This is a genomic window from Paraburkholderia sp. GV068, assembly GCF_003058125.1.
Lineage (GTDB): Bacteria > Pseudomonadota > Gammaproteobacteria > Burkholderiales > Burkholderiaceae > Paraburkholderia > Paraburkholderia graminis.
In genome coordinates, this window is the sequence record NZ_QBUB01000004.1 from 344,503 (window position 1) to 453,821 (window position 109,319).

The following is a 109,319-nucleotide window of genomic DNA, read 5'->3' on the forward strand; positions in this document are numbered from 1 at the left end:
GGCAAGGTAATGGCGCTCGTCGTAGAGATAAAGCTGATCGCCGAAGTAACCGCGCTTGCGGCCCTGGCAAACGATCACAATGCCGGGATCGTAGAGCACCGGCGTACGCGACAGCGCCCGGTTCGAGCGCAGGATGCGCACGCCCGGCAACGCGGTCAGGTTGTAGCCCTCGTCGGGCGCGAGCTTGCGCAGCAGCGCAACGATGCGCTTCTGGTTGGCGCGCAACAGTTCACGCTGCTCGGCGAAGACGCGTTTTGCGTTCATAGTTTGCGTTCATAGCTTTAGGCAAGAAAATTAGCGGAACCGGGCTTTCGGTGCTCCGCTCGCAAGATTAGCATGCACTTTTCACTCAACACGACGGAGCGTGCTTCAATGTCATCCAGCAAAACTCTGCTTATCACGGGCGTCAGCAGCGGCTTTGGCCGGGCGCTCGCGCAAGAAGCGCTCGCGATGGGCCACCAGGTCGTCGGTACGGTAAGAAGCGCGGAAGCCAGGCGCGACTTCGAGTCGCTCAGCGCGAGCGGCGCTATTGGACGCATTCTGGATGTGACCGATTTCGATGCCATCGACAACGTCGTGGCCGAAATCGAAACCAGCGTGGGGCCGATCGATGTGCTCGTGAACAATGCCGGCTACGGTCATGAAGGCATTCTCGAGGAATCGCCTTTATCGGAGATGCGTCGACAGTTCGATGTGAATGTGTTCGGCGCTGTCGCCATGATCAAAGCCGTGTTGCCCTTCATGCGAACGCGCCGGCGCGGCCACATTCTGAACATCACGTCGATGGGCGGCTACATCACGATGCCTGGCATCGCTTACTATTGCGGCAGCAAGTTCGCGCTTGAAGGCATGTCCGAAGCGCTTGCGAAAGAGGTCAAGCCATTCGGTATCGCGGTCACAGCCGTGGCGCCCGGCTCGTTCCGCACCGACTGGGCCGGACGCTCGATGAAACGGACACCCCGCTCGATCGCGGACTACGACCAGACGTTCGATCCCGTGCGCCAGGCTCGCGAGGAAAAAAGCGGCAAGCAACTGGGCGATCCACGCAAAGCCGCGCGCGCGATGCTTGCCGCAATCGACGCAGTCAATCCGCCCGTTCATCTCTTGCTCGGCAGCGATGCACTCGCGCTGGTGCGAGGCAAGTTGTCGTCGCTCGAAGATGAAATCCGCGCGTGGGAAAGCGTCACTGTCTCGACGGATGGCTGAGCATGCCAGGCAAAGTGCAAGCACGCTGCATTGCCTATTCCTCTCGAAGCGCGGCGCCCGCAGCTTCGCGGGCATACTGCGTCGGCGGCATGCCGACATGACGTGTGAACGCGACGCTGAATGCGCTCGCCGAGCTATAACCTACGCGCGTCGCGATGGTTGCGACGCCGACTTCGGCCCGGCGCAGCAGGTTTCTCGCGATCGCCATGCGCCACGACAACAGGTATTCCATCGGCGCCACGCCGACTGCGCGGCTAAATCGGTCGAAAAACGACGAGCGTGAGAGCGCGGCGGCCTTCGCGAGTTCTGCGACCGTCCAAAGCTTTTCCGGGCTTTCGTGCATCTGGCGAATCGCAGGCGCGAGACGGGCGTCGGCGAGACCGCGGATGAGTCCAGGCGATGCGCCGGTTTGCGTCGATCGCAATGCTTCGATGAAGAGCACTTCGAGCAGGCGCGCGAGCACGACTTCGCGCGCGGGCCGCTGCGCGCGCGATTCGTCCCGCACGAGTTTGACGAGCGTCGCGAGCCGGCGATCGCCGCGCACCAGCACGAGCCTGGGCAGAAGCGAGACCAGCAACGCGGCATCCGGCGAACCGAACGCGCAGAGGCCGGCAAGCCACTGCGCTTCCGGCGCGGCGGAGGGATCGCCGAAACGAAAGGTGCCGTCGGGCAGCGCGGTAGGCGCGCTCTGAGGCAACGCATCGTCGTCGGGCGGCTCCATGCTCGTTACCGAAAAGCCAAAAACCTCGGGTACGAGCACGAAGTCGTCGGCCTGAAGAACGAGCGGCTCGCAGCCGTTGACGGACAGACGCAGCGACCCGTCGAGCACCACGCAATAAAACGGCTGTCCGATTTCCGTGCGGCTCGCGCGCCAGCGCCCGGCGCCGCTCAGCACCTTCGGAACGTGGGAGTCGGCTGAAGCAAGGTGACGACTTCAGCGAGCGGATCAGTCATGGATGGACGATTTCGAATGAAACATGGACGTTCGATTGTAGCAAGTCCGACCGTTCACGACGTATCGTCTGGGGACTGTCACCGACCCCAGGAGTCGACATGAAGACCGTATTGATTACCGGCTGCTCGTCCGGTTTTGGCGTGGAAATCGCGCGCTATTTTCTGGGTCGCGACTGGCGCGTGATCGCCACCATGCGCACGCCACGCGACGATGTGTTCGCAGCTTCCGACCGTCTTTTGATTCTTCCGCTCGACGTAACGGACGCGCAAAGCATTCGCGCCGCCGTCGATGCGGCCGGTCCGATCGACGTGCTCGTCAACAACGCCGGCATCGGCTTTCTGAACGCCGTCGAAGGCACGCCGATGGACACCGCGCGCGAGATCTTCGAGACCAACACGCTCGGCACCATCGCAATGACCCAGGCCGTGTTGCCGCAGTTTCGCGAGCGCCGCGAAGGCGTGGTCGTCAATGTCACGTCGACGGTGACGTGCAGGCCGTTGCATCTGCTCTCGGTCTATACCGCGAGCAAGTCGGCGGTCAATGCGTTCAGCGAATCGCTGGCGCTCGAACTCGAGCAGTTCAATGTGCGCGTACGGGTGGTGCTGCCGGGACGCGCGCCTTCCACGCGCTTCGGCGAGAACGCACGGTCGCGGATGCAAAGCGGCTTTCCCGAGCCGTACGGCGCGCTCGTCGAGCAGATATTCGCAAACTGGGAGAAAGAGACGACCGTCACGCACGCAGCGGATGTCGCGGAAGCCGTCTGGCTCGCGGCCACCGATTCTTCGGGCCCGTTCAATATTCCCGCCGGAGAAGACGCTGTCGAGTGGTACAACTCGCGCGGCCTACGCTAATGGAATTGTCCGGCGTATCGGCAACGTTCTTCGACGTTCGCCATCCTAACTAATTAGTCGCGCATTGCCCGCCATGTCCCGACATGGCCGGCATGCACTTGCGGCGAGCGACGCAAGATAAACTTAAACGTCGCCCTGCCGCAATACACCTGCTATCCAACGTTCCTCCGACGCTTTGAGGTGCGTCCGCATGGCCGTCTGCGCGGCAATCGGATCGCCGCTCTGCAGCGCCTTGAGAATTTCCTCGTGCTCCCGTACCGCGGCCGACCAGGTTTCGGTGCTTTCGGAGTGATCGCGAATCGCCGCCGCAATCGGGTCATGGCGGCTATCGAACATCTCGGCAACGAAGCGGCTCAGCACCGAGTTGCCGGCAATCTCCGCGATCAGCATATGAAATTGCCGGTCGGCATCGACCGGCGATTTGCCCGCAGCCGCGAGGCGCTTCATTCGCAGCACCGTGCGGCGCAATCTGTCGAGCGTGGCCGCCGACAGCTTGCCTGCTGCCAGGACGATCACAGTCCCCTCTATTGCCGCCCTCGCCTGCATCAGTTCGGAAGGACTCTCGCCGAGGGCCGGCACCGCATTGTCGCCGCCGGTCTTCGAATCGCGGACATAGACGCCCGAGCCCATCCGTATCTCGATCTGCCCGCCTATTTCCAGCGCGATCAACGCTTCACGCAACGAAGGACGCGATACGGCGAGCGTATTGGCAAGCTCGCGCTCGGCGGGCAGACGCGCGCCCGGCTGCAGCCCGGCCTGTTGGATTAGCGCGAGAATCTGCGTCGCCACAGATTGGTAAAGCCGCTTTGGCTCAGTTTGCTTCATTGTCCGCAGGGTCCGTCGGAGGGCCGCAAAGCGCGGCCGCGGCAAAGTCTAGCACGCGGTCACGAGGCCCGGCCACGCGTGCAGTTGCGAACTCAGGGTTTCCCTTATTGGAATGACCAGTTGTGCAACGCTAAATTGGCTTGACCAGATAAGCGGTTATGCGCTCTAATTTGCTCAAATTGGACTGACCAGTCGGCGGGATTCCGTTCCTGTGTGCCGACTCGCAGATTCCTGAACAAATGGAGACGGGATTGACACAAACGACCGCGCAGCCGCGGCCAGGCCAAGCGCCTGAGCCGCCAGTTCCCCGGGAGGTCTTGCAACTCAAGGGAGTGGGCAAGCGTTTCCCCGGCGTCGTGGCGCTGGACGGCGTCGATCTCGATCTGCGCTCCGGCGAAGTGCACGCGATCTGCGGCGAGAACGGCGCGGGCAAGTCGACGCTGATGAAAATCATCAGCGGTCAATATCACGCGGACGATGGCGTGATGTGCTACGACGGCGCGCCCGTGCAGTTCTCTTCCACCTCGGAGGCGCAGGCGGCCGGCATCGCGATCATTCACCAGGAACTGAACCTGGTGCCTCATCTGTCCGTCGCGGAAAACATCTTCCTTGCGCGCGAACCGAAGCGCGGCCCGTTCGTCGACTACCGGACGATGAACGCCAACGCGCAGCGCCTGCTGCAACGCATCGCGCTGAACGTGTCGCCCACTACGCTGGTCGGCGCGCTGTCGATTGCGCAGCAGCAGATGGTGGAAATCGCGAAGGCGCTGTCGCTGAATGCGCGCGTGCTCATCATGGACGAGCCGACGTCGTCGCTGACTGAATCCGAAACGGTCCAGTTGTTCCGCATCATCAAGGAACTGCGCGCCGACGGTGTCGCGATTCTTTATATCTCGCATCGGCTCGACGAAATGGCCGAGATCGTCGATCGCGTCACGGTGTTGCGCGATGGCCGTCATATCGCAACGACCGATCTCGCGGCGACCAACGTGAATGAAATCGTCGCGCGGATGGTGGGCCGCGCGCTCGACGACGCCTATCCCGCGCGTCAGTCCACTCCGACGAACGACATTCTGCTCAGGGTGCGCGATCTGCAGCGAGCGGGCACGTTCGGCCCGGTCTCGTTCGAGTTGCGCAAGGGCGAGATTCTCGGCTTCGCGGGCTTGATGGGCGCGGGACGCACCGAAGTCGCCCGCGCGATCTTCGGCGCCGAGCGGCCCGACTCGGGCTCGATTCTGCTCGGCGACACGCCGGTCGAAATCCGCTCACCGCGCGAAGCGATTCGTCACGGCATCGCGTATCTGTCCGAGGACCGCAAGAAAGACGGCCTCGCCTTGTCGATGCCGGTGTCGGCAAACATCACGCTTACCAACGTTCGCGCCATCTCGTCGCGCGGCTTTTTGCGTTTCGCCGAAGAGACGGCAATCGCGGAGCGCTACGTTCGCGAACTCGCGATCCGCACGCCGACGGTCAGGCAGATTACGCGGAACCTGTCCGGCGGCAATCAGCAAAAGATCGTGATCGGCAAATGGTTGTACCGCGGCTCGCGCATCCTGTTTTTCGACGAGCCGACGCGGGGCATCGACGTCGGTGCGAAGTACGCGATCTATACGCTGATGGACCAACTCGCCGCCAAAGGCGTCGGCGTCGTGCTGATCAGTTCGGAGTTGCCGGAACTGCTCGGCATGACCGATCGCATTGCCGTATTTCACGAAGGGCGCATTACCGCGGTCCTCGAGACAAGACAAACGAATCAGGAGGAGATCTTGCACCATGCATCAGGGAGAAGTCATGCTTGAGATCACATCGGGCCGCGAGCAGGCCATCGAGAAGCAGGCGCGGCAGCGACGCCGCGACCTGATCCAGAAATTCGCGGCGCTCGGGAGCCTGGCAGTTCTGGTCGTCGCGTTTTCGCTGACCAGTGCCGCGTTTTTCTCGGTGGGCAATCTGCTGACCGTTGCGCTTCAAGTCACGTCGATCGCGTATCTCGGCGTGGCCGCGACGTGCGTGATCATCACGGGCGGCATCGACCTGTCGGTGGGATCGGTGCTGGCGCTGGCCGGTGTCGCGGCCGCGCTGCTCGTCAAGGCGGGCGTACCGGTTCCTGTCGCGATGCTGGGCGGCATGCTGGTTGGCGCAGCGTGCGGATGGGTCAACGGCATTTGCGTCACGCGCATGGGCTTGCCGCCGTTCATCGCAACGCTCGGCATGATGCTCGTCGCCCGCGGCGTCGCGTTGCAGATCACGGGCGCAAGACCTGTCTCCGGTCTCGGCGACGCCTTCGGCGAACTCGGCAATGGCGCGCTTTTCAAAGTCTCTCACATCGGCGCCGACGGCTTTCCCGACACGGTTTTTCCGGGCATTCCGTACCCGGTCGTGATCATGGTCGTGCTGTTCGTCGCGGTGTCGATACTGCTTTCGCGCACCTCGCTTGGCCGTCATATCTACGCGGTCGGATCGAACGCGGAAGCAGCGCGGCTTTCCGGCGTCAACGTGCAAGGCGTCAAGCTCTTCACCTATGTGCTGTCCGGCGTGCTGGCCGGCGCGACCGGCTGCGTGCTGATGTCGCGCCTCGTCACCGCGCAGCCGAACGAAGGTGTGATGTATGAACTCGATGCGATTGCGAGCGCGGTGATCGGCGGCACGTCGCTGATGGGCGGCGTCGGCACGATTTCCGGCACGGCCATCGGCGCATTCGTGATCGGCGTGCTGCGCAACGGGCTGAACATGAACGGCGTATCGAGCTTTATCCAGCAGATCATCATCGGTGTGGTGATTCTCGGCACCGTATGGATCGATCAACTCCGAAACCGGAAGTCATAAAGTCGTAATCAGAAGACGCAGTTGAAACCACAAATCAAGGAGCGAGACATGAAAAAGGTATCCGTACTGGCTGCGGCCGCGGCGATGTGTGCAATGTTCAGCGCGTATGCGCAAGCGGCAGGCGGCGAGATTGCCGTGATCGTGAAGACGGCCAACTCCAACTACTGGCAGAACGTCCAGAAAGGCGCGACCGCTGCAATGGCCGATGCGAAGGGCTACACGATGACCTTCCAGGGTCCCGCGACGGAGTCGGCTATCGCGGACGAAGTCAACATGGTCGAGAACGCTGTGAACCGGCATGTGGCGGGCATCGTCCTCGCGCCGTCGGACCCGGATGCGCTCGTGCCCGCGATGAAGAAAGCGTGGGAAGCCCATATTCCCGTGGTGCTGATCGACTCGTCCGTGTCCGATGCCGGCAAGCAGTACTACCAGTCGTTCCTGTCGACCGATAACGCAAAGGCCGGTGAACTCTGTGCAAAGGCGATGATCGACCGCGTCGGACAGACCGGCAAGGTGGCGGTCATGTCATATGTGCCGGGCGCCGGATCGGAAGTTGGCCGCGTCGGCGGATTCCGCAAGTACATTGCCGCGCATTCGAAGCTGCAACTGGTCGGCCCGTTCTACTCGCAGTCGCAGATGGCGAACGCGCTCAATCAGACCACCGATGTACTGTCGGCCAATCCCGACCTCAAGGGTGTGTTCGGCGCGAACGAGCCGACCGCGGTGGGCATGGGGCGCGCGCTTCAACAGTCGGGGAAAAGCGGCAAGGTGATTGCCATCGGCTTCGACGGCAATCAGGATTTGCAGGGCTTTGTTCGCGACGGCACGATCCAGGCCATTGCGGTTCAAAGCTCGTATCAGATGGGCTACAAGGGAATCGAGACGATCGTGAAGGTGATCGAGCGCAAGCCTGTGTCGAAGCAGGTCGACACTGGAGTGATGATGGTCGAGAAACAGAACCTCGATTCGTCCGAGGCAAAGAACGTTCTCTATTGATGAGCGTTCGCCGGCGCGACGCTTTTCAAGCCGCGCGCCGGCATGTGCCCATTCGGACGACCTTCGTGACCACGCCAACGTTTTATCGGCAACGTATGCCGTTTTTTTACAGAATCGATCCGCCGTCCGGTGATCGACAAGACCAATCAAGAGGATGCCGAAATGCTTAGCGTCATTTGCGAATCGCCTGGCGTGCTGCGCCGTGAAGACCGCGAACCACCTCACCGTGCCGAAGGCGAAGTGCTTTTACGCGTCAGCCGCGTGGGTATTTGCGGGACCGATATGCACATCTATTCCGGCAACCAGCCTTACTTGCAATATCCGCGAGTGATGGGCCACGAACTGTCGGCTATCGTCGCCGAGGCCGATGCCAATGCGCACGTCGTGCCCGGCGACGCCGTTTATGTGATGCCGTATCTGTCGTGCGGAAGCTGCATCGCGTGCAGGCAGGGCAAGACCAACTGCTGCGTCAATATCAAGGTGCTCGGCGTGCATCGCGACGGCGCGCTCACGGAGTTTCTCTCGGTGCCCGCGCAGTTCGTGCATAAGGCCGAAGGCGTCACGCTCGATCAGGCGGCCATGCTCGAATTTCTCGCGATCGGCGCGCACGCGGTTCGCCGTGCCGATGTGTCGGCCGGCCAGCGCGTTCTTGTCGTGGGCGCGGGCCCGATCGGCATGGCGGCCATGCTGTTCGCAAATCTGCGTGGCGGACAGGTCACCTGTCTCGACACGCGCGAGGATCGTCTCGCATTCTGCCGCGAACATATCGGAGTCTCGGCGGTTCAGATCGGACCGAACGACGTCGACGAACTCGCGGCGATGACAGGCGGCGAGTTCTTCGACGTCGTATTCGATGCAACTGGAAACATCAACGCGATGAATCGCGGCTTCCAGTTCATTGCTCACGGTGGCAAATACGTGCTGATTTCGATCGTGCCCGGCGAGGTCACCTTCTCCGATCCGGAGTTTCACAAGCGTGAAGCGACGCTGCTCGGCAGCCGCAATGCGACCGCCGAAGACTTCGAGACAGTTCTCGAAGCGATGCGCGCGGGCCGCATTCCCGACAAGGCACTCAATACGCACCGAATGAGCTTGTCGGATGTACCCACCGAGTTCCCGAAGCTGATGGAGCCAGGACAGACCGTCGTCAAGGCGCTGGTGGAGTGCTGATTTAAGTCCGTTGGGTTAAACGGAACGCAGTGCTGTCACAAAGCAAAAAAATCCGCGTACTGCGAACTATCGCAAACAACGAAGTCGCAAGATTTAAGCGCAGAAGGCCACTGCGCTTAATCACATGGCGCGTTTTACTTATACGCGATACGCGCCCGCACTAAACGACAACCGCCGAAAAAGCCGTATTCACTAATCGAAATGCGCCAACAGTTCGCGATATGGAGACTCACAAGCCATCGCGCGCATCGATTGAACCTATACTCCCCCGCTGCGTGACGGCACTCAAGAGTGCCACGCTAGTCCGCTATCTACATGCCGCTTGCCGAGTCCGCCTCGGCATCGAAAGTTTTCAGAAAGCACTAAATCCTGTCCGATGTCTCCCGACCTCGGATGCGTTTGTCTTCTTCGGGGAGGAAGTGGCCAATGAATATCAAGAGTTTTACTTCACTCCGTGGTTTGGCCTGTCTGGCTGTCGTAGGAACTCATGTCTGGACCCTGTTCGATCTTCAGCGCCTGATCACCGCGCGATACGGCGTGGATTCGTTTCAGAACAAGATAGCCATATTCGTTGACAGAACGTTCAACGGACAAGCCGCAGTCGAAGTCTTCTTTGTTCTCAGCGGATGTGTACTCGCTTTGTCGTTGATGAGCGGCTCAGCCGCGAATAAGCCGTCGTGGGTCAAGACGTTTTATGTAAAAAGATTTTTCCGCATTTATCCCGCGTTGTGGTTGTCGATCGCGCTTGCGCTCGCGCTGTGGCCGCTCATCAAGACGGGACTGTCCTCTCCGGCCTATAGCGCCTGGGCGACGAGCGCCTTCCCGGCAAAGATCTCGGCTCCGCTGGTCGGCCTCTCGCTCGCATCTATATACGTCCATTTGAATTGGCCGATGTGGACACTTCGCGTGGAGCTGTTTTATTCGGTTCTGTTCCCGGCAATCTATCTGCTCGTGCAAAACCCGCGCACGCGCAAGCCGTTTCTCGTTTTCCTGGCACTGGTCGCGCTCGCTCCGATTCCGCGCACGCTGTCGCTGCACTATGCATTGGCCTTTGGTCTCGGCGCGCTGATTCCGCTCACGCGCGGAATCAGTCATTTCCGTTACCGCCTGATCGGCCTCGGCCTCATTCCGGTCTTAATGTATTCGCGCATCCTGCTGGAAGGTATCTTTGATGTGAAGAATATAGAAACGATGGAGATTCTGATTGCCTTCGGCATCGTCTATTGCCTGTTTCACAATAAGAGAAGGATGCCGCTTCTGGATCGGCCGATATTCGAGTACATGGGCACAATCTCATACAGCGTGTACGTGCTGCATTTTCCGATCGTGTTCGGTCTCGGTGCCTGCTTGGTAAAAGCTCTCGGAACGTCCGCCGTTCAACAGCAGCCGTTGCTCATGGCTTCATTACTGTGCGTGTCGACTTTGATTATCACTCTGCCGCTCTCGATGCTCAGCAACAAGTTCGTCGAAGATGCAGGCAATACGCTCGGGAAACGTCTCGCGGCTTCGTGGTACGGCCGCCGCCAGGAGGCACCTGTCCTGGCAGCGACCGTGGAAGAACAATGATGCGCGTGCCCATCACCGCATTTTGACAACCACCTTGCCTTTGGCGCGTCCGCTATCGACATAGGCCATCGCCTCCCCGATCGAATCGAATGCAAAGATGCGATCGACAACCGGGCGTATCACGCCGCCTTCGATAAGCGATGTGATCTGCGCGAGCTGGTCGCCGCTTGCGCGCATGAACAGGAAGGAATAGCTGATTTTCAGGCGTTTGGCCGCCTTCCTGATCCGGTAACTGAGTAGACGCGTCGCCAGCGTCAGGAAGCCCGGCAAGCCAAGCTCTTTTGCGAAGTCGGGGTCCGGCGGCCCGGAGATCGAGATGAGCCGACCGCCGGGTCGCAGCACGCGAAGCGATTTGTGCAACGTCGCCGCGTCCAGACTGTTTATCACCACGTCATAGCCGGCGAGCGTTTTCTCGAAGTCGTCCTTCTTGTAATCGATGACGACATCGGCCCCGAGGCCCTTCACCCATTCCACGTTCGCCGTACTCGTTGTCGTCGCGACGAATGCACCCAGGTGCTTCGCCAGTTGGATCGCGAACGTTCCGACGCCGCCGGAACCTGCATGAATCAGGACCTTTTGTCCTTTCCGCAACTGCGCGTTTTCGATCAACGCTTGCCACGCAGTGAGACCCACGAGCGGAATCGAGGCGGCCTCTTCCATGCTGAGTGCTTTGGGCTTGATGGACACGTCTGCTTCTTTCACTGCAATCAGTTCGGCGAACGTGCCGATCCGGTCTTTATCCGGCCGCGCGTAAACTTCGTCGCCGACCTTGAATCGCTGCACGCGCGGTCCGACGCGCACGATCACGCCGGCTACATCGTTGCCGAGAATCAGCGGCAAACGATACGGCAAAATCAGCTTGAATTCGCCGTCGCGTATTTTCGAATCGAGAACATTAAGGCTGGCGGCGTGGACCTGGATCAGGACGTCGTCGTCGCGTAGTTGCGGCTCCGGCACGTCGGCGATATGCGCGCCATGCTTGCGTCCGTATCGCTCGAGAATGAATGCTCTCATGATGCTTTCGGGTCCCCTGGTGTGATCTGGCGCTGCATGTTTTTCATTCTTGCAAGAGAGGGCTTACCGACTGCGACGCCGGTATCGTGTCGAGTCGAAGGTCTTTACGAAGCCCGGCATCCACGAGCGCGGCCGGCGCGAATCTGCGCAGCATTTGCAGACGGCTCGCAAGCGCGCCGGCCGGGTAGCGCAGCTTCGGCTTCGCGGCTATTGCCGCCTTCAACACGACTTCAGCCACGACCGAAGGCTCAGTCGCGGTCGCCATCACTTCATTGACCCGCTTGCTGACAACCGCACGCGCTTCGCGATACGCATCGAGCGTGGAATCGGGTGCGAGGAAGTTCGCGTCGAACGGCGTCTTCGTATAAGCGGGTTCGATGACCGACACGCGGATGCCCCAGCCGCGCAATTCATGATCGAGCGATTCGGAATAGCCCTCGATTGCATGCTTCGTTGCCGCGTAGAGCGCGCCGTACGGCATCGGCACGAAACCGAGCACTGAGCCGATGTTGACGATGCGGCCGCTGCCCTGCCGCCGCATATAAGGCACCACCGCTCGGGTCATGCGGACGACGCCGAAGAAGTTCGTATCGAAGATCGACTGCGCCTGCGCAATCGAGCTTTCCTCGGCGCCGGCGGGCGCGACGCCGAAGCCCGCGTTGTTCACGAGCAGATCGATGCGGCCGGCTCGCCGCATAACCTGGGCGACCGCGGCGTCGACGGATTCGTCGCTGGTGACGTCGAGCGTCAGCATGTCGAACGGATGCTGGCCCGCGGGCACTGGCCGCCGGCTCGTGCCGAAGACCTTGTAGCCCGCTTCGCTCAATCGCTGCGCGGCGGCCTGTCCGATACCCGAAGACGCGCCTGTGACAAGGGCGACACCCACCGGCTTTTTGTCAGTCATTTCAAGCTCCAAGTGCGGAACGTCCGCGTCACTATCAAATTGAAATCGACTATACTGGGAAATCAAATCCATGTCACTATCAAAATAGTATGGACGACATCAATTCGTGCGATGACCCGTGTCCGATTGCGCGCAGCCTGGCTGTCGCGGGCGACGCGTGGAGCATCCTTATCTTGCGCGACGCCCACGCGGGTCTGACGCGCTTCGACCAGTTCCGCAAAAGTCTGGGCATTGCGCCGACCATGCTGACGCGGCGTCTGGCCGCGCTGGCGGAACAAGGTCTATTGGAGAAACGCCGCTATTCGGAGCGCCCGCCGCGCGACGAATACGTGCTGACGGCTGCGGGCATGGACTTCCTGCCGGTGCTGTTCATCATCGGCGCATGGGGGCGGCAGCACCGCGGGGATAGCAAGCTGGTTCGCTTCCTGGACGCGGAAACGGGAACGGAGATCAAGGCGATTGCGATCGACGAAGTCACCGGCGCGAAGATCGGGACGCGCCCGATACGCATCGTGAATGTCGATGAAAATTGACGAAGCGTTCGCGCCTTGGCGCCGACGAGTGCTACGGCTTCTTCTTCGGCGCGGACAGGCGTGAAAGCGCGCCCGACTCGCAGGCTTGGAGGATTTCGTCCGCGAGAGGCGAGTCATCGGGACAGGCGCGCGAGAGCACGACCGCGCCCACCAGTTGCGCGATGGCGTCGATCGAGCGGGCTCGCGCTTCACGCTTGGCCGCGGCGCTTGTCGCGTTAGTCGCGTTAGTCGCATTAGCCGCGCCATGCTTGCTCACCATGCTCATCAGTAGCCGTTCAATGCCGTCGGCAAAGGCTTGCTTGACCTGTTCCGGCTGACGCCCGGCATCCACGGACAACGCCGCCATCGTGCAGCCCGTGCCGGGCGTATCGCGGTGCTCGCGGGACAAGTACTGCTTGATGAACGCGGCAATGTCGATCCCTTCACTGCCGGCCGCCGACTCCGAAAAGCCACAGGCCGCCGCCTCCGCCATCAGATCGGCCTTCGAGCCAAAGTGCTTATAAAAGCCGCCGTGCGTGAAACCGGCGGCCGCCATCAGGTCCGCGACGCCCACACCGTCGTAGCCTCGCTCGCGAAACAGCGTCGCTGCCGTCTCGACGATGCGCGCCCGGTTCGCCTGCGCTTGCGCTTTAGTGACCTTCATGTTCGGTGCCTCTCTTCGACTAACGCCACGCTAAAGTGTTAACTATACATTGATGTCGATCATCATCAAAGTCGTTGACTTTTTTGATGACGACCATCATTATTAACGCCAGCCTGCACCGCCGCCCTCGCTGATGGGCGGCAGCGGTCCCCACTCAAGCCAAGGAACACCAAGATGAAAGCCCTGCCCACTGTCCTCATTACCGGCGCCTCTTCGGGCATCGGCGCCGTCTATGCGGAGCGTTTTGCGCGCCGCGGCCATCCTCTCGTTCTGGTCGCGCGCGACAAGGCGCGGCTCGAAGCGCTGGCGAGCCGCTTGCGCGACGAAACGAAGGTCGACGTGGACGTGTTGCAGGCCGATCTGACGGAGCCCGCCGATCTCGCCGCAGTCGAAGCGCGCCTGCGCGAAGACGCGAACATTCGCGTGCTGATCAACAATGCCGGCCTTGCGCAGTCAGGCGGGTTTGTCGAGCAGAGCGCCGACGCCATCAACCGTCTGGTGACGCTCAACATCACCGCGCTGACGCGGCTCGCGGCCGCCATCGCGCCGCGCCTCGCGCAAGCCGGCGAAGGGTCGATCGTCAACATCGGTTCGGTCGTCGGTCTCGCGCCCGAGTTCGGCATGACCGTGTACGGTGCAACGAAGGCGTACGTGCTGTTCCTGTCGCAGGGCTTGAGCCTGGAGCTGACGCCCAAAGGCGTGTATGTGCAAGCCGTGCTGCCGGCGGCCACGCGCACCGAGATTTGGGAGCGCGCCGGTATCGACATCGATACGCTGCCCGAAGTGATGGAAGTGGGTGAACTGGTGGATGCCGCGTTGATCGGCTACGACCGCCGCGAGTTGGTGACCATACCGCCGCTTCACGTCGCGGAGCGCTGGGATGCACTCGACGCCGCGCGCCAGGGTTTGCTCTCCGATATCCGGCAAGCGCAAGCTGCGGAGCGTTATCGGGCAACGGCCTGATCCGCTTCGTTGAGCGGAGCGCAGGCGTTAGCCCGCGTCGCTCGAACCGATGACCGCTTCGGGAAGCACGACGATTTTCCCGCGTCTTTCGCGGTCGAAGGTTGCGAGCACAGCGTCGCTTGCGTTGGCGAGAGGGAAAGCGATGGTCGCAGGCGGTCGAAGATGACCGCGCGCGACCATCGAAAACAGCGCGGCGCGTACGCGCCGCGCCTGTTCCGGCCGGGTTGCGAGGAAATAGCGCACGTCGACGCCATGCAGCGTGGCGTTCTTGAGAAGCGCGAGATTGACCGGCAGCGATGGAATCGCGCCGCCCGCAAATCCGATCACCAGATAGCGGCCGCCTTTCGCAAGGGAGCGGAATGCAGGCTCCAGCATGTTTGCGCCAACGGGGTCGAGCACGACGTCGATGCCTTCGGACGCCACACGTTTGAGCGCCTCGCGCCAGTCGGGAAGGCTGTAGTCGATCGCGGCCACGGCGCCGAGTTCGCATGCGGCTTTGCGCTTGGACTCGCTCGATGCCGCCGCAATCACACGAGCGCCCGCATGCACCGCAAGCTGAATGGCGGCGGACGACACCGCGCCGCCCGCTCCGAGCACCAGCAGCGTATCGGCGGCTGTCAAACGTCCCTGATCGAACAACGCGTAGTGTGCCGTCTGGTAGTCCACCAGCATGGCCGCGGCGATCGGCATGGGTAGCCCGCTCGGGGCGATGTCAACGTCAGCGGCATCGACCACCACGTATTCCGCGAGGCCGCCGCCAAGCTGCCAGGTGACGACACGTTCATCGACAAGCGGCCGCGTCACGCCCGGACCCACAGCGTCGACGACGCCGGCAATCTCTCCGCCGGGCACGTAAGGCAAGCGCGGTTTGATCTGATAGCGGCCTTGCATCATCAGCCCGTCGACGAAACCCAGAGCCGTTGCTTCGATGCGAATGCGCAGTTGTCCGTGACTGGGCTCCGGCATCGGTTCATCAACTAACGCGTACGAGCCGATGTCGAAGCTTGTTCCAACGAAGCTTTTCACGCTCTATCTCCGTCTCTCTTGCACAATCATCAGCATACCTACTAATGCGTGTGATTGCAGCCGCGCTTGACTGCGCAGCAAATGACGGCTTCGCAAGACAACGTGCGTCATCCCGCCAGTCGCGTAATCGCGATTCGACTGCCCGCCTGCTCGCGCAAACGAAACTTCTGGATCTTCCCTGTAGCGGTTTTCGGCAATTCGCCGAAAACGACGCGGCGCGGGCATTTGAAATGAGCCAGTCTTTCACGGCAGAACGAGATGACGTCCTGCTCGGTTATATAGGCTGCATCCGGCTTTAGTTCGATAAAAGCGCAAGGCGTCTCGCCCCATGTGTCGTCCGGCTGCGCGACCACGGCTGCATTGAGTACGCCCGACATGCGGTAGATCACCTCTTCCACTTCCACAGACGAAATGTTTTCGCCGCCAGAAATGATCACGTCCTTCGAGCGGTCCGTGATCTGGATATAGCCGTCCGGATGAACGACCGCAAGATCTCCGGTATGAAACCAGCCGCCGGCGAAAGCTTTTTCGGTTGCGTCGGCATTCTTCAGATATCCCATCATCACCGTATTGCCGCGGACGAGAACTTCGCCGCACGACTGGCTATCGGCCGGCACCGGTTCGAGCGTCGCGAGATCGGCGACCGACATTTTCTCGAACGCTGCCGCACGTACGCCTTGCCGCGCTTTCAATTTCCCTTGCTGCTCCGGCGGCAACGTATCCCACTCGTCGTGCCATGCACAGCTAATCGGCGTGCCGGAGATCTCGGTAATTCCAAATACGTGATCGACGTCGAAGCCCATTGCGCCGACGGCTTCCAGCACCGCCGCAGGCGCCGGCGAGCCGGCGGTGAGAACACGCACGCGACGCGGCAACGGCTGACGTTCCGACTGCGGCATGCTCGCGATGCCTGCGAGAACAATCGGCGCTGCACAGAAATGATCGACGCCATGTTTCTGGATCGCGGAAAGGATATTCGCCGCGTTGACTTTGCGCAGGCATACATGCGTTCCCGCCGCGGCAGTAATCGCCCATGTGAAGCACCAGCCGTTCGCATGGAACATGGGGAGCGTCCACAGATAAATTGGCGCACGCGGAAGCGGCCAATTCGTCATCTGCAGCAGGCTCATCAGATACGTGCCGCGATGGCTCGGAACGACGCCCTTCGGATCGCCTGTTGTGCCCGACGTGTAGTTCAACGCGATCGGCGTCCATTCGTCGACGGGGCCGCGGCCAGTAAATGCCGGGTCACCGCTCGCGAGCAGCGATTCATAATCGGTTTCGCCGATGGCGGCGCCGTCGGGCGCTTCGTGATCGTTGATGTCGATGAGACGCGGCGGATTCGGGACTGACTGCAACGCTTTTTCGACCAGCGCGGCAAACTCGCGATCCACCAGCAGAAGCTTGCATTCGCCGTGGCGCAGAATGAACGCGATGCCGTCAGCATCGAGACGGCAATTGATGGCATTAAGCACGGCCCCCGAGAGCGGCACGCCGAAGTGCGCTTCGAGCATCGCCGGTGTATTCGGTGCGATGATCGACACGGTATCGCCCGGCTCAATGCCCAATTGAACGAGTGCCGACGCGAGGCGATAGCAACGCTCGCGCGTCGTCGCCCACGTCTGCCGGAATTCGCCATGAATGATCGCGGTGCGTTGCGGATAGACGTCGGCGGTTCGATCGAGGAAGGTTAATGGCGTCAACGGAACGTGGTTCGCCGGATTCTTCTCGAGCCCTCGCGAGTAGGCCTTTGCACTCATGACTTTGTCTCCGTTCATTCATTATAGAAAGTAGTGAAATCGCTCACTGGGACACGGTCCGTCACTAGCGAATTCTCGATACAGTTGTGATCGGCATAACCGAGGCTCATTCCGCAGACCAGCATCTGGTTGTCGGGAATCGACAGTTCGTCGGCGATCACGCGGTGGAACTTGTTGAAAGCCGCTTGCGGGCAAGTGTCGAGGCCGCGCGCGCGAGCGGCGAGCATCACGCTTTGCAGGAACATGCCCGTATCCAGCAGACTGCCTTCGCGCATGACGCGGTCCACTGTAAAAAACAGGCCGACGGGTGCATCGAAGAAACGATAGTTGCGGCCGTGCTGGACGTGCATTCGTTCCTTGTCGCCCTTCTCGATGCCGAGCAATCCATACAGGTTCCAACCCACCTTGCGGCGGCGATCCACATACGGCGCGATCCATTCGCGTGGGTAGTAGTCGTAGGGCTCGTCGAGGTCCGAGCTGCGGGCGGGATCGTCATTGATCTCGTTGATGGCGGCAGACAGCCGCGACTTCTTCGCGCCTGTCACGACGTGCACATGCCACGGCTGAATGTTGACGCCGGTAGCACTGAAGCGCGCGACCTCCAGGATGGACTCGATGTCCTCACGCGCAACCGGTGTCGGCAAGAAGGCACGAACGCTGCGCCGGGTGACGAGCGCCCAGTCGACGGCTCGACTGACGTCGATAAACGAGGTGAAAGGAGGCGGAGATAGACGATCCATTTCTTTCTGCATGTTAAAAATGTACTGCCGCGTAGACGTGGCTTTTCTCGAGTGAATAACCTGCAATAGGCGCTCTTAGCGCCCTGCACTGCGCTGAACTGCGGGAATAGCCGCACTGCGTCCGCGATAGGAATCGGCGCGCGCGTGATCGATCAGCGTCACGGCCATTGCACCGATAAGACCTGCCACGCCGATTGCCATGAAGTTCTGTTCCAGCGGCAGCTTCAGCGACACCAGCCAGCCGATTAGCACCGGCGCCACGATCGCGCCGATGCGGCCCACGCCAGAAGCAAAGCCGACACCCGTAGAGCGGATTGCATGGGGATAGAAACCGCCCGCATAAGCATAGGCGAGCAATTGAGTACCGAGCGTCGATGCGCCCACAACGAATACAACGACAAACAATGACGCTGTCGATTTCGTGTAACCCATCAGCGAGAGTGCGACGGCTCCCACGACGTAGAACGCGATTAGAACCCGCTTGATATTGACCCTGTCGCCCAGCCAGCCGCCGAGAATCGCACCCGCAATGGCGCCGACGTTAAACACGATCACGAAGTTCAAAGCCGAACCGAGGCTGTATCCCGCCATTGCCATGAGCTTGGTCAACCACGAACTCAGTGCGTACACCATGAAGAGGCCCGTCATGAATGCGACCCACATCATCGTAGTACTGAAAGCGCGGCCGTCCTGAAAGAGTCGTCGCACCGAGACGTCCCTGTTTTTGTCCGACGACGGTCCTGCAAACTGCTCGTCGTCACTCAACGAATAGTCGGGCACGAGGCGCTTCACGAGCGCGCGCAGTTCTTTATGTCGGCCGTTCTTGACCAGAAAGGTCATCGAATGAGGCATCGTTTTAATGATGAACGGAATTAGCAGAACAGGTAGGCCCGCGGCAAAGAAGACGGATTGCCAGCCATAACTGCCGATAAGCTCCTTTGCAGTGAGCGCGACGAGAATGCCGCCAACCGAATATCCCGCGAATACGAGTGTGACCAATCGCGTGCGCAACGCATTGGGCGAGAACTCCGCCATTTGCGCGGTGACAATCGGCAAGACGCCTCCAATGCCGAGGCCCGCAATGAACCGGGTCACGCTGAAACTGACGGGATCGTTCGTCAGTCCGGCGGCGGCGGTAAAGAGACTGAACAGCGCCACACACACGCAGATCATCATGGGCCGGCCGAAACGGTCAGCCAGCGTGCCGAGGAAAATAGCCCCGAGCATGACGCCAAACAGTGCCGATGCGGCCATGATGCCGGCACTGGTCGCGTCGATGTGCATGCCCTTCATGATCGACGGCAACGCTGCACCGACGATGGCGAGATCGTAGCCGTCGACTATCAGCATCAACACGCACCAGAACAGGACCAGCCTGTGCAAGCCATTGAACCTGGCCTGGCCCGCGAGTGAATGAACATCGATCTGGTTCATGCTTGTCTCCTTTGGTTTAATGTCGTGGCCGAAGTCCGCGCAGGCCGCTGTGTTACAAGCAGTGTCGGGCGAAGGCTGCGGACAGTCGATGTCCATTAACTTCAAGATGAGTGAGGTCGCCGAACACCTGCGTTTGCGGTGTTGTGACACTGGCGGTCCCGGTGTAACGCTAACGCCCGGAACCGCACATGGCGCGCGCTGCCAACGCGATTAGTTAGAGCACACGAAGCTGGCCGCAAGGTTCTGATCGCCGCCGACGTATTTGGGCCACCGCGGGTATTCGCAGATTGGCCGCGTGCGTCCGACTGCCGGCGGAGCGAGGTCGGTGATAATCAGATTTTTGGGTTCGACGCCTTTCGTCGCCCAGTTGTCCAATGCCGTCAGACCGTCATATGAACCATTGAATTGGCCGCCGGCACTGTGCGCCGCGCCCGGCACCACGTAGAACTTTAGAAATTGACTCAATGGCCCCTGCCCGAACCGGGATACCAGCCGGTCGTAGTAATCAATCGACAATTGCGCCGGAATGAACTGATCCGATTGTCCGTGCTGCAGAATGATCTTGCCGCCGCGCGCCTGGAATTGACTCAGGTCGGTGCTCGTGCTGTCCATGAGCGCGCTCACCGCTTGCACGCGCGAGGTTAATGATCCGGGGTTGGCCGGATTAAAGTTCAGCGTGCTCAAGCCAGGATCGCGAGCAACCGCGAAGCGAAGCATGTCATTTGAAAACGTATAGAAGAACGCGCTTTTGCCGATCACGCCAGGCTCGACTACCGCATCGGTGGCTGACGCGCCCCATGCAAAGGCGACGGACCAGAAGTCTGCTCCCGTGAACGCGTTAAATGCGGGGAAAGTCTGGACTCCGTTTGCCAGGTTGAAGCTAAGGTTAAGCGGCGTGCCGGCGGTGGTCATCGTATTGATTTGCGTGTCCGACAAGCAGCTATCGCCAGTGTCGACGCCGCTCGGGCAACGAATCGTTGCTGGATCGAATACGCATGCCGCGGGGTTACTGATAATGCCGTCAGCCACGCCATCCAGAGCATCGCATTGCTTGATGACTGCTTCGAGAAGAACCTTGCCTTTGGCAGGCGTGACGTATCCTCCGGGCGCCAGCAGCGATCGCGAGATCCTGCCCATCTGAAGCCACAGTCCTGTTATTCCTGAAGCGGGATATGTGGAAATGATGCCGTCGTAGTCATGCGGGAATCGTTGTGCCGCAATCAGACCTTGCCGGCCTCCGCCTGAACCGCCAATAAAATAACTGTGCGTGAAGTCCGAGCCGTATCTTGCCTTTGCGATGTACGCTGCGAAGTCACGCGTCTTCTTGATGTGGTCGCCTGAGTAGTTGGCGAGTGCCTCATCGTTTGCCGCGAACGAACCGTCCATAAAGTTTCCCTCATGCCCAGCGTCGCTGCCGACAGTCACATAACCTCTGCGCAATGGTGTACTGACGCCTGCGGGCTCTGCTCCGGATAAGAACCCGTCCGCGGGAAAGCCTTCAGTATCGGGGATGGTGCCGTCGAATCCCCCGCCGCCAAAGTGAACGACTTTGCCGTTGAAGTTAGTCGGTAGATCCGCCTCCACTCGAATATCCGGCGCATTGAAATCCACCGGATGAATAGCTCCGAGAACCTTGCAGTATTCGCCGTTGCTGTTGCCGGAATCGGTAGCTGCAACGAGCGTCGCGGATACGATAGTGGCACCCGTTGTCGGCAATCCGATCGAGCCGGCGGGAACGGTCGTACCCGCCAACGCACTACATTTCGCGGCGGGCGTCGCGACCGCGACGTTGGCCGGCGCGGAATCACTGCCGCCGCAGCCGGATACGGCAATCGCCGATGCGGCGAATAAAGCACTCACCATTGCCGAGCTTCGGCGGCTTCTCAACCGGGTTCTCATTCTCGTCTCCGTCTATTTTTTATACCGCAATGAGTGGCTCGGTTGCTTTGCGCAACCGGGCGCGACGCGTCCTTTGATCTGCCGAACGCGAGTGCAGTGTCAGCCTGCTCGGCGCACCGATCCATGTCCGCCGACCTCAGTTTTCATGAGGCGTGCGGACACGCTCCGCTTAATCGAATGAGCGTTCGCGCGAGGCGTGATTGGGAGAAGAGGATTGAATCTTTCGACCATTCAGACGTGCAAGCACATCTGAACGCGTGAATGGTGTGATGACGATGCTATGTGTTCTAACGGTTAAGAACTCGCCTTGCCCTGACGGTACATTCCCGGACTCGCCCCCGTCCACTTTCTGAAGGCCCGGTGAAAAGCACTCGTTTCCTGAAATCCAGTGCGTGCAGCGACTTCTGCGACCGTGAGAGTACTGTTCGAAAACAACTCGATTGCGATGTCACGCCGCAATTCGTCTTTCAGTTGCCGATAGTTCGTGCCTTCAGCCAACAGGCGGCGTTGCAGCGTGGCCGCGGATAGATTCATTAGTCGCGATAGCTCGTCGAGGTCAGGCCAGTCGTCGGGGATCTGGTTTCTTAGCCGGCGTCTGACGAGGGCCGTAGTACTCGATTCGTTGCGATACTTGACCAGGATATTGGCGGGTGCATTTTGCAGAAAAGCACGCAGGCTCGCTTCCGTCTCGGACAGTTTGAGGTCGAGAAAACTGCGATCGAATCGGATCAGCGTTTCTTCCGCGGAGAACGTCACATCTTCGCAAAAGCGCATGCGGTAGTCGCTGTCATCCGTTGGCGCCGAAGCGCGGAACCTCATCTCGATCAGCGGAATGCGTCTGCGTGCGAGCCAGCACGCAAGGCCGTGCACGAGGATGAACCAGGTCCCGTAGGCAAAGAGGCGGCGCGTTCGGCCATCGTCATGCAGGACGATCAGTGCATGCTCGCCGTCGCAGCGCAACTCGCCATGAATGTCGTCGAGAACCGCGCGCAGGAACTTCAGCATGCGACGCAGCGCGTGCTCGAGATTGTCGGCATGCAGCACGGCGTGACACATCAAAGCGTAGCTGCCTCGCCGCAATGCGTGGCTATCGAGACCAAAGAACTCGTCGTCCATCAAGTCAGCGAGAGCCGCCCACAGACGCGAAAAGGCTAATGCGGGCACTCGGGCTCTCGGCGCATTCAGCAATTCCGCCGCGATTCCCGCGTGCTGGAGAACCGCCGAGACGTCGAGATTACGCTGCGTGGCAACGAGAATTGCTTCGCGCACGAGGCCGATAGAAGTTGTGCCCTTGTCTTGAGCGTCATTCATGGTCAGGGTCTACCTACAGAAAGTGCACTGATGTTAATCGCTGCCGGGCGTAAGCGAAACCTGGTATCACTGAGCATGAGCCGCAGGGTATGTCCGAAGGGCGCACGCAGGAAGAGGTCGATGGACATGGGCGTGGTTTCGCGTGCCGCTTACGATGATCAGTCAGTTGGTCGTCGCGAATATGGCTTTGCCGGCCGGTCACTTTGAGGAGACAGCATTGCAGATTCAAGGGAAAGGTTTCGTCGTCACAGGCGGCGGCTCAGGGCTCGGCGCAGCCACGGCGCGCCGTCTGGTAGCGGGCGGCGCCCGCGTGCTGCTGATCGACCTCGACGAGGACGCCGGTGCCTCACTCGCGGCGGAACTCGGCGCTAATGCCCACTTCGCGAGGGCCGACGTATCCGACTCCGCGAGCGCCGAGCGCGCGTTGGCCGCGTATTGCGAGACCTTCGGCGCGCTGCATGGCCTGATCAATTGCGCAGGCGTTGCGCCCGCCGAGAAAGTGCTCGGACGCGAAGGCCCGCATCGGCTGGAAAGTTTTGCGCGCACCGTTCAGATCAACCTGATCGGCGCCTTCAACATGGTGCGGCTGGCCGCGGCGTGCATGGCCGGGAACACGCCCGAGGCCGATGGCGAGCGCGGGGTCATCGTCAATACCGCTTCGGTTGCGGCCTTTGACGGCCAGATCGGACAAGCGGGCTACGCTGCATCGAAAGGCGGTGTCGTGGCGATGACGCTGCCTGTCGCGCGCGAATTGGCCCGCCACGGCATTCGCGTGCTCGCCGTCGCGCCCGGAATCATGGAGACGCCGATGCTTAAAGGCATGCCCACAGAAGTACAGGACGCGCTTGGGAAGATGGTGCCCTTTCCCCCGCGCCTCGGACGGCCGGAAGAATTCGCGGCACTTGTGCTGCATATCATCGAAAACACTTACCTCAACGGCGAGGTGATTCGTCTTGATGGCGCCATTCGTATGGCGGCCAAGTGAACTTAGTTTGTGCTGCCGCTGAACTCGAGTGGGAATGATCCATCGACGACGACACCTTCCTCACCCTTTGCAACGCCGCCATGAAGCGGCGAATGGAGACTCGCATGAATGCCTCTTCGATTTCCGATGATCCCGTTGTGATCGTCGCTGCTGCCCGCACGCCGCTGGGTGGTTTCCAGGGCAACTTCGCTTCATTGACGGCGCCTGCCCTCGGCGCGCACGCGATCCGGGCCGCGGTGCAACGTTCCGGGCTGCAACCCGACGCCGTCGATGAAGTGCTGATGGGCTGCGTGCTGCCCGCGGGCCTCGGCCAGGCGCCCGCGCGCCAGGCGTCGCTTGGCGCGGGTTTGCCGCTATCGGCGGGCTGCACCACGATCAACAAGGTCTGCGGCTCGGGGATGAAGGCGGCGATGCTCGCGCACGATCTGCTGCTCAGCGGCAGTCAACGAGTGATCGTTGCGGGCGGCATGGAATCCATGAGCAACGCGCCGTACCTGTTGCCCAAGGCGCGCTCGGGTCAGCGTCTGGGACACGGCGAGGTGCTCGACCATATGTTCTTCGACGGCCTGGAGGATCACTACGGCCTCGCCTCCGATGGCCGCCTCATGGGCACCTTCGCCGAGGACTGCGCGCGCCATTTCGATTTCACGCGCGAGGCGCAAGACGCGTTCGCTTCGACCTCCACGCTGCGGGCGCAGCAGGCGCAGCGCGACGGCCTGTTCCGCTGGGAGCTTGCGCCGATGACCGTGCCGGGTCGTAACGGCGAGATACTCATCGACGAGGATGAAGCGCCGGCGAAGGCGCAACTGGACAAGATCCCGAAGCTCAAACCCGCGTTTGCGAAGGACGGCACGGTCACGGCCGCGAACTCGAGTTCCATCGCCGACGGTGCGGCGGCCCTCGTTCTGATGCGCCAGTCGACCGCACGCGAGCATGGCTTGGCGCCGCTCGCCGTGATCCGCGGACACGCCACGCATTCGCAGGAACCGGCCTGGTTCACGACTGCGCCCGTCGGTGCGATTCAGAAGTTGCTCGCCAAGGTGGGATGGCGGGCGAGCGATGTCGACGTTTGGGAAATCAACGAGGCATTCGCCGTGGTGGTCATGGCCGCGATGCGCGAGCTCGCGCTTTCGCATGAGCGCGTGAACGTGCATGGCGGCGCTTGCGCGCTCGGTCATCCGATCGGCGCGACGGGGGCGCGGGTTATCGTGACGCTGCTGGGTGCGCTTCGGCAACGCGGGGGGAAGCGTGGGGTGGCGAGTCTTTGTATCGGTGGGGGGGAGGCTACGGCGGTGGGGGTGGAGGTGGGGTGAGGGGGGATCAGGGTCAGTTGCAAGGCGCTGTTTGGGCGGCAGAACTGGAAGCCTTGGCGACGATTGCATGAAGAATCGCGCCCACGACAGGCAAAGACAGCGGCGACCTAGCTGGCACCGGGAGCTCATTTCAAGCGCGTCCCGTTTCACGCCCCCCCTCACCCATGCAACCCCAACCCCTTCACCGCCTTATCCACCGCCTTCCTCGCCCCATGCACCGCGAGCCCCACCAGATCCAGATTACCCGCATCCTGTGCACGAAACACCTCACGATTCGCCGCGTCATGTCCAGTCGAAAACATCGCATGGACATACGGCACAATCTCGAGCTCGCGGCTGACTGCCTGCCGATGCGCGGCCTGCAAGCCCGGCAGATCAGCGGCGAACACGAGCATTGGTTGCCCGAGCATGCGGCCATACCGACGTCCCGCAGCGTCCTCATAAGGCTCGCCTAGCGCATCGGGTATCGCAGCCGCCACGCCCGTCGCGAGAAATGCGACGACGTTGAGTTTTTGCCACACAGCCAGATCGTCGCGCACGATCAGCGCCACTTTCGTTTCGAACATGAACGTCCCTCCTTGGAACGCTCATGGTCCACGATCCGCGGCGATCAGTCTGGAACGTTTGTGCACATGCGCCGATAGGCCGCCGGCGTCATCCGGTACGCGCGATGAAACCAGCGGCCAAGATGACTCTGATCCGAGAACCCGACAGCCGCCGCAACCTGCGCAGGCTGATGACCGCTCGCCAGCATTTGACGCGCGGCGCGCAGACGCAAACGCACCAGATACGCATGCGGCGACGTGCCGAACGCGCGCTTGAAGAGGCGCGTCAACCGGAAGCGGTCGATGCCCGCAGCCGTCGCCAGTTCATCAAGTCCGATATTGCCGGCCATCTGCTCGTGCAAAAGATCGCGCACGCGAAGCGCGGCGAGCGGTATCGCGGAGCCGTTCGTCCACGGCGCATCGAGCACATGGCCGCTGAGTTGCGTGAGCACGCGATCGAGCGCCTGGTCGCGCGCCAACCTGCCCTCGTCGTGATAAATGGCGAAAAAAGCCGCCCGAATCGCATCGACGAGATATTGGTCGTCCACCAGCGTATGGCTAAAGGCCGCCTCAACGCCGCGTAACCCCGGAAGATTCAGTTGACGCGCCGCGTGCTCGACCCAGTCTTGCGGCAGGTACAACGCGGCATACGTGAAGCCGCTCGCCTCCGGCGCGTGACCGTCATGCAGCGCGCCGGGCTCGATCAGGATCGCCCGACCCGGTGTGCTCGTGTGCAAAGACCGGTGGCACTGAAAACGTTGGACGCCTTGCTCTGTGTAGCCGATCAACATGTCGTCGTGATCGTGCGGATCGTAGGCGTGGCCTCTGAAATGCGCACGCAGCCCTTCAATGCCCGTCTCGGGATCACGCCGCGCGACGAGCCAGTGATCGGTCCGCTCGTTAAACACGGTTGCGCCTGTCATCGCTTACTCCAATGGTGTCGGCATATTGCGTTAGCGCAATGGTATTACACCGGACCGCAAGCAATCGTGAGCTTGCAGTCGACGGCTTCGCTTCTATCGACGACAATCGTCGTCTCCCGAACGGAGTGTCGGTAGCCTATGAATCGAGAAAAATGCAAAACGATGTGTCCCGTGCCGAGTATTGGATGGCGTTCATCCTTAACCGATGCCAGTTTCCCAATCCAATAGCGCTCGCAGCGCAATTTGCAAACGCCGAAATCGTGGAACTCTGCGAATGCGGATGCAATAGCTTTGGCTTGTCGATGACCGCGCCCGAATCAGTTCCAAAACTATCGGCCGAGGGGCCCGGGAACCGATTAGTGTTTGAAGCGGACTTCCGCGCCCGGGACGAGTTGGGCGAATCAAGGTCGCTGCAAATTCTTCTTTTCGCCGATGAGTCGGGGCACTTGAGCTACGTGGAAATCGACTACTGCGTAAATGCGTTCCCTATGCCCGATCATCTGAACCTCGATGAGTCGCCGTATCGCGTCTTCGCAAGCGACTCGTTGATCAGCCAAAGCGGACAAAGCGGACCCTAAGCGAGCTCCCGCAATTCCCGCTCACGCTCGCAGCGCCTTCGCAAGATCGGCCAACCGATACGGCTTTTGCACGAATATCAGATCCCGCAGTTCACTCTTCTCGTCATGCAGCGGAGCCGGCGAATAGCCCGACGTGAGCACCACCCTGATCGCCGGATAGTGCGCGCGCACGAGTTGCGCCAGTTCGAGTCCGCTCATGCCGTGGGCCATCGAGATGTCGGTGAAGACAACGTCGATGTCAGCCCGCTCCTCGAGAATCAGCGCCGCCTCCGACGCACTGCTCGCCGGCACCACTTCGTAGCCGATGTTCATCAACAGTTCGGACGCAACGCCGAGCACGTCGGGCTCGTCCTCGACCAGCAAAACCGTCTCATGCCTTGCCGTCGACGGCAGACCGACGGCTGCCGGCGGCTCCGCGACGGGCAGATAAAGATCGACCGTCGTGCCCTTGCCCACTTCGCTCGATAGATGCACGTCGCCGCCCGACTGGGCGATAAACCCGTACACCTGACTCAAGCCCAGTCCCGTGCCCTTGCCTGGCTGCTTGGTCGTGAAAAACGGTTCGAACGCCTGCGCGAGCACGTCCTCCGACATGCCGCTACCGGTATCCGCAACCGAAATGCGGACGTAGTGCCCGGCAGGCAGCGCCGGGGTCACTTCCGTCTCCGACTGGACCGTGTCGGTGGTAATCGTGACCGCGCCGCCGGTCGGCATGGCGTCGACCGCGTTGACAACCAGATTGAGCAGAGCGGCCTCGAAACGCGCGGCATCGACGGATGCGAAAGCGTGCGTGGCATGCAGGCCAAGCTCGACATGCGTGTTGCGGTTGCCGGCCCGCGAGAGCATGGGCGTGAACTCGCGAATCAATCCGTTGAGGTCGTGTACCTGCGCCTGCAACGGCTGTTGCCGCGCGAACGACAGCAACTGCTGCGTCAGCGACGCGCCGCGGTCGATCGCCCGCCGCATCCCGTCGATCATTTTCTTGTCGAGCGGCGTGCGCGCCTGCAGCGCGAGCACCTCGAGACCGTTCGAAAGCACGGCCAGCAGATTGTTGAAGTCGTGCGCGACGCCGCCCGTCAGCCGCCCGATCGCTTCCATCTTCTGCGCCTGGAACAGCGCGGCGTTGGCCTTCTCGAGCGCGGCCGCGGCTTCCTTGCGCTCGGTGATGTCGCGCGTCACCTTTGCAAATCCGACGAGAGCACCCGCTTCGTCGCGGATCGCGTCGACCACGACGTGCGCCCAGAAGCGGCTGCCGCCTTTGCGAACCCGCCATCCTTCGCGTTCGGCACGGCCTTCTCTCGCCGCGATCGCGAGTATCTGCGCGGGCGCGCCGGCCGCTTTGTCCTCGTCCGTGTAGAAACGCGAGAAATGCTCGCCGATAATCTCCGACTGCCGATACCCCTTGATCCGCTCAGCGCCGACGTTCCAACTCGTGACGACTCCGGCAGGCGAGAGCATGAATATCGCGTAGTCAGTGACGCCCTGAACGAGAATCCGGAACTGCTCCTCTGTTTCGCGCGTCACATCCTGCCTGTCGTCACTCTGACTCATAAGGGTTGTTCCAAATCGGTAAAAAAATGTACTTACCGGACTCATTTTACCCTCGGCATGCGCAGGCCGTTCAGGCGGCAACCGGAAGCCTGTTTGCTTGCTGATGGCGCCGCTATCGAATTGAAGATGAAGGTTGTGCGCATTCGGCAACACGTCGTTGAATGCGACCGCACGCCGCACACCGCGCATCCCTGATAATCTGAGCGTCCTGGCCCCGCGGCGCGGCAGTTGGACGCGCGCCGCATTGCCGTCGATCGAACTCCGATGCCGCCACTGTTTCGCCGCTTACTACTGCTTTGCCACGCGCTGCGATATGGCGCGCGCCTGCTCTGGCTCGCCGCGCCGTCCGATCGCAAGCTCCACTGGATGATCGAACTCGTCGGCCGCGTGCATGCGTCGGCGGACAGCGCGCGCAGCGTGCACGGCCTGCTGCCGGCGCTCGGCCCGCTTGCCGGCCGTTTCGCGAAGACGCTAGTCGAGCGTCCCGAACTGGCGAACGCGACATTGCACGACGCCATCGACGCCGTCGATCATCTGGAAACGCCGCTGCCGCCGCGCGAATCCGAGGAGGCGCTGGCGCGCGCGTTCGGCCGCCCGCTCGCCACGCTTTTCAGCGCGGTGGACCTCGTTCCGGTGCGCAGCGGTTTTGCCGAACAGACGCATTTCGCTCGGCTCATCATGCCCGTCAACGGTCATCGCGAGGTGGCGATCAAGCTGCTGCGCGCCGGCCAGTTGCAGCAGATCGGCGACGAGCTCGCGCTGTTGCGCTGGGTCGCGCGCTGGCTGGAAAAAGTGTCCGGCACGGCGCGCCGCCTGCGGCTGCGGGCGCTCGCGCAAACCTTCACCGACGACATCCTGCGCCGCTTCGATCTGCGCGCCGAAGCCGCCAATCTGAGTCAGACCGGCCATCATTTCGACGGCGACACGCGCATCGTCGTGCCCAACGTGATCTGGGACCTGTGCACGCCCCTCACGCTCACCATGCAACGCATCGACACGCTGCCGGCGAGCGACCTGAGCGGCCTGCACGCGCATCACGTGAAACTCGCGCCGCTCGCCGCGCATATCGTCGAAGTCGTGACCGAGCAGGCTTTCGAACACGGCTTCTTTCACGCGACGCTCGACGCGCGGCGGGTTCGCGTGAGCATCGAACCGGATTCGCTGGGCCGCCTCGTGCTGGCCGAGTTTTCGATCATGTCGAGCCTGTCGACCGGCGAGCGCGAGTTCTTCGTGCACGGCGCGACTGCCCTGTTCGAGCAGGACTATGGACGGCTCGCGGAACTGCATCGCGACGCGGGACACGTGCCGCACGACACGCGCGCCGAGCTGCTCGAAGCGGAGTTGCGCACGCGTGCCGAAGCGCATTTCGCGGCCGCGCCAGAGGACCGTTCGGCGGGCTCGCTGTTTCATCATCTGCTGCACGCGGTGCATCCGTTCGACGGCACCGTATCCAGCCGCCTCGCCACAGCACAGCGCTCGTTCCAGCAGGCCGAAATGCTGGCGCGTGCGCTGCATCCGGGCGTCGATACATGGAATATCGCGCGCGGTGTGCTCGCGGATATTGCGCGGCGCGACATCGATCACCGCGGCTGGTTCAAGCGCATTTCACGCGAACTGCCGCATCTCGCGCACATGCTGCCGCGCGTGCCGCAACTGGCCGTGCGCTATCTGCAGCAGGAGCACGATCGCGCGCGCTCGCCGGGGCAGAATGCTCGACTGCTTGCCGAGATCGGCCGCGAATATCGGCGCACGCGCGCGCTGTTGTGGGCGTGTGTGTTGTGCGGCGGCGTCCTCGGCGCGGGCACGGTGTTGTTGATGTGGTGATGTCGGCGTGATGCGCTGATGTGTTGATGTGCGCTTGCGCGGCCCGTCGCGTTCTGCCGATCAAAACTTCGCGGGTCCGCTACATGCTCGTACGATCGCGGAAGCCGTTCTTCATCAGAAGCCATTGCGCCACCAGCAAGGAGCAAGACAACCATGAAGCAGACCGATCCAGCCACTGTTCAGACCAACATCGCGGCGGAAATGCACGTTAGCGCCGGCTTCGACGCCAACGAGGAAATCGAGCGCCGCATCTCTTTTCTCGCGAACTATCTGCGCAGCAACGGCCTCAAGACGTACGTGCTCGGCATCAGCGGCGGCGTGGATTCGACGACGGCCGGGCGCCTCGCGCAACTGGCCGTCGAGCGCTTGCGCGCCGAAAATTACGACGCGCGTTTCGTCGCGATACGCCTGCCGCACGGCGAGCAGAAAGACGAGGCCGACGCGCAGCAGGCGCTCGCCTTCATTCGCGCGGACGAAACGCTGACCATCGACATCAAGCCCGCCGCCGACGCGATGCTCGCGTCGCTGCATCAAAGCGGCCTGCCGTTCGCGGACGAAGCGCAGGAAGACTTCGTGCACGGCAACATCAAGGCGCGGCAAAGAATGATTGCGCAGTACGCGGTGGCGAGCACGCGCACGGGCGTCGTGATCGGCACGGATCACGCGGCGGAATCGCTGATGGGATTTTTTACGAAGTTCGGCGACGGCGGCGCCGATGTGCTGCCGCTCGCGGGCCTCAACAAGCGCCGCGTGCGTGCGGTCGCGAAGGCGCTCGGTGCCTCGGACGCGCTCGCGCACAAGGTGCCGACCGCGGACCTAGAAGCGTTGCGCCCGCAACGGCCCGACGAAGATGCCTACGGCGTACCGTACGAGACGATCGACGACTTCCTGGAAGGCAAACCGGTCAGCGACGAGGCACGCAACATCATCTTGCGTTTCTACGATGTGACGCGGCACAAGCGCGCGCTGCCGTACACGCCGTTCGACTGGCCCGCGCCCACGAGCGAAGCGTGAGCCGCAACATGAGCCGCAACGCGAACCGCCGCTCAGCGCTTAGTGCGCGGGCGGCTGGGCGGGCGGCGAGTCGTCGGTGAAAAGATCGGCGCTCGCCTCGAGCGCCATTCCGCCCAGGTGCTTGCCATGAATCTGCCGCGCGATGACTTCGCCGACATACGGCACTTGCGCATCGAGTTCGACCGTGGCGTAGGCGCCAGGCGTGCCCGCGTCGACGACCTCGACGTTGCGCGCGTAATGCCCCAACTCGTGCTTGAGGAATTCGCGCACTTCCTGCTCGGTGCACGACGGCGCGATGTTGCGCACGATCAGGTTCATGCTGCCTACTCCTGGCGGCTGCCGCCGGACCTGTCGACGCGTACGCGCGCCGGGCGCAATGCCGCGCGTTGTCTCGCCTGTGCGGCGGCCAGTTCGCGGATGAGTGCGGCGCCCGCCGCGCCGAGCGCGGCCAATGACAGGTAGAAAGCGATCATTCGAATCTCCGATATTCCGCGCGGTATTCCGATGAGCCCGCCGGGGTCCTGTTTAAGGATAGCCACTTACGATCGGACACGCGATGCGACGCGGCGTCACCATGACAAGCTCGCACCGGGTAGCACGATCAATGTGCACTGTACCTGAACCGCGCCCTTTCCGTTCGGCAGCAACACTGTTTTGACTGACTGCGCCGCGGCGCCTGGAAATTGTGCTGAACATTGCGCGTGCAGACGCGGGTTGCAAGAAGCGAACCGCGGCATGCATGCCGGAGTTCGTTGCGCCGATCGGCGAACGGAAGCTGCTGCTCGCCGCGCGAGCGTCAGTCCGCGTCCTGCACGTTGGCCGCGCTCACCCACCACGCGTTCTTGCCTTGCGGCAATGCGACCAGCACCGCGGACGGATCGTCCACGCCGTCGTCCGCCACTTCGCACACGGCGAGTCCGTCGGGCAGATGCTTCACTTCCCCGGCCGACTGAAAGAGCGCGATGCGCTGCGCGTTTAGCGGACGCAGTTGACGATAGACATCGAAGCTGATGGCCGCGGGCACATCGCCGCGAATTTGCAGCGCGTCGGCTTTGCCGCAATGCGCCGGCTCGGCGGCGAACACGGGCGCGGCGCCGACGGCGCATGCAACGCTCAGCACGGCAAGCGTCGCTGCGGCAAGACGTGAATAAGTCATGGTAATTCTCCAGGAATGAGTTGATTCGGCGAGTTCGATGCGAAAGCCGCGTGCTGAAAGACGGCGAGCGGCGACGACAAGTAAGTAATGCGGGCTGGCGGCACGCGCTGACAAAAAGCGTTTGTGGGTCACGCCCGCAAAGCTGGAGACAGGATCGAGCGTTCCGGCGCATTCAACCTTTTTCGCAAGCGCGGCGCGATCCGCGCCGACACCAACCGTTACGGCTGCGTGCCGCGCCCCGCTGCGCGCCCGCTGTCGGCGCTCGTCGCGACATCCAGCCGGCTGATGTCGCAAGACTCCTGGCTAAAGCCAGAATAGACCACCGACCAATCACCGACGATCGCCGCCTGCGCTTCCGCAAGACTCAGCTTGCCTTCGCAGACGCAGCGCTTGAGCATGACCGCCGCGCGCGCCTTGCGCCGCTCGCCCTGCCGTCCCGCCCAGGGCAGAAGGCCGAGATTGGACGGCGCGTCCGGCGAGCCGCCGAGCACCACGGGCACGCGCCGATCGAGCGCGAACTCGGCGCCGTCGTCCGCGTCGATGCCGCGCTCCGCGAGCATCCGGTCCTTGTGCGCCATCAGTTCATCGAACGGCGGCGAGACCGCGCTCGCATAGCCAGGGCGGCAAATCGTCTCGCGGATGGATTGCTGCGTCACGCGTTCGTCGAGCATGGCCGCGTCCTGCGCATACACTGCGCCGACGCGCACTGCGAGCAGCGCGGCAAGACCCAGCGTCAGCGTGAAACGCGCGCGCCACGCGCGCCGCCGCGCGAACGCAACTGCGCGCGGTCGAAAGGTACTGCCTATGTGGTCGCCGGAAGCCTCGCCGCGACGCCTGTCTGCAATGCCTGCCTTCATTCGTCGGCGCGCCTGTCGAGGCACGCGGTAGTTCAATTCGCAAGGCAATTAAAACACATTCGATACGCATACGGAAAAAACCGCCGACTCTGAGCGGTGCGCCGGAGCGCTACCAACTTTCCACGGCGACCGCGGCAGCCGCCGTGGAACCCCGCGCTTTGGCTATTGCGCCGTGCGCGCCTGCAGTGCCCGGATGCGGCTAAGTGCCTCAGTGTTGGCCACCGTCGAGTCATACATGTGCGCGAGGTCCGCCTTCAGCGCGGTGCGCGAGCCGCCGTCGAGATAAATCATGTGGCCCGACGGATAAAAGCGCGCCGACAGGTTCTGCCGCACCTGCTGACTGAGCAGCGGCATTTGCTGCAAATCGAGCACCGTCTGATAGAACGGTGTGACGAAATCATAAAAGCCGTTTGCCGACAGCACCTTCAGATCGGGATTGAGCGCCATGACCGCCGCGAGGTCGCCGGCCGTGTAGAGAATCACGTTGCCCTTGTCGTCCACGCCCTTCTGCGCGCCGGTCGGGTCGATGTGGCTGAAGTCCCAGAACTGGAACGCCTGATCGTTGAGATCCGTGAAGGCCGAGTTCGACGTGTACTTCAACTGCTCGTTCAGATAGACGTTCCACATCGTCGTATAGACGCCGGACACGGCCGTCATGGTCGGATCGTTGCCGCCCGAGTTCGGATCGATCTTGCCCGCAATGCCGGTGCCGATGGCGGTGACGCGGCCGTCGTAGGCGCCCAGCACGAGACCCTTGGACTTGAGCAGCGTGGTCAGGAACAGCGAATTGCCGCGGCTGTCGTACGACGCTATGTCGAGGCTCCACGCAAGCAAGGTCGTCTTGTCGATGCCGGTGTATTCGGCGAGCTTCTCGACCGTCGCTGCGTCGGTGGTCGGGAATTTGCGCAACGCCGCGAGGTAATCGGTGCGGGCGAACTGCGCGACTTCCTCGGCGAACGCGCCGAGATCCGTCGGCCGCGGCGCGATGCCGAGCTTCTTGTGATACCACGCGTCGGCGGCGGCCGTGGGCAGCGCGCCGACCGGATTGCCGGCCTGCGTGTAATCGAGTATCGACGATTGCAGCGTGATGCCGTTCAGATCGACGCCGCCTTCGTGCAACCGGTAAGCGACCACGCAGCTTCGCGCGGTGCCGTACGACTCGCCGAACAGATACTTCGGCGAATTCCAGCGATTGTTCTTCGTCAGAAAGCGCTTGATGAACTGCGCGATCGAATCGGCGTCCTGGTCGACGCCCCAGAAGTCGCGGTTCTTCTTCGGCGCGACGGCCGCGGAATAGCCGGTGCCGACCGGATTGACGAAAATCAGGTCGCTCTTGTCGAGCAGGCTGTCGGGGTTGTCTTCGATCGTGTACGGCGCGGGCGGCGTGAAGTTCGGCATCGACGTCCTGATGCGGCGCGGCCCGAACGAGCCGAGCAGCACGAACACCGCGGAAGAACCGGGCCCGCCGTTATAGAAGAACGTGAGCGGCCGGGTTTCCTCTTTCTGGTTGTCCTGCGTGAACGCCACGTAGAACATCCGCGCGGCGGGCTGCGAACTGCTCGGGTCGACGATCACCAGATGGCCGACCGTCGCCGTGTAGTCGATCTTTTTGCCGTCTATCGTGACCGAGTGATGCGTGATCGCAGCGTTCTCGTCGGTCGCGGTGACGGAATCGTCGGGGCCGTTGCCGTAGGCGACCGGATCGAAGAAGGGCTGGTCGCCCGCCTTGTGCTTGCCCGCCGCTGCCGGCCTGGCTGACGCTTCGGAATTGTGCGGCGACTGCGGACTAACGGACGCTGGCTCTGTGCTTGTCATGATCGCTCCATGGGTACGTTCACGTCTTGTGCCGGTGCTGCGGGACTCGTGCCGATCGACTCGCTAGACAACTCGCCGATCAACCTGCTGACTATAGTGCGGCAGCCACTTTCTGACCATCGGGACTGCCGAGTCCCGTGCAGGCGTCCCAGCCCTTGGACGCCGCGAAGCTGCCGTTATTGCCCTGCGTGATGTCGTTGCACACGCCCGCCGCCTTGTACAGTTTCGGATTCACGAAGCCCGCCGGCGCGCCCTTCGCCGCGTTGATGCGCGCAATCAGCGCGGCCCACAGCGGCGCGACCGCGCTCGTTCCGCCTACCACCGTTTGCGTGCCGCCGACCAGCACCGTGTAGCCGGTCAGCGGCGAGGCATCGCCGGCGACATCGGGCACGCCGCGCTTCGCAAGCGGCTTCTTGCCGCCCGCCGACAACGCCACCGAAAGCCCCTCCTGCCACGCCGGCAACGCAAACGCGCCGCTCACGCCACCGCCGCCCGCGCCGCCTTGCGGCCCGTCGTTCCACACCACCTCGTGCGTAATCGACGTGCCGGACGCGGTGAGGCTCGTGCCGCCGCACGCGAGCACATACGGGCTCGCCGCCGGAAAGTCGACGTTATCGCCGCCATTGGCGCCGTCGCTCGAGCCGCTGTCGCCCGACGCCGCGCAGACCGTCACGCCGAGCGCCGCCGCGGTTTGCAGCACGCTGTTGAACGCCTTCAGCGACTGGCTCGTCCAGATCGACTCCGGCCCGCCCCAACTGATCGAAATCACCGACGGCTTGTTGACCGTGTCGTGCACCGCGCGGCTCACTGCGTCGATAAAGCCGGCGTCGCTGTTCGGCGCGAAGTAGACCGCGATCGTCGCGCCCGGCACGATGGCGCCGACAATCTCGATGTCGAGCGTGACCTCGCCGTCCGGCCCGTTCGGGTCACCGGTCGGTTCGTTGCGCGCCTGGTCGACGCTGACCGATTTCACCGTGGGCGAAGGCACGCCGAGGCTCGCGAAGTACGACTTCAGATCCGCCGGATCGTAACCGCCGCCCAGCTCGATGATGCCGACGCACTGGCCGCTGCCGTCGCCCTGCGGAAACTTGTAGAGCGACGCCAACTGCAGCGGCGTGAACGAAGCCTGATGTGTTTTCGCCGGCCTGAACGGCGGACGAATGCGAAAGTGCGGCCGCGCCTGCGGGCGGTTGTCGAGCCCGAGCACCGCCTCGACGACGTCGTGCAGATCGTCGGGCACGTTGACCGCGCCGGTCCGTCCGCGGAATTCGCCGGACGTATGGTGCTGATACTTTTCGAGCTTGACTTCGAACGCGCTCTGGAACTGCGCGACAGTGCCCGACAGCAGCACCGAGCGCGCGGCCAGATCTTCGCGCACCACCGTCAGCCCATGCGCGGCGGCAAATGCCTTGACTTTGGCGACGTCGTCGGGGGCTGCGCCGTAGTCTTTGGCCATCGCCTCGCGCGACAGCGGCTTCACGTTGGGGTCGCCGGCTTCGATCCGGCTCATCAGCGCGTCGAACTGCGCCTGCTGCTGACGGCGCAGCATCACGAAGACCTCGATCTTCTCCGATGGATCGCAGTCGCCGATGAGTTTGGAACCTCGTTCTACGTTGCGCTCGCTTCCGGGCAGCGGATGCTTGGTGGCCATGTGCGACTCTCCTCTTGGCATGACGGCGCCGGATGCGAGACGGACCGGCGCACGCGCCCATCCACTCAACGCCCGACGACAGCTATTGGAAGGTGCTGCATGCGAAGCGCGGCATGCGAGACTTCGCAAACCTTCGGACCAATGCATTCGAACACAGTTCCAGTCCGAGCGGCAGTCGGCCGAATGGCCAGGCGCCGCGGCGTCCGATGCATGGCCCGCGGCGCTCGGCTATGATGCTGCAGCGGCCGTTTAGCCGTTACATTGCATTGCCTCGCGCGTCCGCGCGCAAGATCGAAGAATCAGAGGAACTCCATGTCAATCTCGATGTATCAAGCATCACTGCCCGTGCTGATTCGCGGCCTCACCAATCTGCAAGGCATCCTCGGCAAAGCTCAGGCGCACGCCGCGCAAAAGCAGATCGAACCCGCGGTGTTCACGAACGCGCGCCTCGCGCCGGACATGTTGCCGCTCACGCGTCAGGTGTATATCGCAAGCGATACCGCGAAGGGCTGCGCCGCGCGGCTTGCGGATGTCGAAGCGCCCAAGTACGAAGACGTCGAACAGACTTTCGACGAACTGCACGCTCGCCTTCAAAAGACGATCGACTATCTGAAGGAATTCACCCCTCAGCAGATCGACGGATCGGAAGAGCGCGCGATCACATTGAAAATGCGCAGCGGACCGATCGAGTTCACCGGTCAGTCTTATCTGCTGGGATTTGTGCTGCCGAACTTTTTCTTCCACGTGACGACCGCTTACGACATCTTGCGTCATAACGGTGTGGAGCTCGGCAAGCTCGACTATGTGGGCGGGCTGAAGTAAGAGCCGGCCTTGTGCGCGCGGCTGAAGTTCAGTGATCGGCCGCGCCGGCCGGCGTCATCGAGACGCCGGCTGTGGGTCGTAGCGTCGGCAGCGTTAACTCGCAGGCGTCTGCACAAGCCGCGTCAATCGAGCGACAGCCGCACCGCGAAGCCGATCAGCGCCGCCGAAAAAGTCCAGCGCTGCAGCGTTTGAGCAAGCGGATGCGCGCGCATCCATTGGGCGATCCGCGCGGCGCCGACTGCGTACGCCAGGTCGAAGCAGAAGCCGACGGCGAGCAGCACCGAACCCAGCTCGATCATCTGCAACGCGACCGGTCCCGCTTCGGGACGCACGAACTGCGGCAGCAGCACCGAACAGAACAGCAGCGCCTTCGGATTCAGCAGGTTGGTCAGCAAGCCCTTGACGAACGAAGCCCGCAACTGCGGCATGCCCGCCTGCGAGGCCTGCTGCTGCACGCCGCCGGTCCCGTCGCGCGACGCGCCGCCCTCGGGCAACGCGAACACCGGCGAGCGAAAAATCTGGATGCCGACCCAGGCGAGATAAACCGCGCCGCCATAGCGCACGACGTCGTATAGCCACGGCGCGTTGCGAAGCAGCGCGGCCGCGCCGCAAGCGGACAGCGTGACATGCGTCGCGCGTGCGACGCCGAGCCCGCAAGCCGCCGCAAAACCGCTGCGCACGCCGCGTCCAATACTGGTTTGCAGGATCAGCGCCATGTCCGGGCCAGGCACCGCGTAGACGACCAGCAGTGCGGCGATATAGACGGCGAGAAGGTGTGGGGAAATCATGAGAGCCTCGTGGATTCGATGGCTCTATCTTGCTATCGTCGATGGAGGGTTTGTTGGCGAATTTCCGGCGCGGCGGCGTGAGGTTTGGTGGAATACGCTAACATCGCGTCATCTACATCAGCTTTCCTCTAGCACAAAACATCGGCCGCCCGACCATGACAACCGACCTCGACAAGACCGACCGCGCGATTCTCGTGGCGCTGCAAAAAGACGGCCGCATGTCGAATGCGAAGCTCGCCGAACTCGTCGGGCTGAGCGAGACGCCTTGCGCGCGGCGGCTCAAGCGCCTGGAAAACGAAGGCTATATTGGCCACTATCGCGCCGTGCTCGCGCGTCCGGCGCTCGGCTTCGGCGTGGTCGCTTTCGTTCTCGTGCGCTTTGCCGTGCACGACAAGAATCTCGCCAACCGCTTCGAGCGCGAGGTGCAGGCGATACCGCGCATCATCGCGTGCCACAACGTGTCGGGCAGCGCGGACTATATCCTGCAAGTGGTCGCGCGCGATCTCGACGACTACGGCACTTTCATGCGCGACCAGATGCGCAGCCTGCCTGGCGTGACGTCGGTGGAATCGGCGCTATCGTTGCGCGAGGTGAAGGCGGACAGCGGCTTGCCGCTATCGTGAGTGCGAACGTGGCATAGTCACGCCTTTTCACGGGGTGCGCGCTGCATCAACGTTGCATCGCAGGTGGCATCAATCTGACGCCGGCAACGCGTCGGCGAACACGGAGTTTTCATGGACAACATCGATCACGAGAAAGCGCGAGCGGAAGAAGCCGCCGCAATGGAGCGCGTATTGACGGCGACGCAGCGGGTCAAGACCGCGTTCGCTTCGTTGCAATCGCAGTTTCCGCCGGCCGGCAGCGGCAATCCCTCGCAATTCGCGCTGCAAACTTTCGACGCCGCGCTGCAGGAACTCGAAGACGCGCAGGCCGCCTTCGACGAACTGCTGGGCGACCTGCTCGACGGTAATCGGTAAAGCGCGTTGAACGTCCGGTAAAGGCGCGCGTTAGCGCTCAGCCCGCACGCGTTTCGACCGCCGGTTCGCACAGAATCGGAAAATTGACCGAGTTCGCGATATAGCACTTGTCATGCGCCGTGTGGTGCAACTGCTGCGCCAGTTCGGCGTTGCCGCCCGCCTGAATGATCACGCGCGGACGCAGCACGATCTGCGAAAAGCGGCCCTGCTGCGGACTGTCGAGCATGGTCCCTTCGGCGTCGTCGCGATAGTCGACGACGACAATGCCCGCGTCCGAGCAAAGGTGCAGATACCACAGCTTGTGACACGCCGAGGCCGCCGCAACCAGCAAATCCTCGGGGTTCCATCGCTTTGCGTCGCCGAGAAACGCGGCGTCGGACGAGCCCGGAATGTCCGGCTTGCTTCCCGAAGCGATCACGTGATCGCGGCTGTAGTCACGATAGCCGGATGTGCCGCTGCCGCGATTGCCCGTCCATTGAACGGAGACGTGGTAGTTGTGCTCGCCGTATGCCATGCGCGCTTCCTGTGATGGGGTGAACCGGTGGATGAAGCGTTCATTTTAAAGCCGCTTATGCGCTGCAAACCACCGCTCGCGCGCGTCGATCTAGCGCGGCGCCGCCGGCCTGCCGCTGAGACTCGGCACTCGCGGATCGGGGTTCTGATTCAGGCTCGTGCCGTTCGCTCGCATCGTGTTAGGGACGTGGCCTGAGTTCAGAACCGTGCCGACGCCGCCTGCGCTCAGGCCTGTGCCAATAGAGCCGCCAGGCGTCGCAAGTCCGGGCGAAGGCGTGAGCGTCGAGCCGACCGTTCCGCCGCCAGCCACGTTTCCGGTAGACGGCACCGCGCGCGTGCCGCCCGACTGCGCGCACGCCGTTCCGACCGCGCCGCACAGGGACGCCGCGATCACCACTGTTGCTGCCATACGGCCCATTACGATTTTCATTGCTCCACTCCGTCATTCCGTCCGTTCGACTGCGCGCGATAACGCGCCGCTCAACCTGTATGACGAACCGCGGCCTGCTTCGTTCACGCTCGTAACAGCTTATGTCCGCGTTTCGCCTCCGGCCGCCTGCCGCTGTACAAAGTCGTACAAATCCTTACAAAGCAGCGCGGGCGGAACGTGCACCGGACGCGTCGCGCAACCGTTATTGCAGGCACCTACCCCGCGGAGACCGCAATGAACACGAACGTCACGACCAGCACTTCACCGCGCAGCCGTATCCATCCGTTGATCGCCGGCGCAGCGGTGGCCGTCATCGTCGCAAGCGCGACGGGGATCGCCGCGATGACCGGCTTGCTGCCCACGTCGCATGCAGTGACCGAACCCGCGGTTTCGCCCGCGGCGCTCGCCGCGCAAAGCGCGAGCGGCACGCTCAACGCGCAGCAGCCGTCGATTGCACAGCAAACGACGCAGCAGGCCGTGCCGCAAAACGTGCAGCAGCCCGCCGCGCAAACGGCGCAGGAGCCGGCGCAGCATGCTGCGCCCGCCAAACCGCCGGTGCATCGCACGCATAGCGGCGGCGCGGCTGCGCCCCGCTACGCGAACAACAACGGCTATCAGACGGCCAACGAACCCGCGACACGCCCGGTTCCCGCCGATCCGTACGCCGGCGAAGTGGTCGCGATCAACACCGTGCAGTCGCCCGAGCCGACGACCGGCCTCGGCGCACTCGGCGGCGCGGTCGCGGGCGGGCTTGTCGGCAATCAGATCGGCGGCGGACGCGGCAAGATCCTGACGACGATCGCGGGCGCTGTCGGCGGCGGGCTGGCGGGCAATGGCATCGAGCATGCGGTGCGCAAGCAGACGAGCTATCAGGTGCAGGTGCGCATGCAGGACGGCAGCTACCGCAACTTCGACTATCAGACGCAGCCGCCGGTCCAGGTCGGCGAACGCGTGCATGTTTCGGGCGACCAGCTTTCGGCTTCGTGAGCGTGACGCTTAGCGTTTGACGGGCTTTCCTCGCGCGTGCCGGCGCGTGAGGAAAGCGCGTGCAGAAACCAGGACGACCGGCACTGGCAAGCACGCACTAGTGGCATCGACGCGCACCCGCGGGCATGACCGGCACCCGCGGCCACGGTTTGTAGCGATCGGCACCCCCAGCATCATCGGGCACGCACCGGCCGCACCCCGCCCAAACCCCACCGCACACCCACCGCCGACGATACAAACCCTCCGCGCGCGTTATGATCGACCGTCACGCCCAAACGGCCCAAACGGCTGATCGCGCACGATGGAGCAAGCGTACGTCCACCTCCTGCACCTGCTGGCCGGTCATCCGGAATGGCTGCTCACGGTCGTATTTCTCGCGGCCTTTCTCGAGTCGGTTGCCGTCATCGGCACATTCGTTCCCGGCAGCACCGCGATGTTTCTCGCGGGCGCGCTCACAGGCACCGGCTCGCTGAGCCTCGGCTGGGTGCTCGCGTGGGCGATCGCGGGCGCCATCGCCGGCGACGGCCTCAGCTTCTGGATCGGCAGCCGCTACAAGAGCCGGATCGTCAAGCTCTGGCCGTTCTCCCGTCATCCCGAAGTGCTGGAAGCCGGCTACCGCTTCTTCGGCAAGCATGGCGCGAAGAGCGTCGTGCTCGCGCGCTTCGCCGGACCGTTGCGCGCAATCGTGCCGGTCGTCGCCGGCATGCTCGGCATGTCGCCCGTGCGCTTTTATGCGATGAACGTGCTGTCCGCGCTGCTGTGGGCGCCCGCGCATATCCTGCCGGGCGTGGTGTTCGGCGCGTCGGTGCTGCTTGCCGGCGCGGTGTCGTTCCGGCTCGTCGTGATTCTCGCGCTGCTCGTCGCGAGCATCTGGCTCAGCTATCGCGCGGCGGCTTTTCTGCTGTCGCACGCTCACGCATGGTCGAATGCGGCCGGTCGCCACCTGGGCAGTTGGGCTTGCCGTCATCCGGGGCCGGTCGGCCGCGTCGCGCGCAGACTGCTCGATCCCGAAGCGCCGGATGCGACCAGCATCCTCGCTGCGTCGCTGATCGTGCTCGTATGCGGCGCACTGTTCTTCGGCATCCTCGAAGACGTGATCAGCGGCGACCCGCTGACGCACGTCGACCAGTCCGTCTATCGCTTCATGCAATCGGTGCGCACGCCGTGGGGCGACTCGCTGCTCGCCGGCCTCGCGACGCTCGGCAGCACCGGCACGCTCGCCGCGCTGATCGTCGCGGTCACGCTGTGGATGGCATGGGAGCGGCGCTGGCGCACCGTCGGCTACTGGCTCGCGGCCGTGCTCTTTTCGCAGTTGCTGATCTTCGCGTTGCAACTCGCGATGCAACGCGCCGCGCCGAACGCGCTGATGACCGACGCCTACGTATTCCCGAGCAATCACGTGGCGGCGACCGTCATCGTGTATGGCTTTCTTGCGTTCCTGCTCGCGCGGCGGGTCGGCATGCTCGAGGGTCTGCTCGTCGTCACCGCGAGCACGCTTGTCGTCATCGTCGTCGCGCTGGCGGGCGTGTACTTCGGCCGCTACTGGGTGTCGGACGCGATCGGCGGCGCGGCGCTCGCCTATGTGTGGGTGGCGATTGTCGCGCTCACCGCGATATTGCGGCATCCGCAGCCGCCGCCAGCGCGCCGCTGGATGCCGGCCGTCATGCTCGTGACGGTGCTCGTGAGCGTGGGCGTCCAGTCCGGCGTCGGCATGAGCGGCGCGCCGGCGGGCGGCCTGACGCTGGTGCCGCTGCCGCTCACGCACGTGACGCAGCAGCAATGGACGGATTCGGTGTGGAAGCAACTTCCCTGCTATCGCTCGGATATGGGCGGCGACCGCAAGGAGCCGCTGACGCTGCAATGGGTGTCCGACGGCGATACGCTGCGCCGGCAATTGCGCGAGCAGGGATGGATCGAGGGCACGACGCTCTCCGTGCATAGCCTGCTTTCGCTCGCCTCGCCCGATGTGCCCGCGACCGCGTTGCCCGTGTTGCCGAAACTGAACAACGGAGTGCCGTCGTCGCTCGTGTTCATGCGTCCCGGCGACACGCGCAATCGACGCGACGTGCTGCGCTTCTGGCCGAGCGGCTATGCGGTCGATAACGGCACGTCCGCCGTGCCGCTGTGGATCGGCTCGATCGCGCATGAACGGTTGTCGCGTGCATCGTGGCCGCTTAACCTCGTGCGGGTCGACAGGCAGTTATCTCGGGACGAGACAGGCGTGAAGCTCAATGGTAAAGAAGGCGTCGCGGTACTAGCGACAGTGAGCTGCCGCGGCGTGCCCGTATCGCTGCTCGCCGCTGCGGGAGAATGATCGGCGTCAGGCCGCGCGGATGAGATGCAATGCGACGCGATGCGAGCCCGTTGCCTGTCGCCCGTTGCCCGCTATCGCTATTGAACGGTGTAGCCCTTGCCTTGCATGCACGCGCCGTATGCATGCCAATAAGTCGTCATCGAAGATTGCTGCGACGCTGTAGCGGACTGCGCCTGCGCCGCATGCTGCTGACGGCTGCGCACTCCGCCGGCGAGCACGCCCGCGGTCGCGCCCACCGCGGCGCCGTGTCCCGCATCATTTCCGCTCACGTCCCCGACGATCGCACCCGCGGCCGCGCCTCGCGCCGCCCCTCTGACGCGCGCGCCGGTCGGGCCCGCTGGTGGCGCGGGCGTCTGCGCGACGACAGCCGGATCGATGCCGGTGCTTTGCTTCGCCCAGGCATAGCACGCGCCGTCATCCGACATCTGCTGCTGTTGGCTTTGTCCATGCGCGGGATAGGTTGCCGGTTTCTGGGCATAAGCAAGCGCGCTCGCGCTTGCCAGAATCAATGCGGCGAATCGCTTCATTTGAAACCTTCTAGTGAGGATCACTGACGGCTCATGCATCTGCTGAACGAGGGCAGTCTGCGAGGCGCACAGCTCAACGCATCTTACCTGGCAGGCTCGCGGCAGCCGAGAGCAATGCAGCTAAACGTGAACAGCTTTGCTTAACACCGTGCGCACCGATTCATGCGCTACGATTCCCTTCACCGAATGATTCTTCCTGCTTGGAAGATAGAAAAGTCCATTAGCAAATGCAAGGCTATGCTTAGATATGCCTACGTTTTTTCGGACCTGCATTAACCTGTCCAAGTGCTAATTGAACACGGCGTGTCATAGATCATCGTTTCGCCAAGTTCAACCCGAATTTATTTGGCTCGAGCATTGCAATTCCATATGGAATAGAGCTAATAATCTCGCCATTGAAACGGGGATATACCGACACGAATGCCTGACACGCTTGCCGCACACGCCCATTCCATTCCCGCATTTCGCAGTCCAATGTTCGTCACGCCGTGCCCGTCGATTCATGTGCAAGCACGAGCGCACACCACGAGCCCGCCCTCATCCACATCACAACGAGACATGCAACTTCGACACACGGAGATTCCATCGTGAAACGCTCAAGCGCAATCCAGGGGGCAACGCTAATCGCGATTGCCATACTGGCCGGCTTGCCGGTCATGCTCGATGTCGCGACTCCCGCGGCCCACGCGCAAACCTCGGCGAAGATATCCAGTCAGCAACTCGATTCGCTGACTGCGCCGATCGCGCTCTATCCCGACGCATTGCTCGCCCAGGTGCTGATGGCCACGACCTTTCCGCAGGAAGTCACGTCTGCGGCGGCATGGTCGAAGGCGAATCCGAACAGCAAGGGCGACGACGCGGTGAGAGCCGTCGCCGCAGAACCGTGGGACCCGAGCGTGCAATCGCTAGTGGCGTTTCCACAGGTGCTCGCCACGATGGCGTCGAAGCCCGACTGGGTCGCGCAACTCGGCAACGCGTTTCTCGCGCAGCCGAACGACGTGATGGACTCCGTGCAACGTCTGCGCAAACAGGCGCAAACAGCCGGCAATCTGAAGACGACCGAACAGCAGAAGGTCATCGTCGAACAGAGCACGATTCAGATCGTGCCGGTCAATCCGCAGGTCGTTTATGTGCCGACGTATAACCCGACGGTGGTGTACGGCGTGTGGCCCCACCCTGCCTATCCGCCCGTGTATGTGCCGCCGCCGCCCGGCTATGCGGTCGCGAGCGGGCTCGCCGCGGGTCTCGCGTTCGGCGTGGGCATCGCGATCACGAGCGCGTTGTGGAGCGACGTCAACTGGAACAACCACAACGTCAACATCAACGTGAACCGATACAACAACATCAACGTGAACCGGCGCCTCGACGTGAACAGCAACACCACGCGATGGAATCGCGACACGACGTTCAACCGCAACGCATCGGCGAATATCGGCGGCGGCGTGCAGCGCGACGCTTACCGCGGGCGCGACGTCTCCGCGTCACGCGCGCAAGCGCAGCAGGCGCTGCAGAACCGCACCGGTCAAAACCTCGGCGGCAGCGCGAGCGAGCGTCTGCAAGGCATTCAGCATGGCGGTACGAACGCCGGCAACATTCGCGCGAGCGCGCAGAACGTCAATCGCGACAACGCGCTGCGCGGCGCGGGCAACGGCCCGGCCGCACGGCAGGACATCGAGCGCGGCCAAGCAAGCCGCCAGGCGCAAGCCGGCTCGCACAACCGCCTCGGTGCAGGCGGTGGTGGACAGGAACGCGGCGGACTCGGCGCAGGCGGCGGCGGACAGGAGCGCGGCGGCCTCGGCGCAGGCGGCGGTGGACAGGAACGCGGCGGCTTCGGTGCAGGCGGCGGTGGACACGAACGCGGCGGCTTCGGCGCGGGCGGCGGTGGACAACGCCACCTCGGCCGGCAACGTTGAACGATACCCAGGAGCCGCTCATGAACCACATTCAATCGATTCGCGCTTGCCTCGCGAGATTCACCACACTGCCGCTGTCCCGCCATCTTGTACACACGACGATTGCGATCTCGTCGCTACTCGTCTGCGCGGCACCGGCGCATGCGCAAGCCGTCTATCCGACACCGGAAGCCGCCGCCGATGCATTCGCCGACGCGCTCGCCATCAACGACCACGCGGCCATGCAGCACGTGCTCGGCCAGCACTACGACCGCTTCATTCCGTCGAAGGACGTCGGCGACGAGGACATCTACGAATTCCTCGGCGCGTGGGCCGCGGGCCATCGCATCGTCGACGACGCCGCGCCGCTTCATGGCCGCCCAAGCAAGCATCTGTCGGTCGGCACCGGCGGCTGGACGCTGCCGATTCCGCTCGTGCAGGCATCAAGCGGCTGGCGTTTCGATCCCGCGGCGGGCAGCGATGAAATCCTCACGCGCAGAATCGGCCGCAACGAACGCGCGGCGATCATGACGTCGCTTGCCTATCTCGATGCGCAGCGCGACTATCGCGCATCGGCCGGCCATTACGCGCAGCGCCTCCTCAGCACACCGGGTCAGCACGACGGCCTCTATTGGCCCACCGCTCCCGGCGAAGCGGAAAGTCCGCTCGGCCCACTCGCAGCCGCGATGCCGAACACGGGATCGGTCAGCAAGGAGGGCTATCACGGTTATCGCTTTCGCATTCTGAGCGCGCAGGGTTCGCACGCGAAGGGCGGCGCGCTCGACTATGTGGAGAACGGCACGCTGACGAAGGGCTATGGCCTCGTTGCGTGGCCCGCCGAATACGGCGAGACCGGCGTGATGAGTTTCATCGTTAATCAGGATGGCCAGGTTTACCAAAAGAACCTCGGGCCGCAGTCGGCAAGAAAAGCGGCGGCGCTCCGATCGTTCGATCCCGATCCGTCGTGGGAACCGGTAGCGCCGTGAATGCCGATACCGACGCCGATGCCCGTATGAACGAAGAAAACCTGGTTGCCTGCCACGAGTGCGACGCGCTGTTCCGCAAGCGCCGGTTGCGCGGAAAGTCGTCCGCGCATTGCCTGCGCTGCGGCGCGATCCTGTATCGCGGCATGTCGACGAACCTCGACGGCATTTGTGCGCTGACGCTCGCGTCGCTGTTCACGTTCGTGATCGCGCTCGGCACGCCGCTCCTCGAACTCGAAACGGGCGGCATTACGTCGCACACGAGCCTGTTCGGCGCACTCGTCGCGCTATGGAACGAGGACATGCAACTGGTCGCGGCAATGGTGTTCTGCTCCACGGTGCTGTTCCCGCTGACCGAACTGGCCGCGCTGCTATATGTGCTGACTTCCATTCGCCAGCGCTACGTGCCGCCAGGCTTTAATCGCGTGCTACGCGCCATTCAGTTCGTGCGGCCGTGGGGCATGATCGAAGTATTCATGCTCGGCGTGCTGGTCACGATCGTAAAGATGGTGAGCCTCGCGCGCGTGGTGCCAGGCGCGGCGCTGTTCGCCTTCGGTGCGCTCACGTTGATGCTGGTGCTCGTCGTCATGTTCGATCCGCGCACGCTCTGGGACTTCGCAGACGACATCCGCGCGCGCCGCGCAGCGCAGCCAGGACGCACGCGCGGCAACTGGCTGCCGGTCGCGGCTCCGCGCGGTCCGTGGCATAAACACCGGGTCACGCGATGAACACACTCACCGCATCGAAAGCCGGCCTGCTCACGTGCCACGCATGCGGACGCGTCGCGCGACGCGCAACCGCTCATGCCGCTCGTGCCGCTCACATTGCTCAGTCTTGCCCGCGTTGCGGCGCGGCCCTGCATCGGCGCAATCCGAACAGCCTCGCACGCACGTGGGCGCTGCTGATTTCGGCCGCGATCCTGTATATCCCGGCCAATCTGCTGCCGGTCATGCATACGTCGTCGCTGGTCGGCTCGGAAGACGACACGATCATCAGCGGCGTCATCTATTTCTGGACCTCGGGGTCGTGGCCGCTAGCCATCGTCGTATTCGTCGCGAGCATTCTCGTGCCGATGCTCAAGCTCGGCGTGCTCGTGCTGCTCGCCGCAACTGCGCAACGCCGCTCAGCATGGCGTCCGATGGAGCGCGTGAAGCTGTTCCGGCTTGTCGAGCGCATCGGCCGCTGGTCGATGCTCGACGTGTTCGTGATCACGCTGACCGTCGCACTCGTGCGCTTCGAATCGTTTGCCGTCATCACCGCCGGGCCCGGTGCGCTCGCGTTCGGTTGCGTAGTGATCCTGACAATGTTGGCGTCGATGCAATTCGACCCGCGACTGATCTGGGACAACCTCGAAGGCGGCAGCCCGCCGATGTCCCGCCCCGTTACGGAGCCGCCTCATGAATAGCCCGCAAGGCCCCGCCGCGCCGCCCGATCTGCCGGACGCGCCCGATCCCGGCATCGAGCCGCGCCGCGGCTGGCTGCCCTCTCTCGTCTGGGTGGTGCCGCTGATCGCGTGAAGTCGATCACCGAACGCGGCCCCGCGGTCACCATCAGTTTCAACAACGCGGAAGGTCTCGAGCCGGGCAAGACGCAGGTCAAGTACAAGGACGTCGTGATCGGCTCGGTGAAGAGCATCACGCTGTCGAAGGATCATTCGCAGGTGCAGGTGGCAGTGCAATTGAGCAACCAGGCCGACGACTTCGCGGTGAAGGACACGCGCTTCTGGGTGGTGCGTCCGCGAATCGGCGCGAGCGGCGTAACCGGCATCGGCACGCTGCTCTCGGGTGCGTATATCGGCGTGGACGCGGGCCGCTCGAAAGAGGCGCGCAGCGAGTTCGTCGGGCTCGAGGCGCCTCCGCCCGTCACCGGCGATCAGAAAGGCCGGCGCTTCACGCTGCACGGCGATTCGCTCGGCTCGATCGACATCGGCTCGCCGATTTTTTACCGGCGCGTGCAGGTCGGCCAGGTGTACGCCCTTTCGCTCGATAAGGACGGCACGGGCGTGACGATGCAGGTATTCGTGGCGGCGCCGTACGATCAGTACGTCGGCACGAATTCGCGCTGGTGGCATGCAAGCGGCGTCAATGTGCGGCTCGATTCGAACGGCTTTGTCGTCAACACGCAGTCGCTTACGTCGATCCTGATCGGCGGTCTGTCGTTCCGCGCGCCGCCGGGCCAGACGCCGGGGCCGCAGGCCGCGGACTACTCGAGCTTCCATCTCGCGTCCGACGAAGCCGATGCGATGCGCGCGCCGGACACCACGCCGGTGCGTACCGTGATGAAGTTCAACCAGTCGCTGCGCGGATTGTCGGTGGGCGCGGTGGTCGACTTCCGCGGCATCGTGCTCGGCCAGGTCACGGACATCGGCGTCGATTACGATCCGAAGACGCGCAGCTTCACGATGCCCGTCACGCTGGAGCTGTATCCCGACCGGCTGAGGCGCCGGGTGCACGGCACGGAGGTCCCCAAAGCCGGGACAGTGGAAAATCAGCGGCTGCTGCAACATCTCGTCGAGCGCGGGCTGCGCGGACAACTGCGCACCGGCAACCTGCTGACGGGTCAGTTATATGTGGCGCTCGATATTTTCCCGAAGGCCGCGCCCGTGAGCTTCGATCCCGCGCGCGATCCGCTCGAACTGCCGACCATTCCAAACTCGCTCGACGCATTGCAAACGCAGGTCGCCGAGATCGCGAAGAAGCTGGAGCGCATGCCCTTCGATCAGATCGGCGTGAACCTGAACAACTCGCTGAAGAATGCCGACAAGCTATTCGCGCAGTTGAGCACCGAGATCATGCCGCAGGCGCGCGACACGCTCGCGGCAGCCAAACAGACTTTCGGTTCCGCGGAGGCCACGCTCAGGCAGGATTCGCCGGTGCAGGCCGACATGCATCAGGCGTTGCAGGAACTGACGCGCACGCTGCAATCGCTGAACGCGTTGGCCGATTATCTGGAGCGTCATCCGGAATCGCTCGTGCGCGGCAAATCGGAGGACAAGCCATGAGCCGCTATTCGCGTCGTCCGCTCGCCGGGTTGGCCGCGCTCGCGCCATGCGCGGCGTTGATGGCATCGGTGGCATCGGTGGCTCTCGTCGCACTCGGCGCGCTCAGTGCCTGTTCGTCGCCGCCGAGCCGCTTTTATACGCTCGCCGGCGGGCTCGCATCGAGCGAAGTGCGCAGCGCCGCGCCGCCTCTGCTGATGATCGACGTCGCGGCCGTCGACGTGCCCGCGCAAGTCGCTCGGTCGGCGCTCGTCGTGCAGACCAGCGCGACTCGCGTGGACGTGCTCGAGCAAGCCCGTTGGGCGTCGTTGCCCGCCGACGAAATCCGTCTCGCGCTCTCGCAGCAACTCGCGCAACAGCTCGATGCGATCGACGTCTCGCGTTCTCCGCGCCCGGCCGGCGTGTCGGTTTATCGCGTGAAATTGAGTGTGCAGCGCTTCGAATCGTGGCCGGGCTCGCATGCGCTGATCGACGCGGTGTGGAGCGTGCGGGCGTTGTCCGAGGAAGCGGTGCTGACGTGCCGCAGCGTCGTCAGCGAGCCGGTCGGTGCGGGCAACGACGCGCTCGTGGCCGGTCATCGGCAGGCGCTTCAGCAGATTGCCGCCAATGTCGCCGACGGCATCCGAGCGCTCGACGCCGCAGCGCGTGCCCATCGCCTCGTGCGTGGGCAAACCGCGCCACCTTGCCCCGCGCAGTGAAAACCTTCAATTACAAACACCCTTCAGTATTCCGGCAGGCAGACGTAAACCAGATGTACGCCTCTTCTGGATACAGGAACGGAAATGAAAAACATGAAGGTCTCCACGCGCCTGCAAACCGGCTTCGGCCTTCTGACGGCGTTGCTGCTTGTGCTGGCCGGCATCGCGCTGTTCGGCTTGTCGGAGCTGAACGATAGTCTCGACGGCATTGCCCGCGTGAATAACGAGGAGACCCGTCTCGCGAACGAATTGCGCGCGTCGATTCAGGATCGCGCCATCGCGATACGCAACCTGGCGTTGATCACCGAGCCTCGCGACCTTGCCCAGGAAGCGGACCGCATCAAGAAGCAGGATCAGAATTATGCGGACGCCTACCAGCAACTTACTCGCCTGTTCGCGCAGGAGCCGGCCACGACTTCGGTGGAGCGCTCGCTGATCGAACAGCTCAAGCAGGACGAAGCCGCGGCAATGCCGCCGTTGCGCAAGGCGATGGATCTCGCACTGTCGCAGAACGCCGCGCTTGCGACGCAGGAGCTGCTGCAAAACGCGCGGCCGCCGCAGCGAGCATGGCTTGCCCGCGCGACGGAACTCGCGCGGGTCGAAGATGAGCAGAACAAGGAAGCGCAGCTCAGCGCCTTCGCGACTTACTCGACGGTCCGCACCATGATCTCGGTCATTGCCGCGATCGCATTCCTGCTGGGCGTCGCGACTGCCGCGCTCATCTCGCGCAGCATTCTGCGGCAGTTGGGCGGCGAGCCGCGCGCCGCGCAGGAAATGGCCGCGCAGATCGCAGAAGGCAACCTGACCGTGCGCGTGCAGGTTGCAGCAGGCGACCGGAGCAGTCTGATGGCGTCGCTCGAAGCAATGCGCGAGAAGCTCACCACGATCGTGTCGGGCATCAAGACGTCGGCGGAATCGATCTCGGTGGCTGCCGGCGAGATCGCACAAGGCAACCAGGACCTCTCGCAACGCACCGAGGAACAGGCCGCGTCGCTCCAGCAGACCGCGGCGAGCATGGAAGAATTGACGTCGACGGTGCGCAATAACACCGACAACGCGCGTCAGGGCAGCACGCTCGCCGCGGCGGCTTCCACGACCGCGGCATCCGGCGGCGAAGTGGTTCACCAGGTCGTGTCGACCATGCGCTACATTTCATCGAGTTCGACGAAGGTGACCGAAATCATTTCGGTGATCGAAGCAATTGCATTTCAGACCAATATCCTCGCACTGAACGCAGCGGTCGAAGCCGCTCGGGCAGGCGAAGACGGCCGCGGCTTCGCGGTCGTCGCGGGCGAAGTCCGCACGCTCGCCCAGCGCAGCGCGACAGCGGCGAAGGAGATCAAGGAACTGATCGAAGCCTCCGCGTCGCATGTAGCGAGCGGCTCGCAACTCGTCGAAAACGCAGGTCAGACGATGAGCGAAGTCGTGCGCTCGGTGCAGCAGGTGACCGACATCATGGGCGAGATCGCGTCGGCGTCGTCGGAGCAAACGAAGGGCATCGAGCAGGTCAACGTGGCCGTCACGCAGATGGACGAAGTCACTCAGCAAAACGCGGCGCTCGTCGAGCAGGCAACCGCCGCCGCGCAGGCCATGGCGGATCAGGCCGAAAGCCTGCGTTCGGCGGTATCGGTTTTCCAAGTGGATGCGGCCGGGCATAGTGGGCAAGGGGCAATGCGCAGCGCTGTCGCGAGGTCCGCGCGCGGCGCCACGCCGCCGAAAAAGGCGGCTGTGCCGGGGGCGAAGTCGAATGCTATTAGCGCCACGGCGCGCAAGGCGTTGCCGGCGTCTTCCTCGTCGTCTTCCTCGTCGTCTTCCTCGTCGTCTTCATCGTCCTCGCACTTCAAGGAACGCGAACTCCAGACCGCCGGCGCGGAAAACTGGGAAACGTTCTAAGTCCGTCCCTTCCCGCAAGAACCGGCGCACGAGCGCCGGTTTTTGTTGCAGCAAGCCAGCGCACGCGCCATGTCGCGTGCGTCTTCGCCCTTGAGAAAAAATTCTCACCGCCCCCGATGGTGCACTGCAGTGTGATCTCCCGATTCGCGCGTGCTACAAACGTACCGTACGTTTCAGGCTTCGGAGACACGCGGTGCGACGTAGCGCAGAATGTCTCCAGCACCCAGTTCGCGCTGAGTTCGCCCGGAGGCTCGTCATGCCCTACGTTCCGTCCACGAGACATATCGACCGCATATGCAACGTCATAGAAGGACGAACCCAGCGTCCGGGCGCCGACGGCAAACGGCTTGCCTCGTCGTATAGGCGCTCGCTCGAGCAATACCATCTCGATCCCGGCGCGACCGCCGGGCCGCGCATTCTGACGGTGCCCGAATTGCGCGACGTGCAGCATCGCGAGGAATCGTTTCTGCGCGCGTCGGGCCAGTGTCTGTCGCGGCTGCACGAGATGGTGCGCGAAGCGGACTACTGCGTGATGCTCACCGACGCGAAAGGCGTGACGATCGACTATCGCGTCGACAAGGACCGCCGCCACGACTTCAAGCGCGCGGGACTCTATCTCGGCTCATGCTGGTCCGAGAGCGAGGAAGGCACGTGCGGCGTCGCGACCGTGCTGCTCGACGCGGAGCCGATTACCGTTCATCGCAGCGATCATTTTCGCGCGGCCTTCACCACGCTCACGTGCAGCGCGTCGCCGATTTTCGGTTTGCACGGCGAACTGCTCGGCGTGCTCGATGCATCGGCCGTACGTTCGCCCGACGATCGCGAAAGCCAGCGGCTCGTCAATCACATCGTGCGGCAAAGCGCGCTGCTGATCGAGGACGCTTACTTCCTGAATGCCGCAACGGATTGCTGGGTATTGCTCGCACATCGCAACCGCCATTACGTCGAGGCGCAGCCCGAAATTCTGATCGCCATCGACGCACGCGGCCACGCAGTCGCCGCGAACCGGCGCGCACGCGAATGTCTGCCGGTGCTCAATCAGTTGCCGCGCCATGTGTCGGAGATCTTCGACGTTCCGCCCGAGCGTCTGTTCGACGCCAAGACAAGCCGCGGTCTCGTATCGTTGAGGCTCAACGATACCGGCTCGCCGCTCTATGCGCGTGTGCGCGCACCGGCCGCCGCGCGAATCTCCCGACGCACGCACGCCGCATCGCCAGAAGCAAGCACAAACAACGCAAACACCGCGCCGCACGATATGCCGCTCATGTCGGAGAGCGAAGCGCTCGAGCGCAGGCGCATCGTCGACGCGATGAACGACGCCAAGTGGCGCACGGATCTGGCCGCGCAAGCACTCGGCATATCGCGCGCGACTTTGTATCGACGCATCGCGAAGCTGCATATTCTGCCGCCGCACAAGTGTTAGCGACGCTGCACAGATTCCCTTAGCGGGCATAGAACCCGCGTTCTCTCTGAAGTTCGACTATCCGTTTCATATGGAGGAGCAACCATGTCCGAAAACACTGCAAATCAGGCTATATCCGCTGTTCTGGAAAGCCTCGAAGCCGCGCTCAAACGCGGCGACACACAAGCCGCCGTCGACCTGTTTCAGCCCGACTGCTACTGGCGCGATCTCGTCGCTTTCACCTGGAACATCAAGACGCTCGAAGGCCGCGAGCAAATCGCGGAAATGCTGAATACACAGTTGGCTGCAATCAAACCGTCCAGGCTGCGGCTTGCGGATAACGAGCCCGCAACGGAAGCGGACGGCGTCGCGCAAGGCTGGATCACGTTCGAAACCGGCGTCGCGCGCGGCACCGGCTTCATTCGACTTAAGCAAGGCCGCATCTGGACGCTGCTCACCACGATGGCGGAATTGAAGGGCCATGAGGAGCCCAAAGGGCCGCTTCGTCCGATGGGCGCCGAGCACGGCGCACGCCGCGATCGCACGAGCTGGAAAGAGCGGCGCGAGGCCGAGCTCGACACGCTCGGCACGGCGGAGCAACCGTATTGCCTGATTGTCGGCGGCGGGCAAGGCGGCATCGGACTCGGTGCGCGGCTGCGGCAACTCGGCGTGCCGACCATCATCGTCGATAAGAACGAAAGGCCTGGCGATGCATGGCGCAAGCGCTATAAAACGCTGTGTCTGCATGACCCGGTCTGGTACGACCATATGCCCTACTTGCCCTTCCCGGACAACTGGCCCGTCTTCACGCCGAAGGACAAGATCGGCGACTGGCTCGAGATGTACACGAAGGTCATGGAGCTGAACTACTGGGGATCGACCGTCTGCAAATCGGCGCGCTACGAAGAAGCGAAAGGCGAATGGATCGTCGAAGTCGAGCGCGGCGGAGAGCCCATCACATTGCGTCCGAAGCAACTCGTGCTCGCGACCGGCATGTCCGGCAAGCCGAATATTCCGAGCTTCAAGGGCATGGATGTATTCAAGGGCGAGCAGCATCATTCGTCGCAGCATCCGGGGCCGGACGCGTATCACGGCAAGAAGGTCGTCGTGATCGGTGCGAACAATTCGGCTCACGACATCTGCGCGGCATTGTGGGAAGCAGGCGTCGACGTGACGATGGTGCAGCGCTCGTCCACGCATATCGTCAAGTCCGATTCGCTAATGGAGTTGGCGCTCGGCGATCTCTATTCGGAACGCGCGGTGGCCTCCGGCATGACGACCGCGAAAGCGGATCTGACCTTCGCATCCATCCCGTATGCGATGCTTCACGAGTTCCAGATTCCGGTTTTCAACGCGATTCGCGAGCGCGATGCGGAGTTCTATGCGCGCCTGGAAAAGAGCGGCTTCATGCTCGATTTCGGCGACGACGACTCCGGCCTTTTCATGAAGTACCTGCGGCGAGGTTCCGGCTATTACATCGATGTCGGCGCATCGCAACTCGTCGCCGACGGCAAGATCAAGCTGAAAAGCGGCGTCGATGTAGTCGAACTGAAAGAGCACTCGGTGCTGCTCAGCGACGGCAGCGAACTTGAAGCGGATCTCGTCGTGTACGCAACGGGCTATGGTTCGATGAACGGTTGGGCCGCCGATCTCATCTCACGCGAAGTGGCCGATAAAGTCGGCAAAGTGTGGGGCCTCGGCTCGAATACGACGAAAGATCCAGGGCCGTGGGAAGGCGAGCAGCGCAACATGTGGAAGCCCACTCAGCAAGAAGCACTCTGGTTTCATGGCGGCAATCTGCATCAGTCGCGGCATTACTCGCAGTATCTGTCACTGCAACTCAAGGCTCGCATGGAAGGCATTCCGACACCCGTGTTCGGATTGCAGGAAGTGCATCATCTTTCGTAGATGTGAGAGCATGGCGGCCGGCTTTTGCTTCGAGCCGGCCGCTCTATGCACTCTTTCTATCCACTCATTTCCGTGAGAAGAAAGTCGACGAGCGCGCGTTGATGCGCATTGAGCACGCCGCCGGAGCTGACAAGCGCAAGCTCTGTCGGCGGTAAAGGCGGTAAGCCTTTGCATAAGCGATGCTCCGGCAGTACCGCTGTAGTGGGCAGAACCGAAATGCCCAATCCCGACGACACCGCGGCCTGAATGCCAGTGAGACTATGGCTTCCGAATGCAATGCGCCAGCGCCGATGCGCCTTGTCGAGACCGCGAATCGCGCGCTGCCGGTACACGCAGCCTTGCGGAAATAGCGCGAGAGGAATGGGTTCGTCGGAAGAAGGTTCCAGCGCTTGTGCATTTGCGCCCTGCACCCACACGAGCGACTCCGGCCACGACGCGAGACACTCTCCGCTTGCCGGCTCGCGCTTGATCAGCGCGATTTCTATTTCGCCATTCGTGAGCCTGCGCTGCAAATCGGCACTCATGCCGGCCACTGTTTCGAGCCTGACGCCTGGCCTCGTTTTGACAAAGCCCGACAGCATGGCCGACATGCGCCGCGCGTCGAAATCTTCTGGAACGCCTATGCGAAGCGGCGTAACCGCAACGTCGCTCGTCAACGCATCTTGTGCTTCCTGCGCCAGCGCGAGCAGCCGTCGCGCATATTGCGCGAGCAGTTCGCCATGCTCGGTTGGCGTCACCTGATTGCCGGTGCGGTCACGCATCAGCAGCGTGCGACCGACCAGTTCTTCGAGCCGCCGAACCTGTTGGCTCACCGTGGATTGCGTGCGATGCACGCGCTCGCCGGCACGCGTGAAGCTGCCTTCATCGACAACGCAGATGAGCGTATTCAACAGGTCGAGATCAAGCATGATGGACTCGTTTCGTTATTTGCGATGCAACTGACGTCGAGAGGTTAATTTAATTTTCCAATAAGTGTCAATGCGCCTAAGCTAAACGCCATTCACAGGTCCATCACTTCGGGAACACATTCCATGTCACTGCAAAACACCGCACGCCCGCGCTGGCTGACGTTCGACTGCTACGGCACACTGATCCAGTGGGACGAAGGTTTGCAAGCCGCAGTACGCGAGATTCTTCAGAGCAAGCGCGGCCACGACGTGGACCCCGCGAAGCTGCTCGCCGTCTACGACCGGCACGAACACGCACTCGAGCAGACTCCGCCTTATCGCACGTTTCGCGAAGTCGCGGGCACGGCGCTGCGTATTGCCCTCGCCGAATCTGGCTTGCCCGGCGACGAGCGCGACATACGTACTTTGACGGACCGCATTTCCGCGATGCCGCCGTTTCCGGAAGTGGTCGACACATTGCGGCAACTCAAGCGGGATGGTTATAGCCTGTGCATCGTGTCGAATACCGACGACGACATCATTGCCGGCAACGTCGCGCAACTGGGCGGCTTTATCGACCGCGTGATCACTGCACAGCAAGCGGGCGCGTACAAACCAAACCGGCGGCTATTCGATTACGCGCATGAACAACTCGGCGTGACGCGCGATGAAGTCGTGCATATTTGCGCGAGTCCGCATCTCGATCACGCGGCCGCGCGCGACATCGGCTTTCGCTGCGTATGGATCGACCGTGCGACTGGCCGCACGCTACTGCCCGATTACACGCCCGATGCAACACTCTCCACGCTCGACCAGGTGCCGGTTCTTTTTGCATCGCTCGGCTGGTGACTTTGAGGAACGACGAACATGGCGCATACGCTTTCATCCATTGGCTCGGCGAAATCGTCACCGACATTACGACTCGATTCCGACGCTGTCATGGAGGCGCGCATCGAACTCGCGGCATGCTTTCAACTAGCGGCGCAATACGGTTTTGAAGAGGGAATCTGCAACCATTTCTCGGCGGTCGTGCCCGGACACGACAATCTGTTCTTCGTCAATCCGTATGGCTATGCGTTCTCGGAGATCACCGCATCGCGGCTTCTAATCTGCGATTTCGACGGACATGTGGTGTCGGGCGAAGGCAAACCTGAAGCAACGGCGTTTTATATCCACGCACGATTGCATCGGTTAAAGCCCCGCGTGAAAGCCGCTTTTCATACGCATATGCCGAACGCCACCGCGTTATGTTTGCTCGACGGTCCACCGCTGTTGTGGCTCGGGCAAACGGCACTGAAGTTCTACGGCCGCACCGCCGTCGATGAGAACTACAACGGCCTCGCGCTCGACGACTCGGAAGGCGACCGCATTGCCGCGACCATCGGCGACGCGGATATCCTGTTCCTCAAGAATCACGGTGTGATGGTGGCCGGCGAGAGTATTGCCGAAGCGTGGGATGATCTCTATTACCTGGAGCGTGCGGCTGAAGTCCAGTTAAAGGCAATGAGCAGTAATCGTCCGCTGAAAGCCATACCGCACGAAGTGGCGCAGCGTACTTATGAACAGATGCGCGCCGGCGACAAGGAAAGCGCGCACGCGCATTTGCAAAGCGCAATGCGCGAATTGCGCAGGCACGGCATCGCATTCGATCAATAGAACTATTTGCGCGTTCGATGCGCGGCGGCGACTGCATCGAGTCCCGCCATCACGAAGCGAATAAAGTCCTCCACCAGCGCATTTTTGTCTTTTGCAACGGCGGGCAGCAACGCTGCCTGCATTTGCCTGGGCGCGATCATCAGCGCGATGCAGGGCAGCACCGCGAACATCAGCGCGCGCTGCACGGCCGGCTCTTGCGGATTCAATTGCAATACCTCGCCGATCAATCCGAGCAGAACCGTTGCCTTTGGCCGCACCGCCTTTTCAATCAGCGCAGGAATAGCGGGCGACGGAGACAGCACTTCGCGCAGCATCAGCATGAATCCCCAAGGCGCGCCGCTGCTGGTCGACAGACCCACGAATCGCGAGATTACCGCGCGCAACTTGTCGCGCGCATCGCCCGGCCCTTCTGTCAGCGCGGACAATTCATCGAGACTCACGACCTGGCGATGCGCTTCGACAAGCGCCGCTTCGTATAGCGCCTCGCGACTGCCGAAGTGATAGTTCACGGACGCCATCGGCGTGCCCGCGCGCTCGCATATTTCCTTGCTGGTGGCATCGGCGAAACCGCGCGCGGCGAATACCTGCCCCGCAATATCGAGCAGATGCTGGCGTGTCGCCGCACCGTCGGGACGGCTCGCGCGATTGACCGGCCGAGGCTGCTTTCCCTGTTCCGTGCGGGATTTGCGCGCCGCCGTCGTGGGTGTTTTCGTTGCGCCTGCCTGCTTGGTCCGCTCTTTCTGCTTTGCAGGAGTCGTCGCTCGTTTCGTCGGCATGGGAAAGTGCAGGCTCCGGAAATAGTTTGAATTCGAATTCAAATTCGCATATATTCATTGTACTTCATCCGTGCGGACGACACCCCATGAGGAACTTCATTACCCGGCTCTGGCGGCCCGCATTGGCACTGTTCATGGTCGTGCTGCTTGCAGGATGCACGCAGCGCGACGAGAACGCCTACCAGGGCTATGTAGAAGGCGAATATGTGTACCTGGGCTCATCGCAGGCCGGCACGCTCACGCAGTTGCAGGTCGCACGCGGTCAAACCGTAAAAGCGGGCGCGTCTCTTTTCGCACTGGATTCAGTGGACGAAACGGCCGCGCTGCGGCAGGCGCAGCAGCAACTCGCGGCGGCCCGCTCGCAACTCGCCGACATTCAAACCGGCAAGCGCGTGCCCGAAGTCAACGTCAATCGCGCGCAACTCGCCGAGGCCGCGGCGAACGCGCGCAAGGCGGCGCTGCAACTCACTCGCGACGAAGCGCAGTACAGCGCGGGCGGCATTGCAAAAGCGCAACTCGACGATTCGCGCGCGAATGCAGAGGCGACGTCGGCGCAAGTGCGGCAGCTTACGAATCAGGTGGAAGTAGCGCGTTTGCCGGGCCGCTCGCAACAAATCGCTGCGCAGCAGGCTCAGGTCGCGGCGGCCGAAGCGGTCGTCGCACAGGCTCAGTGGAAGCTCGATCAGAAGCGCGCGAACGCGCCCGCCGACGGGCTCGTCTACGACACGCTCTATCGCCTCGGCGAGTGGGTGCCGGCCGGCAGTCCCGTTGTGCAATTGCTGCCGCCGCAGAACATCAAGGTGCGTTTTTTTGTGCCGGAAACGCGGGTCGGCGCACTGGCGCCGGGTCGCGAAGTGTCGATCCATTGCGACGGATGCGCAGCGGATTTGACCGCGAAGATCACCTACGTTGCGAATAAAGCCGAGTACACGCCGCCGGTTATCTATAGCAACGAGAGCCGCGCGAAGCTCGTTTTCATGATCGAAGCACACACGTCGGTTGCAGATGCAACGAAGCTTCATCCGGGCCAGCCGGTGACGGTGGCGCTCAAATGAGTACACCCGCGCCAGAGTATGTGATCGACGTCCACGGCCTGAACAAGCATTTCGGCGACAAGCATGTAGTCAACGACGTTTCGTTGCAGGTCGCGCGCGGCGAGATCTTCGGCTTTCTCGGCCCTAACGGCAGCGGCAAGACGACGTCGATCCGCTTGATGTGCGGACTGCTGACGCCGGACTCGGGCACCGGCACATGTCTCGGCTACGACATCCGCAGCGAGAGTGCGCAGATCAAGCGCAATGTCGGCTATATGACGCAGCGCTTCTCGTATTGGGAAGATCTGACCATTCGCGAGAACCTCGACTTCGTCGCGCGTATCTACCAGATGCGCAACCGTCGCGAGGCCGTCGACAAATCGCTCGAATCGCTCGGACTGCAAAGCCGCGCGAACCAGCTCACAGGGTCGCTATCCGGAGGCTGGAAGCAACGCCTCGCGCTCGCAGCATGCATGCTGCACGAGCCCAGACTCCTGTTGCTCGACGAGCCGACTGCGGGCGTCGATCCCACTGCGCGCCGCGATTTCTGGGAAGAACTCCACCGGCTCGCGGCGCGCGGCATTTCCGTCCTCGTCAGCACGCATTACATGGACGAAGCCGAACGCTGTCACAAACTCGCCTATATCGCGTATGGAAAGCTGCTCGCGCAAGGCACGTCGCGAGAGGTGATCGAGTCGCAGAACCTTGCTACATGGTCGATTCAAGGCGAGCATCTCAGCGAATTGTCCGAGAAGCTGCGCGAGATGCCTGGTGTCGATCAAACCGTCGTATTCGGCGCCGCGCTGCATGCCAGCGGGCGCGATCACGCGGCATTGGAACACGCGCTCAAACAGGCCACCGCGGACACGCGTTTGCGCATGGAGCCGATCGAAACCGGACTCGAAGACGTGTTCATCTATCTGATGAGTCATTCGCGGGATAACTTCGGAGCGCGATCGTGAGCACAGGTACGGGCTTTTCGTTGATGCGCTGGTGGAGCGTGGTGCTGAAGGAGTTTCTTCAATTGCGGCGCGACCGCGTCACGTTCGCGATGATCGTCGGCATACCGATCGTTCAGCTCGCGTTGTTCGGTTTCGCGATCAACACCGACCCGAAGCATCTGCCGACTGCCGTTATCGTTCACGACCAGAGCGAGTTCTCGCGCAGCTTCATCGCGGCGATGAGGAACTCCGCGTATTTCGACATCGTAGAAACGCTGCCCGACGAAGAAGCCGGACGCCGTGCGCTCGCCCAGGGCCGCGTGCAGTTCGTGCTGAACATACCGGTCGATTTCTCGCGGAAGCTGCTGCGCGGCGAGCACCCTTCACTGCTTGTCGAGGCTGACGCCACCGACCCGACCGCGACTCACACCGCCGTTGCCGCACTGCCCAATCTCGTACAGCCCGTCGCCGACAAGGACATCACCGGACCGCTCGCGCATCTTAACGGCACGCCAGGCGCTTTCGGCGTGCAAGTCCACAACCTGTACAACCCCGAAGGAATTACGCAGTACAACGTCGTTCCCGGGCTCATGGGCGTCATTCTCACCATGACGCTCGTGATGATGACAGGCCTCGCCGTCACGCGCGAACGCGAACGCGGCACGATGGAAAATCTGCTTGCAACGCCAGTTCTTCCCGTCGAAGTGATGACCGGCAAGATCATTCCTTATGTGGCCATTGGCCTGATTCAGGCGTCGATCATACTGATCGCCACACGCTTCGTATTTCATGTGCCCTTTGTCGGCAGTCCCATCGCAATCTATCTGGCCGCGCTGCTGTTCATTGCCGCGAACCTGACTGTGGGCATTACGCTGTCCTCGCTTGCACAGAACCAGTTGCAGGCGATGCAACTGACCATGTTCTATTTTCTGCCGAACATTCTTCTGTCCGGCTTCATGTTCCCGTTCGCGGGCATGCCGAAATGGGCACAGTTCATCGGCAACTTCTTGCCGTTGACGTATTTCAACCGGCTCATTCGCGGAATCATGCTCAAGGGCGACGGATGGGTGGATCTCTGGCCCTCGGTGTGGCCCATGGCACTATTCACCGCCGTTGTGATGGCGATTGCGCTGCGTTTTTATCGGCGCACACTCGACTAGGAAGAACGTTCATGAAAACACTTCTTGTTGTGTGCGCATTTGGTTTGACCGGCTGCGCGGTGGGGCCGGACTTTCACGCACCCGCCGCGCCCGACACTCAAAACTACACACAGCGCGCATTACCTGAGCAGACGGCCTCGTCCGAAGGGCCAGCGGGAGCCGCACAGACGTTCAACGCGGCGCCTGGTCCCATACCCATGTGGTGGCGTCAATTCCAGTCCGACGCGCTAAACCGTCTCGTGGATGAAGCATTGCTCCACAATCCAACACTCGGTCAAGCGCGCGCAAGACTGATCGAGGCGCGCGAAAACTACACCTCGCTCGCGGGCGCAACGCAATTCCCGAGCATAGACGCAACGCTTTCCGGCTCAAGGCAGAAAGTCGATCCTGCTGCGTTCGGCATTCCGCACGTCGAGAGTCCCGGACCCTTCTCGCTGTTCAGTGCATCGGTCAGCGTCTCTTACGTGTTTGATATTTTCGGCGGCAATCGGCGCGCGCTCGAGGCAAGCATGGCGCAAGTCGATTACGAGTCGTATGAACTCGATGCAGCGCGTTTGAGTCTCGCCGGCAATATCGTGGCTACCGCCGTGCGGCGCGCGTCGTTACAGCAGCAGATCGCGCTGACGCAACGTCTGGCCGACGCACAGGCGCATCAACTGTCGATCGTCGATGCGCGCTTCGCTGCCGGCGGCGTATCGCAACTGGATGTGCACCGCCAGCGTACCATGCTTGCACAGACACGCGCATCGTTGCCGCCGCTTGAAAGCCAGCTTGCGGCCGCGGATCATCAACTCGCCATTTTGCTGGGCAGAGTACCGTCGCAAGCGGATTTCGACGAACTCACTTTCGATGCGCTGCATTTGCCGCTGGATATTCCACTCGCTTTGCCGTCGACACTCGCCCGCGCGCGGCCCGATATAAAAGCGGCCGAGGCATTACTGCACGAGGCAAGCGCGAATGTGGGCGTCGCAACCGCTAACCTGTACCCGCAATTTTCATTGTCCGCGGGAATCGGCTCGGAGCGCACGCGGATCGGCGACATTGTGAATGGGCTGAACGTCTGGAATATCGGCCTGAACCTGACGCAACCGATCTTTCGCGGCGGAGAATTGCATGCGAAGAAACGCGCGGCAGAAGCCGCTTATGACGCCGCATTCGAGAACTATCGGCAAACGGTTCTCCAGGCATTGCAACAGGTCGCCGATTCGCTGACCGCCGTGCAGAACGACGCCCGCGAGTTGCAGGCGCGCACCGAAGCCGCGCAGCAAGCGCAAGCCAGTCTGGACGTCGCCACTCGGCAATATGCGGCGGGTGGAATCAGTCAGCTCGCTCTTCTCGACGCGGAACGTGATTCGCTGCAAACGGCGATAGATCGAACCCAGGCTCAAGCAAACCGCTTCTCCGACACGGCTGCGTTGTTCCAGGCGCTCGGCAGCAATCTATGACGGCTCGCGCGGCGTGTGCGAACTACAGTTGGGCTTCAATAGCCGCCTTATCGATAATCGACCAGACCCGGCCAATTTTTTCTCCGCGGAATTCGTAGAAGACATTTTCGGTGAAGGTCACTTTTCTTCCATTGACTTCGAGACCGAGAAATGTTCCTTGCGGTGTGCAATTAAAGCGCAGCCGCGCCCCGACATAAGCCGGGTCGGCAACCAGCAGATCGATGTCGAAATGAAGGTCGGGAATCTCGAGAAAGTCTCTCTCGAGCATTGCGCGATAGCCTGCCGAGCCGATCTGCTTGTCGTTGTAATAGACATCGTCATGAACGAATTGCGGCAAGTTCTGCCAGTCCTGCCGGTTCAGACAGGCGATATAGCTTCGGTAGATGTCCGAGAGGTCGGGTTCGGTCATGACAATCTTCCATTTGGCTGTCGGGCAACGAGACGTGCTGCGCGCGAGGCATACGCATTGCTCATTCTATGCAATGCGGCGCGCCCCTGCGCCGCCCAACGGATTTATTCGCGACCATGAAACATACACTCTTGTTGATTGCAGCCAGCGCGACTGCGCTGAGCGTGGCGCTTACCGGTTGCAACCGCTCCGGTCCATCGTCGGATCAGGCGGGCGCGGCCGCCGTCAGCGGCGCCGCGCAGAGTGGGCCTGCCGTCTCCGCGCCCGCCACGGCAGCAAGCGACGCGCCTGCCGGCGCAAGCCAATAGCGGCTTTTCGCGCTGTCCGCGTTGTGTGAGGTGAAGCTCGCGGCGTATGCAGTCTGCGTCGTGGGGAGGAATAGGCGTTGCTTAAACACTGCCTGTTGTCAGGCATTTCCCCCACTCGCATTGATACGGAGCACCTCATGAATGCAATTATCCCGAACCAGCCCGATGTCGGTCAGCAAAGCCATGCAATTGCCGCCTATGAACTTGCAGCTAAAGCCGTTGCGGGCTTTGAAAAAGTTGTCAAGTTGAATGTGCAGACCGTCAAGACTTCTTTGTCCGAGCAACAGGCACTGGTCGATGCCGCGCTCTCATCCGGCTCTCTCAACCAGATGATCGATCTGCAGTTTCAGCAGGTTCCGGCAGCAATAAAAAAGACGTGCGCCTATTGGGGGCACGTCGAGGACATTGCAGTGGACACGCATAATGATCTTGTGGATGCTCTACAAGACAGCGTGCAAAGTTATCTGTCCACGTTCTTCTCGTTGCTCGATAGCGCAGCCTCGATTGGCATAGTCTCAACGGGCCGCACGAACGTCACAAGTCCTCTCGTGATCGAGCAGCCGCCGGCCCCTCAGAACGACCCCGTCGTGATCGTGGACAGTTCGGGCAACGTCGTATCGTCGAGCCCCCGAATGGATCTGCACTAACCGAGTCAGGCACCGCGCGCCGTTTCGATCAGTTCTTTCACACGGCGCGCGATACTCGTCAAAATGTTCTGCGACGAAGCAGTTTGTTGCTTGCGATGCGGCATGCGCTGCAAATCTTCCCAGTCGCTTTCCACAGCACGCGCGTGACTTTCCGGCGTGAAGGGCCACTCCATCGCGACTGCTCGCACCGGCGAGTCGCGCCGCCCTTCTCCAGAGCGCTCGACATACGCATTGATAGCCAATGCCTCCTGCTCCGCCGCCTCTTTTGAAGTTGCTGCGATAAAGTCGTCAGGTCCTTCAATATGGACGCACCACAATTGTTCGCTCACGCGACGTTCCTCGCCGGGTACAGTCATAAGGGACTGGCGTTCAGCAGTTCCCATTTCAGGTCGGAAAAGCATGGGCCCTGCGTCGCCTCACTGAATTTGACGTCGTTGTGTTCGCCATTCCACTCCATCACCTGGACTTTGCCGTCGCTGTCGACTGTGACGTCCCAGCCTATGCAGCGCGCAAAAGGCACCTTGCTATGGAGTTGTAGCACCGTACCGACACAATCGTTGAATGCGGGCATCTTCAGGCCGGCAAATCTGACCTTCGAATCGGGGTGTTCTTCCGTCGCGCCCCAATCGGTCAGGAAGCCCTCGCGCGCAAGTTCTCCTGTGACGAGATCCACCGGCACGCAGATTTCGTCGTCGATCCTGATGTGGGTATGACGCGCTCTGCCAAGGCGCAAGAAAGCCGCACGAAGAGAAGTGCGGCCGAGATCGTCGACAGCCGTCGTCAGGCGCAAGGTCGCAACCGAGTTTGGAGCAAACGTGCTGAGAAGCGGATGCTGAACGATGAACTTCTGAATGACGCCATTGCCAAGCGATTTGATCAGGCCGCAGTCAAACGATTCCCGGTCGAAGAAATGAATACCTTTGCCTTGCGCCGAGCCGTCGAGCTTGAAAACGATCCTGTCGCATTCCCGGAAGACGACGTGCTCGATCTCCTGCTCGCGCACCACCAGATTGCGGTCCGTGAAGAAGAGGCCGTTCGCGAAGTAGGCAAGGTCGGGGAACGCGTCACAGCCGAAGATAACCCGCGACATCGGCTTCAGATTGGAGATTCGTCCATATCCGCCTTTCATGCTGGGCACAACCACGCCGCCGTAGTAGTTGTCGGGAATCCAGCCTTCCTTGAAGGTCCCGCTAAACGCCGCGTAGACACGCAGCCACGGCGCATACTTTGCGTCGCCAAACACGTCCCGCGCATAGGTGTCGGCGAGCTTCAGGTTGGCCGGATCGGGAGGACCGTATTTCTTCTGCAATAGCCGAAGAACCTGTCTCGCCTGTGCGCGATGAACCTGGTGGAACGTGTATTGCCCCACCTTCTTGATTGAACGTCTGACTACTTTCTCTACGCCGTGTAGTTTCATTGTCCCCTCGTGATCAGGTTCTTGTTGACCCACTCCCATACCGCACAATCAACGACTCGATCCGACGCGGGGATCAGTAAGCGTTAGGATGATGCAGTCCCTTGAAAATGGTCGCGCAAATGATCTTGACGTCGAGTGCGAACGACCAGTTTCGAAGGTAGTACAAATCGTGTGCGACCCGGCCTTCCATCTTTTCGATGCGATCGGTCTCTCCGCGAAAGCCATTGATTTGCGCCCAGCCGGTAATGCCTGGCTTGATCCGGTAACGGTGAATATAGCCGGACACGATGCCCTGATACAGGTCGTCGTGTTCGAGCGCGTGCGGTCTCGGACCGACCACCGACATATCGCCGCGCAGCACGTTGAAGAACTGCGGCAATTCATCGAGGCTCGTGCGCCGCAGGAAACGCCCGACCCGCGTAATGCGCGGGTCGCCACGCGTGGCCTGTTCGAGCACCCCCTGTTTCTGTTCATGCAGACGCATGCTGCGGAACTTGTAGATCATGAAGATGCGTCCGTCCGCGCCCTTGCGGCACTGTTTGAAGAACACCGGCCCCGGCGAACTCAGCTTGACCGCTATCGCACACGCAAGAAGAATCGGCGACACGGCAATCAATGCGAGCAGTGCAAAAACGCGATCGAACAATTCCTTTTCCACCATTGCATTCGGCGGCAATGGCGAGGCGGCGAGATTGATCGTCGGAAAGCCGAGCAACTCGGTCACGCTTCCATCGAAGAGTGCTAATGCGCGCACATCCGGCATGAAACGCACGTTAATCAGATCGTTGCGAAACTCATCGACCAGCTCGAGAATCGCGCGTTCTTCCGATAAAGGCAGCGCGAGCCACACTTCATCCACCTGCTGTTCGCGCACATACTTCGCAAAAGCCGCGCGCTGTTCGAACGTCGGCACGGAACTCGTCGTCTTGTTGACCGGGCGCAGGTTGTAGACGGCGCTCGCGCGAAAACCCGCTGCCGGCTCCCGTTCCATTTTGCGCAGGATCTCGTCGCAATGTTCTCCGCATGCCGCAATAGCCACCTTTTGCAGATCCAGGCCAGCGTGGCGAACGCGCCCGAGCAGAACGTGCGTCATTATCCGGCCGGCGATCATTGCGCCGCCCGCTATTCCCGTCCAGTACGCGAACCATAGGCGCGACACGAAATCGATGCGATGCAACGAGAACATCAAAGCCAGCGCGCATGCCTGGACCAGCAGCCAGCCGAGTGCGACCTGGCCAACGAGTACACGTTTCGAGCGGCCGCGCCACGACTGATAGACGCCTAATGCAGGAAACACCGCGAGCGAAAACGCCGCCGCGAAAGCGACGAATGCCAGATAAAAGTTGCGTTGCGCGAAATCGTCGAAGCGGATATGAGAGGCAGCGAATGCGCCGCCGAGGATCATCGCCACATCGAACATTCTGGCCAGCAGACCGGTAATCAATCGCATAGCAGCCCCCTCGAATACGCTCTGGTTCGCCACGGCCGCTTAACCCGCACGGCCATATTTGTCGTCGAACCGGACGATGTCGTCTTCGCCGAGATAGGCGCCGGACTGCACCTCGATGATCTGAAGCGGAACGCAACCTGGGTTCTCGAGACGATGCGTGACACCGAGTGGGATATACGTCGACTCGTTTTCGCCAAGCAGGAATTTTTCTTCTCCGCGTGTGACGAGCGCGGTGCCGCTCACCACAATCCAGTGCTCCGCGCGGTGATGATGCATCTGCAACGACAGGCGGGCGCCCGGCATTACCACGATGCGTTTAACCTGAAAGCGGTCGCCGTGATCGATCGAATCGTAAAAGCCCCACGGACGACGCACTTTGCGGTGCGCATCCGCTTCCGGCGAATTTTCGGCCTTGATGCGCGACACGAGTCCCTTGATGTCCTGCACATGCGAGCGGTCGGCCACCAGAACCGCGTCGTCCGTTTCGACGACGATCAGGTCGTTGGTGCCGACACATGCGACGAGCCGGCCGCCTTGCGAACGCGCATACGTTGCCGTCGCGCCTTCGAAAAGAACGCGTCCATTCGATGCGTTGCCGCACTCGTCTTTTTCCATTGCCTGCCACACGGCGTCCCATGAACCGAGGTCCGACCATCCCGTTTGCAGCGGCACGACGATCCCCGCGAATTGCGATTCCGGCTTGCCAAGATGTTCCATCACCGCGTAGTCGATCGAGTCCGACGGCGATTGCAGGAAGGCCTCGGCATCGGGAACGATGCAGCCGTCGTTGACCTTCGCGCCTTCGTAAGCGCGCACGCAGGCATCGTGAATTTGCGGCTGGAATTGCTTGATGACGGCAAGCCATACGGACGCACGCACGACGAACATGCCGCTATTCCACCAGTAATTGCCGGACTCGACATACTGCGCCGCAAGTTCGGGCGCCGGCTTTTCAACGAAACGTTCGATGCGGCGTGCGCCGTCGTTCAACGCAGCGCCGAGTCGGATATAGCCGAAGCCCGTATCCGCGCCAGTGGGCGGAACACCAAGCGTCGCAATTGCGCCTGCGCCGGCATGACGCGCAGCTATTTCGATTGCCTTATGAAGCGCATCGAGATCTGCAATAGCGTGGTCCGCGGGCATCGCGACGAGAATCACGTCGTTGCCGTCCGATGCTGCAGCCAGCGCAGCAAGCGTGAGTGCAGGAGCCGTATCACGGCGGCCAGGTTCGACGACGACCCGTGCCTTCACGCCGCTTTCGCGCGCCTGCTCGCAGGTTGCAAAGTAATGTTCGGCACCGCACACAATCACCGGTTCTGGAGCGACCGCCCACAGAGGACTGAAGTTATTCATGCGTCCCATCGTGGCCTGCAACAGCGTCTGATCGCCGATCACGTCGATAAGCTGCTTCGGGAACTGCTCGCGTGATACCGGCCATAGACGCGTGCCTGAGCCGCCTGCGAGAATCACCTGTGCGAGCGTGGTGCATTCCTGCGACGCGGCGCTTTGCGTCTCGTTGTCGTTCTCGTGTGCGGTTGCAAAAACTTTATCCATTTTTATTGCTCCTGGACGGGCAAGCCAAAGCGCGATTAATCGCATAAGCGCCGACGAAATACGCTGCACGTCGGCACTGCTCCGGTCTCACGTGTGATCAATAACGGGGTGTGGGCATCAACGGGCTCGGCGAGCCGTTCTGTCCGCGCAAAGCTAGGGATGCGCACCGAAGTTCTCGCACTAGGCGAGCGTTAGCGGCACACATATCGGCGTGGCGCCAGAAAGCCGATGCCACTCAAGCATGACTCGATGTGATCCATCATAGTCACCTCACGCTGCACCACAGCAATGGTGGCGCGTTCAGTTGAGGTTTTGGCCAGCCTCGTCGCATTAGCCCGCACATCGGCCACTGTGGCCTTTCTTATGGCCGCTGTGTGTGCGGTAGCGCGTGGAAATCAGTGCCTAGACGTGGTACCTTCGCGAGTACCTTCATGACAGATGGGCAGTTCGTTCATCGAGACGTAGGACCCCGATTCCGTTCAGGTGCACCGCCATCGTGGTGCACCGCACCTCCAACCAGGTTGTCTTCGCACGTAATGGCACTGTCATTGCAAGCTATGCGCCATTTGTTTTCCGGGAGTCGCAATGGCTTACATTTCGCTACTTGCGCTGTTTCTAACGGTTACGAATTTCGTGCCTCTCAGCGCGGTCGGCTTTGTGCCGATCTTCGTGTACGCGTGGCGCTTTTACGGTCGCCGCTATCCGGCGTTCATTACGCCGCTCACCGCGCTGACGGTCGTGATCGTCGTCTCCACGCTGCTCTACGATCCTCAGTCTTTCGCCGAATTCGATTTCTATCGGCGCGACGGTAACTTCTTCATTTCGTATGCTCCCATTTTTGCCGGTTGCCTGTACGCGCATCGTCTCGATCTGAACAAAGTACTTCGCGCGTTTTTTATTTTCGCGGTCGGCATCAATATCCCACCGTACGCGGTGTACATCGTCAGCACCGGACTCCTCGGCATCTTCACGAATCCAGACAAGAGCTTCGGCAGCTACTTCATCGCGCGCAATGCGGCGGGCGGATTCTTCGCCATGCTGTTCTGCCTGGGCGTGGGCTGCTACCTGCAAAAGCGCAGCAAGCTACTGCTCGGGCTACTCGCGATGAACGCGCTGATGCTGTTCTCCACGTATAGCCGCGGTTCGCTGCTCGGCGCGGCTGCGGTACTGCCGTACCTCTATTTCGGCCGCAAGCGCTGGCTGCTGGCTGCGTTGATGGGCGTGCTCATAGCAGGTTCGCTTGCAATGGCGTTCTATCACACGGACGCCACCGTCGACTACATGGGCTACCCGTTCAGTATCCACAACCAGGATGCGAAGGTCGCCAATCTGAACATCCGGTATGAGTGGCTGTGGCCGCGCGCGCTCGCCTATTTCGAGCAGAGTCCCATCGTGGGTATGGGCTTCGGTTCTTTCGACGATCACATCGGCAATGTGACTTCATACTTTCACCTGTTCGGTGCGCCGTCGAACGTCCTCGTCGAACATAGCGATTCGCACGCTCACAACTCGTACCTCAATTTCCTCGCGGAAACCGGTGTCGTCGGTCTTTTCCTGCTGCTGAGCTTCTTCTGGAGACTCGTTGATTGGAGCAAGCATGGAGCGGCTGCGGGCGCGCTCGTGGGAGGCGGTCAGAACTTCGCCGCCTTCCGGTTCGTCGAGATCTCTTCTATTTGCCTGCTGGTCATGGCGGCAACGGAACATCGCCTCGTGTCGCCTTCCAATGTCCTGATCCTCTCGCTCGTCATCTCGCTACTGCTGGCCTCACAATCGGCCAATGCAATCTCGGCGGAATTCAATCGGCGGAACTCGCTGATTCGCTCGCGCGTCTGACAGTACCTGCGCCCACTCCGGTACAGCGGGAACACAAAGATCCCGCTGTAGAGAACCCAACAACAACGAGAACCCTATGTGGACTGTATTCACTAACATAGGCGATGCGGCCGTCACGTTGCCCGTGGCCGCTGTTTGCGCCTGCTGGATCGCATTATTCGACGTCAAGCTGGCCTGCCGGTGGATCGCGATGCTCGCAGCCGGCGTCGCTATTGTCGGCGCGAGCAAGATCTTCTATGCGGGCTGGGGCATATCGTTTCCGGCGTCTGATTTCCGCGTGATTAGCGGCCATGCGATGCTCTCCACCTCCGTGTGGATGGTGGCCCTCGCATTGCAGCTCAGATGGTGGCGTCTGCCGGCGTTTCTGGGTATTGCGGCCGGTCTGGTTATCGGTGCGTTGACTGGCGTGTCGCGCCTGATGGACCTTTCGCATTCCGTACCCGAAGTCATTTCAGGCTGGATTCTGGGCGCAATCGTCGCGCTGCTCTTCTTGCGAAAGGCGCTTTCCGTGGAGTTCGAACACCCACGGCCCGCATGGTCGGCGGCGAGCTTTCTGTGCGTCTGCGTGCTCGCCTATGGGCATCAGGCGCCGCTTCAGCGGCTCATTGAAACGCGGTCACCGCAAATACATAGCCATGCTCATTCGATCATGGCTCTCGCCGGCCGCGTCAAATACCGCATTCAGTCTTACGAGGGCATACTCGCAAGGTGACGCTCCTCTGCCGTGCGCTCGCGCACCAGGTAGGGGCGAAGCTGTTCGATCGAGCTGCGCAAAAGCCGCGCGTCGATAAAGTCCGTCAATGCCGTCTTGAAGTTCTCGGTTGAGAACCGCTCGGCATTCTGACGGCAATTCACCGGATCGAATAAAGAGGCATTGCGCTCGAAACGTGTCACCGCTTCGAGCAATGACTCCGCCGTCTGCTCGCCGAAGAAGACACCTGTGGGCTGCTCCAGAGGCAAGCCGATAACCGACTCGAGCGCACCGCCCCTGCCGAAAGCAATCACGGGTGTGCCGCAAGCCTGTGCTTCCACAACGGAAATGCCGAAGTCCTCTTCCGCCGCGAAAACGAATGCGCGGGCGCGTCGCAAATGATCGACGAGTACTTCGAGAGGCTGGTGACCGAGTATCGTCACATTCGGCCCCGCAGTCGCTTTGATCCGCTTCATTTCCGGGCCATCGCCGATCACGACCAGCCGGCGCTCGGGTGTCTGCGAGAAGGCCCGCACGATCAAGTCGATGCGCTTATAAGGCACCATCCGCGAGGCCGTCACGTAGAAGTTTTCTTTCTGCGTGCACATCACCATGTTGTCGAGATCGACAGGCGGATAGATAACCGTCGCGTCGCGCTGATAAGCCTTCTTGATCCGCCGCGCGATGAAGTGCGAATTCGCCAGCAGATGATCGACGCCATTCGCCGAACGCGAATCCCAGCCGCGAATGTAATGCAGCAGCGCGCGCGCCATGATCGATTTGACGCCCTTGTTCAGATGCGATTCGCGCAAGTACTGATGCTGCAGATCCCACGCATAGCGGATCGGCGAATGCACATAGCTTATGTGAATCTGGTTGGGTCCGGTCAGTACGCCCTTGGCTACCGCATGCGAGCTGGAAATCACCAGATCGTACGCGGACAGGTCCAGTTGCTCGATCGCAATCGGCATCAACGGGAGATAAGCTCTGTAGCGCTTGCGCGCAAACGGCATCTTCTGAATGAACGAAGTGTTGACGGGTTTCCCTTTCACGCAATCGCGATCTTCGAGAAAGTCGACAATCGAAAAGACGTCCGCTTTCGGAAAGCATTCGATAATGTTCTTCAAAACCTTCTCTGCGCCGCCCGAAACCACCAGCCAATCGTGAACAATAGCGACTTTCACTTCTCTCTCCTGTGAGATGACGCGCCGGACGCTTCACCGGCGGCAATCCGTTTCACTTGTCTTTGGCCGCGCTTGTCTGGGCTCTTACACCCCACGCCAGCCCCAGCATTCCAGCGGCGCGCCGCGCGCCCGGCACCAGTCCGATCAGCTCGAGTCGGACCATGATGACCAGCAGGATCACGGCGAGCGTTGCTTCACCGAATACACGAGCCATGGCCATGCCCATTGCTCCAAAGCGCGGCGCAAGAATCAGTGCCGCGGCCAGGTTGGCGAGGCCGGAGGCGAGCCCGGCAAACGCGAGCAGCCGGTCTTTCTTGCGCGGAACGAATACGTAAAACGCGACGAATTCGTTGAACGCGACGAACGGGAACATCCATGCGAAACATTGAAGAATGCGCGCGGCAGGCTCGAACTCGGCGCCGAGAATCAACGGCAACAGGAACGGCGACAACGTCATTGCGCCGCAGAATACGAGCAGTCCATAACCGAGCAGAAGCGCCGCGCCACGGCGCGTGGTCGCGTGCGCGCCCTCTTTGTCGCCGTGTGCGAGCTGCCGCGAAATAGTCGGCACGAATACCTGCGACGCCGGGCCCATCAGGCTCAGTGCAATGGTGGCGAAACGCTCCGCCGCACCGAAATAGCCGACTTGCGCGGGCGTCGACAATAGCGTCAGCAGATAGGTGGAAGACGCCGTCAATACAACCGAGCCTGACGAGTAGCAAAAGAGCATCGTCGAGCTGCGAATGAGCGGCATCACGCCTTCCACTTTCAGTCGGGGCAGTCCCAATTGCGACGTGGTGATGCCATATGAAATGATCGACGACGCCACGCCGGCAACCAGCAGACTCGCCAGCACCCACACGGAATCCTCGGGCTTTCTCACGAGGCTCAGCACCAGAACGAGGCTCACGGCAAAGCCGAATACTTCGATCATGATCGGCGTGCGAAAACGCTGACGGCCCTGGAATAGCCAGCCGAGATTCATTGCCGACACGATGCCGAGCAGCGTGCCCAGCACGCCGATCAGCGGCCGCTCGGACAAGGTGGGCGAGCACATCGTCGCAATCAGACCGATGCTTCCGCCAATCACGGCGAGCATGAGCCGCGCGCTCACATGAAGCGAATAGATTGCATTGCACTCCTTCACCGAATGGGCTTTCGCGACTTCGCGCATGCCGACGAAGGTGAAGCCGTAACTCACGAGCATCCAGATGACGTTCATGAGCGACATCGACGCGAGCACTCGCCCATACTCGGCGACGCCGAGAATTCTTCCGTAGAACGGCACCACGATGATGAGGTACACGTACCTCATCAGATATCCGCCGTAAACAAACGCAATGACGCTTGCGTTGTCTCGTCTTTCCATTCCGTTCTCCAAATGCCTGCTCCCGGGCTTAACGCTGCGCCATGCGCCGACGCGCAAGCGGGTTCGATATGTAGCGAACCACAAAGTCAGAAAGCGGCGAGTACGGCACGAGGCACAAGCCGGAAAGAACCACAGTTCCGAATTTCTTCTTCACACTCCAGAATGGATTGGCCAGGATCGCGTGGAAATAGCCCCGCGAATCGCGCATCATCCAGCGCCAGCGGTGCGCGAACGTCGCGCGATAGACGCTCGAGCAGAAGATCGCCTTCTCGTGGCCGAAATCATGAAACGTCGGCGACAACTCGATACCGAGACGCGACCGCGCGATGTTGCGCAGAATTGCCCAGCGCATACCCAACGCTTTGGGCGCCTTGGAAATCTGCTCGGAATTGGCGAACGACACCGTGCCGCCATCGGCGTTATGCACGCGATAGCCGCCGAGCGATTTGCGCAGCGTCGCGACCGGGCCGACCAGCGCAGCGCCGTAGATCGCGAAGAAGTCGGCGCCGTAGCGATTGATGCCCGGTGCGGGAACCGGAAAGACCTGCTTGAGCGCACTCACCCGATACGCATTGCCCGAGGCGGGCGGCGATGGGTACAGCCAGCCCGCTTGCAGCAGCTCTCCGCAATTGGGCGGCGGCTCGGTGTTCGGCACATAAGCGCCTGTCGTTGCGCCGTTTGCGTCCATCACGTCGAGCCTGAACTGCACCTTGGCCCACGCGCCGCTGGAGAAAAGCTCCATGACTTCCGATACGGCGCTCGGATACAGAATGTCGTCCGAATCGAGCAGGATCGCGTATTCCGTTTCGAGCGCGCTGATCGCATGGTTGTAGGCGGACACCTGGCCGCCGTTCTCCTGGAAGATCGCTGTGATGCGGCTGCCGTACTTCTCGATGATCGCGCGCGAGCCATCCGTCGAGCCGTCGTCGAGCACGACGACGCGCGTGCCGGGATAGTCCTGATTGAGCGCGGAGTCGATCGCGTCCGCTAAATAGCGTTCGTAGTTGTAGTTGCAGATGACAACTGTGACCTGGTTCATGGCATTCGACGCTGTCTGATGTTTCGGTGAATCGGAATGGCTACGCAAGGGAACGGACCGCGATATACGCAAGGTGGGTCGGCGGATCGTTTCCTGCACCGTTGACCCGATCGGGTACCTTGAAGCTCAATTGCAAACCGTCGTTACTCCAGGTGGTCGTCATCGCGTCCTGTGCACTTACTGTGCCCGTCAACGCATCTATGAACTCAACCTTTACTTCGCGCGACGCGGGTCGCTTGAGTCCCGCTACTGTCACCCTTCGCCAACCCGCCGACGCGCTCACCTGCAGCACGATGTCATTGCCCGAACGCAATCCGCTGCCCGAAGCGCCTGGACCAAATTGCAAAGGGTTCGACAAACTTGCCAGCGGCCCTGAAACAGTCTGATGAAGCACGATGAGGCTCCTGCCCGACACGTTGTAAGTACGTACCGGCGGCCCCCGATGAGTCAGACGGAATGGCTCATAGCCGTCCCAGTGATAGATCATCGAGACGTATTTGTTCGGATCGTCCCAGTTGTGATCGAGCGCCCATACCGCGAAGTCGAAGAAGTACTCCGGCAGGTAATGCGGGTCCTTCATATACGCATCGCCGATCTCGGTTTGCCAAATGCCTCTCGCCGGTCCGTTCTTCACATACCGCTGATACAGCTCGTCGAGATCGCGCACACCGAGGTAGTGAGTGTCGAGATAGTCGACCCAGTCCAGCATGCGTTCGTTCGATGCAGGACTTCTGTACTCGAGCCACTTACAGTAATTGGACAGACCGCCCTGATCGGGCCACCCGCCGTAGACGATATAGGCGTTGTACTTGCGGATAATGCGGGCAGCGGGCAGATGCACTCGCTCCACGTAATCCTGCATGGCACGCTCGTACGGCTTCTCGTGCTTGCCGTCCTTGCTGAAGGTCGGACCGTGCCAGAACGTCGCCTGCTGCGCGCCGCCAGACAACGTTCCGGCCGCCTCATTCCAGATCTGGAAGTAGCGCAGGTTGAACGGCGGAGCGGAGTACTTGCGCACGGCAGCCTCGACATAGCGCGTCCACGCGCCGACATCCATCGGCGCGGAATTGCTGTCGCCGGGAACAGTGGCGTTCCACGGCGCCGTATAGCCGAGCAACAGCAGCGACTTGATGCCGTTGCGATTGTTCAAGAGCAGCGCTGTCGGAAGATCGGCGTCGAATTGCGAGCCGGTTTTGTCGACACGCATGGGTGCTCTCGGCGATTCCGGCTGCCCAGGGCCCACCGAATCGCGCCCCCATGTGATACCCATTTGACGCCACATTTCGACGTCACGGCTTGCGCCCGCCCAGCCGTTCGCGCCGATCAGATCCGTGATCCTGCGACCGCCGCTGCTGCCCGTTTGCGGCGCGGCGCTTCCTGACGGCGACGTCTTGCCGTACGCGAGCGGTATCGCGGCGCCAAGGAGGCCCGCAATGGTTCGCAACGCCCGACGTCTGCCGGCACTCTTTCGAATGCGATACATTGGCCTGCCTACCGACATGCGTTAGCTCGCCGACGCGCGGGCCGGCACGCCCGACAACCGAACGCCCGCCTGCCCCTTGAGGATTTCGAGCACCGTCTGCGCCGTCACATCCCAGCGGAATTCGCGCGCACGCGCGAATCCCATTGTCTTGTAGCGTTGGCGGAGTGCGTCGTCGGTCATCATGAGCGAGATCTTTTTGGCAATGTCGTCTGCGGACGTCGCGTCGCAATACAGCGCCGCATCTCCGCACACTTCGGGTATCGACGTCCGCGAAGAAGCGACGACCGGACACCCGCAGTACATCGCCTCGAGCGGCGGCAGTCCGAATCCTTCGTACAGCGACGGAAACACCAGACAGCCCGCGTTTTCATAGAGCGCCTTCAGTTCGCCGTCAGTCACGAAACCGGCCCACACCACTTTCTCCGACTGCGGCTTTTCCTCAGCCAGTTCGCTGTTGAAAATGCGCGCATTCTTTCCGCCGACCACGACAAACTTCACATGGTCGAGATGGCCGAGCTTCTCAATTGCTTCCAGCACGCGTTGCAGGTTCTTGCGCGGATCGAGACTCCCGACCACTACGCAATACGCGTCCTTGACGAGACTCAGGCGCTCCAATACCGCGGGCTCCGACGTCACACGGTCGAGGTGATCCGCTGCGGGATGCACGACTGCGACTCGCGACTCATCGATTTTCAGGTGATGGCAAATACGCGATCGGGAGAACTTCGACACGGTCAGGATCGTTGGCGCCATGCGCGGCAACATGAAAAAGCACAGGCGATACCACAGCAAGAACTTCTTCGAGAATCCGCCAGGTACGTCGTACACCGCCATGTCGTGAACCATGACTACCTGGCGGCGCTTGAACAGCGGGCTCATGTTGCACAGATTCAGAAGCGTGACGCCTCTCGCGGCGATGGGCAGCGTGATCTGCTCCCATAGCGTGCCGCGCAGCCACGAAAAGCGCCGTTGCCATTTCAACAGCGCCCCCGGCTCTCTCGCATTGCGCGGGACGTAGATCTCCAGCTTCTCGCCTGCGGGAACCCGCATTTGCATCGCTCTCGTCAATTCATACGCGACTCTCTGAACACCCGTGACGGGTTGCGAAGTAAATTTCCCGTTAATTGCAAACGCCATCTGCTTCTCCGTTTTGCGAATTCATCGACGACAGTGGCAACTCGCTCACGTCCGGAGAGGTGCGCTGGTCGGATCGGCATCGCCGTAATCGCTGGCGTAGTTCGTCGCATATCCATAGGTGCGAGTACTGCGCCGAAGCGGAATGCCGTTGAACACAGCGCCTGCAATGCGTCCCTCGGCGCGCTCCATCTTCTTGATCGTGTCTTCGATCTCTTCCTCGCTCTGCATGCCCGAGCGCAAAACCAGCAGCGATGCACCGGCTTCGCTTGCAATGATCGACGCGTCGGTGACTGCGAGGAACGGCGGCGTATCGAAGATCACCAGATCGAATTGCGCGCTGAGGCGTTCGAGTACTTCCTTGAAACGCGGCCTTGCGAGCAATGCGGCGGGGTTGTCCGGACGCGATCCGCATGAGAGGAACGACAAGCCTTCAATACCCGTGTGACGGAGCGCATTGCGCAGCGGCATGCGGTCGGAAAGGACTTCGGAAAGCCCGCCACGATTGCTCTGATTGAAGAGCGATGCGAGATGACCGCGACGCATATCCGCATCGATAAGAAGAACGCGTGCGCCGATCTCTGCCTGCAAGGTCGCGATATTGGCCGCGACAAAGCTCTTCCCTGCCGACGGCGTCGGTCCAATCACCATCAGGATGTTGTTGCGTGCATGCGCCAGATCGCGCGCCAGCGAAGTGCGCACTGCTCGCAGCGCCTCGACGGAGTTATCGTTCGGGAAGCGTTCGGCCAGTACCCTGTTGCCGCCGGCCGCCACCTGTATTTCGGACGCACCGCCCGCCACCGGCTGCGGCAATCCGGCCCGCGCCGCGGCACCGGGCAATGACTTGGCGCCCGGACTGGTTCTGTCGAGCAACGACTGCTGCTGACTGAACAGGATCTCGCCGAACACCGGCACACTCATTCTGCGTTCGACATAACGCGGATCGGTAACGCCCGTCAGCACATGGCGGCGCATGAACACCAGCACGATGCCCGAGACGATGCCGAGTGCGAGACCGCCTGGCAGCACGAGAATCGGCTGAGGTTTCACCGGACGATGCGGCGTGATTGCCTGGTCGACGATATGCGCGCCGCCGGTAGTACTTGCGCGACGCACCTGCAATTGCTCAGCCTTTTGCACCATGCCCAGATAGATCGTCTCCGCGACTTTCTGCGCGCGCAGAAGATCGACGCTCTGGCGTTCCGAAGCGGGCATACCGTTGAAGTGGCCGCTGAAATTCGCTTTCGCGCTATTGAGCTGCGCGAGTTGCGTGTCGACGCTCTGCACCCAGCGGCTTTGCGGCGTATAGCGCTCGAGAAGCTGCGTGCGCTGCAATTGCAGTGTCGCGATCTGCCGGTCGATGTCGAGACCGCCTTGCAGGTAGGCTTGCGCCTCAGCCGTCGGCTGCATCGATTGCGAGTTGGCGCGGAATGACTTAAGCGCTTCTTCCGCCTTTCTCAGGTCGCCGAGCAGACGCGGAAGTTCTCCGTTGATGAACGCAAGCGTCGTCGTATCGTTGAGCTGGCGGCTCGCAATTGCCGTCGCCAGGTACTGTTGACCCAACGCATTGGCGACTTCCGCAGCCTTTGCCGCACTCTTGTCGGTGTACTCGATCTGCACAAGACCCGAGTCTTTCACTTTGTCGCCGACCTTGATGAGCGCGTCGAAACGCTTGATGGCGTCCACCGCGTTCCAGCGTACGACCGTGAACTCGGTGCCGGGCCGCGCGACCAGCGCATCGACGCGCATCGAAATGCCGTTGCTCGATACCGCTTTGCCGACCGTGCCCTGGAGGAATACCTGATCCTGCGGACCGCGCAACTCGTACGTGTTGTCGTCGCGGGCAATCAGCGTCATTTTTTCTTCTTCGAGATCTTTGGGAACGTCGAGCGCGCCGATCTTTACCTGCTCGCCTCCCCATGCGTATGACTTGAGTCCGAGCCAGGGCCGCGAGGGCTCGCCAGGCGTCGCGAACTTCTCCGCGATATCGCCGAGCAGCGGCAGCTTGCGCGGCGTCACGGAGACGTCGAAGCGGAAGCGCTGAATCACCGGTTCGAGCACCGAGCGGCTGCGGATCACGCCCATTTCCGTCACAGGAGACGGAGCTGGCGGAGGCATGTTCTCCTGATTCTGGAGTGCGAGGCCGAGTGCATTCGGTTCTGGCGGATCAACGCGAATGAGTACATCCGCGGAATAGATCGGCGACGCAATCAGCAAATAGGCGGCGGCCAGGCTGAAAACGACGACCGTTGTCAGCACGATCTCCCAGATATGGTCGCGCATGAGACGGAGCATGGCGCTCGCGCTAAGCTGTCCACGCTCTGTACTGGCAGTGCCAGGGAGCGAATTCAGAGGATAGTAGTCCACCGGTTTGATCCTTCCATGTTTGATGGGCACAGTAATGAGTCGACACCGCCTTGGCTGCACCAACGGTCCACAGTCCAGAGCCGTCTCCGGCAGGAATGCGTATGGCGTAGCGCGACGCGTGGTCGAAGCTACGTCATGGTCTTGCCAAGCCAAGTGGCTGTCCACCTGCTTGAACGATCAAAGGCTGCACCGCCAACAGCACGGCTCGCCCCGTCTCCAGACTTCGAATCCCCCAATCTCCGGACAACGGCTTTACGCCGCGCACCGCGTTTTATTTGGTTCTACAAATGGTTCGCTTGTTCAATGAAGCGCTGAGCGAATCGTCGAGTCGCCAATACGCAGTCCGGCCCCGGACTTGCGTGAGCGTTGCCTCGTCGTACTTCGTCAGTGCACGGCACTTCGGGACACGGCAATAACTACACCTCAATGGAACCATCCACGCCAAAAGGTGAAGATATTGCGCATTGCTGGCATTCCATAGCGCCTACCGCGGCAACCGCTATTTCTGCAGATGTTGCAGTGAAGCATAGCGCTCGTGCGAATGAGTGGATCGATAGCGGCATAAATTCGGGTGCTAATGGCCGATTCCGCCGAAGCGATTTCCGCGCAACACCCCATCCAGAAAGTGTTGTAGCTATGTGCAATGGATGTAACAGAGTGATACGCGTTAGCCAATTTTCTGTCACTAACATTTAGTGACACTTCGGAGGGTTGATCGCGGCATTCAATGCACGTTGCGCCCCCAGCGGCCTTGTCGGACGGGCTTCTCGGGCGAAAGAGCACTGCGACCCTTATTAGCGGCTTCTGGATTATGCGAAGCAAATCTTGCTGCTTTTCACTGCCTTTTGTATGGCTTTATTTAGCCAGGCAAGGTAACAATTTCCCCAATCATCACTATTGCGCCAAAACACCATCGATTACCGGCCAGGTTCGCAAGGGTGATTTGAGTACGTTAATCTCGTCACGTAGACAGTGATTCACCCTGTTTGGAGAACTAAGCGTGACAACTTCCACCGACTTTCTTTCGTCGTATCTTGATACGCACCGCAGCGGCCCAAGAGTGGCGACACGGAAACCTGCAAAGCACATTGGACTACTGGTGTCGCAGGAATGCTCGATGGCGACTGCTGGAGCAATCGGCGACGCGTTCCGGCTCGCAAACGAATTGTCTGAAGGCGCGACCGACGACTCACCCTATCGTCTTTCAGTACTTTCTGAAAGCGGCGGGCTCGTGACCAGTTCCTCCGGCATTTCGATCTGGACCCAAAGCATCGAGCGCAATCGGCTCGGTGACTTCCATGCATTGTTTGTCGCGTGCCGCGACGCTGCGCGGGCACTGGAGTCGAATGACCGCCTGCTCTCATGGATAGCGCGCCAAGGCTCTATTGCGTCGTTCGATATTCAGCAAGGCGCGAACCTGGTGGTCATTTGCAAGGACCCGTTGCATTCCACCGTGCCGATCTTCCTGTTCGACGATGCGCCGACCACGACCCGCCCCAACAGTGCGACGCCGACCGATCTTGCGCTCGCGCAAATCGAACGCGACCTGAGTACCGAAGTCGCGCGGAAGATCGCCGACACGCTGCAAACCACCTACGTCGAGTCGGACAAATTCGAACTGGACGATGCGAGCATTACGACGACAACGGAGAAGATCCGCGAGTCGGCGCGGTGGATCAAGGAGAACTACAGCAATCCTATTTCCGTCGCGAAAGCCGCGGAGTGCGCGGCAATGAGCAAGCGCAACTATCAGCGCCGGTTCAAGTTCGAGTTCGGCATGACGCCCCTCGAGTACTTGCTGCGCACACGCTTCGAAGTCGTCCGCGCAATGCTGCGCAATACCGATCTGCCCGTCGACAAGATCGCGCGGCGTTGTGGAATGGGCGACGGCAATCGTCTCGGCCGCCTTTTCAAGGAACGCTATGGAATGTCTCCCACGCAATTCCGCGCGCAGCAGCGCCTGGAAGTCGCGGAACGATGCGTGGCGATCGACGATTGACGATTGACGGCTAATGCCAGTGTGAGCGGGAGCCGCGCCACTCATATATAGAGCGATAGCGCGCCGTCCCCGCTGGCCCTGGCCGGCTACGCACGCCGATTGAGCGTCGAGCCGCTATTCAAAAGGGACCGGACAATGACAACAACGAAGTCTGTACAGTTCTCCAACCAGGCCGATATGCCGGAGGACGCCGCGAGCCACCACTTGGCGCCGCGCAAGGAATCTCCGGCCAGAAGGCTAAAAGAAGCGGCCAAGTCGATGCTGCCGGCACCGATATTTCTGAGCCTGCTGCATCACAAGGAAATTGGCCGCTATCCGAACCTGCTGCGCCCCACTACGTTCAACGAAAAGATCCTGCAGAAAAGCCTGCGGCCCGACCCGTGGTTCGTCGAGCTGACCGACAAGCTGACGGTCCGCGAGTATGTTGCGAGGAAAATCGGCGAACAGCACGTCATACCGTTACTGGCTACGCCCGACGTCTTCACGAAAGAAGTATTCGACGCGCTGCCTAATGCGTTCGTCATGAAGGCCAACCACGGCAGCAGTTACGTCGAGGTGGTCAGGGATAAGTCGGCAACATCGTTCGAGAAACTGCGGGATCTCGCGAACTACTGGCTGTCGCTCGATTTCTACAAGATCGCGCGCGAAAGACACTATCGGCAGATCAAGCCACGCATCTTCTTTGAGCAACTGCTGCTCGACGAGAGCGGCAAGATTCCTGCCGACTACAAACTGCACTGCTTTGGCGGAAGAAGCGGACGCCCGATTATCTATATTCTGGTGATTTCGGACAGATTTGGCGGGAATACGCGGGGCGACGTCTATGACGTCGACTGGAATCATCTTGACATAGCCATTGGCTACTACAAACGCAGCCCGATACCGGCGCCGCGCCCCGAGAATCTCGAGGCCATTCTGCACGCGGCCACGAGACTATGCGAAGACTTCGACTACGTTCGCGTCGATCTATACGCGCCGGATAACCGCGTTTATTTCGGGGAGCTAACTTTCACTCCGGGCGCGGGCGTTCTGCCTTTTACGCCAGACAAGATCGACTACGAGTGGGGGAAACTGGTGCCGCAGAGCTTCTGCCGCTGATATAAACCTGGCCTCGCCCCACGAGCGAGGCGAGAACCAGGTTCATTGCAACAGCATCTTTAGACGTCGTTCAGGTGTCCGCGTGGCCGGACGTGAAGCTGGTGAACGCGTTGTACGGTGCGTCGATTGCCTTACCGTCGACCATTATGCCGTACGTGTTGTTTCCGCTATCCAGAACGTAGTACATGACCGACTGGATGTTGTGGGTCTTTCGGGCATTGTAGAACGCGGCGAGTCTGTCCGAGATGTAAGTCCCGCGATAGCTCTCCGACTTCTCCGGCCCGGTGTTCCACTCGGTGACAATCAGCGGCACGCCGTAACGGGCCTTGCAATACGTGGCCAAGTCGAAGCCCGGTCCCGCACCGTCGGTGCCGACGTTGAACAGGTCGCCGTATACTTCATAGTTGTGCCACGTCGTGACGTCCCAACGCACCGTCGGATGGCCCCCGCTGCCGTCCGGCTGCCGGCCTTCCCATAGTGCATCCGAGGCGCCCACGTCCGCCACGCAGAAATTGATCCCGCACTTCGCGGACGGCTGCGCCGACTTCACGCCGTCGATCATTCCGCGCATGACACCGCGCATGATGGGCCAGTTCTGGTTGTTGAAGTCGCTCGCCTTCGAACCCGCGTACGTGAAGTCCACCACGGTTGCGTCTTGTCGCGTCAACTCGTTGCCGCACTCGTAAATCGTCACGCCATACGGCTTCAACGCGTTTGCGACGGTTGCGCCGACCGAATAACCGCGATTGTAGGCAACGGATTCGCTGCCCATCAGGCCGCCCGATTCATACACGCCCTGGTCGATCAGCACGAGCAGCGTAAGTCCCGCCGACTGAAACGCTTGCGCAAGCTTGACGACCGCATTCAGATCTTTCGGATCGTCGGTCACGCCAACGCGATAGCTCGTGCAATTCATTCCCTTCAGAATCGACACGACCTGTTCCGGCGTATACGTGTAGTCAGCGTGTCCGTTCATACCGTAGAAGCTGCCCGGAACGGGCGCCACGTCGATACGCGGGTCGCTGCAATGCAGCCATTTTTCGGGCACATCATCCGCGTTCACATAGAACTGACCGCCGGTGCCGCAATGCCATATCTTGCCGCCATACCAGAGCACGAGCGACACGCTATACGTATTGCCGACCGTCGAGCCGTTGCGGTAAATCACGCCGTTGACGAGCGTCCACACGTCGCCGTAACCGTCAATGATCGAAGCGGCTCCCGGCATCACCGTACCGTTTGCCGAGGCGTTCGCGGCCGAGACTTTCGCCATTGGACTCGCGGAGGCCTTTGCTGTTGAACCCGTGCTGCCGTCGCCGGAGCCACCGCCGCCGCACGCGCTGAGAAGATAGCTGCCGGCAAGGGCCGTCAAGCCGCCGAGGAATTGTCGTCGTTTCACCATGTTTGTTTTTCCCACTGTCGAGAAAGTTCTCGATAAAAAATCAAAAGATGAGTTTGTGAAGTTCGGTAGAACCTGCGTTTATTCAAAAAAACAATTGTTATTAATTCGTTGTGCTTATCTATGCACAATTGCATGCTGCGCCGTCGGCACTTTGCATAAGTGCGGTCACATTGCCGGAGACAACGTGGAATAAATCGGTTGGCGGTAGAAAAAGCTCCGCCCGTCGCGATGCGCTTGACGCCGCGATTCGTTAATGGACCACCTGGAAACGCCACCTGCGAGACAGCTGTTACCGGTCACTCGCTCGGAAAGTTGTTCGCTTTTCCGTCGCGACCGGGGTAAATCGTACCCGGTAATGCTGGACAGGTCACACGGAAATCGGTGCTTTTGGGGCAAAAAGCAGGAATCTTTCCGAGAACTTCGCGTAACGCAAAAATTCCTGCTTTCAGATGATGATCGGAAGATTAGATGGACAGCGCGTTAGTGCATCCGACCCTAGGACAATTGTTCTCTTTTCCATGAGCTTGCAGTAAGACTTTCTTTCTAGCGCAGAAGTGGTGCACGCCATAGGAAAAATTAACCATCATCAGACGAAAGCCGATCTAACAACGCACGCCGCCTACGCAGCGACGGATGGAATTTTCCGCATTCAATCGTCCGACGAAATTTCCTTTCTCGTGGTTAACGCTATTCGAGCGCGTTCAAGCGGGGAGCGAGTCGTCGGCAACGGACAAAAAACAACCCAGCGTTCGCAAACCGGGCAACCAGCAAGGGTTTCACCAAGCGAGATTAAAACATCCCTCGCCAATAGAGATATAAACACCTGACAGCGTGCATTAATGGCTATTCGACCATTAGCAGACCGGGACACCGCATCAAGAACACGACAACTGCGTTTAGTGCGTCAACACACGTACGCGCCGATCGCGCCGCTATAGTGTTGAGTGCCGTGCGCTAATCCCCTCACACCGACCCTTGTTTCTCTTGCGCCGCGGCTATCTGCACACTACCTTCGTTGTACATACTCTGGTGACTATCGGATAGTGTCCGCGAATCGATCCTGCAAACATGCTCTTGCGCCTCTGTCGGCGCTTCTATTCGGCGCTCTCGCCGGCTTTTCTTCTTGCGCACAGGCGCAGGAGTTCTCGCTACTGGCGGGTCCCCTTTTTAGTGCAGGCTCGAATACCTACTCGTGGAGCGCGACGTATCGCGAAGGTTTGGGGCGCTACGCAGCGTGGAGCTTTTCCTGGCTCAACGAAGGGCATCTGCCCAACCATCATCGTGACGGACAGGCGCTGCAAGCCTGGGGACGTATGCCGCTATGGAACGATCGCCTCGAATTGTCGGCGGGCGCCGGGCCATACCGGTACTTCGACACCACCGCGGCAAGCGCCGGCGGCGATTATTCGAACACCCACGGCTGGGGCGTATTGGCTAGCCTGCGCGCCGCCTATTATTTCGACCGACGCTGGATTGCCCTCGCCCAACTGAATCATGTACATGCGTTCGGCGGTCCGAACACGACCGCGCTGCTATTCGGCGTCGGTTATCAACTCGAGGCGTCCGGCGAGCCGGGCCCGCGCGAGCGACCCGTACCGCGAAGCTCGAACGTGACGAGCAACGAGCTAACAGTCATGTTCGGCAAAACGATCCTCAACAGCAACGAGTCAGAATCGGCGAGTGCGGGAAGCCTTGAATACCGGCGCGGCTTATGGCGCTATGTCGACGTGAGCGCGTCATATCTGCACGAAGGCGGCCACATTCAATCGCGGCGCGACGGCGTCGCCGTGCAGTTGTGGGCAACGCGCGCATTCTTCGGCGACAGCCTCACGTTATCGGCGGGCGTCGGTCCTTATGTTGCGATCACGCAGACCGACAACCTTCCGCAAGACCGCACGGGCGACGGCCGCGTTTCCGCGCTCTTCGCCGTGTCGGCGAGCTATCGCTTCGGCTCGCGCTGGCTCGCCCGCGTGACGTGGAATCGCGTGGTCACCCGCTATAACCGCGATACGGATTTGATCGAGGGCGGCATCGGTGTGCGGTTTTGATCTCGCGCCATCGGGCACCGAGCACGCGCGAACGTAAGCGACATCCGCTGCTAGCCGCGGCGTTGCTGCTGCGGCACCTGCCGGCCCGCCCGCAGATTCATCCGTCGATCGCGAACTAACTGCCACGGCCGCAACGCATACGCGAGCGAAGCAAAGCCGCTCCATACATGCACCAGCCGCGTGAACGGGAAGATCAGAAACACCGTCATGCCGAGCACCATATGCGCCTTGAAAACCCAGCTCACGCCGTCGAGCAGTTGCACCGCGCCTGACCTGAACGTCACGATGTGCTGCGCCCAGCCGGCGAGCCTGAGCATCGTACTGCCATCAAGATGTTGCGCGGACAACGGAATCGTGCCGAGCCCCAAAATCAGTTGCACCCACAACAACACAAGCAGAACAATGTCGCTGGTCTTCGACGTCGCGCGAATACGCGGATCGCCGAGACGCCGGCGCAACAACAGCGTCACGCCGATCAGCGCGAGCAGGCCGGCAATTCCGCCGGAGACCATCGCGACGATCTGCTTCGTGCCCGCGCTGATGAACGGCTCGTACACGAAGTGCGGCGTCAACATGCCGAAGAAGTGCCCGAATAGCAGGAACAGCACGCCGATATGAAACAGATTACTGCCGCAACGCAGCGTGCCGGAGCGCAGTAGCTGCGACGAATCGCTTTTCCACGTGTACTGGTCGCGGTCGTACCGCAGCAGGCTGCCGACAAGAAACACCGTAAGGCAGACATAGGGATAGATGCCGAAGAGAAGCGTGTCGATAGCAGTCATAGCAAGCCTTCCTTGCGCACAGCGAAAGAAGTGGCGTCGCGCCGAACGAACTGAATGATCCGAACATCGGGCGCGTAATGCGAACCGCTTGGCGAGCATCCGCCAAATGCGTCGGGCTCGCGCCATTCGTCATCGATCGCAGGTTCGGCAGGCGCTCGCGCAACGGCATCGGGCGGCTGCACCGGCTCGCCCGCGAGATCCAGCGTCGCCGCCACCGCTGCGGCATAGGGACTGTGCTGACACACGAGCGCCGCATGAATCGATTGCAACAGATGCGCCATCTCGGCCAGGAACTCGCGCGCCGTATGCTGCGCCTGCATCGCGGCGAATTCGAGAACGACCGGCAGGTAATCCGGCAATTCATCGGCGGTGAGAAACATGCCTTGTTGTGTGTACGTTTGTTGCAGATCGATCAGCGCGGGACCGCGCTCGCGCGAATCTCCGTGCACATGTTCGAATAGATGAAGCGACGTTCGGCGTCCGCGATCGAATGTGTCGACATATAGCGCTTCGGCGTCCAGCGCGTCGGCGTCTTGCAGAGTGTCGATCAGCGCGACGACGGCTTCACGGCACTCGTCGGAAAGCGCCCGCTCTGATGACTGCAGCGCAACGCGCAGATCCGGCAAAGCCGCGCGCAGCTCGGCGTCGGGATAGTTCAGTAACGCCGCCAGCACGCGAGCGGCCACATGATGAGCGTCACTATTCATGTCGGCCTGTTTCATACCTGCTCCCTGATCGGAATGGTGCGTCTCTTCTTGCCGCCGAACAGGCTTGTCTCGCCCACGTCATCCGAACATCCGCTGCCGAATGAGAAGCCGCAACTACCCTTCAGGTCATAAAGGTTCTCCGCGTATTCACGATGCGTGCCCGGCACCATAAAGCGGTCCTCATAACTTGCGAGCGCCATGACGCGGTACATGTCTTCCACTTCGTCGCGGGTCAAGCCGACCTGCTCGAGCACGGCCGGATTCTCGCAGCCGTCGACATGCTTGCCGCGCTGATACGTGCGCATTGCCAGCATTCGTTCGAGTGCGCGGATAACCGGCGCTTCGTCTCCAGCAGTCAGCAGATTGGCAAGGTATTTGACCGGAATACGCAGCTGCGTGACGTCGGGTATTTCGCCGTTCGCGCTTATATGTCCTTCGCTTGCCGCGGTGGTGATCGGCGACAGTGGCGGCACGTACCAGACCATCGGCAGCGTGCGGTACTCCGGGTGCAAGGGCAACGCGACTTTCCACTCCATCGCCATCTTGTAGACGGGGCTCTTCTTCGCCGCTTCGAGCCATGCGTCGGGAATGCCGTCGGCGCGCGCCTGAGCAATTACGCGCGGATCGTGTGGATCGAGAAACACGTCGAGTTGCGCCTGATACAGGTCAGTCTCATGTTCTACCGACGCCGCCTTTTCAATTTCGTCCGCGTCGTATAACAGCACGCCGAGATAACGAATGCGCCCGACGCAGGTTTCCGAACACACCGTTGGCTGACCGCTTTCAATTCGCGGATAGCAGAAGATGCACTTCTCCGCCTTGCCGGACTTCCAGTTGTAATAGATCTTCTTATACGGACATCCCGACACGCACATGCGCCATCCGCGGCATTTGTCCTGGTCGATCAATACAATGCCGTCTTCTTCGCGCTTATAAATTGATCCCGAAGGACAACTCGCGACGCACGCCGGATTCAGGCAATGCTCGCACAAGCGCGGCAAGTACATCATGAAGGTGTTCTCGAACTGACCGTAGATGTCCTTCTGCACGTCGTCAAAGTTCTTGTCCTTACTGCGCTTCTCGAACTCGCCGCCGAGAATCTCCTCCCAGTTCGGCCCCCACTCGATCTTTTGCATCCGCTTGCCTGTCAGCAGGCTGCGCGGTCGCGCGACAGGCGGCGCCTTGCTTTCCGGCGCGGACTGCAAGTGCTCGTAGTCGAACGTGAACGGCTCGTAATAGTCGTCGATTTGCGGCAGATTCGGATTCGCAAAGAGCCGCGACAGCACCTTGAGCCGGCTGCCCTGGCGCGGTTCGATCGAGCCGTCCGCATTGCGTTTCCAGCCGCCGTTCCATTTATCCTGGTTCTCCCACTGCTTCGGGTAGCCAATGCCCGGCTTCGTTTCCACGTTATTGAACCACGCGTATTCGACGCCCTCGCGGCTCGTCCAGACGTTCTTGCACGTCACCGAACACGTATGGCAGCCGATGCACTTGTCGAGGTTGAGCACCATGCCGATCTGTGCGCGAATTTTCATGTGCGATCTCCGTGTGTCGCGATAACCGGTTCGTCGTCGAGCCAGTCGACTTTTGCCATCTTGCGCACGACAGCGAATTCGTCGCGATTCGTGCCGATGGTCCCGTAGTAGTTAAAGCCGTAGCTGAGCTGCGCATAGCCGCCGATCATATGCGTGGGCTTGAGTACAATGCGCGTGACCGAGTTGTGAATGCCGCCGCGTGTTCCGGTTATTTCAGAACCGGGTACATTCACGATCTTCTCCTGCGCGTGATACATCATCACCATGCCGGGATTCACGCGTTGACTCACTACCGCACGCGCGGCAATCGCGCCATTGATGTTGAACAGTTCAACCCAGTCGTTATCTTCGATGCCGGCCCTTTTCGCGTCGTCTTCGCTGAGCCAGATCACCGGGCCGCCGCGATTGAGCGTGAGCATGAGAAGGTTGTCGGCATACGTGCTGTGAATGCCCCATTTCTGATGCGGTGTAATGAAATTGAGCGCGATCTCCGTGTGCCCGTTCGGCTTGTGGCCATGCATCGGCGACGCGGCTTTCAGGTCGACCGGCGGACGATAACTCACGAAGCTCTCGCCGAATTCGCGCATCCACGGATGATCCTGATAGAACTGCTGGCGGCCCGTCAGCGTGCGCCACGGAATCAGTTCATGCACGTTGGTATAGCCGGCCGTGTACGACACTTTCTCGCTTTCCACACCGCTCCACGTTGGCGAAGAAATGATCTTGCGCGGCTGCGCCTGAACATCGCGATAACGAATCTTCTCGTCCTCGCGATGCAGCGCGAGATGCGCATGATGGCGGCCCGTGATTTTCGAAAGCGCGTCCCACGCTTTTACCGCGACGTGGCCGTTCGTTTCGGGCGCAAGCATCAGCACGACTTCGCATGCGTCAATATCGCTGTCGATCTTCACGAGTCCGCGCGTCGCGCCTTCTTCATTGACGGTGCCGTTCAGTCCGGCGAGTTGCGCGGTCTCCGTGCCGGTCTGCCACGCAATGCCCTTGCCGCCGTTGCCGAGCTTGTCCATCAGCGGGCCAAGAGCCGTGAAGCGGCGGTATACGTTCGGATAATCGCGTTCGACCACGCTCACCTGCGGCGCGGTCTTGCCGGGTACGAGTTCACACTCGCCGCGTTTCCAGTCGCGCACATCGTACGGTTGCGCGAGTTCGGCGGGCGTGTCGTGCATTAGCGGCGTGAGCACGACTTCTTTCTCGACGCCGAGATGACCGATGCAGACTTCGCTAAAAGCCTTTGCAAAGCCTTTATAGATCTCCCAGTCGCTGCGCGCCTGCCATGCCGGATCGACTGCGCTCGACAGCGGATGAATGAACGGATGCATGTCGCTCGTATTCAGATCGTTCTTTTCGTACCACGTCGCGGTCGGCAGCACGATGTCCGAATAGAGACACGTCGTGCTCATCCGGAAGTCGAGGGTGACGAGCAGATCGAGTTTGCCTTCCGGCGCCGTGTCGTGCCATGTGACTTCGCGCGGCTTTGCATCGTCGTCGCCGAGATCGCGGCCTTGCACGCCGTGAGTCGTGCCGAGCAGATGCTTGAGGAAGTACTCGTGCCCCTTGCCCGACGAGCCAAGCAAATTGGAACGCCACACGAACATGTTGCGCGGCCAGTTGTCCGGATGATCCGGGTCCTCGCAACTCATCTTCAGCGTGCCGTCTTTCAGCCTTCGCGCGACATAGGCTTTTGCATCGATGCCTGCTGCCTGTGCGTCGCGCGCCACCTGCAATGGATTGGTCTGCAATTGCGGCGCCGACGGCAACCAGCCCATGCGTTCGGCGCGCACGTTATAGTCGATTAACGAGCCGCCGTCGTGCGCGCGATCCGCGAGGGGCGAACGAATTTCTTCGACGCCGAGTTTTTCATAGCGCCATTGATCCGTATGCGCGTAGAAGAAGCTGGTGGAATTCATCTGCCGCGGCGGCCGAATCCAGTCGAGTGCAAAAGCGAGCGGCGTCCAGCCCGTTTGCGGACGCAGCTTCTCTTGACCTACGTAGTGCGCCCAGCCGCCGCCGCTTTGACCGATGCAGCCGCACAGCATCAGCATGTTGATCACGCCGCGATAATTCATGTCGCTGTGATACCAGTGATTCATTGCGGCGCCGATAATCACCATCGACTTGCCCCGCGTCCGGTCCGCATTGTCCGCAAATTCGCGCGCCACTAAAATGGCCTGCTCGCGCGGCACGCCGGTTATGCGCTCCTGCCACGCAGGCGTATACGGCACGTCGTCGTTGTAATCGCGCGCGCCGCCGAAGCCGCGATCCACGCCGTAGTTAGCGGCCAACAGATCGAACACGGTGGCGACGAGTACTTCGCGGCGCTCGCCGTTCTTGCCGAGTGCAATGCGCGCGACCGGCACCTCGCGCGCGAGTACATCGGCCTGTTTGCTTGCGGTGAAATGCGGCGTGTCGATGCCGCCGAAGTACGGAAAGCCGACCGTGACGATCTCATTCGCTTGCGCGCCGTCTTCCGCGACGGAGAGCTTCAGCTTCACTTCTGCGCCATGCCGCGCTTCTTTTGCTTCGAGATTCCAGCGCCCTGCGTCGCCGCGGCCTTCCGCGCCCCAGCGAAAGCCAATCGAACCATTCGGCAACACGAGCTTGCCGTCGACGTTGAACGCGACCGTCTTCCACTCCGGGTTATTGTCCTGGCCGAGCATGCCGTTGAAATCGTCGGCGCGGAGATAGCGGTCCGGCACCATGATGCGGCGGCCATCGGCCAGCGTCTTCTCTTTTAGTTGCACGAGCAACGGTAGGTCGGTATAGCGGCGCGCATAGTCGTCGAAGTACGCGCTGCGCCGCTCGAAATAGAACTCGCGCAGAATTACGTGGCCCATCGCCATCGCGAGCGCGGCGTCGGTGCCCTGGCGCGGGTGCATCCACAGGTCCGCCAGTTTGCTGACTTCCGCATAGTCGGGCGTGACCGCGACGGTCTTCGTGCCGCGATAACGAACCTCGGTGAAGAAATGCGCGTCGGGCGTGCGCGTCTGCGGCACGTTCGAGCCCCACGCAATGATGTAACTCGAGTTGTACCAGTCAGCCGATTCCGGCACGTCGGTCTGCTCGCCCCACGTTTGCGGACTCGAGGGCGGCAGATCGCAATACCAGTCGTAGAAACTCATGCAGACGCCGCCGATCAGACTCAGATAGCGGCTGCCCGCTGCATAGCTGACCATCGACATCGCCGGAATGGGCGAGAAGCCAATGATGCGATCCGGCCCATGCTTTTTGATCGTGTAGACGTTGGCCGCGGCGACGATCTCATTCACTTCGTCCCAGCTAGCACGCACAAACCCACCGAGGCCGCGTTGACGCTGATAGTCGCGACGTTGCGCGTCGTTCTCCACCACCGCCGCCCATGCATCGACGGCACTCATCGCCACCGCACGCGCGGCGCGCCAATGCTTGAGCAGCCGCGCTCGCACGAGCGGATACTTGACGCGGTTCGCGCTATACAGATACCAGCTATAGCTCGCACCGCGCGCGCAGCCGCGCGGCTCGTGATTCGGCAGCTCGGCGCGCGTACGCGGATAATCGGTCTGCTGCGTTTCCCACGCGACGATGCCGCCTTTCACGTGAATCTTCCACGAGCATGAGCCTGTGCAATTTACGCCATGTGTCGAGCGCACCACCTTATCGTGCTGCCAGCGTGCGCGGTACGCGTCTTCCCACGTGCGGTCCTCTCCGGTCGTCACGCCGTGGCCTTGCGCGAAGCGTTGCTTGCGCTGCGAGAAGTATTTAAGTCTGTCGAGAAAGTGGCTCATTGTGTAGGTCCGTTTTCGATTAACACGGCATGCCCGCATTGCGCCGCGCGTAGAACCACCACGTAAGCCCAATACACAGCAAATAGAAAACAACGAAGCAGTACAACGCGAGTTCCGGGCCGCCGGTCATCAGAATGGAACTTCCATAACTCTTCGGAATAAAGAACCCGCCGTACGCGCCGATTGCGCCTGCAAAACCAATTGCGGCCGCGCCTTCGGTACTGCCTTCACGTGTCGCATCGGCGAGCGCATTTGCATCGCCCGCGGGCACGCCACACAGGCGCAGATTCGAAAAGATCACCGGAATCATGCGGAACGTCGAACCGTTTCCGATGCCGGTCGTGAGAAAGAGCAGCAGGAACATCGCAAAGAAGCCTGTGAAGCTGCCATCGCGCGGACCCCAGGCGAGCGAGAACGACGAGCCGCCCGTCTTTGGCAGAAAGTACAGAACGCCGACGACCGCGAGCGCCATCACGACGAAATTCCACAGCGTCACGCGCGCGCCGCCGAGCCGGTCCGCGAGCCATCCGCCGAACGGCCTGATGAGTGCACCGACGAACGGCCCAAGCCATGCATACGTCAGCGGATTCACGCCGGGAAACTGGCTCTTGATAAGCAATGGAAAGCCGGCTGCATAGCCGATAAACGAGCCGAAGGTGCCGAGATACAGCGTGCACATCAGCCAGTTATGACGGCTCCTAAAGATAGTTGCCTGCGCAGCGAACGACGCCTTCACATCGGCGAGATCGTTCATTCCGAACCATGCTGCGAGCGTTGAAATGACGATACACGGCACCCAGATGAAAGCCGCGTTCTGCATCCACACTTGCGACGTGTGCCCGGCCTTGACGAGCGTCTGCGGCTCGCCGCCGAAGATGCCGAGCATGCCCGCAGTGACGACGAGCGGCGACAGAAACTGCACCGCCGACACGCCGAGATTGCCAAGCCCGCCATTCACGCCGAGCGCAGAACCTTTGCGTTCCTTCGGGAAAAAGAAACTGATGTTGGCCATGCTCGAACTGAAGTTGGCGCCGCCGAGGCCGCATAACAGCGCGAGGAGCAGCATCGTCGGATAGCTTGTCGTGTTGTCCTGCACGGCGAAGCCGATACCGATTGCGGGAATCAACAGCGACGCGGTGGAGATCGTGGTCCAGCGCCGCCCGCCGAATATCGGCACCATGAACGAATAGAAGATGCGCAACGTCGCGCCGGACAATGCGGGCGCGGCCGCGAGCCAGAACAGTTGATTGGTCGAATAATTAAATCCAAGCGACGGCAAGCTCACCGCCACCACGCTCCACATTTGCCAGATGACGAAGGCGAAAAAGAGCGCCGGCACCGAGATCCATAGATTGAGCTTCGCGACGGCCTCGCCTTCGCGCCGCCAGAATGCTTTATCTTCGGGTGTCCAGATCTTCAGCGTGCGGCCGGCCCGCGCGCGTGCTGTCGAGATATTCATGATTCCGTTTCCGCAGGTTGAGAGCCGACAGTTCGCACCGGCTGTTCCGACGAGGCGCGCGGCGTTGCCGCGAGTACGTCTTTCGTGCGAACTTCGGTGAAGTACATCCAGATGAGCGAGACCCACACCACGCCGTAAAGCAGCATGAAGGCACTCGAACGAATGCCGGTGAAGTCGACCAGCAGGCCGAAGAGAATCGGTAGCAGAAAGCCGCCCAGGCCGCCCGCGAGCCCGACGATGCCGGAAATCGTGCCGATGTTGTCCGGGTACTCGTCGCCGATGTACTTGAAGACGCTGGCCTTGCCGAACGCGAATGCGATGCCGAGTACGAACATCAGCACCGTGAAGCCGATCACGTTGAGGCCGATGTCGAAGCCTTTAGCGCCGTTCACCGTGGTAATGATCAAATGCGTGCGCGGATAGCTGAGCAGGAACAGGCACACCCAGCTCACCCACATCACCCACCACGTCACGCGGTGCGCGCCATAACGGTCGGAGAGCCAGCCGCCCACCGCGCGCAGCACGCCGCCCGGCAGCGAGAAGCACGCGGCGAGCAGCGCCGCTACGCGAAGGTCGAGACCATATTCGCCGACGTAGTACTGCACCATCCACAGAGACAGCGCGACGTAACCGCCGAATACGATGCTGTAGTACTGGCAGTACTTGAGCACCGTCGGGTCTTTCAACGCGCGCAACTGGTCGACGAAACGCACCTTCTCCGAGACGAGATGCGACGGGTCGCTGCTGCTGAGAATCCAGAACACCACAGCCGTAACCAGCATGATTACCGCGTAGACCTGAGGGACCATCGCCCAGCCGAATGCGACGACGATTGCGGGCGCAACGAACTTGTTCACCGCCGCGCCGGAATTGCCCGCGCCGAAAACACCCATCGCGAGGCCGCGCTTTTCTGGCGGAAACCAGCGCGCCACGTAGGGCGTGCCGACCGAAAACGAGCCGCCCGCAAGGCCGACGAAGAGACCGATCACGAGTAGCTGCCAATAGGCGGTGACATAGCTCATCAACCAGATCGCGGGCGCCGTGGCGAGCATCAACGCGGTCATGACAATGCGACCGCCATAACGGTCGGTCCAGATGCCGAGCGGCACGCGCACCAGCGAACCTGTGAGCACCGGCAATGCGGCGAGCACGCCGAACTCGGTCTCGTTCAGATGCAGCGAACGGCGCAGCGGAATGCCCACGACGGCGAACATCATCCACACCATGAAGCACACCGTGAATGCGAGCGTGCTGGCGATCAGCACGGACAAGGCGCGCCGGCGAGATGGGCCGCCGGTTGCTGTCGATGTCTGTGTCATGAAACGAACTCCGCTTTTCATGACATCGACTTTGGACTTTCACCGCATTCGCGAACATCCTTCGAATGGCGGGTCTCAGCGCGGCAAAAGAACTACTGCGGACTGACTACTATCAGGCAAGACGTAGTTCTTTCGAACTATGGGTGGAAGTTGATAGCGTTGAGTTGATGCTATGCAGTCGTAGGCCGACCGATTGCATTGACCGTTGCATACACCGCGGCCTGCACTCGCGAAGTCAGCTTCAGTTTGCGCAGAATATGCTGGACGTGGATCTTGACCGTCGTTTCGGAAATGGCAAGCGCGCGAGCAATTTCCTTATTGCTCGCGCCGCGCGCGATGTAGGTGAGGATTTCCCGCTCGCGTATCGACAGCGCGGGCTCAGGCTCGGAGCCATGTTGCGCTTCGGGCTTGAGCGTTGCAGGATCATCATCGGTGATTGAACTGGCGTCGCCCTCGCCTGCGTTCGCCATCGCGCGATAGGCTTGCACCAGCTTGCCCGTCATCTCCGGGCTCACGACGGACTCGTCGCGCATGGTACGCACGATCGAATCCGCGAGCGCCTCTGCATCCACTGTTTTCAGCAGGTAGCCGCGCGCGCCCGAGCGCAACGCGGCGCCGAGGTCGCGCTCGTCCTCGCTAACAGTGAGCATCAGAATGCGCGCGTGAGGCGCTGCTTCGCGCAGATCGTTCAGTGCGTCCACGCCGTTCACGCCCGGCAGATGATTGTCGAGCAGGATCACGTCGGGTTGCAATTCGCTCGTGCGGCGTTGCGCTTCGCCTGCGTCGGCAGCTTCGCCGGCCACGCTAAAACGCGCGTCCTGGCCGAGCAGCGCGATCAGGCCACGCCGGAACAACGTGTGATCGTCGACGACGAGCAAGCGGATTGCAGTCATATCGTTCTGCCTTTGGAAACCGGTTGGTTCGTCCGCATACACGTGTCTCCGCGATGCTGCGGCAACGTCAACGTCACACAAGTGCCCTCGCCCGGCACCGATTCGACCACCACCCGCGCGCCGATGCGCGCGGCCCGCTCGCGCATGATGCGCATGCCGACATGCGTCTCGCCGAGCGTATCGCGTGCGGCATCGAAGCCCTGACCGTCGTCGCGTACCTCGAAGCTCCACGCCGGAGTCTGCTGCACCTCAAGCCACACTTCACGCGCGCGGGCATGTTTGCGCACGTTCGACAGCGCCTCCTGCAACACATGCAGCACTTGCACCTTGACATCGGCGTCGAGCGGCAAGCCATGACCTTGCATCGACAAATGCGTGGTCAGCCCCGTTTGATGCTCGAACTTGCGCAACGTCGTTCGTAATGCGGGCTCCATGTCCTCTGCATTTCCGCGAGTGCGAAAGTGAACCAGCAGTTCGCGCACGTCGCCGGTACTTTCGCGCACGCCTGCATCGAGTTCTTCGACGATTCGTGCAACCGACGCATCCGTATGCGCGGGCAACGCATCGCGCAGCAATTGCACCTGGATTTTGAGGAAGGCGAGCGACTGCGCGATCGAGTCGTGCAGTTCGCTCGCGAGCAACGCGCGCTCGCCGGAGACCGCCGCTTCGCGCTCGAGCGCCGTGACGCGCAGGTTTTCCATTGCGGTTGCAAGGTGACTCGAGAGCGCGTCGAACAGATCGCGGTCTTGCGCGGACAACGCTATTTCGTCGCTGAAGAAGAGATCGATTTCGCCGAGCGGACGCTGATGCAAAATCACCGGCACGGACACGAGCGTCGCGTAACCGGCGCGCGCGCAGTGGCCGAGAATCGCCGCACCTTCGGCGAGCACCGGAATCACGCGCGCGCCCGGTTCGGTGCGCGGCTCGCCGCATAGACAGCTACGCGAGGTCAGGCACTGCTCGTCTTCGATCATGAAGCGCGGCAGGCCATCGCTTCCCAATAGCAGATACCGTTCGTTGCCCTCGTCGGACCAGCGGATCGCGACCGAATCGGCTCCGGCAATGCCCCGCATGCGTCGCGCGAAACCGTGCGCCAATACGTCGAGCGTGCTGGCCTCAGCGGCGAACGCGCTGATCTCGTAGAGCGCCGCAAGCCGCGCGCGCTCGGTTTCGAGGCTTGCAGTCTTCTCGCTGACTTTTTGTTCAAGCTCGGCATAAAACTGCTGAAGATTGCGGGCCATGCGGTTAAAGCCGGCCGACAACTGACCGAACTCGTCGTGCGACGCGACTTGCACGCGCATCGAGAAATCGCCCTCCTCGATGCGAGCGAGGCCGCCGGTCAAACGCGACACGGGTTCGAGTACAAGCAGATGGCCGATGTACAGCAGCGCCCATGCACTGCCGATAGCCAGCACGAGCAGCGCAATCTGCACAACGTTGAGAATCGACGTCCAGCGCGCGAGTTGCGCTTCTATCGACGTGTCGAACGCGTCGATCATCTCGACGAAGGTGTTCGCTTCGCGCAGTATGTCGGTGGATGCGGACGATGGCGCGTCGCGCGCCTTCGCCGCATCGATCCAGATGGGCCGCAATGCCTGCCACTGCCGTTGCACGTTAGCAAAATGCGCGCGAGCTTCGTCGTTCCAAGGCACCGACAGCGGACGCGCCGGATCGCCGACGCGCAATAGTTCGAGACTCCTATCGAATTGCGTAGCCAATGCGTCGATGCGCTCGGGCGCTTCGCGCAACATCAGCGCCGCGCGATAAGTCTGCATGCGCATGCGGCCCGCTTCGTTGATGGCGGCCGCGCCGCCGTCCAGTTGCAACGTGATCCACAACGTCACGCCGATGGATGCCAGCGCAAGCGCAAGCAAGGTCGCGACGACGACCGCAAGCTTGGTGGTGAGCGGCCACGAAGAGACGGGGCGCACAAGGCTTCCGACGTCTACCCTATCGGGACATCATATTCATACTGACGTTATGCATGACCCACACCGTCCCGCCGATCAGGAACAGCGCAGCCAATGCCGTATAGGCCAATGCCATGACATTCCAGCGCTGCCCCGCCGACATGTCGATATGCAGAAAGAACACGAGATGCACGACAATCTGCACGAAGGCGAGAACGGAGAGCGCGATCATCGCGGTCTGCGCCGGGAAAGCGCCGTGCATGACAAGCCAGAAAGCAGCCGCGGTCAACACAACCGACAGTACGAAGCCGGCGAGATAACCGCGCAGACTGCCGTGACCTTGATCCGCTGAAAGTGATTGCATGTGAGCCATTTACAGCACGCTCCCCAGATAGACGAACGAAAAGACGCAGATCCACACAATGTCGAGGAAGTGCCAGAAGAGACTTAAACACGCGAGACGTGTGAGCTGGCGCTCCGACAACCCCGGGCCGCGTACGATCTGCACCGCGAGCACTGCCATCCATACGAGACCCACGGTGACGTGCAACCCGTGCGTGCCCACCAGTGTGAAGAACGCCGACAGGAACGCACTGCGGGCCGGTCCGGCGCCCTCGGCAATCAGATGCGAGAACTCGCGCATTTCCAGAGCGAGAAACGCGAGGCCGAGCACGAACGTCACCGCGAGCCAGGCGAGTACCGCAGTGGATTTGCCGCGACGCGCGGCAAGCATCGCGAAGCCGTATGTGATGCTGCTCAACAGCAGCGCGGCGGTCTCGACCGCGACGCCGCCGATGTCGAACAGATCCTTGCCCGATGGGCCGCCCGCGAACTGATTCGACATCACGGCGAATACCGCGAAGAGCGACGCGAACAGCACGCAATCGGTCATCAGATAAAGCCAGAAGCCGAACACCGTGTCCGATGAACCGTGATTGCCGTGTCCGCCATCGAGCGAAACGGAGAGTGTATTGTTCGACATGAATCAGGCCTCCACAGCTTCCAGTTCGCGGTTATTCACCGCTGCGGCCGCAGGGCCACGCTTGCTTTCTATTTCCCGCACCTTTGCCGCGGGAATGTAATAGCCGTCGTTATCGCCGAAGCTGCGCACGATCAGCGTCGCGACGATTGCCAACAGCGCGGCAGCAGCCAGCCACGTGATATGCCAGACGCCGGCAAATCCGAGCACGAGGCTGAACATACCGATCAACAAACCGGCACTCGTATTCGACGGCATATGGATGTCGCGATACACCGGCGCTTTCGCGTGGCCGCTCACGGTTTCCTTCATGTGTGTATAAGCGTCGAGCTCGTGCACCGTCGGAATGATCGCGAAGTTATAGACCGGCGGCGGCGATGATGTCGCCCATTCGAGCGTACGGCCGTCCCACGGATCGCCCGTCATGTCGCGATACTCGCGCTTGTTGCGGTTCGCGACACTGACCCACACTTGCGCCACCTGAAACACGACGCCGATAGCGATCAACACGACGCCGCATGCGGCGGCAATCAGCCACGGATGCCACGCCGGATTGTCATAGTGATTCAGGCGCCGCGTCATGCCCATGAAACCGAGTACATAGAGCGGCATGAACGAAGCGTAGAACCCCACGAACCAGAACCAGAACGCGCACTTGCCGAGCTTCTCATTGAGCTTGAAACCGAACGCTTTCGGGAACCAGTAGTGGAAACCGGCCAGGTAACCGAACACCACGCCGCCGATGATCGCGTTATGAAAGTGGGCAATCAGAAAGAGGCTGTTATGCAATACGAAGTCCACGCCGGGAATCGCCATCATCACGCCGGTCATGCCGCCGATCGTGAATGTAATCATGAAGCCGATCGTCCACAGAACCGGCGCGGAGAACTCCAGCCGTCCGCGATAAATCGTGAACAGCCAGTTGAATATTTTCACGCCAGTTGGAATGGCAATCACCATTGTCATGATGCCGAAAAACGCATTGACGTCCGCGCCGGAACCCATCGTGAAGAAGTGATGCAGCCACACGAGGAATGCGAGCACCATGATCGCGCAGGTTGCATAGACCATCGTCCGGTAACCGAATAGCGGCTTCTTCGAGAACGTCGCAATCACTTCCGAATAGATGCCGAATGCCGGCAGCACGAGGATATAGACCTCGGGATGTCCCCATGCCCAGATCAGGTTCAGGTAGAGCATGGCGTTGCCGCCTGCTTCATTCGTGAAGAAGTGCATGCCCATGTAGCGATCGAGGCCGAGCAGCGCGAGCGCCACCGTCAGGATCGGGAACGTAGCCATGATCAGCACATTCGAGCACAGCGCGGTCCACGTGAATACGGGCATTTTCATCAGCGTCATGCCGGGCGCGCGCATCCGCACGATCGTCACGAAGAAATTGATTGCCGTAATCAACGTGCCGACGCCGGACAGTTGCAGACTCCATATGTAATAGTCGACGCCCACGCCCGGACTGAACTGCAACTCCGAGAGCGGCGGATACGCGAGCCAACCGACCTGCGCGAATTCGCCGACCACGAGCGACAGATTCATCAGAATCGCGCTGATCGCAGTCATCCAGAAACTGAGCGAATTGAGGAACGGGAACGCGACGTCGCGCGCGCCGATTTGCAACGGCACGACGAGATTGAACAGGCCGACCATTAACGCCATCGCCATGAAGAAGATCATGATGACGCCGTGCGCGGTGAAGATCTGATCGTAGTGATGCGGCGGCAGGTAGCCTGGCGAATGATAGGCGAGTGCAAGCTGCAGGCGCATCATGACTGCATCGACGAAACCGCGCACGAGCATCAGCACGGCAACGACGATGTACATCACGCCGATCTTCTTATGGTCGACGCTGGTCAGCCACTCGTGCCAGAGCCATTTCCATTTGTGAAAGCGGGTCAGTGCCGCGACTACCGCAAGCACCATGACGAGCATCAGTGCGCCCGCCCCCATGATGATGGGCTGATCGAACGGGATCGCGGAGAGTGTCAGATTTCCGAGCATGTGCTAACCCTTTGTGCGGCAATTGCTGTTTTGCGGATCAAGAACATTGCCGTTGTTGTACTTCGCAATAATGTTGTTGAAGAGCCTCGAATCGACCGACGAGAAATAGCCTACCGGTTCCTTCTCGCTGGGTTTCGACACCGAGTTGTACTCGTTCATATCGAGCCGGCGCGGCGACGCTTTCACTTTGTCGACCCATGCGTCGAACTGCGCGGGCGTGACAGCAAGCGTGCGGAACTTCATGTCCGAAAAGCCCTTGCCGCTGAAATTCGCGGAAATGCCGGCGTAATCGCCCGCGTGGTCGGCGATCAGGTGCAGTCGCGTTTGCATGCCCGCCATTGCGTAAATCTGGCTTCCGAGTTGCGGAATGAAGAATGAATTCATCACCGAATCGGACGTGATTCTAAAATCGATCGGCGTACCCACGGGTACTGCAAGCTGATTGACCGACGCAACGCCGAGTTCGGGATAGATGAAGAGCCACTTCCAGTCGAGCGCGACGACTTCGACTTTGATCGGCTTGACCGCCGATTCGATCGGCCGGTAAGGGTCCAGTTCGTGCGTCGTGTTCCAGGTCAGAATGCCGAGGAACAGAATGATGAGCGTGGGTACGGTCCACACCACTGTTTCGATCGCGGTGGAGTGCGCCCACTTCGGTGCGTACGTCGCGTTGTGATTGCTCGCGCGATAACGCCAGGCAAACACGATGATCATGACGATCACCGGCACGACGACTAGCAGCATGGCCATTGTCGCCGTACTGATCAGCGACTTCTCCGCCATGCCGATACTGCCTTTCGGATCGAGCAGCTCGAGATTGCTGCACCCCGAAAGGCACGCGGAGAGCCCAGCCCCCAAGGGTATCAATACCCGTTCAAAGGTCTTTTTATTCACCATATCTGCTGATTTCCGTGGACCGATCTGAAACGCTACACAATGTTCTCGCCATGAAGACCAGACCACTACTTCATGCGCTGTGGAATTCTAAGAGTGCGGCGGGATCGGGAACATGATCCTGGACAAGCTACGTGCAGAGGTGGGGTGGGCGGGCGAGTTGGGCGGTGCTGGGGAGGGGGAAAGGGAGAGGCCGAGGAACGCGATTGCGAGCAGAAAGCTCGCCGGGATCGCGACGGCGGCACTGACCTTCAAAGAGGTCACGCGCCAGGTTCATGAAGAAGCTCGACGCCGTGGCGCCTGCCTATCAGGCGGACGTGTTGCGCCTGATTTGGCTGCAGCAGGCGGAGACCGCGAAGCGGCGCGGCGCGTCACAAGAAACGTCCGCGAATCGCTGCACAGTCAACAGCCCGTCTTGCGGACATACCTGCCCCGTGCGGGCAACCGCCCCCAACGGCACACGCTCATCCTTTGCGCTTTTGGCGGGTGCAACGGGTAGTCCCGTTGCCGGATCGAGGTTCTTCTCACGGGCCAGTTTTGTGACCAGTTTTTCCGCGGGCTTCTGTGGTGGCTGAGCCGCGTCCTGCTCCTTCTGCCACTGGAACGTGCCGTCCCAAGGAGGCAGCTTCGCTGGCGGCAGCGGGACGATCTGGTCGATGTCTGGCACCTTTGGATTGCGGCCGTCGTTGTTGTTGAGGAATTCCCAGATCAATTCGTAGCGGCTTGACCGCTCGGAGTCCTTCTGCAATCCCACGTAATAAAGCGCGTCAGATGGCTCGGTATCGAATGCATTCTTTAAAAAGGATGCCGATTGAGTGTTTCCAGCCGCCACCCCTATCTGGAATGCCTCGATGGCATCTGGATATAGCTTGTTGGTTGATAAATCTATGCCAAGATAGTTCGCCGCTTTCCCATATTCCTGACCGGATGCACACTCCATCATCTGTCGCGAAATTTCCGGAGCCTTGTCCCGCGGTGAAAGCAGGTCTGCGACGTAATACTGTGCTTCAGGACTGCCAAGGTCAGCCGCCTTGCGGAAATACCGCAACGCCATTTCACTGTCCTGTTTCAACCCGTAGCCGATCTCCAGGTAATGCCCGATGTCGAAGTAGCCACCCGGTACGCCCTTCTGGACCAGCCGCGCGGCAAGGTCAACCGTTTCCTTCGGTGCATCGGGCGAATCGGCCAGCCCCTGTGAAACCAGCAGTTGCAGGTTGTGATTCGCCTTGTAGTGGCCCCAGGCCACTGCGATACGGTAATAACGCGCAACCGCGTTGAAATCCTTTGGTCCATCCTGCTTTTGCAGATAGCGACCGTAACTGAACAGTGCATCGGCTTGCTGATCGAGTGGCGGCAGATGGTCCACTTCGTGAACACAGGTGAATGCAAGGTTGGCGCGCACGGCGCTCATGTCGGGAAGCGAAGCTAACGTGTTCTCCTTATGGGTGCACGCACAGAGCACGGTTAACAGCAGAACAAGCAGGCGTCTCCGGGTCATGGCTCGGTCCGCATAGCTAGATGCAGTCCCATTTGCCCGGGGGCGAGTCTGGGGCAATGGATGAATAAACGGAGCGCACCAGTTACTCCGAGTAAAGCTCGAGCGAAATTTTCCATCTCACTACGCCTGGTCGATGTAAGCCTTGAGAGTCCATTCCCTGTCGCTCCGATACTTGCGCATGCCGAGCAGCCAGTCGAGACCAGGAATGGGACGGGGATCGTTCAGCGCGAGTTGTGGCATCGTCTCGCCTTTCCTGAAGCGGCGCGTCGCATCACAGGAAACGTCCGCGAATCGCTGCACAGTCCACAGCCCGTCTTGCGGACATACCTGCCCCGTGCGGGCAACCGTCCCCAACGGCACACGCTCATCCTTTGCGCTTTTGGCGGGTGCAACGGGTAGTCCCGTTGCCGGATCGAGGTTCTTCTCACGGGCCAGTTTTGTGACCAGTGTTTCCGCGGGCTTCTGTGGTGGCTGAGCCGCGTCCTGCTCCTTCTGCCACTGGAACGTGCCGTCCCAAGGAGGCAGCTTCGCTGGCGGCAGCGGTACGATCTGGTCGATGTCGGGCACCTTTGGATTCAGGCCGTCGTTGTTGTCGATAAAGTCCCCGATGACTTTGTAGCGGCGAGAGCGCTCGGGGTCAACTGGTAGCGCCATGTAGTTGAGCAAATCGGATGGCTGCGTATTGAACCCGTCCTCCAAAAAGGAATTCGATTCCGAGTCACCCGCTTTCGCGCCCTTCTGAAAAGCCTGGACGGCTTCGGCGTACAGCTTGTTGGTCGATAAATCTATGCCGAGATAGCGCGCCGCCTTGCCGTATCCCTGACCGGTTGCACACTCCATCATCTGCCGCGAAATTTCCGGAGCCTTGTCCCGTGGTGAAAGCAGGTCTGCGACGTAATACTGTGCTTCAGGACTTCCCAGATCAGCCGCCTTGCGGAAATACCGCAACGCCATCTCACTGTCCTGTTTCAACCCGTAGCCAATCTCCAGGTAATGCCCGATGTCGAAGTAGCCGCCCGGCACGCCCTGCTGGACCAGCTGCGCGGCTAGGTCAACCGTTTCCTTCGGTGCATCGGCCGAATCGGCCAGCCCCTGCGAAACCAGCAGTTGCAGGTTGTGATTGGCTTTGTAATGACCCCAGGCAGCTGCGATACGGTAATAGCGCGCAACCGCATTGAAATCCTTTGGTCCATCCTGCTTTTGCAGATAGCGGCCGTAGCTGAACAGCGCATCGGCCTGCTGATCGAGTGGCGGCAGATGGTCCGCTTCGTGAACACAGATGAATGCGAGATTGGCGCGTACGGCGCTCATGTCGGGAAGCGAAGCCATCGGGTTCTCCTTATGGGTGCAGGAACAGAGCAGAACGAATAGTGGAACAAACAGGCGTCGCCGGATCATGGCTCAGTCCGCGTAGCTACGGTCGCTCGATGTGCGCATGAAGCCGACCAAGGAGGCAATGGGTGCCAGTCCGTTTTTCTGGTAACTAGCATTCCGTTCGATAATTTTTGACCAGGCGATAAACGCTTCCTTTGGCGAATCCGATGCACCATCCTTGAAGCCCTTGGTATGCAGATTCCACAGCCGCCTACGCAGTGGCTGCGTCACGGCCATGTTCTCGTGGCAGATGTTTAGTTCGCTGTCGGCTTCCATGCTGCGTATGTTGACGTTCGCCGAACCCAGTGTCATGAACACATCGTCCACCACCATCAGCTTCGCATGCACATACACATAGTCCCATTTCCCCGGGGGCGAGTCGGGGGCAACCAGCGTGCACACATGCACCTTCAGGCCGGGTATGTTGCCGGGCACCACCACCTGCGGTGGCGCTTTCATCTGCTTTTCCAGATCAGCCCGCTTTGCTTTTGCCTGCGTCAGCTTCTGTTGCGATTGCGCAAGGCTTTTCTCGCCCGCCGACGAATCGGCATAACCCGGAATCTGGTATGCGCCACTGATCTCCCGGCTCGCCTGGTTTTGCTGCTCTATCGCCGCCGCGTAATCCTGCTTCAATGCGGCTTGCCGTGCATCTTCGCGTTCGAGTGTCGCCACCCCCGGAAGCTGGTGTGCGCAGCCAAGCGAATCCAGCATCCGGTATGTATTGACTGTCCCAACGCCGATACCTTCGTCGTTGGAATTCGTTACTACGAACAGGTAGATCGACCCGTGTTTGCCCGCGTCCCGTCCGCCACACGTCTGAGCGGAAACAGCCTGCTTGATCTTCTCCGCCAGCGGCACATACCGGAAATACTGATTCTCGATGTAGATGAACTTTGTGGCGTTATTCGCCGCCTGAAGGTACAGCGCCTCAATGTCCTTCTTCCCCTTCTGCGACTGCGTGCGTACGATCTGCGCCATCACCGGGGTGTCGAAGTCGCGGCGCAACTTCAACTGCTTCGCCAGGGGCGCCCGCGTCTGGGTGAGTGTCTGGCCAGTGGCATCGTCCCACGCCTGGCAGAAGTTGAGGTTCAGGTATTCAAGGATGGGACCGCTTACGCGGCTCGACATGTCTTCCCGGGGGTGCTCGCCGTTACGCCCCATTCTCGGATGCATGCGTATATAGCTGTGATCGTCGCGATCCCAGTACGTGTCGAGCATGTTGTGTCCCATGACGAAGCCGACTGCCTGATCGGGCATTTCGTAGTCGACTAGCACCATCTTCTGGTGATGCGTCGGCTCTGTAGCGCCCATGGAGACGCTGTTCTGTGTCGTCGTGTATGCGCTTCGCCGAGAATCCTTGCCATGAAACGCCGTGCGGTATGCGATTTCGGCGCGATTAGTGAAACTGAAATCGCGCGTGGCGAATTCGATGCCTTCAAACGCTTCCTGCGTGGCCGCGAATGGCAACCGACGCATCAGACGCCCCTTTGTGACGTTGCTCAGGTTGGCCCGCCGATACCATTCCAGATCAAATTCGCGCTCAAAGTTCTTCTGGTAGTCCCGAGAAACCATCGACATGCCAGGCATCGACAGGAGCCAGTCCGGCATATATGGCTTGAGCATCGTCGCGACATTGTTCCCCGGCATGTTGTTCTCGCTCCACTCTGCAACGTGCAAGTCGTCCATCCAGCAGAGCAATCGCACGCGAACACCATCTGCGCCTTTTCGCGCGAGTAGCTGCCCGATTGGCACCGTGTCGTTGCTGCCACGCCTGAAATACATCGATGGCTGGAAGCCCCAGCAGATGATATCGACACAGCGCTTCGCATTCAGGATCGCGTCGTATATCGTTCCAAAGGCTTCTTCACCGTTCACCAACGGTCTGAATGTCGCCGTCGCCGGGTTGTATTCCGTCTTCTGCACAAACCACGGCAGCGTGATAGTCGCGCCTGCGGTGCAGGACAGCGCAATCGGTACGGTAATGGATGGTTGTTGTGTCACGATCAGAAGTCCGTATCAGGATTGAGCAGCTTGTTGTAACCGGTGCGGTGTTCCGCACGATCAACTGCCCCAGGCTGGCCTTCATGAAACGGAATGCCCCGATTGGCGAGCGCTCCGTTATCAGCGTTGCCCCGGTATTGCTCGGCCACGGCAATCGTGTAGCTCACGCCGTTTGCGAGCTTCAGCGTATATTGCCGAGTCGTGGGATGGTGATCGATTTGAAGCAGTCCGGTCTCATCGAATACACCGTGCTTCACCAGCGCGCCGCCAGCGAAAAGCTCGTAGGGCATGCCGGCCGGGATGGCCGCTCTCGTCGCCGGAGATGCCGCTGTATTTACCGTCAGCGGCACGGTTGGCATACCGGCCAGCGACGGATGGTTGAGGTCCAGCGGCATGTTCAGCGACGCTTTCCCCTGCTTCTGGACCGTAATGGTCTTGATGAACAGATCGAGCGGGCCGCCCAGCGTGATGCTGCCGTCCTTCAACTGGATGAACGCGCCGCCTGACTCGAGCGTGAGTTCCTTCTTCGCACTGATGCGCACGGTGCCGTTGACGCTTGCCATCGTCAGGTCTTGTGCGGCCAGCAACGACATGGCATCGCTCTGCGCCTGAATTTCGACAGGGCCTTTGGCCGCAAAAATCTTCACACCAAGTTTCTGTGCGAACAGCGAAAGCTTCTCGCCCGCTGCAACAGTGAAGCGTTTCGCCACACTCCAGTCGGCGCTCTTGCCGGCAACGGTTGCGATACTGTCCTGCGCCGCGAACTGCACGCCACCACCCGCGACGATACCCGCCGACGCGGGCGTGCTCATCAGCAGTCCCGGCTGCTTCAGGCCGTCGAAATCCGCCTTCATCTGCCGCTGCGCATCGGTGTCGGCCGGC

94 protein-coding genes and 2 pseudogenes (1 of these 96 running past the window's edge) are annotated in these 109,319 nt (G+C 61.2%); 41 read left to right on the forward strand and 55 right to left on the reverse strand.

Annotated elements, in window-relative coordinates; genetic code table 11:
- On the reverse strand, nucleotides 1–264 hold the 5' portion of the coding sequence (locus C8K18_RS11630; protein ID WP_107707536.1) for an AraC family transcriptional regulator. Its footprint begins 705 nt before the window's first position; the window shows 264 of its 969 coding nt (coding positions 1–264); its start codon is at nucleotides 262–264; the stop codon falls past the left edge of the window.
- Nucleotides 265–372: 108 nt separating this feature from the next.
- Between C8K18_RS11630 and C8K18_RS11635 the strand changes: the two genes are divergently transcribed.
- Nucleotides 373–1,206, forward strand: a complete 834-nt coding sequence (locus C8K18_RS11635; RefSeq protein ID WP_107707537.1) for an oxidoreductase — start codon at nucleotides 373–375, stop codon at nucleotides 1,204–1,206.
- A gap of 34 nt (nucleotides 1,207–1,240) precedes the next feature.
- Here the strand turns inward: C8K18_RS11635 and C8K18_RS11640 are convergent.
- Nucleotides 1,241–2,160 (reverse strand): annotated as a pseudogene (locus C8K18_RS11640) (AraC family transcriptional regulator).
- 99 nt (nucleotides 2,161–2,259) lie between these two features.
- Between C8K18_RS11640 and C8K18_RS11645 the strand changes: the two are divergent.
- Nucleotides 2,260–3,012, forward strand: a complete 753-nt coding sequence (locus C8K18_RS11645; protein WP_107707538.1) for an SDR family oxidoreductase — start codon at nucleotides 2,260–2,262, stop codon at nucleotides 3,010–3,012.
- 123 nt (nucleotides 3,013–3,135) lie between these two features.
- On the opposite strand, the gene C8K18_RS11650 is transcribed toward C8K18_RS11645, so the two are convergent.
- Nucleotides 3,136–3,837, reverse strand: coding sequence for a FadR/GntR family transcriptional regulator (locus C8K18_RS11650; RefSeq protein ID WP_006052103.1), 702 nt, complete (start codon nucleotides 3,835–3,837; stop codon nucleotides 3,136–3,138).
- 239 nt (nucleotides 3,838–4,076) lie between these two features.
- Here C8K18_RS11650 and C8K18_RS11655 point away from each other — a divergent pair, with 239 nt between their 5' ends.
- The 5 genes from C8K18_RS11655 to C8K18_RS11675 all read left to right on the forward strand — a co-directional run bounded on the left by C8K18_RS11655 (nucleotide 4,077) and on the right by C8K18_RS11675 (nucleotide 10,392).
- Complete coding sequence (locus C8K18_RS11655; protein ID WP_244231067.1) at nucleotides 4,077–5,636, forward strand: sugar ABC transporter ATP-binding protein; 1,560 nt, start codon at nucleotides 4,077–4,079, stop codon at nucleotides 5,634–5,636.
- Nucleotides 5,629–6,660: an ABC transporter permease gene (locus C8K18_RS11660; RefSeq protein WP_029966054.1), complete on the forward strand. Its 1,032-nt coding sequence runs from the start codon at nucleotides 5,629–5,631 to the stop codon at nucleotides 6,658–6,660. Before C8K18_RS11655 ends, C8K18_RS11660 begins: the two co-directional genes overlap by 8 nt.
- 48 nt (nucleotides 6,661–6,708) lie before the next feature.
- On the forward strand, nucleotides 6,709–7,656 hold the full coding sequence (locus tag C8K18_RS11665; RefSeq protein WP_006052100.1) for an ABC transporter substrate-binding protein: 948 nt from the start codon (nucleotides 6,709–6,711) through the stop codon (nucleotides 7,654–7,656).
- Nucleotides 7,657–7,818: 162 nt separating this feature from the next.
- Nucleotides 7,819–8,826: a zinc-binding alcohol dehydrogenase family protein gene (locus C8K18_RS11670; protein WP_107707612.1), complete on the forward strand. Its 1,008-nt coding sequence runs from the start codon at nucleotides 7,819–7,821 to the stop codon at nucleotides 8,824–8,826.
- Nucleotides 8,827–9,252: 426 nt separating this feature from the next.
- The gene (locus C8K18_RS11675) at nucleotides 9,253–10,392 is read left to right on the forward strand and encodes an acyltransferase (RefSeq protein ID WP_107707539.1); all 1,140 of its coding nucleotides are present in this window, start codon (nucleotides 9,253–9,255) and stop codon (nucleotides 10,390–10,392) included.
- Between the two features lie 12 nt (nucleotides 10,393–10,404).
- Here C8K18_RS11675 and C8K18_RS11680 read toward each other — a convergent pair whose 3' ends face one another.
- Both C8K18_RS11680 and C8K18_RS11685 read right to left on the reverse strand, forming a co-directional pair.
- The gene (locus C8K18_RS11680) at nucleotides 10,405–11,406 is read right to left on the reverse strand and encodes an NADP-dependent oxidoreductase (protein WP_107707540.1); all 1,002 of its coding nucleotides are present in this window, start codon (nucleotides 11,404–11,406) and stop codon (nucleotides 10,405–10,407) included.
- Nucleotides 11,407–11,449: 43 nt separating this feature from the next.
- Entirely contained in the window at nucleotides 11,450–12,310 is an 861-nt protein-coding gene (locus C8K18_RS11685; protein WP_107707541.1) for an oxidoreductase, read from the reverse strand.
- 89 nt (nucleotides 12,311–12,399) lie between these two features.
- Here C8K18_RS11685 and C8K18_RS11690 point away from each other — a divergent pair, with 89 nt between their 5' ends.
- Complete coding sequence (locus C8K18_RS11690; protein ID WP_053859379.1) at nucleotides 12,400–12,843, forward strand: helix-turn-helix domain-containing protein; 444 nt, start codon at nucleotides 12,400–12,402, stop codon at nucleotides 12,841–12,843.
- 31 nt (nucleotides 12,844–12,874) lie between these two features.
- Here C8K18_RS11690 and C8K18_RS11695 read toward each other — a convergent pair whose 3' ends face one another.
- Nucleotides 12,875–13,486, reverse strand: a complete 612-nt coding sequence (locus tag C8K18_RS11695) for a TetR/AcrR family transcriptional regulator (protein WP_107707542.1) — start codon at nucleotides 13,484–13,486, stop codon at nucleotides 12,875–12,877.
- Between the two features lie 174 nt (nucleotides 13,487–13,660).
- On the opposite strand from C8K18_RS11695, the gene C8K18_RS11700 reads away from it, so the two are divergent.
- Nucleotides 13,661–14,449: an SDR family oxidoreductase gene (locus C8K18_RS11700; RefSeq protein ID WP_006052093.1), complete on the forward strand. Its 789-nt coding sequence runs from the start codon at nucleotides 13,661–13,663 to the stop codon at nucleotides 14,447–14,449.
- A gap of 27 nt (nucleotides 14,450–14,476) precedes the next feature.
- On the opposite strand, the gene C8K18_RS11705 is transcribed toward C8K18_RS11700, so the two are convergent.
- From C8K18_RS11705 to C8K18_RS11730, 6 genes are all read right to left on the reverse strand, one after another.
- Nucleotides 14,477–15,475: an NADPH:quinone oxidoreductase family protein gene (locus C8K18_RS11705; protein WP_107707543.1), complete on the reverse strand. Its 999-nt coding sequence runs from the start codon at nucleotides 15,473–15,475 to the stop codon at nucleotides 14,477–14,479.
- 107 nt (nucleotides 15,476–15,582) lie between these two features.
- Nucleotides 15,583–17,235, reverse strand: a complete 1,653-nt coding sequence (locus tag C8K18_RS11710; RefSeq protein WP_107707544.1) for an AMP-binding protein — start codon at nucleotides 17,233–17,235, stop codon at nucleotides 15,583–15,585.
- Nucleotides 17,236–17,249: 14 nt separating this feature from the next.
- Nucleotides 17,250–17,975, reverse strand: a complete 726-nt coding sequence (locus C8K18_RS11715; RefSeq protein ID WP_165919816.1) for a nitroreductase — start codon at nucleotides 17,973–17,975, stop codon at nucleotides 17,250–17,252.
- Between the two features lie 75 nt (nucleotides 17,976–18,050).
- Nucleotides 18,051–19,409 (reverse strand): aromatic acid/H+ symport family MFS transporter, encoded by a 1,359-nt coding sequence (locus C8K18_RS11720; protein WP_107707546.1) that lies wholly within the window; start codon nucleotides 19,407–19,409, stop codon nucleotides 18,051–18,053.
- A gap of 210 nt (nucleotides 19,410–19,619) precedes the next feature.
- Nucleotides 19,620–21,308: a tannase/feruloyl esterase family alpha/beta hydrolase gene (locus C8K18_RS11725; RefSeq protein WP_107707547.1), complete on the reverse strand. Its 1,689-nt coding sequence runs from the start codon at nucleotides 21,306–21,308 to the stop codon at nucleotides 19,620–19,622.
- Between the two features lie 294 nt (nucleotides 21,309–21,602).
- The gene (locus tag C8K18_RS11730) at nucleotides 21,603–22,619 is read right to left on the reverse strand and encodes an AraC family transcriptional regulator (RefSeq protein ID WP_107707548.1); all 1,017 of its coding nucleotides are present in this window, start codon (nucleotides 22,617–22,619) and stop codon (nucleotides 21,603–21,605) included.
- Nucleotides 22,620–22,836: 217 nt separating this feature from the next.
- Between C8K18_RS11730 and C8K18_RS11735 the strand changes: the two genes are divergently transcribed.
- Nucleotides 22,837–23,604 (forward strand): 3-hydroxyacyl-CoA dehydrogenase, encoded by a 768-nt coding sequence (locus tag C8K18_RS11735; protein ID WP_107707613.1) that lies wholly within the window; start codon nucleotides 22,837–22,839, stop codon nucleotides 23,602–23,604.
- Between the two features lie 104 nt (nucleotides 23,605–23,708).
- Nucleotides 23,709–24,917 carry an acetyl-CoA C-acetyltransferase gene (locus tag C8K18_RS11740; RefSeq protein ID WP_107707549.1) on the forward strand — a complete coding sequence of 403 codons (1,209 nt, stop codon included), beginning with the start codon at nucleotides 23,709–23,711 and terminating at the stop codon, nucleotides 24,915–24,917.
- A 158-nt stretch (nucleotides 24,918–25,075) separates the two neighbouring features.
- On the opposite strand, the gene C8K18_RS11745 is transcribed toward C8K18_RS11740, so the two are convergent.
- Together C8K18_RS11745 and C8K18_RS11750 are read right to left on the reverse strand one after the other, a co-directional pair.
- Entirely contained in the window at nucleotides 25,076–25,483 is a 408-nt protein-coding gene (locus C8K18_RS11745; RefSeq protein WP_107707550.1) for a DUF2000 domain-containing protein, read from the reverse strand.
- Nucleotides 25,484–25,527: 44 nt separating this feature from the next.
- Nucleotides 25,528–26,385, reverse strand: a complete 858-nt coding sequence (locus tag C8K18_RS11750; RefSeq protein WP_107707551.1) for an AraC family transcriptional regulator — start codon at nucleotides 26,383–26,385, stop codon at nucleotides 25,528–25,530.
- Between the two features lie 152 nt (nucleotides 26,386–26,537).
- On the opposite strand from C8K18_RS11750, the gene C8K18_RS11755 reads away from it, so the two are divergent.
- Nucleotides 26,538–26,963 (forward strand): hypothetical protein, encoded by a 426-nt coding sequence (locus C8K18_RS11755; protein WP_107707552.1) that lies wholly within the window; start codon nucleotides 26,538–26,540, stop codon nucleotides 26,961–26,963.
- A 21-nt stretch (nucleotides 26,964–26,984) separates the two neighbouring features.
- On the opposite strand, the gene C8K18_RS11760 is transcribed toward C8K18_RS11755, so the two are convergent.
- Nucleotides 26,985–28,514: a PAS domain-containing sensor histidine kinase gene (locus C8K18_RS11760; protein WP_029966087.1), complete on the reverse strand. Its 1,530-nt coding sequence runs from the start codon at nucleotides 28,512–28,514 to the stop codon at nucleotides 26,985–26,987.
- 264 nt (nucleotides 28,515–28,778) lie between these two features.
- Between C8K18_RS11760 and C8K18_RS11765 the strand changes: the two genes are divergently transcribed.
- The gene (locus C8K18_RS11765; protein WP_107707553.1) at nucleotides 28,779–30,338 is read left to right on the forward strand and encodes an AarF/ABC1/UbiB kinase family protein; all 1,560 of its coding nucleotides are present in this window, start codon (nucleotides 28,779–28,781) and stop codon (nucleotides 30,336–30,338) included.
- 153 nt (nucleotides 30,339–30,491) lie between these two features.
- Nucleotides 30,492–31,352 carry an ammonia-dependent NAD(+) synthetase gene (gene nadE / locus C8K18_RS11770; protein WP_107707554.1) on the forward strand — a complete coding sequence of 287 codons (861 nt, stop codon included), beginning with the start codon at nucleotides 30,492–30,494 and terminating at the stop codon, nucleotides 31,350–31,352.
- A 39-nt stretch (nucleotides 31,353–31,391) separates the two neighbouring features.
- Here nadE and C8K18_RS11775 read toward each other — a convergent pair whose 3' ends face one another.
- The 6 genes from C8K18_RS11775 to C8K18_RS11795 all read right to left on the reverse strand — a co-directional run bounded on the left by C8K18_RS11775 (nucleotide 31,392) and on the right by C8K18_RS11795 (nucleotide 36,831).
- Nucleotides 31,392–31,670: an RNA-binding protein gene (locus C8K18_RS11775; protein WP_006052079.1), complete on the reverse strand. Its 279-nt coding sequence runs from the start codon at nucleotides 31,668–31,670 to the stop codon at nucleotides 31,392–31,394.
- A 5-nt stretch (nucleotides 31,671–31,675) separates the two neighbouring features.
- Nucleotides 31,676–31,825, reverse strand: a complete 150-nt coding sequence (locus C8K18_RS33280) for a hypothetical protein (RefSeq protein WP_006052078.1) — start codon at nucleotides 31,823–31,825, stop codon at nucleotides 31,676–31,678.
- A 323-nt stretch (nucleotides 31,826–32,148) separates the two neighbouring features.
- Nucleotides 32,149–32,508, reverse strand: coding sequence for a hypothetical protein (locus C8K18_RS11780; RefSeq protein WP_006052077.1), 360 nt, complete (start codon nucleotides 32,506–32,508; stop codon nucleotides 32,149–32,151).
- A gap of 218 nt (nucleotides 32,509–32,726) precedes the next feature.
- Nucleotides 32,727–33,365, reverse strand: a complete 639-nt coding sequence (locus C8K18_RS11785) for a hypothetical protein (protein WP_029966092.1) — start codon at nucleotides 33,363–33,365, stop codon at nucleotides 32,727–32,729.
- Between the two features lie 162 nt (nucleotides 33,366–33,527).
- Nucleotides 33,528–35,180 (reverse strand): S10 family peptidase, encoded by a 1,653-nt coding sequence (locus C8K18_RS11790; protein ID WP_006052075.1) that lies wholly within the window; start codon nucleotides 35,178–35,180, stop codon nucleotides 33,528–33,530.
- A gap of 91 nt (nucleotides 35,181–35,271) precedes the next feature.
- Complete coding sequence (locus tag C8K18_RS11795) at nucleotides 35,272–36,831, reverse strand: protease pro-enzyme activation domain-containing protein (protein WP_107707555.1); 1,560 nt, start codon at nucleotides 36,829–36,831, stop codon at nucleotides 35,272–35,274.
- A 312-nt stretch (nucleotides 36,832–37,143) separates the two neighbouring features.
- Between C8K18_RS11795 and C8K18_RS11800 the strand changes: the two genes are divergently transcribed.
- Nucleotides 37,144–37,653: a DUF1993 family protein gene (locus tag C8K18_RS11800; protein ID WP_107707556.1), complete on the forward strand. Its 510-nt coding sequence runs from the start codon at nucleotides 37,144–37,146 to the stop codon at nucleotides 37,651–37,653.
- A 122-nt stretch (nucleotides 37,654–37,775) separates the two neighbouring features.
- Here the strand turns inward: C8K18_RS11800 and C8K18_RS11805 are convergent, their stop codons facing one another.
- Nucleotides 37,776–38,441 carry a LysE family translocator gene (locus C8K18_RS11805; RefSeq protein ID WP_107707557.1) on the reverse strand — a complete coding sequence of 222 codons (666 nt, stop codon included), beginning with the start codon at nucleotides 38,439–38,441 and terminating at the stop codon, nucleotides 37,776–37,778.
- A gap of 155 nt (nucleotides 38,442–38,596) precedes the next feature.
- On the opposite strand from C8K18_RS11805, the gene C8K18_RS11810 reads away from it, so the two are divergent.
- Both C8K18_RS11810 and C8K18_RS11815 read left to right on the forward strand, forming a co-directional pair.
- Complete coding sequence (locus tag C8K18_RS11810) at nucleotides 38,597–39,064, forward strand: Lrp/AsnC family transcriptional regulator (RefSeq protein WP_107707558.1); 468 nt, start codon at nucleotides 38,597–38,599, stop codon at nucleotides 39,062–39,064.
- Nucleotides 39,065–39,175: 111 nt separating this feature from the next.
- On the forward strand, nucleotides 39,176–39,418 hold the full coding sequence (locus C8K18_RS11815; protein ID WP_006052070.1) for a hypothetical protein: 243 nt from the start codon (nucleotides 39,176–39,178) through the stop codon (nucleotides 39,416–39,418).
- A gap of 37 nt (nucleotides 39,419–39,455) precedes the next feature.
- Here the strand turns inward: C8K18_RS11815 and C8K18_RS11820 are convergent, their stop codons facing one another.
- Both C8K18_RS11820 and C8K18_RS11825 read right to left on the reverse strand, forming a co-directional pair.
- Nucleotides 39,456–39,932, reverse strand: a complete 477-nt coding sequence (locus C8K18_RS11820; protein WP_107707559.1) for an OsmC family protein — start codon at nucleotides 39,930–39,932, stop codon at nucleotides 39,456–39,458.
- 90 nt (nucleotides 39,933–40,022) lie between these two features.
- Nucleotides 40,023–40,361, reverse strand: a complete 339-nt coding sequence (locus C8K18_RS11825) for a hypothetical protein (RefSeq protein ID WP_107707560.1) — start codon at nucleotides 40,359–40,361, stop codon at nucleotides 40,023–40,025.
- A 234-nt stretch (nucleotides 40,362–40,595) separates the two neighbouring features.
- Here C8K18_RS11825 and C8K18_RS11830 point away from each other — a divergent pair, with 234 nt between their 5' ends.
- The gene (locus C8K18_RS11830) at nucleotides 40,596–41,348 is read left to right on the forward strand and encodes a glycine zipper 2TM domain-containing protein (protein ID WP_107707561.1); all 753 of its coding nucleotides are present in this window, start codon (nucleotides 40,596–40,598) and stop codon (nucleotides 41,346–41,348) included.
- Nucleotides 41,349–41,649: 301 nt separating this feature from the next.
- Nucleotides 41,650–43,662, forward strand: a complete 2,013-nt coding sequence (locus C8K18_RS11835; RefSeq protein ID WP_107707562.1) for a bifunctional DedA family/phosphatase PAP2 family protein — start codon at nucleotides 41,650–41,652, stop codon at nucleotides 43,660–43,662.
- A gap of 77 nt (nucleotides 43,663–43,739) precedes the next feature.
- Here C8K18_RS11835 and C8K18_RS11840 read toward each other — a convergent pair whose 3' ends face one another.
- Complete coding sequence (locus C8K18_RS11840; RefSeq protein ID WP_006052065.1) at nucleotides 43,740–44,189, reverse strand: YMGG-like glycine zipper-containing protein; 450 nt, start codon at nucleotides 44,187–44,189, stop codon at nucleotides 43,740–43,742.
- A gap of 587 nt (nucleotides 44,190–44,776) precedes the next feature.
- On the opposite strand from C8K18_RS11840, the gene C8K18_RS11845 reads away from it, so the two are divergent.
- The 9 genes and pseudogenes from C8K18_RS11845 to C8K18_RS11885 all read left to right on the forward strand — a co-directional run bounded on the left by C8K18_RS11845 (nucleotide 44,777) and on the right by C8K18_RS11885 (nucleotide 55,963).
- Nucleotides 44,777–46,102, forward strand: a complete 1,326-nt coding sequence (locus C8K18_RS11845) for a DUF3300 domain-containing protein (RefSeq protein ID WP_107707563.1) — start codon at nucleotides 44,777–44,779, stop codon at nucleotides 46,100–46,102.
- Nucleotides 46,103–46,122: 20 nt separating this feature from the next.
- Nucleotides 46,123–47,067, forward strand: a complete 945-nt coding sequence (locus tag C8K18_RS11850; protein WP_107707564.1) for a DUF2950 domain-containing protein — start codon at nucleotides 46,123–46,125, stop codon at nucleotides 47,065–47,067.
- A gap of 26 nt (nucleotides 47,068–47,093) precedes the next feature.
- Nucleotides 47,094–47,792 (forward strand): paraquat-inducible protein A, encoded by a 699-nt coding sequence (locus C8K18_RS11855; protein ID WP_107707614.1) that lies wholly within the window; start codon nucleotides 47,094–47,096, stop codon nucleotides 47,790–47,792.
- Nucleotides 47,789–48,469: a paraquat-inducible protein A gene (locus tag C8K18_RS11860; RefSeq protein WP_107707565.1), complete on the forward strand. Its 681-nt coding sequence runs from the start codon at nucleotides 47,789–47,791 to the stop codon at nucleotides 48,467–48,469. Before C8K18_RS11855 ends, C8K18_RS11860 begins: the two co-directional genes overlap by 4 nt.
- Nucleotides 48,462–50,065 (forward strand): annotated as a pseudogene (locus C8K18_RS11865) (intermembrane transport protein PqiB). The gene C8K18_RS11860 and the pseudogene C8K18_RS11865 overlap by 8 nt, the downstream one beginning before the upstream one ends.
- Entirely contained in the window at nucleotides 50,062–50,760 is a 699-nt protein-coding gene (locus C8K18_RS11870) for a membrane integrity-associated transporter subunit PqiC (RefSeq protein WP_107707566.1), read from the forward strand. Before C8K18_RS11865 ends, C8K18_RS11870 begins: the two are co-directional and overlap by 4 nt.
- 84 nt (nucleotides 50,761–50,844) lie before the next feature.
- Nucleotides 50,845–52,653, forward strand: a complete 1,809-nt coding sequence (locus C8K18_RS11875; RefSeq protein ID WP_107707567.1) for a methyl-accepting chemotaxis protein — start codon at nucleotides 50,845–50,847, stop codon at nucleotides 52,651–52,653.
- Nucleotides 52,654–52,909: 256 nt separating this feature from the next.
- A complete protein-coding gene (locus C8K18_RS11880) occupies nucleotides 52,910–54,076 on the forward strand; it encodes a sigma-54-dependent Fis family transcriptional regulator (protein WP_029966119.1) in 1,167 nt (388 codons plus the stop codon).
- Between the two features lie 84 nt (nucleotides 54,077–54,160).
- Complete coding sequence (locus C8K18_RS11885; protein WP_107707568.1) at nucleotides 54,161–55,963, forward strand: NAD(P)/FAD-dependent oxidoreductase; 1,803 nt, start codon at nucleotides 54,161–54,163, stop codon at nucleotides 55,961–55,963.
- A 56-nt stretch (nucleotides 55,964–56,019) separates the two neighbouring features.
- On the opposite strand, the gene C8K18_RS11890 is transcribed toward C8K18_RS11885, so the two are convergent.
- Entirely contained in the window at nucleotides 56,020–56,871 is an 852-nt protein-coding gene (locus tag C8K18_RS11890) for a LysR substrate-binding domain-containing protein (protein ID WP_107707569.1), read from the reverse strand.
- 123 nt (nucleotides 56,872–56,994) lie between these two features.
- On the opposite strand from C8K18_RS11890, the gene C8K18_RS11895 reads away from it, so the two are divergent.
- Together C8K18_RS11895 and C8K18_RS11900 are read left to right on the forward strand one after the other, a co-directional pair.
- The gene (locus tag C8K18_RS11895) at nucleotides 56,995–57,699 is read left to right on the forward strand and encodes a haloacid dehalogenase type II (protein ID WP_107707570.1); all 705 of its coding nucleotides are present in this window, start codon (nucleotides 56,995–56,997) and stop codon (nucleotides 57,697–57,699) included.
- Nucleotides 57,700–57,717: 18 nt separating this feature from the next.
- Nucleotides 57,718–58,506, forward strand: a complete 789-nt coding sequence (locus tag C8K18_RS11900; protein ID WP_107707571.1) for an aldolase — start codon at nucleotides 57,718–57,720, stop codon at nucleotides 58,504–58,506.
- A gap of 2 nt (nucleotides 58,507–58,508) precedes the next feature.
- Here the strand turns inward: C8K18_RS11900 and C8K18_RS11905 are convergent, their stop codons facing one another.
- Nucleotides 58,509–59,282 (reverse strand): TetR/AcrR family transcriptional regulator, encoded by a 774-nt coding sequence (locus tag C8K18_RS11905; protein ID WP_006052052.1) that lies wholly within the window; start codon nucleotides 59,280–59,282, stop codon nucleotides 58,509–58,511.
- 86 nt (nucleotides 59,283–59,368) lie between these two features.
- On the opposite strand from C8K18_RS11905, the gene C8K18_RS11910 reads away from it, so the two are divergent.
- From C8K18_RS11910 to C8K18_RS11925, 4 genes are read left to right on the forward strand one after another with little or no spacing between them, the layout of a single operon-like run.
- The gene (locus C8K18_RS11910; protein ID WP_181324860.1) at nucleotides 59,369–60,337 is read left to right on the forward strand and encodes an HlyD family secretion protein; all 969 of its coding nucleotides are present in this window, start codon (nucleotides 59,369–59,371) and stop codon (nucleotides 60,335–60,337) included.
- The gene (locus C8K18_RS11915) at nucleotides 60,334–61,278 is read left to right on the forward strand and encodes an ABC transporter ATP-binding protein (RefSeq protein WP_107707572.1); all 945 of its coding nucleotides are present in this window, start codon (nucleotides 60,334–60,336) and stop codon (nucleotides 61,276–61,278) included. Before C8K18_RS11910 ends, C8K18_RS11915 begins: the two co-directional genes overlap by 4 nt.
- A 23-nt stretch (nucleotides 61,279–61,301) precedes the next feature.
- On the forward strand, nucleotides 61,302–62,417 hold the full coding sequence (locus C8K18_RS11920; RefSeq protein WP_107707616.1) for an ABC transporter permease: 1,116 nt from the start codon (nucleotides 61,302–61,304) through the stop codon (nucleotides 62,415–62,417).
- Between the two features lie 11 nt (nucleotides 62,418–62,428).
- On the forward strand, nucleotides 62,429–63,862 hold the full coding sequence (locus C8K18_RS11925) for an efflux transporter outer membrane subunit (RefSeq protein WP_107707573.1): 1,434 nt from the start codon (nucleotides 62,429–62,431) through the stop codon (nucleotides 63,860–63,862).
- A 22-nt stretch (nucleotides 63,863–63,884) separates the two neighbouring features.
- On the opposite strand, the gene C8K18_RS11930 is transcribed toward C8K18_RS11925, so the two are convergent.
- Nucleotides 63,885–64,271, reverse strand: coding sequence for an ester cyclase (locus C8K18_RS11930; RefSeq protein WP_107707574.1), 387 nt, complete (start codon nucleotides 64,269–64,271; stop codon nucleotides 63,885–63,887).
- A gap of 116 nt (nucleotides 64,272–64,387) precedes the next feature.
- On the opposite strand from C8K18_RS11930, the gene C8K18_RS11935 reads away from it, so the two are divergent.
- Nucleotides 64,388–64,579, forward strand: a complete 192-nt coding sequence (locus tag C8K18_RS11935) for a hypothetical protein (RefSeq protein WP_029966135.1) — start codon at nucleotides 64,388–64,390, stop codon at nucleotides 64,577–64,579.
- A 137-nt stretch (nucleotides 64,580–64,716) separates the two neighbouring features.
- Complete coding sequence (locus tag C8K18_RS11940) at nucleotides 64,717–65,226, forward strand: phasin family protein (RefSeq protein WP_107707575.1); 510 nt, start codon at nucleotides 64,717–64,719, stop codon at nucleotides 65,224–65,226.
- A gap of 5 nt (nucleotides 65,227–65,231) precedes the next feature.
- Here C8K18_RS11940 and C8K18_RS11945 read toward each other — a convergent pair whose 3' ends face one another.
- The 4 genes from C8K18_RS11945 to C8K18_RS11960 all read right to left on the reverse strand — a co-directional run bounded on the left by C8K18_RS11945 (nucleotide 65,232) and on the right by C8K18_RS11960 (nucleotide 69,647).
- Entirely contained in the window at nucleotides 65,232–65,582 is a 351-nt protein-coding gene (locus C8K18_RS11945) for a hypothetical protein (protein ID WP_107707576.1), read from the reverse strand.
- Complete coding sequence (locus tag C8K18_RS11950; protein ID WP_107707617.1) at nucleotides 65,579–66,604, reverse strand: sugar-transfer associated ATP-grasp domain-containing protein; 1,026 nt, start codon at nucleotides 66,602–66,604, stop codon at nucleotides 65,579–65,581. Before C8K18_RS11950 ends, C8K18_RS11945 begins: the two co-directional genes overlap by 4 nt.
- 112 nt (nucleotides 66,605–66,716) lie before the next feature.
- Complete coding sequence (locus C8K18_RS11955; RefSeq protein ID WP_006052043.1) at nucleotides 66,717–68,093, reverse strand: undecaprenyl-phosphate glucose phosphotransferase; 1,377 nt, start codon at nucleotides 68,091–68,093, stop codon at nucleotides 66,717–66,719.
- Between the two features lie 39 nt (nucleotides 68,094–68,132).
- Nucleotides 68,133–69,647 (reverse strand): mannose-1-phosphate guanylyltransferase/mannose-6-phosphate isomerase, encoded by a 1,515-nt coding sequence (locus C8K18_RS11960; protein WP_107707577.1) that lies wholly within the window; start codon nucleotides 69,645–69,647, stop codon nucleotides 68,133–68,135.
- Between the two features lie 585 nt (nucleotides 69,648–70,232).
- Here C8K18_RS11960 and C8K18_RS11965 point away from each other — a divergent pair.
- Both C8K18_RS11965 and C8K18_RS11970 read left to right on the forward strand, forming a co-directional pair.
- Entirely contained in the window at nucleotides 70,233–71,480 is a 1,248-nt protein-coding gene (locus C8K18_RS11965) for an O-antigen ligase (RefSeq protein ID WP_006052040.1), read from the forward strand.
- Between the two features lie 76 nt (nucleotides 71,481–71,556).
- Nucleotides 71,557–72,192 (forward strand): phosphatase PAP2 family protein, encoded by a 636-nt coding sequence (locus C8K18_RS11970; protein ID WP_107707578.1) that lies wholly within the window; start codon nucleotides 71,557–71,559, stop codon nucleotides 72,190–72,192.
- Here C8K18_RS11970 and C8K18_RS11975 read toward each other — a convergent pair.
- Genes C8K18_RS11975 through C8K18_RS12000 form a run of 6 tightly spaced genes read right to left on the reverse strand, consistent with a single transcriptional unit; the run spans nucleotide 72,168 to nucleotide 80,675 of the window.
- On the reverse strand, nucleotides 72,168–73,355 hold the full coding sequence (locus C8K18_RS11975; protein ID WP_006052038.1) for a glycosyltransferase family 4 protein: 1,188 nt from the start codon (nucleotides 73,353–73,355) through the stop codon (nucleotides 72,168–72,170). The two genes, C8K18_RS11970 and C8K18_RS11975, sit on opposite strands and share 25 nt — an antisense overlap.
- 52 nt (nucleotides 73,356–73,407) lie before the next feature.
- Nucleotides 73,408–74,724, reverse strand: coding sequence for a lipopolysaccharide biosynthesis protein (locus C8K18_RS11980; RefSeq protein ID WP_053859417.1), 1,317 nt, complete (start codon nucleotides 74,722–74,724; stop codon nucleotides 73,408–73,410).
- A gap of 28 nt (nucleotides 74,725–74,752) precedes the next feature.
- Entirely contained in the window at nucleotides 74,753–75,763 is a 1,011-nt protein-coding gene (locus C8K18_RS11985; protein WP_006052036.1) for a glycosyltransferase family A protein, read from the reverse strand.
- 40 nt (nucleotides 75,764–75,803) lie between these two features.
- The gene (locus tag C8K18_RS11990; RefSeq protein WP_006052035.1) at nucleotides 75,804–77,246 is read right to left on the reverse strand and encodes a hypothetical protein; all 1,443 of its coding nucleotides are present in this window, start codon (nucleotides 77,244–77,246) and stop codon (nucleotides 75,804–75,806) included.
- Between the two features lie 21 nt (nucleotides 77,247–77,267).
- Complete coding sequence (locus C8K18_RS11995; protein WP_107707579.1) at nucleotides 77,268–78,383, reverse strand: glycosyltransferase family 1 protein; 1,116 nt, start codon at nucleotides 78,381–78,383, stop codon at nucleotides 77,268–77,270.
- A 45-nt stretch (nucleotides 78,384–78,428) separates the two neighbouring features.
- Nucleotides 78,429–80,675, reverse strand: coding sequence for a polysaccharide biosynthesis tyrosine autokinase (locus C8K18_RS12000; RefSeq protein ID WP_107707580.1), 2,247 nt, complete (start codon nucleotides 80,673–80,675; stop codon nucleotides 78,429–78,431).
- 1,189 nt (nucleotides 80,676–81,864) lie between these two features.
- On the opposite strand from C8K18_RS12000, the gene C8K18_RS12005 reads away from it, so the two are divergent.
- Both C8K18_RS12005 and C8K18_RS12010 read left to right on the forward strand, forming a co-directional pair.
- Nucleotides 81,865–82,746 carry a GlxA family transcriptional regulator gene (locus tag C8K18_RS12005; protein WP_006052032.1) on the forward strand — a complete coding sequence of 294 codons (882 nt, stop codon included), beginning with the start codon at nucleotides 81,865–81,867 and terminating at the stop codon, nucleotides 82,744–82,746.
- A gap of 135 nt (nucleotides 82,747–82,881) precedes the next feature.
- The gene (locus C8K18_RS12010) at nucleotides 82,882–83,844 is read left to right on the forward strand and encodes an ATP-grasp fold amidoligase family protein (RefSeq protein ID WP_107707581.1); all 963 of its coding nucleotides are present in this window, start codon (nucleotides 82,882–82,884) and stop codon (nucleotides 83,842–83,844) included.
- A gap of 70 nt (nucleotides 83,845–83,914) precedes the next feature.
- On the opposite strand, the gene C8K18_RS12015 is transcribed toward C8K18_RS12010, so the two are convergent.
- Nucleotides 83,915–85,246 (reverse strand): hypothetical protein, encoded by a 1,332-nt coding sequence (locus tag C8K18_RS12015; RefSeq protein WP_006052030.1) that lies wholly within the window; start codon nucleotides 85,244–85,246, stop codon nucleotides 83,915–83,917.
- Between the two features lie 1,082 nt (nucleotides 85,247–86,328).
- Here C8K18_RS12015 and C8K18_RS12020 point away from each other — a divergent pair.
- Nucleotides 86,329–87,294, forward strand: coding sequence for a hypothetical protein (locus C8K18_RS12020; RefSeq protein ID WP_216649150.1), 966 nt, complete (start codon nucleotides 86,329–86,331; stop codon nucleotides 87,292–87,294).
- Nucleotides 87,295–87,344: 50 nt separating this feature from the next.
- Here C8K18_RS12020 and narI read toward each other — a convergent pair whose 3' ends face one another.
- From narI to C8K18_RS12100, 16 genes are all read right to left on the reverse strand, one after another.
- Entirely contained in the window at nucleotides 87,345–88,076 is a 732-nt protein-coding gene (narI, locus tag C8K18_RS12025) for a respiratory nitrate reductase subunit gamma (protein ID WP_107707582.1), read from the reverse strand.
- Nucleotides 88,073–88,798, reverse strand: coding sequence for a nitrate reductase molybdenum cofactor assembly chaperone (narJ, locus tag C8K18_RS12030; protein ID WP_107707583.1), 726 nt, complete (start codon nucleotides 88,796–88,798; stop codon nucleotides 88,073–88,075). The genes narI and narJ overlap by 4 nt, the downstream gene beginning before the upstream one ends.
- Nucleotides 88,795–90,318, reverse strand: a complete 1,524-nt coding sequence (gene narH / locus C8K18_RS12035) for a nitrate reductase subunit beta (protein ID WP_107707584.1) — start codon at nucleotides 90,316–90,318, stop codon at nucleotides 88,795–88,797. The genes narJ and narH overlap by 4 nt, the downstream gene beginning before the upstream one ends.
- Nucleotides 90,315–94,097 carry a nitrate reductase subunit alpha gene (locus C8K18_RS12040; protein WP_107707585.1) on the reverse strand — a complete coding sequence of 1,261 codons (3,783 nt, stop codon included), beginning with the start codon at nucleotides 94,095–94,097 and terminating at the stop codon, nucleotides 90,315–90,317. The genes narH and C8K18_RS12040 overlap by 4 nt, the downstream gene beginning before the upstream one ends.
- A 19-nt stretch (nucleotides 94,098–94,116) precedes the next feature.
- The gene (locus C8K18_RS12045) at nucleotides 94,117–95,556 is read right to left on the reverse strand and encodes a NarK family nitrate/nitrite MFS transporter (protein ID WP_006049434.1); all 1,440 of its coding nucleotides are present in this window, start codon (nucleotides 95,554–95,556) and stop codon (nucleotides 94,117–94,119) included.
- Nucleotides 95,553–96,875 carry a nitrate/nitrite transporter gene (locus C8K18_RS12050; RefSeq protein WP_107707586.1) on the reverse strand — a complete coding sequence of 441 codons (1,323 nt, stop codon included), beginning with the start codon at nucleotides 96,873–96,875 and terminating at the stop codon, nucleotides 95,553–95,555. The genes C8K18_RS12045 and C8K18_RS12050 overlap by 4 nt, the downstream gene beginning before the upstream one ends.
- 170 nt (nucleotides 96,876–97,045) lie before the next feature.
- Nucleotides 97,046–97,768, reverse strand: coding sequence for a response regulator (locus C8K18_RS12055; protein WP_107707587.1), 723 nt, complete (start codon nucleotides 97,766–97,768; stop codon nucleotides 97,046–97,048).
- Nucleotides 97,765–99,699 (reverse strand): type IV pili methyl-accepting chemotaxis transducer N-terminal domain-containing protein, encoded by a 1,935-nt coding sequence (locus tag C8K18_RS12060; RefSeq protein ID WP_107707588.1) that lies wholly within the window; start codon nucleotides 99,697–99,699, stop codon nucleotides 97,765–97,767. The genes C8K18_RS12055 and C8K18_RS12060 overlap by 4 nt, the downstream gene beginning before the upstream one ends.
- A gap of 19 nt (nucleotides 99,700–99,718) precedes the next feature.
- Nucleotides 99,719–100,051 (reverse strand): cytochrome o ubiquinol oxidase subunit IV, encoded by a 333-nt coding sequence (gene cyoD / locus C8K18_RS12065; RefSeq protein WP_006049430.1) that lies wholly within the window; start codon nucleotides 100,049–100,051, stop codon nucleotides 99,719–99,721.
- The gene (gene cyoC / locus C8K18_RS12070; RefSeq protein ID WP_006049429.1) at nucleotides 100,052–100,660 is read right to left on the reverse strand and encodes a cytochrome o ubiquinol oxidase subunit III; all 609 of its coding nucleotides are present in this window, start codon (nucleotides 100,658–100,660) and stop codon (nucleotides 100,052–100,054) included. It abuts the gene before it with no gap.
- A gap of 3 nt (nucleotides 100,661–100,663) precedes the next feature.
- Complete coding sequence (gene cyoB / locus C8K18_RS12075) at nucleotides 100,664–102,670, reverse strand: cytochrome o ubiquinol oxidase subunit I (protein ID WP_107707589.1); 2,007 nt, start codon at nucleotides 102,668–102,670, stop codon at nucleotides 100,664–100,666.
- Nucleotides 102,671–102,673: 3 nt separating this feature from the next.
- Complete coding sequence (cyoA, locus tag C8K18_RS12080) at nucleotides 102,674–103,567, reverse strand: ubiquinol oxidase subunit II (protein ID WP_053859432.1); 894 nt, start codon at nucleotides 103,565–103,567, stop codon at nucleotides 102,674–102,676.
- A 304-nt stretch (nucleotides 103,568–103,871) separates the two neighbouring features.
- A complete protein-coding gene (locus tag C8K18_RS12085; RefSeq protein WP_181324864.1) occupies nucleotides 103,872–105,062 on the reverse strand; it encodes a sel1 repeat family protein in 1,191 nt (396 codons plus the stop codon).
- Between the two features lie 120 nt (nucleotides 105,063–105,182).
- Entirely contained in the window at nucleotides 105,183–106,391 is a 1,209-nt protein-coding gene (locus C8K18_RS12090) for a sel1 repeat family protein (RefSeq protein WP_107707590.1), read from the reverse strand.
- A gap of 72 nt (nucleotides 106,392–106,463) precedes the next feature.
- Nucleotides 106,464–108,437 carry a phosphatidylserine/phosphatidylglycerophosphate/cardiolipin synthase family protein gene (locus tag C8K18_RS12095; protein WP_107707591.1) on the reverse strand — a complete coding sequence of 658 codons (1,974 nt, stop codon included), beginning with the start codon at nucleotides 108,435–108,437 and terminating at the stop codon, nucleotides 106,464–106,466.
- 2 nt (nucleotides 108,438–108,439) lie between these two features.
- Nucleotides 108,440–109,319, reverse strand: an 880-nt coding sequence (locus C8K18_RS12100) for a DUF2345 domain-containing protein (RefSeq protein WP_132384557.1), incomplete at its 5' end; no start/stop codon positions are given.

Coding starts and splice junctions, on each gene's coding strand:
- C8K18_RS11635 (WP_107707537.1), top strand. CDS start 373: ATGTCATCCAGCAAAACTCTGCTTATCACGGGCGTCAGCAGCGGCTTT.
- C8K18_RS11645 (WP_107707538.1), top strand. CDS start 2,260: ATGAAGACCGTATTGATTACCGGCTGCTCGTCCGGTTTTGGCGTGGAA.
- C8K18_RS11650 (WP_006052103.1), bottom strand. CDS start 3,837: ATGAAGCAAACTGAGCCAAAGCGGCTTTACCAATCTGTGGCGACGCAG.
- C8K18_RS11655 (WP_244231067.1), top strand. CDS start 4,077: ATGGAGACGGGATTGACACAAACGACCGCGCAGCCGCGGCCAGGCCAA.
- C8K18_RS11660 (WP_029966054.1), top strand. CDS start 5,629: ATGCTTGAGATCACATCGGGCCGCGAGCAGGCCATCGAGAAGCAGGCG.
- C8K18_RS11665 (WP_006052100.1), top strand. CDS start 6,709: ATGAAAAAGGTATCCGTACTGGCTGCGGCCGCGGCGATGTGTGCAATG.
- C8K18_RS11670 (WP_107707612.1), top strand. CDS start 7,819: ATGCTTAGCGTCATTTGCGAATCGCCTGGCGTGCTGCGCCGTGAAGAC.
- C8K18_RS11675 (WP_107707539.1), top strand. CDS start 9,253: ATGAATATCAAGAGTTTTACTTCACTCCGTGGTTTGGCCTGTCTGGCT.
- C8K18_RS11680 (WP_107707540.1), bottom strand. CDS start 11,406: ATGAGAGCATTCATTCTCGAGCGATACGGACGCAAGCATGGCGCGCAT.
- C8K18_RS11685 (WP_107707541.1), bottom strand. CDS start 12,310: ATGACTGACAAAAAGCCGGTGGGTGTCGCCCTTGTCACAGGCGCGTCT.
- C8K18_RS11690 (WP_053859379.1), top strand. CDS start 12,400: ATGGACGACATCAATTCGTGCGATGACCCGTGTCCGATTGCGCGCAGC.
- C8K18_RS11695 (WP_107707542.1), bottom strand. CDS start 13,486: ATGAAGGTCACTAAAGCGCAAGCGCAGGCGAACCGGGCGCGCATCGTC.
- C8K18_RS11700 (WP_006052093.1), top strand. CDS start 13,661: ATGAAAGCCCTGCCCACTGTCCTCATTACCGGCGCCTCTTCGGGCATC.
- C8K18_RS11710 (WP_107707544.1), bottom strand. CDS start 17,235: ATGAGTGCAAAGGCCTACTCGCGAGGGCTCGAGAAGAATCCGGCGAAC.
- C8K18_RS11715 (WP_165919816.1), bottom strand. CDS start 17,975: ATGGATCGTCTATCTCCGCCTCCTTTCACCTCGTTTATCGACGTCAGT.
- C8K18_RS11720 (WP_107707546.1), bottom strand. CDS start 19,409: ATGAACCAGATCGATGTTCATTCACTCGCGGGCCAGGCCAGGTTCAAT.
- C8K18_RS11725 (WP_107707547.1), bottom strand. CDS start 21,308: ATGAGAACCCGGTTGAGAAGCCGCCGAAGCTCGGCAATGGTGAGTGCT.
- C8K18_RS11730 (WP_107707548.1), bottom strand. CDS start 22,619: ATGAATGACGCTCAAGACAAGGGCACAACTTCTATCGGCCTCGTGCGC.
- C8K18_RS11740 (WP_107707549.1), top strand. CDS start 23,709: ATGAATGCCTCTTCGATTTCCGATGATCCCGTTGTGATCGTCGCTGCT.
- C8K18_RS11745 (WP_107707550.1), bottom strand. CDS start 25,483: ATGTTCGAAACGAAAGTGGCGCTGATCGTGCGCGACGATCTGGCTGTG.
- C8K18_RS11750 (WP_107707551.1), bottom strand. CDS start 26,385: ATGACAGGCGCAACCGTGTTTAACGAGCGGACCGATCACTGGCTCGTC.
- C8K18_RS11755 (WP_107707552.1), top strand. CDS start 26,538: ATGCAAAACGATGTGTCCCGTGCCGAGTATTGGATGGCGTTCATCCTT.
- C8K18_RS11760 (WP_029966087.1), bottom strand. CDS start 28,514: ATGAGTCAGAGTGACGACAGGCAGGATGTGACGCGCGAAACAGAGGAG.
- C8K18_RS11765 (WP_107707553.1), top strand. CDS start 28,779: ATGCCGCCACTGTTTCGCCGCTTACTACTGCTTTGCCACGCGCTGCGA.
- nadE (WP_107707554.1), top strand. CDS start 30,492: ATGAAGCAGACCGATCCAGCCACTGTTCAGACCAACATCGCGGCGGAA.
- C8K18_RS11775 (WP_006052079.1), bottom strand. CDS start 31,670: ATGAACCTGATCGTGCGCAACATCGCGCCGTCGTGCACCGAGCAGGAA.
- C8K18_RS33280 (WP_006052078.1), bottom strand. CDS start 31,825: ATGATCGCTTTCTACCTGTCATTGGCCGCGCTCGGCGCGGCGGGCGCC.
- C8K18_RS11780 (WP_006052077.1), bottom strand. CDS start 32,508: ATGACTTATTCACGTCTTGCCGCAGCGACGCTTGCCGTGCTGAGCGTT.
- C8K18_RS11785 (WP_029966092.1), bottom strand. CDS start 33,365: ATGAAGGCAGGCATTGCAGACAGGCGTCGCGGCGAGGCTTCCGGCGAC.
- C8K18_RS11790 (WP_006052075.1), bottom strand. CDS start 35,180: ATGACAAGCACAGAGCCAGCGTCCGTTAGTCCGCAGTCGCCGCACAAT.
- C8K18_RS11795 (WP_107707555.1), bottom strand. CDS start 36,831: ATGGCCACCAAGCATCCGCTGCCCGGAAGCGAGCGCAACGTAGAACGA.
- C8K18_RS11800 (WP_107707556.1), top strand. CDS start 37,144: ATGTCAATCTCGATGTATCAAGCATCACTGCCCGTGCTGATTCGCGGC.
- C8K18_RS11805 (WP_107707557.1), bottom strand. CDS start 38,441: ATGATTTCCCCACACCTTCTCGCCGTCTATATCGCCGCACTGCTGGTC.
- C8K18_RS11810 (WP_107707558.1), top strand. CDS start 38,597: ATGACAACCGACCTCGACAAGACCGACCGCGCGATTCTCGTGGCGCTG.
- C8K18_RS11815 (WP_006052070.1), top strand. CDS start 39,176: ATGGACAACATCGATCACGAGAAAGCGCGAGCGGAAGAAGCCGCCGCA.
- C8K18_RS11820 (WP_107707559.1), bottom strand. CDS start 39,932: ATGGCATACGGCGAGCACAACTACCACGTCTCCGTTCAATGGACGGGC.
- C8K18_RS11825 (WP_107707560.1), bottom strand. CDS start 40,361: ATGAAAATCGTAATGGGCCGTATGGCAGCAACAGTGGTGATCGCGGCG.
- C8K18_RS11830 (WP_107707561.1), top strand. CDS start 40,596: ATGAACACGAACGTCACGACCAGCACTTCACCGCGCAGCCGTATCCAT.
- C8K18_RS11835 (WP_107707562.1), top strand. CDS start 41,650: ATGGAGCAAGCGTACGTCCACCTCCTGCACCTGCTGGCCGGTCATCCG.
- C8K18_RS11840 (WP_006052065.1), bottom strand. CDS start 44,189: ATGAAGCGATTCGCCGCATTGATTCTGGCAAGCGCGAGCGCGCTTGCT.
- C8K18_RS11850 (WP_107707564.1), top strand. CDS start 46,123: ATGAACCACATTCAATCGATTCGCGCTTGCCTCGCGAGATTCACCACA.
- C8K18_RS11855 (WP_107707614.1), top strand. CDS start 47,094: ATGAACGAAGAAAACCTGGTTGCCTGCCACGAGTGCGACGCGCTGTTC.
- C8K18_RS11860 (WP_107707565.1), top strand. CDS start 47,789: ATGAACACACTCACCGCATCGAAAGCCGGCCTGCTCACGTGCCACGCA.
- C8K18_RS11870 (WP_107707566.1), top strand. CDS start 50,062: ATGAGCCGCTATTCGCGTCGTCCGCTCGCCGGGTTGGCCGCGCTCGCG.
- C8K18_RS11875 (WP_107707567.1), top strand. CDS start 50,845: ATGAAAAACATGAAGGTCTCCACGCGCCTGCAAACCGGCTTCGGCCTT.
- C8K18_RS11880 (WP_029966119.1), top strand. CDS start 52,910: ATGCCCTACGTTCCGTCCACGAGACATATCGACCGCATATGCAACGTC.
- C8K18_RS11885 (WP_107707568.1), top strand. CDS start 54,161: ATGTCCGAAAACACTGCAAATCAGGCTATATCCGCTGTTCTGGAAAGC.
- C8K18_RS11890 (WP_107707569.1), bottom strand. CDS start 56,871: ATGCTTGATCTCGACCTGTTGAATACGCTCATCTGCGTTGTCGATGAA.
- C8K18_RS11895 (WP_107707570.1), top strand. CDS start 56,995: ATGTCACTGCAAAACACCGCACGCCCGCGCTGGCTGACGTTCGACTGC.
- C8K18_RS11900 (WP_107707571.1), top strand. CDS start 57,718: ATGGCGCATACGCTTTCATCCATTGGCTCGGCGAAATCGTCACCGACA.
- C8K18_RS11905 (WP_006052052.1), bottom strand. CDS start 59,282: ATGCCGACGAAACGAGCGACGACTCCTGCAAAGCAGAAAGAGCGGACC.
- C8K18_RS11910 (WP_181324860.1), top strand. CDS start 59,369: ATGAGGAACTTCATTACCCGGCTCTGGCGGCCCGCATTGGCACTGTTC.
- C8K18_RS11915 (WP_107707572.1), top strand. CDS start 60,334: ATGAGTACACCCGCGCCAGAGTATGTGATCGACGTCCACGGCCTGAAC.
- C8K18_RS11920 (WP_107707616.1), top strand. CDS start 61,302: ATGCGCTGGTGGAGCGTGGTGCTGAAGGAGTTTCTTCAATTGCGGCGC.
- C8K18_RS11925 (WP_107707573.1), top strand. CDS start 62,429: ATGAAAACACTTCTTGTTGTGTGCGCATTTGGTTTGACCGGCTGCGCG.
- C8K18_RS11930 (WP_107707574.1), bottom strand. CDS start 64,271: ATGACCGAACCCGACCTCTCGGACATCTACCGAAGCTATATCGCCTGT.
- C8K18_RS11935 (WP_029966135.1), top strand. CDS start 64,388: ATGAAACATACACTCTTGTTGATTGCAGCCAGCGCGACTGCGCTGAGC.
- C8K18_RS11940 (WP_107707575.1), top strand. CDS start 64,717: ATGAATGCAATTATCCCGAACCAGCCCGATGTCGGTCAGCAAAGCCAT.
- C8K18_RS11945 (WP_107707576.1), bottom strand. CDS start 65,582: ATGACTGTACCCGGCGAGGAACGTCGCGTGAGCGAACAATTGTGGTGC.
- C8K18_RS11955 (WP_006052043.1), bottom strand. CDS start 68,093: ATGCGATTGATTACCGGTCTGCTGGCCAGAATGTTCGATGTGGCGATG.
- C8K18_RS11960 (WP_107707577.1), bottom strand. CDS start 69,647: ATGGATAAAGTTTTTGCAACCGCACACGAGAACGACAACGAGACGCAA.
- C8K18_RS11965 (WP_006052040.1), top strand. CDS start 70,233: ATGGCTTACATTTCGCTACTTGCGCTGTTTCTAACGGTTACGAATTTC.
- C8K18_RS11970 (WP_107707578.1), top strand. CDS start 71,557: ATGTGGACTGTATTCACTAACATAGGCGATGCGGCCGTCACGTTGCCC.
- C8K18_RS11980 (WP_053859417.1), bottom strand. CDS start 74,724: ATGGAAAGACGAGACAACGCAAGCGTCATTGCGTTTGTTTACGGCGGA.
- C8K18_RS11985 (WP_006052036.1), bottom strand. CDS start 75,763: ATGAACCAGGTCACAGTTGTCATCTGCAACTACAACTACGAACGCTAT.
- C8K18_RS11990 (WP_006052035.1), bottom strand. CDS start 77,246: ATGTATCGCATTCGAAAGAGTGCCGGCAGACGTCGGGCGTTGCGAACC.
- C8K18_RS11995 (WP_107707579.1), bottom strand. CDS start 78,383: ATGGCGTTTGCAATTAACGGGAAATTTACTTCGCAACCCGTCACGGGT.
- C8K18_RS12000 (WP_107707580.1), bottom strand. CDS start 80,675: ATGCTCCGTCTCATGCGCGACCATATCTGGGAGATCGTGCTGACAACG.
- C8K18_RS12005 (WP_006052032.1), top strand. CDS start 81,865: ATGGCGACTGCTGGAGCAATCGGCGACGCGTTCCGGCTCGCAAACGAA.
- C8K18_RS12010 (WP_107707581.1), top strand. CDS start 82,882: ATGACAACAACGAAGTCTGTACAGTTCTCCAACCAGGCCGATATGCCG.
- C8K18_RS12015 (WP_006052030.1), bottom strand. CDS start 85,246: ATGGTGAAACGACGACAATTCCTCGGCGGCTTGACGGCCCTTGCCGGC.
- narI (WP_107707582.1), bottom strand. CDS start 88,076: ATGACTGCTATCGACACGCTTCTCTTCGGCATCTATCCCTATGTCTGC.
- narJ (WP_107707583.1), bottom strand. CDS start 88,798: ATGAAACAGGCCGACATGAATAGTGACGCTCATCATGTGGCCGCTCGC.
- narH (WP_107707584.1), bottom strand. CDS start 90,318: ATGAAAATTCGCGCACAGATCGGCATGGTGCTCAACCTCGACAAGTGC.
- C8K18_RS12040 (WP_107707585.1), bottom strand. CDS start 94,097: ATGAGCCACTTTCTCGACAGACTTAAATACTTCTCGCAGCGCAAGCAA.
- C8K18_RS12045 (WP_006049434.1), bottom strand. CDS start 95,556: ATGAATATCTCGACAGCACGCGCGCGGGCCGGCCGCACGCTGAAGATC.
- C8K18_RS12050 (WP_107707586.1), bottom strand. CDS start 96,875: ATGACACAGACATCGACAGCAACCGGCGGCCCATCTCGCCGGCGCGCC.
- C8K18_RS12055 (WP_107707587.1), bottom strand. CDS start 97,768: ATGACTGCAATCCGCTTGCTCGTCGTCGACGATCACACGTTGTTCCGG.
- cyoD (WP_006049430.1), bottom strand. CDS start 100,051: ATGGCTCACATGCAATCACTTTCAGCGGATCAAGGTCACGGCAGTCTG.
- cyoC (WP_006049429.1), bottom strand. CDS start 100,660: ATGTCGAACAATACACTCTCCGTTTCGCTCGATGGCGGACACGGCAAT.
- cyoB (WP_107707589.1), bottom strand. CDS start 102,670: ATGCTCGGAAATCTGACACTCTCCGCGATCCCGTTCGATCAGCCCATC.
- cyoA (WP_053859432.1), bottom strand. CDS start 103,567: ATGGTGAATAAAAAGACCTTTGAACGGGTATTGATACCCTTGGGGGCT.
- C8K18_RS12085 (WP_181324864.1), bottom strand. CDS start 105,062: ATGACCCGGAGACGCCTGCTTGTTCTGCTGTTAACCGTGCTCTGTGCG.
- C8K18_RS12090 (WP_107707590.1), bottom strand. CDS start 106,391: ATGGCTTCGCTTCCCGACATGAGCGCCGTACGCGCCAATCTCGCATTC.